The 115,343-nt window shown below is 38.3% G+C and carries 112 protein-coding genes, 1 pseudogene and 1 riboswitch (2 of these 114 cut by a window edge); of the genes and pseudogenes, 22 read left to right on the forward strand and 91 right to left on the reverse strand.

Translation table 11 applies throughout. The features are described 5' to 3' along the window. The 3 genes in view from AA0X95_RS25600 to AA0X95_RS25610 are tightly spaced (at most 20 nt apart) and all read right to left on the reverse strand, a layout consistent with a single transcriptional unit that may run on beyond the window. Positions 1-310, reverse strand: partial view of a purine/pyrimidine permease gene (locus AA0X95_RS25600; RefSeq protein WP_413303176.1) — the start only. Its footprint begins 1,004 nt before the window's first position; the window shows 310 of its 1,314 coding nt (coding positions 1-310); it begins with the start codon at positions 308-310; the stop codon falls past the left edge of the window. 20 nt (positions 311-330) lie between these two features. Then, positions 331-1,299 carry a bile acid:sodium symporter family protein gene (locus AA0X95_RS25605; protein WP_413303178.1) on the reverse strand — a complete coding sequence of 323 codons (969 nt, stop codon included), beginning with the start codon at positions 1,297-1,299 and terminating at the stop codon, positions 331-333. A gap of 9 nt (positions 1,300-1,308) precedes the next feature. Continuing rightward, positions 1,309-1,647: a rhodanese-like domain-containing protein gene (locus tag AA0X95_RS25610; protein ID WP_413303180.1), complete on the reverse strand. Its 339-nt coding sequence runs from the start codon at positions 1,645-1,647 to the stop codon at positions 1,309-1,311. Between the two features lie 186 nt (positions 1,648-1,833). On the opposite strand from AA0X95_RS25610, the gene AA0X95_RS25615 reads away from it, so the two are divergent. After that, on the forward strand, positions 1,834-2,700 hold the full coding sequence (locus AA0X95_RS25615; RefSeq protein ID WP_413303182.1) for a DUF4097 family beta strand repeat-containing protein: 867 nt from the start codon (positions 1,834-1,836) through the stop codon (positions 2,698-2,700). 209 nt (positions 2,701-2,909) lie between these two features. Here AA0X95_RS25615 and AA0X95_RS25620 read toward each other — a convergent pair. Continuing rightward, positions 2,910-3,679, reverse strand: a pseudogene (locus AA0X95_RS25620) (COX15/CtaA family protein). A gap of 174 nt (positions 3,680-3,853) precedes the next feature. Between AA0X95_RS25620 and AA0X95_RS25625 the strand changes: the two are divergent. Continuing rightward, on the forward strand, positions 3,854-4,243 hold the full coding sequence (locus AA0X95_RS25625) for a hypothetical protein (protein ID WP_413303185.1): 390 nt from the start codon (positions 3,854-3,856) through the stop codon (positions 4,241-4,243). Positions 4,244-4,809: 566 nt separating this feature from the next. Here the strand turns inward: AA0X95_RS25625 and AA0X95_RS25630 are convergent. After that, positions 4,810-6,015, reverse strand: coding sequence for an IS256 family transposase (locus tag AA0X95_RS25630; RefSeq protein ID WP_413299614.1), 1,206 nt, complete (start codon positions 6,013-6,015; stop codon positions 4,810-4,812). A 673-nt stretch (positions 6,016-6,688) separates the two neighbouring features. On the opposite strand from AA0X95_RS25630, the gene AA0X95_RS25635 reads away from it, so the two are divergent. After that, positions 6,689-8,050: an MATE family efflux transporter gene (locus AA0X95_RS25635; RefSeq protein ID WP_413303188.1), complete on the forward strand. Its 1,362-nt coding sequence runs from the start codon at positions 6,689-6,691 to the stop codon at positions 8,048-8,050. Positions 8,051-8,068: 18 nt separating this feature from the next. On the opposite strand, the gene AA0X95_RS25640 is transcribed toward AA0X95_RS25635, so the two are convergent. Continuing rightward, positions 8,069-10,303: an EAL domain-containing protein gene (locus AA0X95_RS25640; RefSeq protein WP_413303191.1), complete on the reverse strand. Its 2,235-nt coding sequence runs from the start codon at positions 10,301-10,303 to the stop codon at positions 8,069-8,071. Between the two features lie 319 nt (positions 10,304-10,622). On the opposite strand from AA0X95_RS25640, the gene AA0X95_RS25645 reads away from it, so the two are divergent. Next, positions 10,623-11,138 (forward strand): DoxX family protein, encoded by a 516-nt coding sequence (locus AA0X95_RS25645; protein ID WP_413303193.1) that lies wholly within the window; start codon positions 10,623-10,625, stop codon positions 11,136-11,138. Positions 11,139-11,186: 48 nt separating this feature from the next. Here AA0X95_RS25645 and AA0X95_RS25650 read toward each other — a convergent pair whose 3' ends face one another. The 13 genes from AA0X95_RS25650 to AA0X95_RS25710 form a co-directional block, all read right to left on the reverse strand. Further along, positions 11,187-12,854: a glycoside hydrolase family 13 protein gene (locus AA0X95_RS25650; protein ID WP_413303195.1), complete on the reverse strand. Its 1,668-nt coding sequence runs from the start codon at positions 12,852-12,854 to the stop codon at positions 11,187-11,189. A gap of 54 nt (positions 12,855-12,908) precedes the next feature. Then, complete coding sequence (locus tag AA0X95_RS25655; RefSeq protein ID WP_413303197.1) at positions 12,909-13,931, reverse strand: LacI family DNA-binding transcriptional regulator; 1,023 nt, start codon at positions 13,929-13,931, stop codon at positions 12,909-12,911. A 57-nt stretch (positions 13,932-13,988) separates the two neighbouring features. Continuing rightward, on the reverse strand, positions 13,989-14,804 hold the full coding sequence (locus AA0X95_RS25660; RefSeq protein WP_413303200.1) for a carbohydrate ABC transporter permease: 816 nt from the start codon (positions 14,802-14,804) through the stop codon (positions 13,989-13,991). After that, on the reverse strand, positions 14,804-15,664 hold the full coding sequence (locus AA0X95_RS25665) for a carbohydrate ABC transporter permease (RefSeq protein ID WP_413310263.1): 861 nt from the start codon (positions 15,662-15,664) through the stop codon (positions 14,804-14,806). The genes AA0X95_RS25660 and AA0X95_RS25665 overlap by 1 nt, the downstream gene beginning before the upstream one ends. Before the next feature lie 189 nt (positions 15,665-15,853). Continuing rightward, positions 15,854-17,164, reverse strand: a complete 1,311-nt coding sequence (locus tag AA0X95_RS25670) for an ABC transporter substrate-binding protein (RefSeq protein WP_413303202.1) — start codon at positions 17,162-17,164, stop codon at positions 15,854-15,856. A gap of 490 nt (positions 17,165-17,654) precedes the next feature. After that, entirely contained in the window at positions 17,655-19,325 is a 1,671-nt protein-coding gene (locus AA0X95_RS25675) for a glycoside hydrolase family 13 protein (protein ID WP_413303205.1), read from the reverse strand. 127 nt (positions 19,326-19,452) lie between these two features. Beyond that, positions 19,453-19,857, reverse strand: coding sequence for a globin (locus tag AA0X95_RS25680; RefSeq protein ID WP_413303207.1), 405 nt, complete (start codon positions 19,855-19,857; stop codon positions 19,453-19,455). Positions 19,858-19,948: 91 nt separating this feature from the next. Further along, positions 19,949-20,359, reverse strand: coding sequence for a VOC family protein (locus AA0X95_RS25685; RefSeq protein ID WP_413310266.1), 411 nt, complete (start codon positions 20,357-20,359; stop codon positions 19,949-19,951). A gap of 20 nt (positions 20,360-20,379) precedes the next feature. Then, positions 20,380-22,044, reverse strand: a complete 1,665-nt coding sequence (locus AA0X95_RS25690; protein WP_413303210.1) for an SWIM zinc finger family protein — start codon at positions 22,042-22,044, stop codon at positions 20,380-20,382. A gap of 202 nt (positions 22,045-22,246) precedes the next feature. Continuing rightward, on the reverse strand, positions 22,247-22,738 hold the full coding sequence (locus AA0X95_RS25695; protein WP_413303213.1) for a hypothetical protein: 492 nt from the start codon (positions 22,736-22,738) through the stop codon (positions 22,247-22,249). Positions 22,739-22,830: 92 nt separating this feature from the next. Then, positions 22,831-24,327, reverse strand: coding sequence for a serine hydrolase domain-containing protein (locus AA0X95_RS25700; RefSeq protein ID WP_413303216.1), 1,497 nt, complete (start codon positions 24,325-24,327; stop codon positions 22,831-22,833). A 78-nt stretch (positions 24,328-24,405) separates the two neighbouring features. Beyond that, on the reverse strand, positions 24,406-25,050 hold the full coding sequence (locus AA0X95_RS25705) for a response regulator (protein ID WP_413303218.1): 645 nt from the start codon (positions 25,048-25,050) through the stop codon (positions 24,406-24,408). Then, a complete protein-coding gene (locus AA0X95_RS25710) occupies positions 25,040-26,218 on the reverse strand; it encodes a sensor histidine kinase (protein ID WP_413303221.1) in 1,179 nt (392 codons plus the stop codon). Before AA0X95_RS25710 ends, AA0X95_RS25705 begins: the two co-directional genes overlap by 11 nt. A gap of 153 nt (positions 26,219-26,371) precedes the next feature. Next, positions 26,372-26,416, forward strand: a riboswitch (PreQ1 riboswitch). A gap of 8 nt (positions 26,417-26,424) precedes the next feature. On the opposite strand from AA0X95_RS25710, the gene AA0X95_RS25715 reads away from it, so the two are divergent. After that, a complete protein-coding gene (locus tag AA0X95_RS25715) occupies positions 26,425-26,910 on the forward strand; it encodes a QueT transporter family protein (protein WP_413303223.1) in 486 nt (161 codons plus the stop codon). Between the two features lie 295 nt (positions 26,911-27,205). Beyond that, positions 27,206-27,730, forward strand: a complete 525-nt coding sequence (locus AA0X95_RS25720; protein ID WP_413303224.1) for a DinB family protein — start codon at positions 27,206-27,208, stop codon at positions 27,728-27,730. A 231-nt stretch (positions 27,731-27,961) separates the two neighbouring features. On the opposite strand, the gene AA0X95_RS25725 is transcribed toward AA0X95_RS25720, so the two are convergent. From AA0X95_RS25725 to AA0X95_RS25750, 6 genes are all read right to left on the reverse strand, one after another. Beyond that, complete coding sequence (locus AA0X95_RS25725; RefSeq protein WP_413303226.1) at positions 27,962-28,345, reverse strand: glyoxalase superfamily protein; 384 nt, start codon at positions 28,343-28,345, stop codon at positions 27,962-27,964. A gap of 299 nt (positions 28,346-28,644) precedes the next feature. Continuing rightward, positions 28,645-29,613 (reverse strand): sugar phosphate isomerase/epimerase family protein, encoded by a 969-nt coding sequence (locus AA0X95_RS25730; RefSeq protein WP_413303228.1) that lies wholly within the window; start codon positions 29,611-29,613, stop codon positions 28,645-28,647. Beyond that, on the reverse strand, positions 29,610-30,644 hold the full coding sequence (locus tag AA0X95_RS25735; RefSeq protein ID WP_413303230.1) for a Gfo/Idh/MocA family protein: 1,035 nt from the start codon (positions 30,642-30,644) through the stop codon (positions 29,610-29,612). Before AA0X95_RS25735 ends, AA0X95_RS25730 begins: the two co-directional genes overlap by 4 nt. Further along, positions 30,641-31,675 (reverse strand): Gfo/Idh/MocA family protein, encoded by a 1,035-nt coding sequence (locus tag AA0X95_RS25740; RefSeq protein WP_413303232.1) that lies wholly within the window; start codon positions 31,673-31,675, stop codon positions 30,641-30,643. The genes AA0X95_RS25735 and AA0X95_RS25740 overlap by 4 nt, the downstream gene beginning before the upstream one ends. A gap of 2 nt (positions 31,676-31,677) precedes the next feature. After that, positions 31,678-32,403 (reverse strand): ThuA domain-containing protein, encoded by a 726-nt coding sequence (locus tag AA0X95_RS25745; protein WP_413303234.1) that lies wholly within the window; start codon positions 32,401-32,403, stop codon positions 31,678-31,680. Between the two features lie 226 nt (positions 32,404-32,629). After that, a complete protein-coding gene (locus tag AA0X95_RS25750) occupies positions 32,630-33,364 on the reverse strand; it encodes a sugar phosphate isomerase/epimerase family protein (protein WP_413310268.1) in 735 nt (244 codons plus the stop codon). A 173-nt stretch (positions 33,365-33,537) separates the two neighbouring features. Here AA0X95_RS25750 and AA0X95_RS25755 point away from each other — a divergent pair, with 173 nt between their 5' ends. Continuing rightward, entirely contained in the window at positions 33,538-34,305 is a 768-nt protein-coding gene (locus AA0X95_RS25755) for a helix-turn-helix domain-containing protein (RefSeq protein ID WP_413303236.1), read from the forward strand. Between the two features lie 123 nt (positions 34,306-34,428). After that, positions 34,429-34,854 carry a VOC family protein gene (locus AA0X95_RS25760; protein WP_413303239.1) on the forward strand — a complete coding sequence of 142 codons (426 nt, stop codon included), beginning with the start codon at positions 34,429-34,431 and terminating at the stop codon, positions 34,852-34,854. A gap of 487 nt (positions 34,855-35,341) precedes the next feature. Here AA0X95_RS25760 and AA0X95_RS25765 read toward each other — a convergent pair whose 3' ends face one another. Together AA0X95_RS25765 and AA0X95_RS25770 are read right to left on the reverse strand one after the other, a co-directional pair. Continuing rightward, positions 35,342-36,145 (reverse strand): endonuclease/exonuclease/phosphatase family protein, encoded by an 804-nt coding sequence (locus AA0X95_RS25765; RefSeq protein WP_413303241.1) that lies wholly within the window; start codon positions 36,143-36,145, stop codon positions 35,342-35,344. A 37-nt stretch (positions 36,146-36,182) separates the two neighbouring features. After that, complete coding sequence (locus tag AA0X95_RS25770) at positions 36,183-37,061, reverse strand: LysR family transcriptional regulator (protein ID WP_413303244.1); 879 nt, start codon at positions 37,059-37,061, stop codon at positions 36,183-36,185. A gap of 108 nt (positions 37,062-37,169) precedes the next feature. On the opposite strand from AA0X95_RS25770, the gene AA0X95_RS25775 reads away from it, so the two are divergent. The 4 genes from AA0X95_RS25775 to AA0X95_RS25790 all read left to right on the forward strand — a co-directional run bounded on the left by AA0X95_RS25775 (position 37,170) and on the right by AA0X95_RS25790 (position 44,984). Beyond that, entirely contained in the window at positions 37,170-38,258 is a 1,089-nt protein-coding gene (locus AA0X95_RS25775) for a citrate synthase/methylcitrate synthase (protein WP_413303247.1), read from the forward strand. Positions 38,259-38,437: 179 nt separating this feature from the next. Then, positions 38,438-40,597 (forward strand): glycoside hydrolase family 3 N-terminal domain-containing protein, encoded by a 2,160-nt coding sequence (locus AA0X95_RS25780; protein ID WP_413303250.1) that lies wholly within the window; start codon positions 38,438-38,440, stop codon positions 40,595-40,597. Between the two features lie 17 nt (positions 40,598-40,614). Then, positions 40,615-43,956: a GH36-type glycosyl hydrolase domain-containing protein gene (locus AA0X95_RS25785; protein WP_413303253.1), complete on the forward strand. Its 3,342-nt coding sequence runs from the start codon at positions 40,615-40,617 to the stop codon at positions 43,954-43,956. A 65-nt stretch (positions 43,957-44,021) separates the two neighbouring features. After that, positions 44,022-44,984, forward strand: coding sequence for a LacI family DNA-binding transcriptional regulator (locus AA0X95_RS25790; RefSeq protein WP_413303256.1), 963 nt, complete (start codon positions 44,022-44,024; stop codon positions 44,982-44,984). Positions 44,985-45,052: 68 nt separating this feature from the next. On the opposite strand, the gene AA0X95_RS25795 is transcribed toward AA0X95_RS25790, so the two are convergent. The 16 genes from AA0X95_RS25795 to AA0X95_RS25870 form a co-directional block, all read right to left on the reverse strand. Continuing rightward, positions 45,053-46,321, reverse strand: a complete 1,269-nt coding sequence (locus tag AA0X95_RS25795) for a hypothetical protein (RefSeq protein ID WP_413303259.1) — start codon at positions 46,319-46,321, stop codon at positions 45,053-45,055. A gap of 16 nt (positions 46,322-46,337) precedes the next feature. Continuing rightward, positions 46,338-48,749, reverse strand: coding sequence for a beta-galactosidase (locus tag AA0X95_RS25800; RefSeq protein ID WP_413303262.1), 2,412 nt, complete (start codon positions 48,747-48,749; stop codon positions 46,338-46,340). A gap of 27 nt (positions 48,750-48,776) precedes the next feature. Then, positions 48,777-49,727 (reverse strand): carbohydrate ABC transporter permease, encoded by a 951-nt coding sequence (locus AA0X95_RS25805; protein ID WP_413303264.1) that lies wholly within the window; start codon positions 49,725-49,727, stop codon positions 48,777-48,779. A 16-nt stretch (positions 49,728-49,743) separates the two neighbouring features. Further along, complete coding sequence (locus AA0X95_RS25810) at positions 49,744-50,607, reverse strand: carbohydrate ABC transporter permease (RefSeq protein ID WP_413303267.1); 864 nt, start codon at positions 50,605-50,607, stop codon at positions 49,744-49,746. After that, on the reverse strand, positions 50,604-52,868 hold the full coding sequence (locus tag AA0X95_RS25815; RefSeq protein ID WP_413303270.1) for a DUF5696 domain-containing protein: 2,265 nt from the start codon (positions 52,866-52,868) through the stop codon (positions 50,604-50,606). Before AA0X95_RS25815 ends, AA0X95_RS25810 begins: the two co-directional genes overlap by 4 nt. Continuing rightward, positions 52,861-54,885, reverse strand: coding sequence for a YIP1 family protein (locus tag AA0X95_RS25820; RefSeq protein ID WP_413303272.1), 2,025 nt, complete (start codon positions 54,883-54,885; stop codon positions 52,861-52,863). The genes AA0X95_RS25815 and AA0X95_RS25820 overlap by 8 nt, the downstream gene beginning before the upstream one ends. 18 nt (positions 54,886-54,903) lie before the next feature. Beyond that, entirely contained in the window at positions 54,904-55,782 is an 879-nt protein-coding gene (locus AA0X95_RS25825) for a carbohydrate ABC transporter permease (RefSeq protein WP_413303275.1), read from the reverse strand. A 20-nt stretch (positions 55,783-55,802) separates the two neighbouring features. Beyond that, a complete protein-coding gene (locus tag AA0X95_RS25830) occupies positions 55,803-56,693 on the reverse strand; it encodes a carbohydrate ABC transporter permease (RefSeq protein WP_413303277.1) in 891 nt (296 codons plus the stop codon). After that, a complete protein-coding gene (locus tag AA0X95_RS25835; protein ID WP_413303280.1) occupies positions 56,683-59,631 on the reverse strand; it encodes an extracellular solute-binding protein in 2,949 nt (982 codons plus the stop codon). The genes AA0X95_RS25830 and AA0X95_RS25835 overlap by 11 nt, the downstream gene beginning before the upstream one ends. 31 nt (positions 59,632-59,662) lie before the next feature. Beyond that, positions 59,663-61,039 carry an ABC transporter substrate-binding protein gene (locus AA0X95_RS25840; protein WP_413303283.1) on the reverse strand — a complete coding sequence of 459 codons (1,377 nt, stop codon included), beginning with the start codon at positions 61,037-61,039 and terminating at the stop codon, positions 59,663-59,665. Between the two features lie 73 nt (positions 61,040-61,112). Next, positions 61,113-63,479: a beta-galactosidase gene (locus tag AA0X95_RS25845; RefSeq protein WP_413303286.1), complete on the reverse strand. Its 2,367-nt coding sequence runs from the start codon at positions 63,477-63,479 to the stop codon at positions 61,113-61,115. Between the two features lie 11 nt (positions 63,480-63,490). After that, positions 63,491-64,462: a LacI family DNA-binding transcriptional regulator gene (locus AA0X95_RS25850; RefSeq protein ID WP_413303289.1), complete on the reverse strand. Its 972-nt coding sequence runs from the start codon at positions 64,460-64,462 to the stop codon at positions 63,491-63,493. A 260-nt stretch (positions 64,463-64,722) separates the two neighbouring features. Then, a complete protein-coding gene (locus AA0X95_RS25855) occupies positions 64,723-65,220 on the reverse strand; it encodes a DUF1854 domain-containing protein (protein ID WP_413303291.1) in 498 nt (165 codons plus the stop codon). Further along, positions 65,220-67,400 carry an ABC transporter ATP-binding protein gene (locus AA0X95_RS25860; RefSeq protein WP_413303294.1) on the reverse strand — a complete coding sequence of 727 codons (2,181 nt, stop codon included), beginning with the start codon at positions 67,398-67,400 and terminating at the stop codon, positions 65,220-65,222. Before AA0X95_RS25860 ends, AA0X95_RS25855 begins: the two co-directional genes overlap by 1 nt. A 17-nt stretch (positions 67,401-67,417) precedes the next feature. After that, entirely contained in the window at positions 67,418-68,692 is a 1,275-nt protein-coding gene (locus AA0X95_RS25865; protein ID WP_413303297.1) for an anaerobic sulfatase maturase, read from the reverse strand. 36 nt (positions 68,693-68,728) lie between these two features. Continuing rightward, entirely contained in the window at positions 68,729-70,189 is a 1,461-nt protein-coding gene (locus AA0X95_RS25870) for a sulfatase (protein ID WP_413303300.1), read from the reverse strand. A gap of 219 nt (positions 70,190-70,408) precedes the next feature. Between AA0X95_RS25870 and AA0X95_RS25875 the strand changes: the two genes are divergently transcribed. Next, entirely contained in the window at positions 70,409-71,179 is a 771-nt protein-coding gene (locus AA0X95_RS25875) for an endonuclease/exonuclease/phosphatase family protein (protein ID WP_413303302.1), read from the forward strand. Between the two features lie 39 nt (positions 71,180-71,218). On the opposite strand, the gene AA0X95_RS25880 is transcribed toward AA0X95_RS25875, so the two are convergent. The 3 genes from AA0X95_RS25880 to AA0X95_RS25890 all read right to left on the reverse strand — a co-directional run bounded on the left by AA0X95_RS25880 (position 71,219) and on the right by AA0X95_RS25890 (position 73,196). After that, a complete protein-coding gene (locus tag AA0X95_RS25880; RefSeq protein ID WP_413303305.1) occupies positions 71,219-71,827 on the reverse strand; it encodes an exonuclease domain-containing protein in 609 nt (202 codons plus the stop codon). A 75-nt stretch (positions 71,828-71,902) separates the two neighbouring features. Then, positions 71,903-72,475 (reverse strand): TetR/AcrR family transcriptional regulator, encoded by a 573-nt coding sequence (locus AA0X95_RS25885; RefSeq protein WP_413303308.1) that lies wholly within the window; start codon positions 72,473-72,475, stop codon positions 71,903-71,905. Between the two features lie 13 nt (positions 72,476-72,488). Further along, a complete protein-coding gene (locus AA0X95_RS25890) occupies positions 72,489-73,196 on the reverse strand; it encodes an MBL fold metallo-hydrolase (protein ID WP_413303310.1) in 708 nt (235 codons plus the stop codon). A gap of 180 nt (positions 73,197-73,376) precedes the next feature. On the opposite strand from AA0X95_RS25890, the gene AA0X95_RS25895 reads away from it, so the two are divergent. From AA0X95_RS25895 to AA0X95_RS25905, 3 genes are read left to right on the forward strand one after another with little or no spacing between them, the layout of a single operon-like run. Further along, positions 73,377-73,706, forward strand: a complete 330-nt coding sequence (locus AA0X95_RS25895) for an ArsR/SmtB family transcription factor (protein ID WP_413303313.1) — start codon at positions 73,377-73,379, stop codon at positions 73,704-73,706. Beyond that, entirely contained in the window at positions 73,687-74,142 is a 456-nt protein-coding gene (locus AA0X95_RS25900; protein WP_413303316.1) for an SRPBCC family protein, read from the forward strand. The genes AA0X95_RS25895 and AA0X95_RS25900 overlap by 20 nt, the downstream gene beginning before the upstream one ends. Positions 74,143-74,174: 32 nt before the next feature. After that, entirely contained in the window at positions 74,175-74,558 is a 384-nt protein-coding gene (locus AA0X95_RS25905) for an SRPBCC domain-containing protein (protein WP_413303319.1), read from the forward strand. Positions 74,559-74,688: 130 nt separating this feature from the next. Here the strand turns inward: AA0X95_RS25905 and AA0X95_RS25910 are convergent, their stop codons facing one another. From AA0X95_RS25910 to AA0X95_RS25965, 12 genes are all read right to left on the reverse strand, one after another. Then, a complete protein-coding gene (locus AA0X95_RS25910; RefSeq protein ID WP_413303321.1) occupies positions 74,689-75,639 on the reverse strand; it encodes a PDR/VanB family oxidoreductase in 951 nt (316 codons plus the stop codon). A gap of 14 nt (positions 75,640-75,653) precedes the next feature. After that, positions 75,654-76,112 (reverse strand): hypothetical protein, encoded by a 459-nt coding sequence (locus AA0X95_RS25915; protein WP_413303324.1) that lies wholly within the window; start codon positions 76,110-76,112, stop codon positions 75,654-75,656. Further along, entirely contained in the window at positions 76,109-77,065 is a 957-nt protein-coding gene (locus AA0X95_RS25920; RefSeq protein WP_413303326.1) for a heme-dependent oxidative N-demethylase family protein, read from the reverse strand. Before AA0X95_RS25920 ends, AA0X95_RS25915 begins: the two co-directional genes overlap by 4 nt. Positions 77,066-77,400: 335 nt before the next feature. Beyond that, entirely contained in the window at positions 77,401-77,628 is a 228-nt protein-coding gene (locus tag AA0X95_RS25925; RefSeq protein ID WP_413303329.1) for a hypothetical protein, read from the reverse strand. 168 nt (positions 77,629-77,796) lie between these two features. Next, positions 77,797-78,285, reverse strand: coding sequence for an N-acetyltransferase family protein (locus AA0X95_RS25930; RefSeq protein ID WP_413303332.1), 489 nt, complete (start codon positions 78,283-78,285; stop codon positions 77,797-77,799). After that, complete coding sequence (locus AA0X95_RS25935; protein WP_413303334.1) at positions 78,266-78,958, reverse strand: HAD family hydrolase; 693 nt, start codon at positions 78,956-78,958, stop codon at positions 78,266-78,268. Before AA0X95_RS25935 ends, AA0X95_RS25930 begins: the two co-directional genes overlap by 20 nt. Before the next feature lie 46 nt (positions 78,959-79,004). Next, a complete protein-coding gene (locus tag AA0X95_RS25940) occupies positions 79,005-79,136 on the reverse strand; it encodes a hypothetical protein (RefSeq protein WP_413303337.1) in 132 nt (43 codons plus the stop codon). A 24-nt stretch (positions 79,137-79,160) separates the two neighbouring features. After that, on the reverse strand, positions 79,161-79,679 hold the full coding sequence (locus AA0X95_RS25945) for a GNAT family N-acetyltransferase (protein ID WP_413303340.1): 519 nt from the start codon (positions 79,677-79,679) through the stop codon (positions 79,161-79,163). A gap of 105 nt (positions 79,680-79,784) precedes the next feature. Beyond that, complete coding sequence (locus AA0X95_RS25950; protein WP_413303342.1) at positions 79,785-81,116, reverse strand: DUF4179 domain-containing protein; 1,332 nt, start codon at positions 81,114-81,116, stop codon at positions 79,785-79,787. Beyond that, complete coding sequence (locus AA0X95_RS25955) at positions 81,109-81,633, reverse strand: sigma-70 family RNA polymerase sigma factor (protein WP_413303344.1); 525 nt, start codon at positions 81,631-81,633, stop codon at positions 81,109-81,111. Before AA0X95_RS25955 ends, AA0X95_RS25950 begins: the two co-directional genes overlap by 8 nt. 181 nt (positions 81,634-81,814) lie before the next feature. Next, positions 81,815-82,144 (reverse strand): hypothetical protein, encoded by a 330-nt coding sequence (locus AA0X95_RS25960; protein ID WP_413303346.1) that lies wholly within the window; start codon positions 82,142-82,144, stop codon positions 81,815-81,817. 178 nt (positions 82,145-82,322) lie between these two features. After that, complete coding sequence (locus tag AA0X95_RS25965) at positions 82,323-82,889, reverse strand: hypothetical protein (RefSeq protein WP_413303348.1); 567 nt, start codon at positions 82,887-82,889, stop codon at positions 82,323-82,325. A gap of 144 nt (positions 82,890-83,033) precedes the next feature. Here AA0X95_RS25965 and AA0X95_RS25970 point away from each other — a divergent pair, with 144 nt between their 5' ends. Next, positions 83,034-83,522, forward strand: a complete 489-nt coding sequence (locus AA0X95_RS25970) for a nucleoside deaminase (protein ID WP_413303351.1) — start codon at positions 83,034-83,036, stop codon at positions 83,520-83,522. A gap of 187 nt (positions 83,523-83,709) precedes the next feature. Here the strand turns inward: AA0X95_RS25970 and bioB are convergent, their stop codons facing one another. The 7 genes from bioB to AA0X95_RS26005 form a co-directional block, all read right to left on the reverse strand. After that, the gene (gene bioB, locus AA0X95_RS25975; RefSeq protein ID WP_413303353.1) at positions 83,710-84,729 is read right to left on the reverse strand and encodes a biotin synthase BioB; all 1,020 of its coding nucleotides are present in this window, start codon (positions 84,727-84,729) and stop codon (positions 83,710-83,712) included. A 343-nt stretch (positions 84,730-85,072) separates the two neighbouring features. Beyond that, on the reverse strand, positions 85,073-86,716 hold the full coding sequence (locus AA0X95_RS25980) for a M4 family metallopeptidase (RefSeq protein WP_413303356.1): 1,644 nt from the start codon (positions 86,714-86,716) through the stop codon (positions 85,073-85,075). A gap of 248 nt (positions 86,717-86,964) precedes the next feature. Then, positions 86,965-87,240 carry a hypothetical protein gene (locus AA0X95_RS25985; protein ID WP_413303359.1) on the reverse strand — a complete coding sequence of 92 codons (276 nt, stop codon included), beginning with the start codon at positions 87,238-87,240 and terminating at the stop codon, positions 86,965-86,967. A 301-nt stretch (positions 87,241-87,541) separates the two neighbouring features. Continuing rightward, positions 87,542-88,225, reverse strand: a complete 684-nt coding sequence (locus AA0X95_RS25990; protein ID WP_413303362.1) for a DUF3231 family protein — start codon at positions 88,223-88,225, stop codon at positions 87,542-87,544. A gap of 43 nt (positions 88,226-88,268) precedes the next feature. Continuing rightward, positions 88,269-88,553, reverse strand: a complete 285-nt coding sequence (locus AA0X95_RS25995) for a DUF3231 family protein (RefSeq protein WP_413303364.1) — start codon at positions 88,551-88,553, stop codon at positions 88,269-88,271. Positions 88,554-89,669: 1,116 nt separating this feature from the next. Further along, positions 89,670-90,707 (reverse strand): GGDEF domain-containing protein, encoded by a 1,038-nt coding sequence (locus AA0X95_RS26000; RefSeq protein WP_413303367.1) that lies wholly within the window; start codon positions 90,705-90,707, stop codon positions 89,670-89,672. A 251-nt stretch (positions 90,708-90,958) separates the two neighbouring features. Then, complete coding sequence (locus AA0X95_RS26005) at positions 90,959-91,933, reverse strand: alpha/beta fold hydrolase (protein ID WP_413303370.1); 975 nt, start codon at positions 91,931-91,933, stop codon at positions 90,959-90,961. A gap of 164 nt (positions 91,934-92,097) precedes the next feature. On the opposite strand from AA0X95_RS26005, the gene AA0X95_RS26010 reads away from it, so the two are divergent. Further along, positions 92,098-92,874, forward strand: coding sequence for an alpha/beta hydrolase (locus AA0X95_RS26010; protein WP_413303372.1), 777 nt, complete (start codon positions 92,098-92,100; stop codon positions 92,872-92,874). A gap of 63 nt (positions 92,875-92,937) precedes the next feature. Here AA0X95_RS26010 and AA0X95_RS26015 read toward each other — a convergent pair whose 3' ends face one another. The 9 genes from AA0X95_RS26015 to AA0X95_RS26055 all read right to left on the reverse strand — a co-directional run bounded on the left by AA0X95_RS26015 (position 92,938) and on the right by AA0X95_RS26055 (position 98,605). Continuing rightward, entirely contained in the window at positions 92,938-93,393 is a 456-nt protein-coding gene (locus tag AA0X95_RS26015) for a DUF2269 family protein (protein WP_413303375.1), read from the reverse strand. Between the two features lie 226 nt (positions 93,394-93,619). Continuing rightward, positions 93,620-94,102: a hypothetical protein gene (locus AA0X95_RS26020; protein ID WP_413303377.1), complete on the reverse strand. Its 483-nt coding sequence runs from the start codon at positions 94,100-94,102 to the stop codon at positions 93,620-93,622. Between the two features lie 102 nt (positions 94,103-94,204). After that, positions 94,205-94,741 carry a GNAT family N-acetyltransferase gene (locus tag AA0X95_RS26025; protein WP_413303380.1) on the reverse strand — a complete coding sequence of 179 codons (537 nt, stop codon included), beginning with the start codon at positions 94,739-94,741 and terminating at the stop codon, positions 94,205-94,207. 25 nt (positions 94,742-94,766) lie between these two features. Continuing rightward, positions 94,767-95,273 carry an N-acetyltransferase family protein gene (locus AA0X95_RS26030; protein ID WP_413303383.1) on the reverse strand — a complete coding sequence of 169 codons (507 nt, stop codon included), beginning with the start codon at positions 95,271-95,273 and terminating at the stop codon, positions 94,767-94,769. Between the two features lie 14 nt (positions 95,274-95,287). Further along, the gene (locus AA0X95_RS26035; protein ID WP_413303386.1) at positions 95,288-95,785 is read right to left on the reverse strand and encodes an N-acetyltransferase family protein; all 498 of its coding nucleotides are present in this window, start codon (positions 95,783-95,785) and stop codon (positions 95,288-95,290) included. 31 nt (positions 95,786-95,816) lie between these two features. Next, positions 95,817-96,143 carry a YnfA family protein gene (locus AA0X95_RS26040; protein WP_413310271.1) on the reverse strand — a complete coding sequence of 109 codons (327 nt, stop codon included), beginning with the start codon at positions 96,141-96,143 and terminating at the stop codon, positions 95,817-95,819. A 95-nt stretch (positions 96,144-96,238) separates the two neighbouring features. Next, entirely contained in the window at positions 96,239-96,910 is a 672-nt protein-coding gene (locus AA0X95_RS26045) for an alpha/beta family hydrolase (RefSeq protein ID WP_413303388.1), read from the reverse strand. 5 nt (positions 96,911-96,915) lie between these two features. Further along, a complete protein-coding gene (locus AA0X95_RS26050; RefSeq protein ID WP_413303391.1) occupies positions 96,916-97,755 on the reverse strand; it encodes a protein phosphatase 2C domain-containing protein in 840 nt (279 codons plus the stop codon). 34 nt (positions 97,756-97,789) lie between these two features. Further along, entirely contained in the window at positions 97,790-98,605 is an 816-nt protein-coding gene (locus tag AA0X95_RS26055; protein ID WP_413303394.1) for a GNAT family N-acetyltransferase, read from the reverse strand. 167 nt (positions 98,606-98,772) lie between these two features. Between AA0X95_RS26055 and AA0X95_RS26060 the strand changes: the two genes are divergently transcribed. Then, the gene (locus tag AA0X95_RS26060) at positions 98,773-98,958 is read left to right on the forward strand and encodes a hypothetical protein (protein ID WP_413303397.1); all 186 of its coding nucleotides are present in this window, start codon (positions 98,773-98,775) and stop codon (positions 98,956-98,958) included. Between the two features lie 69 nt (positions 98,959-99,027). Here AA0X95_RS26060 and AA0X95_RS26065 read toward each other — a convergent pair whose 3' ends face one another. The 5 genes from AA0X95_RS26065 to AA0X95_RS26085 form a co-directional block, all read right to left on the reverse strand. After that, a complete protein-coding gene (locus AA0X95_RS26065) occupies positions 99,028-99,525 on the reverse strand; it encodes a hypothetical protein (RefSeq protein WP_413303399.1) in 498 nt (165 codons plus the stop codon). A gap of 688 nt (positions 99,526-100,213) precedes the next feature. After that, entirely contained in the window at positions 100,214-101,461 is a 1,248-nt protein-coding gene (locus tag AA0X95_RS26070; protein WP_413303402.1) for a cation:dicarboxylate symporter family transporter, read from the reverse strand. Positions 101,462-101,790: 329 nt separating this feature from the next. Continuing rightward, on the reverse strand, positions 101,791-103,941 hold the full coding sequence (locus AA0X95_RS26075) for a PQQ-dependent dehydrogenase, methanol/ethanol family (RefSeq protein ID WP_413303405.1): 2,151 nt from the start codon (positions 103,939-103,941) through the stop codon (positions 101,791-101,793). A gap of 600 nt (positions 103,942-104,541) precedes the next feature. Further along, a complete protein-coding gene (locus AA0X95_RS26080; RefSeq protein ID WP_413303408.1) occupies positions 104,542-105,813 on the reverse strand; it encodes an MFS transporter in 1,272 nt (423 codons plus the stop codon). After that, positions 105,810-106,445: a TetR family transcriptional regulator gene (locus tag AA0X95_RS26085; protein WP_413303411.1), complete on the reverse strand. Its 636-nt coding sequence runs from the start codon at positions 106,443-106,445 to the stop codon at positions 105,810-105,812. Before AA0X95_RS26085 ends, AA0X95_RS26080 begins: the two co-directional genes overlap by 4 nt. A gap of 257 nt (positions 106,446-106,702) precedes the next feature. On the opposite strand from AA0X95_RS26085, the gene AA0X95_RS26090 reads away from it, so the two are divergent. Beyond that, the gene (locus tag AA0X95_RS26090; RefSeq protein WP_413303413.1) at positions 106,703-107,521 is read left to right on the forward strand and encodes a methyl-accepting chemotaxis protein; all 819 of its coding nucleotides are present in this window, start codon (positions 106,703-106,705) and stop codon (positions 107,519-107,521) included. A gap of 112 nt (positions 107,522-107,633) precedes the next feature. Here the strand turns inward: AA0X95_RS26090 and AA0X95_RS26095 are convergent, their stop codons facing one another. The 7 genes from AA0X95_RS26095 to AA0X95_RS26125 form a co-directional block, all read right to left on the reverse strand. Then, positions 107,634-108,461 (reverse strand): DUF4037 domain-containing protein, encoded by an 828-nt coding sequence (locus AA0X95_RS26095; protein WP_413303416.1) that lies wholly within the window; start codon positions 108,459-108,461, stop codon positions 107,634-107,636. Positions 108,462-108,479: 18 nt separating this feature from the next. Further along, positions 108,480-108,659, reverse strand: a complete 180-nt coding sequence (locus tag AA0X95_RS26100) for a DUF1272 domain-containing protein (RefSeq protein WP_413303418.1) — start codon at positions 108,657-108,659, stop codon at positions 108,480-108,482. Between the two features lie 2 nt (positions 108,660-108,661). Next, positions 108,662-109,279: an FMN-binding negative transcriptional regulator gene (locus tag AA0X95_RS26105; RefSeq protein ID WP_413303421.1), complete on the reverse strand. Its 618-nt coding sequence runs from the start codon at positions 109,277-109,279 to the stop codon at positions 108,662-108,664. Between the two features lie 8 nt (positions 109,280-109,287). Then, on the reverse strand, positions 109,288-109,629 hold the full coding sequence (locus AA0X95_RS26110) for a cupin domain-containing protein (protein WP_413303423.1): 342 nt from the start codon (positions 109,627-109,629) through the stop codon (positions 109,288-109,290). A gap of 282 nt (positions 109,630-109,911) precedes the next feature. After that, entirely contained in the window at positions 109,912-110,064 is a 153-nt protein-coding gene (locus tag AA0X95_RS26115) for a hypothetical protein (protein WP_413303426.1), read from the reverse strand. A gap of 13 nt (positions 110,065-110,077) precedes the next feature. After that, positions 110,078-110,401, reverse strand: coding sequence for a pyridoxal-phosphate dependent enzyme (locus tag AA0X95_RS26120; RefSeq protein ID WP_413303428.1), 324 nt, complete (start codon positions 110,399-110,401; stop codon positions 110,078-110,080). After that, entirely contained in the window at positions 110,391-111,668 is a 1,278-nt protein-coding gene (locus tag AA0X95_RS26125; protein WP_413303430.1) for an MFS transporter, read from the reverse strand. The genes AA0X95_RS26120 and AA0X95_RS26125 overlap by 11 nt, the downstream gene beginning before the upstream one ends. A gap of 169 nt (positions 111,669-111,837) precedes the next feature. Here AA0X95_RS26125 and AA0X95_RS26130 point away from each other — a divergent pair, with 169 nt between their 5' ends. Then, a complete protein-coding gene (locus AA0X95_RS26130) occupies positions 111,838-112,233 on the forward strand; it encodes a VOC family protein (protein WP_413303432.1) in 396 nt (131 codons plus the stop codon). A gap of 60 nt (positions 112,234-112,293) precedes the next feature. On the opposite strand, the gene AA0X95_RS26135 is transcribed toward AA0X95_RS26130, so the two are convergent. The 5 genes from AA0X95_RS26135 to AA0X95_RS26155 all read right to left on the reverse strand — a co-directional run bounded on the left by AA0X95_RS26135 (position 112,294) and on the right by AA0X95_RS26155 (position 115,008). After that, positions 112,294-112,581 (reverse strand): transposase, encoded by a 288-nt coding sequence (locus AA0X95_RS26135; protein WP_413303434.1) that lies wholly within the window; start codon positions 112,579-112,581, stop codon positions 112,294-112,296. A gap of 163 nt (positions 112,582-112,744) precedes the next feature. Continuing rightward, positions 112,745-113,392 carry a class I SAM-dependent methyltransferase gene (locus AA0X95_RS26140; protein WP_413303435.1) on the reverse strand — a complete coding sequence of 216 codons (648 nt, stop codon included), beginning with the start codon at positions 113,390-113,392 and terminating at the stop codon, positions 112,745-112,747. Further along, positions 113,383-113,904 carry a GNAT family N-acetyltransferase gene (locus AA0X95_RS26145; RefSeq protein ID WP_413303438.1) on the reverse strand — a complete coding sequence of 174 codons (522 nt, stop codon included), beginning with the start codon at positions 113,902-113,904 and terminating at the stop codon, positions 113,383-113,385. The genes AA0X95_RS26140 and AA0X95_RS26145 overlap by 10 nt, the downstream gene beginning before the upstream one ends. Before the next feature lie 26 nt (positions 113,905-113,930). Then, positions 113,931-114,410, reverse strand: a complete 480-nt coding sequence (locus AA0X95_RS26150; RefSeq protein ID WP_413303439.1) for a DinB family protein — start codon at positions 114,408-114,410, stop codon at positions 113,931-113,933. Positions 114,411-114,498: 88 nt separating this feature from the next. Further along, positions 114,499-115,008 (reverse strand): N-acetyltransferase family protein, encoded by a 510-nt coding sequence (locus AA0X95_RS26155; protein WP_413303442.1) that lies wholly within the window; start codon positions 115,006-115,008, stop codon positions 114,499-114,501. Positions 115,009-115,148: 140 nt separating this feature from the next. On the opposite strand from AA0X95_RS26155, the gene gpmA reads away from it, so the two are divergent. Further along, positions 115,149-115,343: the 5' end (the start) of a 2,3-diphosphoglycerate-dependent phosphoglycerate mutase gene (gene gpmA, locus AA0X95_RS26160; protein ID WP_413303445.1), read on the forward strand. The gene runs 573 nt beyond the window's last position; the window shows 195 of its 768 coding nt (coding positions 1-195); the start codon lies at positions 115,149-115,151; its stop codon lies beyond the right edge, outside the window.

Here is a 115,343-nt window from a genome sequence, read left to right on the forward strand (position 1 = left end):
GCTGCTGTAGTAAAAGGCCCTGTCCTCCTGGTGCACTCATTGTACCGAGCAGGATAAAGATGGCCCACCACATTCCCGCCGCCCCTTCGACAACTGGAAGACGGTGGCCAATAAATACTTGTATTAAGGTTGCTACACCAGAAACCAATAGCATCCGTTGCATAAAGGTTGAAATGTCTGCTGGAGACATGTGAAAAGCTGCGCCCACTACAACCGGCACTGCGATGATATTCGTTAGCATAAAAACAGCCCACTGGATACCTTGCACCCCTGACAAAAGGGCACTGTCTTTTCTTGTTACGTCATTCATTAGTAGAAACACCTTCTCATTTAAATAACTAAAGACTGTTGTTTCTCGACCTTTTTATTATAATGCCGGTCGAGAAAATATCCATTTGTAGATGCTAAAATTTGTTGGAAAAGCATTCCCACGACCACAGGCACGGCCACCGCAGCAGGGAAAAAGGAAACGGCTAACACCGCACCAGCACTTATATTCCTCATTCCGCCTGTAAACGTTAGGGTTACGACCGTATCGCGATCCATCTTCATCAACCGGCCCAAAAGGAAGGAAAATAAATACCCCGTGAAGGCAATGCAAAAGACGGTTACCGTAATTCCTACAAGCTTTAGATTAATGTTTTTTAAATATGGGGCAACAACTGCCCCGTTTAACATCACAACAATGCCAATACTGATTTTTGAAAAAGGAGCTAGACGGGAACCTATTTGGTCCTTAATTTTCCCCTTTGTTAATTGATTTAATAACATTCCTACCATGGAAGGAATAACCACCATTCCAAGCAGTCCTCTCATAATGCTTACAAAGTCCATTTCGACTTTTTGACCGATAAATAATGAAAGGGAAAGCGGAACAATAATAGGAGAAAGCAAGGTATCTATTAAAATAAGAGATAAAACCAAGGGAATGTTCCCTTTGTAAATAGAAACCCAAATGAAACTCGTCACTCCTGTTGGGATGACCATACCTAAAATAAGACCAGTAATCGTATAAACATCACCAGAAAAGGCGACATGACCTACCCCCCATGCCCAAGCTGGCATGAGAACATGTAAAATCAACATCGCCATAAAAATGGGAAATGGATGAGCCATTACCTCTTTTAATGAACGGAAATTAGAGCTTAAACTCCCAGCGAAGGTCATAAAAGCAAAGATCCAAGGAATCAGGTAGGAAAAGTCCATTAGATGGACACTAAAAATCACCCCAGTTACAACGCCCACAGGAGTAATTAAGGGCATGATTTTTTCTAGTTGTCTATTTAATTTATGCAGCATAACGCTCTCCTATTTGTCTTCCAACGATTGTAAATAGGCCTTCCAAGCTGCAAGCCCACCATCTAAAACAGTTACATTGTAATTGTGAGCATCGAGAATCTTCGCACATTTAGCTGCGGAATTCCCTGTGGTACAGGTTACGATGACTTCTCTGTCTCGTGGTAAAGATAATGGCGGATTTCCTTCCTTCTCTTCCATTTCAAAAATAATTGTCTTTGGGATATTCTTGCTTTCTTCTATATGAAATTCATTGTATTTTTCTTCTGCACGCACATCGAGAACAACTGCCTTTTCATTTCCAAGCAACTTTTCATGAAGTTCTTTCGGTGTCAATTTTTTGATTGTCATTGTGTGCACCTCCTTTACAAAGAATACCATAAATTTTCTTTTCCATGAGAAAAAAATCCTTCGGAAATCGAAAAAAACGAATTACGTCTTAAGTCGTAGGAAGAAATAAATCTCAGGTTCATTGAGGATAACGAGAGGATTTCTTATGCTTTATATAGAAGAAAGTAAAAAAGGGGATGGAAAAAAATGAAAAGAATTATACTGCTACTATTAGTTATTACTGGATTATATATTGTCTTCAATCAAGGGTTCCAAATGGATTGGTCTCAGGGAGAAACCAAGAATACTCAAGTCGCCGTAACAGATGATACAGACTTAATAGAAATTAATGTATCTAGTGTAAGTACCACTATTATTCCGGAAGACCGGGACGACTTAAAAGCCGTTTATAATGGAAAAGAAAAACTAACAGTTAACGACTCAGGAGATACGGTTGAAGTTTGGATTAAACACAAATGGTTTGATTGGTTTAACTGGTCACCTTTCTCCAAAAAGAGGGAACTGAAGATCTATATTCCAGAAAATTATGACCGTAATATGAGTATCGATTTAGGCTCAGGTAATTTACACTTCTCCGGCACTTCCAAAAATAAGCCTTTGAAATTAAATGAGTTAACCATTGATATTGGCTCTGGCAACTTGAACCTTACTAATCTAGTAGTAAAAGATTTTGTCCAGGACGTTTCTTCAGGGAACGTGAATATCGATTTACTAAAGACGGAAACAGGTTCCTTTGATATTAGCTCTGGCAACCTGGAAATTAAGCACTATACAGGACCAATCGAGGCGGATGTATCATCCGGAAGACTCAGCATTCAAGTCGATCAACTGTTAGATGCGATTACCATCGATGTTAGTTCTGGTGATGTCAGTCTTGATTTACCGGATGATGCTGATTTTACAATTGATGGTGATGTAAGTAGCGGTAATATTTCTAGTAGCTTCCCATTGACCTCCAAAGACCAAAGTAAACACAGTATCGAAGGAAAGCATGGTTCAGGAAAATTTCCTATTAAGCTTGATGTCTCCAGTGGAAATATCAGAATCCATTAAACCAAGAAGCGGTTGTCATTCAAGACAGCCGCTTTTGTTTGCTTATTCCTCCAGACTTCTTCGACCATTATGCCAGCTTCGGCTTGGAATGACACTCTGACTAGATTTCATCAGGGCATTCCCCGCATACACTCTTGTCTCGCTTACCAAAGCGAATAATCCGGTTCCAATAGCCAGGTGAAAGACCGCCCATGAAAGATCCAGGAATGTCATGACCACCACGGCCCCAAATTGAAAAACAACTGACAACATACATAGTATAAGTCTCTTTTGAATGCGCCTACCCCATTTTTTTGTAAATGACCAGAACGTAAGTAAGAGAATATACAGAGTAGAAACAACGGCAAGTCCACGATGAATGGTTTGGAGAAGTTTGGAATAGTCGTAGGATAGAAGGTTTGTCTGCAACCTAACCAGCCACAAGCCAATCCATAGGTTTGGTGCTTAATATATGCCCCAAACGCCATTGTACACAAAAGGAGAATGAGTAACATATTTAGATGGCGAATGACCGACCTTTGATTCCCTTCCGTTAAATATGCTTTGTACTTTCGATCCTCAACCTCCAAATGTCTCCAAATCCAAATCAGACAGAAAAGATAGAGCATGGCGATGATTAAATGGACGGATATCACAATAGAAGGCAAATCAAGGACAACAACAACGGCCCCAAGAAGCACTTGAATCACCAGGAGCCCTAACATGGCAACTGCCACCTGATGTACTCTCCACCCAGTTTTCTTCCTCATAAGAGAAAAAAATAATAGGATAGAGAGTAAACCAAGGGTTGCTCCAATGACTCGATGCAGATATTCAATTAATGTAGCCCCTTTAACACTGGAATAACTTCACCGTTACACATTGGCCATTCAGGTCCACACCCCATGCCAGAATTAGAGGAGGCTACATATCCCCCAAAAACAATTAAAAAATAGGTCAGTACTACTCCAACAAGTGCCAAGTGTTTTTTTCTCACCATTCAACCCCCGCATTATTTTAAGAATATTTCGAATCAATTATTAATTTAACAGAATTAGACAAGCCTTTCGGTGATTTGTATCACGAAGCCTTAAAAATTGTCGGTAACCAAATCCAACAATTTTTCATAGGGTACTATTGCCTTGTGTTTTTTACTCATGGAAGGAGAATTAAGATGTATTACAACCCTTTTCATTATTCTGTTTATCCTCCCTTTCCTGCTTATTACACATATACTGTGAACCCTTCATATCCTCGGAGCTATCCACCGGTAGATACGAAAATATTTGTCAAGTCCGTCAAATCGTTCCGTTTACTAATGGAACAAGGAAGTATTTTACTAGATAGATTGAGCGATCCTGGCTTTGATTATAAAATTATGAGTGCCGCCCAGCAGGGGAAACATAGCGAAGTGGACGCGATGATTAAGTCTATCGGTTTGAAAGTCCCTGTCATCACGCAGTTTACCCCGTCAGGAATTAACTTCATCCTCACCACCCATGCTGATCAAGCTCACCCAACGAGTTGCTGTACACTATCGGTAGCTATGAAATGGGGCATGTAGCGTCTATAGGCATTTGAATTAAACAGTCACTATAAAAGATGCCTACCGCAAATAATCGTAATGGTTTTACTTACAAACTACAAACTGTAAAAAGTAGGTCCAATCTCTGATTCATTCTCACATTTTCTCGTCATAGGAAAAACCACATTAGGATTTGTCCTAGATAACCTTGAGAGAACCATTTTCCTTGTTATCCATCTGACTTTTGTGCTTCATAACCAGGGTGAAGGAAACTTTTCATGTAACTCAACCGAATTTTGTCCTTCATAACCCGGATGAAGGACACTTTTCATGTAACTCAACCGAATTTTGTCCTTCATACCCCGGATGAAGGACACTTTTCGGGAATGTAAATTATTTTGTGTAAATGGTTAAATCCTATATGATTTGACTATATTGAAACTAAAGTGTTCTTACCTACTAGGGGGATAGGGCAATGCTGGGGAGCAACCCGAGCACCTAGTAGGGTTCTGTACAAAAGGAGAGAGGATTTTTCCTCTCTTTTTCCTTTTGGGAGAACGAAAGCGATAAACCCTTAGGGCAGAGCCCTAACTTAACTACGTCAATTATTTCCCAAGCCGGCCCTCAAACATGATATCAAACTGCTGTCTACATTCTAACCATCCAGGAATAGGATTAGACCATTTATCTGTAACTCCAACAGTCGCAAGGTAAACAATTTTCCTTAATGCATTATCCGTTGGATAAGCAGTTTTTGTTTTTGTGACTTTCCTTAGTTGTCTATGGAATGCTTCAATAGTGTTGGTTGTGTAAATTAACTTTCTAATCTCTACTGGGTAAGAAAAGAAAGTCGTGAGTTCTAGCCAGTTGGTCTCCCATGATTTAATAACAGAAGGATATTTCTTTCCCCACTTTTCTTTAAACTCATCAAATTCCAATTCTGCTTGTTCAATTGTATATGCTTTATATACCTTTTTTAAATCGTCCATAAGTTCCTTACGGAATTTGTGAGGAACACACTTTACATTATTTCGTAATTGATGAATGATACAAGACTGAATATCTGTTTTCGGAAACGTGGCATTAATTGCCTCTGAAAATCCAGAAAGCCCGTCTTTACAGGCAATTAGGATATCTTGTACACCACGACTCTTCAAATCTTGGCAAACGTTCAACCAAAAACTAGCACTCTCATCTTCGCCGATCCAAATACCAAGAATGTCCTTAATACCATCTGTATTTACGCCTAAAACTGTATAAGCTGCCTTACTAACAATCCTATTTTCATGCTTAACTTTAAAGTGTATTGCATCCAAAAACACAATAGGATACACAGGGTCTAGTAGACGGGACTGCCATTCATAGACAAGAGGCAACACTTTGTCTGTAACCTTACTTACTAAACTAGAAGAGACGTTAATACCATAAATATCCTTCATGTGGTCCTCAATATCCCGTGTGGACATACCTTTAGAATAAAGGGCAATTATTTGATCCTCTAATCCATTAATAGAGGTCTCATATTTCTTTATAATCTGCGGTTCATATTCACCTTTACGATCTCTAGGGATATTTAACTTGGTTTCACCTAACTTAGATTTAATGGTCTTTTTACTATAGCCATTCCGGCTATTTCCCGTATTGATACCTTTAGAATCATGTTTGGAGTACCCAAGGTGCTCCTCAATCTCAGCCTCGAAAACCTGTTGGAGAGTCTCCTTGAAAAGGTCCCTAATCATGGCATGAATATCGTCCACTGTTTCACATTGACCTGCCAATTCTCTAATTGTCATATCCCTATAATTTTGCATAAATGATCATCTCCTTAATTGGTAAGTATAACCATTTACACAAAACTATAGACGTTCTCCACTTTTCATGTAATTCAACCGATTTTTGTCCTTCATACCCCGGATGAAGGACACTTTTCATGTAATTCAATTGATTTTTGTCCTTCATACCACAGATGAAGGACATTCTCCTTGTTATCCAACTGAATTTTGTCCTTCATACCACAGATGAAGGACATTCTCCTTGTTATCCAACTGAATTTTGTCCTTCATACCACAGATGAAGGACATTCTCCTTGTTATCCAACTGAATTTTGTCCTTCATACCCCGGATGAAGGACATTTTTCATATATTTCACCGAATTTTGTCCTTCATAACCCGGATGAAGGACATTTTTCATGTAATTCAATCGAATTTTGTCCTTCATACCCGGGATGAAGGACATTTTTCATATAATTCAACCGATTTTGTCCTTCATAATCCGGATGAACACATTTTTTATTTAGGTTAATGCGTTTATATTCACGATTTCCTTGTTTGCACCTTTCAAGTAAACCGTTTAAATATTCGGTGGGTATTCTAATTTCACCACCAATTACATATGATGGAATTTTATCTAGGCTTCAATCCCAAATAGGTGTAAAATGGAGATTATATTTTATTAAGTTAATAGGATAAAGGAGTATTGCACCCTTGAAAGAACACACAAATAAGTTTCAGGAACAATCACTGTTTAGTATTTCGTGGCCACTATTTATTGAGCTGGCTCTTCATATGGGTATGGGAATTATTGCAACATTTATGTTAAGCCACTATTCGGATACAGCAGCGGCCGGGGTGGGAGTAGCGAACCAGCTATTAAACATTTTTATCTTAGTCTTCACCGTGACCTCCATTGGAGCTACCGTCTTAATTAGTCAGAACCTTGGCGCAGGTCGTCTTAAGAATGCAAGGCAATTATCTCGTTCTGTATTTGGCCTCAATTTTTGGTTCGGAATCACCATTTCCATCATCGTCTATCTTTTTGGAGAACATCTTTTACTCTTATTCGATATTCATGGGAAAGTTTTCGATTATGGGCTTACTTTTGTTCGGATTTGCGGGATCTCCCTCTTTTTTGAATCTATTTCACTCGCATTAAGTGCCGTTTTACGTAGTCACGGCTATACAAAAGAATCCATGTTTGTCACTGTTGCCATGGATCTGATAAGTATCGGCGGGAATATTATGGCCCTTTCAGGGATCTTCGGTTTACCAATCACTGGCGTAACCGGTGTATCATGGGCCATCGTTGCAGCAAGATTTTATGCTGTTTGTGCACTGATTTATCTTGTCTATAACCGACTTTCTTTAAAGCTAGAAATAAGGGATATTTTTCATGCAAAAAAAGAGGACATTAAAGGACTCCTATCTATTGGAATTCCCTCAGCGGGTGAAAATTTGTCCTATCAATTATCACAGCTGATAATTACTAGTTTTGTGGTCTCAATGGGAACTTCCTCTTTGGCAGCACGAGTATATATTTTAAATATTAATATGGTTTGTTTTTTATTTACGTTAGCGATCGCTCAAGGTACACAGCTTCTAGTAGCACGCTACATTGGTGGTAGGCAGTTTAACCGTGCACTTCAGCGTGGCATCCGGACATTAAAAATTGCCATGGTCGCCTCACTCGTTACATCATTAGTAATCGCCTTAATCGGATCTCCTATATTAGAGACTTTTACAAAAGATTCGAGCATCATTGCTGTGGGTCTACCTGTTTTATGGGCGATTGTGTTTGTTGAACCAGGAAGAGCGATGAATATTGTCTTGATGAGTTCATTAAAATCTGCTGGTGATGTCCGATTTCCTGTGATTATCGGAATGCTTTCTATGTGGGGAATTGCCGTTTCACTTAGCTACCTCTTTGGAGTTCATTATGGTTTAGGCCTGTTGGGCATTTGGCTTGCTCAGGGAACAGACGAATGGCTGCGTGGTTGTTTTGCTTTAAGACGATGGCTCATAAAACCGTGGGAGAATAAGTTAAAGAGTAGAGTTCCTGTTCAAAGCTAAAAAAGTGGCATCCGATTATTAAATCGTGATGCCACTCTTTTTATTTCCTATGATTAAATACTGCTCCAAATTGTCAGCTGGTACAGGCCTGCTGAATAAATATCCTTGTCCAATTTCACATGCATTGTTCTTTAAAAACGAAAGCTGTTCTTCTGTTTCAATCCCTTCAGCAATGACAATAAAATTTAAATTCATCCCCATATCAATAATCGTTTTTACCATCATTCCTTGATTGGAATGATATAGAATGTCATCAACAAACGATTTATCGATTTTAATCTTATCGATTGGAAGATGCTTTAAATAACTTAGTGACGAATAGCCTGTTCCAAAGTCATCCATCGATAAAAGAACCCCTAGCTCTTTTAATTGATTTAAAATAATCGTAGAGTTCTCTAAATTTTGCATGATACTTTCGGTGATTTCTAATTCCAAATGGTTCGCTTGAAGTCCCACTTCCTCTAGGGTCGTTGAGATGTATTCTATAAAATGGTCATCCTCAAACTGTCGGACAGAAACATTCACCGCAATAGGGAAATCCTTAAAGCCGGCTGTTTCCCACGCTTTTCTTTGTTTGCATGCTTCCCACAAAACCCATTTTCCAATTGGAACAATCAAACCAGTTTCTTCTGCTAATGGAATAAATTCTGAAGGAGCAATAAATCCATGCTCTGGATGATTCCAACGTACTAATGCTTCAATCCCTACAATTTCTCCAGTTGCTAAAGAAACTTGCGGTTGATAATGAAGTGTTAATTGGTTCTTCTCCAGTGCTTTTCGCAAACCATTTTCCAGTTCCATCTTTCGGATAGAATTCCCATTCAAATTGGAGGAATAGAAACGGAAATTATTTTTCCCGCGTTCTTTTGCCTGATACATAGCGGTATCTGCATTTTTTATTAACGTTTCCTCATCTAAACCATCGGAAGGATAAAGACTGATTCCGATACTAGGAGTAACAAAAAACTCCTGTTTATTCACTTCGATAGGCTTAGAAAATTCATAAAGAATCCGTTGGGCTACTAGGGCAGCACTCTCCTTATCAGTATCTTCAAGAAGGATAATAAATTCATCTCCACCCTGTCTAGAGACCATTCCTTCTTTCTTAACTGACATTGCTAAACGGTCTGCTACTCTTTGCAGCACTATATCCCCTGTATTATGTCCCTTAGTATCATTAATGATCTTAAATCGGTCTAAATCTAAGAACAAAACAGCCAGCATTTTGTTTTCTTCCTGCTCGTTTAATGCATCGTTAAGATGATGTCTAAACCGATTACGATTTGGCAGCCCTGTTAACGTATCATAAAAGGCCATATTTTGAATGGTTTTCTCCGCCCTCTTCCGCTCCGTAATATCTCTGCCAACTACTTGAACAGCAAACCTGCCTTCATAGAAAATCGGAGTCGACGCCATTTCTACATCAATGGTCTCTCCATTGAGTTTTTTTACTTTAAACTCGAGTCTGACCTTTTGCTGTTCGTGTGGATTGCCTCTTACTTTAAAAGCTTCCACAATTTGTGGAGGGACAAACTTTAATGGGGAATGCCCAATTAAATCCTCAGGATGCTGGGCACCCACTAACTTCCATCCTGCTTCATTAATATATTCAATTTTTTCATGGTTAACGACAGCAATAATATCTGGAGACATTTCAACTAAACTACGATACCGGTCTTCACTTTCTTTTCGATCCGTTATATCAAATAAAACACTTGTAAAGTCTACAAATTCCCCTTTGCTATCCAGTGTCGGAAACCCTCTGTCCTGAATCCAGCGGACTTCTCCATCTGGGCGTATAATCCGATACACACTTGTAACTGTTTCTCCTAAGGCCAGTTTCTTTCCTCTGTCCTCAATTACCTCTAAATCTTCGGGATAAATGACCTTTCTCCACAGATTTAAATCCTTATAAAAATCAATATAGGAATATCCATACAACTTTTCAATACCTGGGGTGATTAGTAGTGTGTCCGATTTTAAATCATGCGACCAAATAGCAACATCAAGTGTATCAAATATATTCTTTAATTTAAGCTTATTTTGTCGAAGCTCTTCGTCCTTTTTCTCTATGCCTTTTAATGAGCGGAGAAAAATCGGAAGGGCTGCGAAGAGGAAGATAATAGAAATGATTTTTAAGAATTTAATAGATGGATAGAAAACAGAGACTGCAATGTCTAGCAACTCTGTAAAGACGATCAAACTAAAAATGAGTTTCCAATAAGTTGGATCATTTAATTTCCTTGTCCCCAAGTTTGTTCTCTCCCTTATACCATGCGATGGGTCGGAGTCACATGACAATAAATTTAGCCTTTATCTATAAAATAACAAAAATCGACTTATTTAACAATGAAATATCCAATAAAATTGGAAGCGTTTACATTTTTTGTATATTAAGAAAGTCCTATAGGAAACTATTCCTTCCAAAACTTGCTGGTTATGGCCGTTCAACAGTTTGTCATAACATTTCTAACAAACTGTGAACTTATCAATATAACCATGTTTTTAAAGTGAAAAAGTAATATATTGTAAGTGTAAAGAACATAACAAACTTTGAAAGAAGGAATCATTTATGTTTAACAAATTTTTAAGAGAAAATAAGATTGCCTCTGTTATCTTAACCGTCTTACGTTTATACCTCGGTTACTCTTGGTTTACTGCAGGATTTCATAAATTAACTGGCGGATTTGACGCTGCTGGCTTCTTAAAAGGAGCGATCGCCAACCCAGTAAAAGGCCCAGATGGCACAGTTGTCTTTGGCTGGTATGTAGATTTCTTAAAACACATTGCTCTTCCAAACGTCGATGTCTTTAACGTTCTTGTTCCTTGGGGCGAAACGTTAATCGGTTTAGGCTTAATCCTTGGCTGCTTAACAACTGCCGCCATGTTCTTTGGTCTAGTCATGAACTTCAGCTTCTTCTTAGCTGGTACTGTATCTCACAACCCTAGAGACATCTTCCTTGGCTTCATCATCTTAACTGCTGGCTACAACGCTGGTAAAATCGGTTTAGATCGTTGGGTGGTACCTTTCTTCAGAAAAATGAGTAATAAAGCAGCCGATACTAAAAAATCAAAAGCTACAGTTTAACACATAAAAAAGACGATTCATTAATCGAATCGTCTTTTTTATGTCGTTTTATTTCATTCGATACACTCTTGCCTCATATGGCTTTAATGTTATTTTTTGAAGTGGTTCATGGGATGATACTTCATAATTGTTTAGCAGCAAGTTTTGATAGTCAAGGGAAACCCCTTCCATCTCTACAGGCTGAGTGGAAAGATTCGTAATGACAATCATCTTTTCCTCATTTAACGTCCTTGTATAAGCAAAAATTTGAGGATCATCCTTCAAAAGCAATTCATACGTACCATAAGTAAATACATCGTTTGCCTTCTTTAGTTCAATCATTTTCTTATAGAAGTTTAAAACAGAATGTTCGTCGTTTTGTTGCGACGCCACATTGATCTCTTTAAAATTCGGATTAACCTTCAACCATGGATTCCCTGTGCTGAAACCAGCATTCTCCTCCGTTGACCATTGCATTGGAGTTCGCGAATTATCACGGCCTGAAGCCCAAATAATCTCCATGATTTCTTCATGTGGAACACCTTCTGCCCGCTTGATACGGTACATATTCTTTGCCGATACATCATCATAATCCTCAATGGAATCAAATTGGACATTCGTCATGCCGATTTCTTGCCCCTGATAGATAAAAGGTGTACCTTGCATTAGAAAATACATCGCTCCGAACGCGGTTGCACTCTCACGCCAATATTCCTTATCATTTCCCCAAGTAGATACTACACGTGGCTTGTCGTGGTTCTCGATAAACAAAGCGTTCCAGCCCTTGTTTTCCAAGCCTTTTTGCCATCGGGACAATACATCCTTAAGTTCCACAATATCCAGCTCTTTTTTCGCTTCGGCATCCCATAGTGCTAGATGCTCAAATTGAAAGACCATATTGAACTTACCTGACTTTTCACCGACCCAACTTTCCACATCTTCCACGTTATCAACCGTTACTCCGTTCGCCTCACCAACAGTCATAATGTCATATTTAGCAAACGTCTCTTCCTTTAACTCATGCAAAAACGTATGAATTCCATCCACATTCATCATTTTATCGAAGCAGGAGACATATTGGAGCCCTTCAGGATTTGGCATATCCTCTAGGCCCTCTTCCTTTTTAATGTGGCTGATCGCATCGACACGGAAACCATCGATTCCTTTATCGAGCCACCAGTTCACCATTTCATAAAGCGCCTTCCGTACCTCTTCATTTTCCCAGTTAAGGTCTGGCTGCTTTTTAGAAAAAATATGCATGAAATATTGATCGGTTTCTTCATCATATTTCCAGGCTGAACCGCCAAAAATGCTTTCCCAGTTATTCGGTTCTTCCCCGCCTTTTCCATCACGCCAAATGTACCAATCGCGCTTTGGATTGTCTTTGGAGGAACGGGATTCGATAAACCAAGGATGTTCATCACTCGTATGATTTATGACTAAGTCAAGAATAAGTTTCATCCCACGGCGATGTGTCTCCTCTAAAAGAAGATTAAAATCAGCCATTGTTCCGAACTCTTCCATTATCTCCTGGTAATCACTGATATCATACCCATTATCGTCATTAGGTGATTGATACATTGGACTAACCCAGATCACATCAATCCCTAGTTCTTTTAAATAATCTAATTTAGAAATAATGCCCTTGATATCCCCAATCCCGTCTCCATTGGAATCCATGAAGCTTCGGGGATAAATCTGATAGGCCACAGCTTCTTTCCACCATAATTTATTCATGTCAAATCCTCACTGACTCTTTTTATGTTTGTCATTTCACATTCAGTACAAAGCTTATTTTTTCACCGCACACGACTTACGTTCAATTAGCTTTGTTGGAATCGTGATTCTCTTTGGCAACGTTTCAGGATTCTCGATTTTTTCTATTAAACATTCTGTAGCCAGATGACCTAATTGAAATGTGCCAATATCCACTGAAGTTAGTGGAGGCTTTGAATGTTCAGAAAGCGAGAGATTATTAAAGCCAACGATTGAAATATCTTCAGGCACTCTGATGTTTAATTTTCCCAAATGACTGATAATTTCATATGCCATTAAATCATCCTGTGTTACCAATGCTGTAGGAGGGGCATCAAGCTTCATCAATGAACAAATCGCATCAATTCCTTGTTCATTGACTAACTCTTCGTTAACGAGATAAGCCTCATTTACTGTAAGTCCAGCTTCCTTAAGAGCCAACTTATATCCATTAATCCGATCAATGGTAACCACAAAATCCGGATTTATTCCAACGTAAGAAATATTCGTATGACCGTGTTCAATTAAGTAGTTGGTTACCTGTTTGCTTATAAAAATATTGTCATTATCAACATAGGTAATTCTCTCTTCATTCACACTTGGCCGACCAACGACCGCAAAAGGAAAGTTGATTTCCTCCAGGTAGTTCATGGTCCGGTCATTAACACGAGAGTATAACATAAGGATTCCATCGACACGTCTGCCATTGACCATGGACAAGACTTCCTCGTGAATTTCTTCCTCAGTTGAGCCAGTTGAAAGATAAATACCGTATTTACTTTCATGGGCATGCATACTGATTCCTCTTAATACTTCAGGGAAGAATGGGTTTCGAAAGGCATGGTAGGCCGAATTCGGCATGATCACTCCAATGGTTTGAGTGCTTTTAGCAACCAAGCTACGTGCTTGCAAATTAGGATAGTACCCTAATTGTTCCATTACTTCTTTGACACGTCTCTTTGTTTGTTCGCTGATTCGCGGGTTATTAGCAATTACCCTTGAAACCGTCGAAGGTGCCACATTTGCTTCCCTTGCCACATCCTTAATAGTAACCACCATTACTTCCCCCTAATACCAATAAATTGCTCGTTTTTCTACTATATAATAAGGTAGAAATTATTTAACGGCACCCTCAGAAATACCTTTGATAATTTCCCTTTGTGCAAAGAAGTACGCAATGATTACTGGAATAATGGCAATCGTTAATCCAGCAAGTGCTAAGTGCCATTGCTTTGTATACTCACCGAAGAAGAAGAACATTTTCAATGGAATAGTTTCCATTCCTTCTTGATTAATTACTAGTGATGGAAGTAAGTAGTCATTCCAAATCCAAATGGTATTCAAAATTGCAACTGTTACTGTAATTGGTTTTAACATAGGGAAAATAATGTGCCAAAAAATTTGGAAACGATTAGCCCCATCAATGGTTGCAGCTTCATCCAAGGATTTTGGGATCCCGCTCAATGTACCATGGTACAGGAAGATGGAAAGACTCGCACCAAAGCCTAAATACATAAAGATAATTCCAGCTCGATTTAGCAGTTCTATTTTTCCGAAGATCGTCACTAATGGAATCATGACGGATTGGAACGGAATTAACATTGCTGCAACAAACAAGAAGAATATAATAGTACTTATTTTACTTTTATTTCTTGAAAGAGCGTAGGCAGCCATAGACGAGAAAATAATGATGATGCCTACACTAACTACCGTAATAAGCAGAGAATTCATAAATGTTTTTAAGAAGGTCAGTTCATTAAATGCTTCAACATAGTTATCAAAAGTAAATACTTCTGGTAATTTTAATGTGTCTGAGAAGATCTCCCTCTTTGTTTTAAAGGAGTTGACAATCATTAAGTAAAAAGGAGAAAGCCATAACAGACCTAATAACAAACCAAGGATTTCGAGCGGCCATTTATATTTTCTTCCCATTACATTTCTACCTCCCTTTTCTTGTTGATGTACACTTGTGTTAAGGAAATAGCAGCAACGATGATAAAGAAGATAACTGCTTTTGCCTGAGCATAAGCCATTTCACTTTCACCAAATGCCGTTTTAAAAATCTCCATTGCCACCATTTGCGTGGAATTATACGGCCCACCGCCAGTTAATGATAAGTTTTGGTCGTAAAGCTTGAAAGTATTCGATAATGTTAAGAACAAACTAACTGTAAATGCAGGAGCAACTAATGGGAATACGATAAAGCGTAGACGCTGTAATGAACTAGCGCCGTCAATTTCAGCAGCTTCAATCAGCTCTGTTGGTACACCTTCTAAGTAAGAAATATAAATTACCATGATGTATCCAGCCATTTGCCAGCTCATTAGGATCACTAAGCCCCAAAAACCAGTATTAGTAGTAGAAAGCCATCCTTGTAAGTTTTCAATTCCAAACAATTCTCCCACACCGGCAAATACCTTAATAAAAATAAACTGCCAGATAAAGCCTAGAATCAAACCACCAATTAGGTTTGGCATGAAGAAGATTGTACGTAGGAACTTACTTGTTTTAATTTTTGATGTAACGATAAGTGCTAAAGCAAGCCCAAAGAAGTTAATAAGAATAATTGAAACGACTGTAAACTTTACTGTAAACCATAACGAATCTAAGAATTCTTTATCCTTAAATACATTAATATAGTTCTCGAAGCCAATAAAACCGCCCACTTCAATACCATTCCAGTTTGTAAATGAATAGTAGACTCCAAAGAGCAATGGAATGATAACAACCATCGATAATGCTAATAAAACCGGGGCTAAAAATAACCAATATGATAATTCCCGCGTACGCATCATGGTAAAAAACCTCCAATGTGTTTTTGTTTTTTTCTAAGTTAGTAATATTGAAAGAAAAGGGGCTGATCGATAAGTAAAGCCTAACTACTAAAGTTACCCCTTATGAACCAGCCGCTTGTCTCTCTGCTAATTTATAATGGGTCCTGCTTTTATCAAGTAGGACCCATTATCTATGTTCATAAGGGATTATTTATTTCTTGCTTTTTCCCAAGCTTCTTTTGTAGTTTTTACTACATCTTCCCACTTAGCTTCTTTGCTCAAATACTTTTGGATTTGAACACCAAGTTGATCTTGTCCCCAGCCAGTTGGGTAGCCCATGAATGTCCAGCCGATTGTCTTGCCATCTTGAGCATATTGATAAATCTCTTTTGAAAGTGGATCACTGATTTTTGATGCATCAAAGCCATCATAAGCAGGGATAAATTTAAAGTCGTTGATAACGATTTCTTTACCTTCGTCAGATGTATATAACCAGTCTAAGAATTTCTTAGCTTCAGCTTGTGTAGCTTTGTCTTTGTTGCTGTTTACGCCCCAGTACATTGGGATACCAACAGGAATTGCATCTTCTTTATAGCCTTCAACAGGGATTGGTAATAAACCAATGTTCTTATCAGCGAAATCTTTGTCGATACCAGCGATTGAACCATATGCCCAGTTACCTTGTTGAATCATGGCTACTTTTTGAAGAGAGAATAATTCTTCAACTTGTTGAGCATAGTCAAGGCTTACAGTTGGTTGAACAGAATAGTTGTTTTGAAGATCAAGGACCTTCTTGAACGCATCACCATATTTGAAATCAACTTTCTTTGCACTGAATGCATTTAGAACGTTGTTATCAAATTCTGGAGCTAAGAATGCATTGGATAAATGTAAGCCAGTTACCCAAGTTTCTTTACCAGGAAGGGCAAATACTGCTTTTAGACCAAGGTCACCCTTCTTAGAATCTAAAGTTTTCACAGCCTTTTCAAGGTCTGCATAGCTCTTGATTGATTTTGGATCGATTCCAGCTTTTTCGAATACAGCCTTGTTATAGATGAAGCCGTAACCTTCTTGGTTGTATGGTAAACCTAAAACTTTACCATCTTTAGAAACACCATCAAGTGTTCCTTTTAAAGCCTTTTTAGAAGCTTCTGTATCAGAAAGGTCAGCTAATTTCTTTTGCCAGTCTTCCACGTCTTGTGGTCCACCGATGTTGTAGATTGCCGGCTCTTTACCTGAAGCAAACTTAGATTTTAAAGCTGCACCGTAATCTTCACCGCCACCAACAGTTGTGATGTTGATATTTACGCCTTTGTGCGCTGCTTCATATTTCTTTGCAGCATCTTCAAATTGCTTTTTGAATTCTACTTTGAATTGGAATACATCAAGTGTTACATTTCCGCCTTTTGACTCTTCTTTAGCTCCGCCACCTTTGTCAGCGTTACCACAGCCTGTTAAAAGGAGACTTAATGAAAGAAGTCCGGCACCAATTCCAGAAAATAATTTTTTCTTATTCATGATTTACCCCCATACTGAAAAATTTTGTAAAGCTTGTTGTTTCTGTGCAAAGTAAGGAAACATAGATGAATGTATTTTGTTCTATTTCGAATGTATTATTCTAGACGACTTAAATATATTAGATATCATACTAGTAATAATCCACGAGTGCAATCGTTTGCACTTTCTTTTAAATAAAAAACTATTTTAGTATGTTGATTTGTGTGTCTAGAATAGCATTCGAAATGAAGTAAAATCCTGTTTCCCGAGAAAACGTTTGCACATAATAGCAGAAAAACTGTAAAAAATCGTTATTCTTCAATAAAAAATCTACTTACTTTACAGTTAATATCTACTAATACCCCCTATACTTTTTGTATATCGTTAGCGAAAACGTTTGCACTAATCGATAGATTCATAGTAGCACTTTTAAAATGTATGCGCAATCATTTTTTATATTTTTTTATAGGGACAGTCCCCCGATGCTTTAAAGCATCAGGGGACTGTCCCTTTATTTTGTTAAAACTTTTACCTCATATGGAAGAAGTGTAGCTGAAGTTTCCGCTTCATAGTTGGAGAGAAGCATTTTGGAATTTGTTATGCTTGTAACTAGCTCTTTCTCGTTAATCTCTACCTCTTCACCGCCAAAATTACATAAAACTAAGAGGCGTTCATCCTTCCAGTTTCTTTCATAAGCAAAGATTGACGGGTGATCTTTGAGTAACAGTTGAAAATCGCCTTCTACGATAATATCCATTTCTTTACGAAGGGAAATAAGCTTTTGATAAAAGTAGAAGATTGACTCTGGATCTTCTAGAGTACTTTTCACATTAATTTCTTTGTATCTTGGGTTAGCCATAATCCACGGAGTTCCCGTTGTAAACCCTCCGTGCTCTGTTGCATCCCACTGTACAGGTGTTCTTGCATTGTCTCTTCCTTTTGCGTAGATGGAAGTCATAATTTCTTCATGCGTGTATCCTAGGGCCGAGCGTTCCTTGTACATATTAAGGGTCTCAATATCACGATAGTCCTCTAGGGAGTCAAACTTCACATTCGTCATACCGATTTCTTCTCCCTGGTAAATATATGGGGTACCTTGCATGAAATGAAGACATGCTGCTAACATCTTGGCTGATTCCACGCGGTATTCCTGGTCATTACCAAAACGCGAAACAATTCTTGGCTGATCATGATTATTCCAATATAAACTGTTCCAACCTTTGTTATGAAGTCCCACTTGCCACTTGGCTAAGTTTTCTTTTAAGTCCACAAGATTTAGCGGTTTTAAATTCCACTTGCCACCTGTCGCACTATCCAGGTCCATATGTTCGAAGGTGAAAATCATGTTTACTTCATTTCGTTCAGGATTGGTATAAAGAATGGCATCTTCTGGTGTGGTACCAGGCATTTCCCCCACCGTCATAATCGGATAATGGGCTAATACTTCCTGATTCATTTCCTTCAAAAATTCATGAATTCTAGGACCATTCATGTAAAATGGACTGCCATCACCATACAATTGACCTTCTCCTTGCACACCGTCAGGTAACCCTGGCTGTTTTGAAATCATATTAATTACATCCATTCGGAAACCATCGATTCCTTTATCAAGCCAAAATCTCATCATGCGGTAAACTTCTTCACGTAAAGCAGGATGTTCCCAGTTAAGATCCGGTTGTTTTCTGGCAAATAAATGTAAGTAATATTCCTTGGTGGCTTCATCGTAATCCCAAGCTGGACCGCTGAAAAAAGACCCCCAATTGTTCGGCTCTTTTCCGTCTTTCCCTTCCCGCCAAATATAATAGTCACGGTAAGGATTGTCTTTGGATTTTTTGGACTGAACAAACCACTCATGTTCGTCAGATGTATGGTTCACAACAAGGTCCATGACTAATTTCATGTTTCGCCTATGTATCTCTACAAGCATTAGGTCAAAATCAGCCATGGTGCCAAACTCTTCCATGATTTTTTGATAATCACGAATATCATAGCCATTATCATCATTTGGGGAATCATACACAGGGCTTAACCAGATCACATCGACGCCTAGTAATTTTAAGTAATCGAGCTTTTGAATGATCCCTTGGATGTCGCCAATTCCATCGCCATTCGAATCCATAAAGCTTCTTGGATATATTTGATAAACAACACTTTTCTTCCACCATTGGTCATTTGTTTTCAATTGGAATCCTCCTCACTATAAACAACCACACTATACCATAAAAAATGAAAGGGGTTAATTTATTGGAAATAAAAAATCCTCACCTTGGTTAAGTACAGGTAAGGATTTTTGCTAATTCGCAAATTAATTAATCGCGATCAGGACTGTTTACCATTATTCCAGCAACCTGCGTTAAACGATCATAGAAGGCTAGTCCTGCTGGGTTTTGGTCGAGTCCAATTTCCTGAAATGCTTCCCTCATACAGCGGAGCCAGCAGGCCGCTCTTCTTCGGGTTACTTCAAATGGTAAATGCCGCTCTCTCATGGCAGGTGGTCCAAATTCTTGGCTGTATAAAGCCGGACCTCCTAAAAATTGCGGAAGAAACATTCTCTGCTTCCGCTTGATTTCTTCCATGTCCCCTTCAAATAAAGGTCTTAATTCCGGGTCTGCATATACTCGTGGATAAAAGGCATTAACTAGCTTGTCAATGGTCTCTTGTCCACCAATTTCACTATATAAAGATTTAAAATTATAATCCAATTCCTTCACCATCCATCCTTTATTTTCCCCCTTGTTTCAGATAATTATAAAGCTTCCTTGAATGGTGTTTTGTGATTTAAATCACAGAAGAGATAAAATTACATCAATTCCCAGAAGAGTCTTTGTCCACTTTAGGCGCAACTAATTCCACTTTTATTCGATCAGGATCTTCAAAAAATACAGCATAATGTGAATTTCCCCCTGCAAACGGATGTCGATCCTGATAAAGAATAAATATCCCTCTTCCTATTAACTGTTCTGTGATTTGATCAACCTGCTCTTGCGATTCTGCATGAAATGCAAGATGATTTAAACCTACCCTTGAACGGTGGTAAGGAATATCCATAAATCGCTCTTCTACTTGGACAAATACGAGATATGTGTCCCGGTACTTCCAACTAATCCCTAAATCCCACTTTTGATATGGTTCATATCCTAATTCTTTTAAAAACCATCCCCAAAACTCTTTGGTTTTTGCTAAATTTGAAACATAGATTTCTAGATGGTGTAGGATAATAGCCCCTCCTTTTAATATTATTTTATCTTTCCAAGTTCGTCCAAAAATGCTGGTCGTCTATTATGCTTCTCTCTTAATTCTTTGATTAGTTTATGGGAATGGAGAGTACCCAAGGCTTTTTTATATGTTTTTATTACCGCACAAACATTTCGATAACCTCTTCTATCTGATACTTCTTCAGCAAACCTTTGAATATAAGTGATAAATATATCATTTACATCATCAAAATAGTCCTTTATCACATATGGGTAAAGATCAATTATAGATGATGTTCGTTTCTTGCAATATAGTAATATCTGTTCTTTTAAGTTTTCCACTTTTAATATGGATAGGTACGTAGAAGATTGGTATTTCTCTTTTTCAAACTCTTCCAGTAATTCCTGTAAAATTGGTTCCCATTCCTCATGTGCATATAACCCTTTTAGTTTCCCATAATAGGTAAAGTTATCTTTCAGTAATAATTCTTTCGCAAGTTGTCTTTGGTTCTCTAGATCTCCAACAAGCTCATAAGCTTTATAACGGAATTCCTGCCACTTATGAACAAGGCCACGATAGTGTTGATCAGCTATCTCACCCTCTAAGCAAAGCTGAATCACTTTTTCGTAGTTACCTTTATTGAATTCATAGGAAATCGCTTTTTCACGAAATTCACTATGATTAATATTGTCATATATAAATCTTTCAGCAGCACTTTCCCCATCACATTTTTCAATAATTTGTAATTGTAAAAGTTTAATTTCTTTTTTATCAAAAGAATGATCCACCTGTTGGTTAAGGGCTTCTAATTGTTTTTCAAGTTTAGTTCTTAAATCACCTTGATGACAAAAATAAGTACAGATTTTAAGAAGGTCGTACCGCCAATCACTCCAACCACTTAAATACTCCTTAAGGGCTTCTTTCATTATGACCTCAAATAATTTTTTCTGCTCCTTTTCATTTAAACGGTTTATTCCGCTAGTTACAGATTGGTCAATCGTTTTTATCGCCCAATTTATGTTAGATCCGACAGACCCATTTGAGTCATCAGAGTAATCCAGCATTTTAACCACAGGGGATATAACTGCGATGGAAAGTAATATCGCTCCCTCTGTGTCTCCATTCTCTAACTTGCCCCGTGCTTTCTGGAGTGTTAGTTCTGCACCTTGTAAAGCTTGGTCAACATGACGCCAATCAATAAACCCTTTTCTTTTTGCACCATTAATATAGTCTCTAATAAGTTTTTTACTGGAAGCTATTTCGTCTTTACTTGTTTCATACTGAAATAGCAAGCGTTTTTCTACCTCTGGGTAATCGTCAGAAATATTTTGAATTATACTGATTAATTCTTCCTTTTGTAAATTTGATAGTAAAGAGTTTAAACTACCTTTACTTGTGTCGCTGGGTGTAGGTTGTGTAGGTGGGCTTTCCACATTGCTTGAAAATTCGCCATTTTTTAGAGCAAAAAGACTCGCTGCCTTGTGTTTGCAATACCCACCGTTATATGGACAATCACAGTAGATATTTAATACAACATCACCACTTAAAAACACCTCAACATTATAGACATCTGAACCATCTATTCTTGCTTTGAAATGACTTCCATCAGTTGTTATAAGACTGATCACTTTACCTTTATTAAAGTAATCAAGTCCTCGCCTAAGAATTTTTTCATCTATCCATTCTTCAAAATTTGATAGATTCATTACTCACACTCCAACTCTATGTTTTACTATTATTCTATCACCTTTTATTTGCGAATTTAGTAAGTTTATTTGCGAAAACGAGTGGGTTATTTGCGGTAATTAGGATTTTATTTGCGATAGATACCAGTTTGTTTGCTTACTGCAAAAAAGCCAACTCAAAAGGCGATAGCTTTTTAAGTCGGCTTTTTATTTTTCATTGTGACTATTTAGCGAATATTTTCTGAATAAGCGATTTTGGTTTTTTTCTCATTTTTTCAATCATACTTTGGAATCCATACATGATGACTGATTTAATCATAAATATAAGCCCCATTTGATAGTGCTTCATACTGACAAGTGAAACAATCCCCATTCTTCGTAACGCAATCATCCCAGGAAAGGCAAAAAGGGTATCTAGAATAAGGTTCAATAGTAAGTATCGAAAAAAGTTTCCGAATGTGAACTTTAAAATCCATAATGATCCCACAAAAAATGGCCCTATCATAAAGGGAAGTTCGCCCATTGTTTTTGGAATGAGTTTTTCATAAAATCTCCACCATAGCCGCTTTTTCGCAAAATAACTCTCAAAAAGGACCCAAACGAAGATAAACAAAGCACCCGGGTAAAATCTCTTGAAAGCCCGCTTTCCTAGGAGTGGCAGTGATAACCAGGGTATAAGCATCATTGCAAGTAAAAACAATTTATTTTGTTTCATAATATACGCCATTCCTTTTTTCTTTTTATCTTGCACGGATTTTTATTATTTATGTAAAAATTTCCTGTTATTATTTTATGAAAAAAGCACAATCACTCAAATTTGAGTGAATTGTGCTTTTTTAATTTTATAGATAATAGAACAAAACCATTAAGTATCCCGAGGCCGAAAAACAAAATGAAAACAATCATAAAGGAACTAACCAAATCCGGCTGAACACAAAACAGGAAGCTCCAGGAAGGAAAATTCAGCAGTTTAGGCATTCCGAGATAAAGCGCCACTGGTAAAAAGAGTTGGAAAAGTATTAAATACATGATCCATTTTTTATTAGCATCTGGCCTACTGAGTTTATTAAGTCGTTTTTTCAAACGTAAGAACGAGATGATTATCATAACAAGAATTCCTAAAACTATGCTATTCATTATAAGATAATGTTGTTGATAATCATGTTGGTTGTTTTCTTCAATAGGCTGTTTTCCCGCTAACAAACTTATGACCCCATCTGTCGTTTTATGAGAATCCCCCGGTGTAAATCTACCGTTATTGGTATTCGTCAGAACAACAACTCCTATTTTCTCTTTAAGCAATATATACATATCCGTCCGAGCAGCAGAAAAGAGATCCCCTGAATGCCCGATGACTTCCGTTCCTTGAACCTCTCGCTTCCACCAACCCATCGCATAGTTCCCAAAATACGTTCCATCCAGATACATTTTAGCTGTGACTGCAGGAGTTTGCAGCTCCTTTACCCCTTTTGCAGAAAGAACAGGATTCATATCATTCATTAAGCTTAATAAGTATTTTCCCATATCTTCTGCACTTGCAGTCATATACCCACTAGCTAAAAAGTTAGGGAGATCATCTAGAGCCGTTCTTGTTGGTAAATGCATACCAAACCACGACGAGTAACCCATTGATAACCCATGCATTTGCGCTTCTTCTATTGAAGTATAACTATTTTTCATATCTAAGGGAGTTAGGATATGCCCTTCTAAATAGCTTGATAAAGACTCCCCTGAAACCTTTTCGACCACTAAACCTAAACAAAGATAATTCAAATTCGTATATTCAAATTTGCTTCCAACAGGGTGGGAAAGTTCTACCTTTCTCAATAACCTTACCGTTTCTTCCAGCGATATTCCTTTTAGTTCATTGGCGATTTCCACTTCGCCATCTGCTGAAATTCCACTTGTTTGATTTAGTAAATGACGAACGGTTATTTTTGCAGACGCCTCTTTGTCACGTAAGGAAAACCATGGGATGTACTTTTGGACAGGAGAATCGAGGTCAACTTTTCCTTGTTCCACAAGCTGCATGATGGCTAAGGATGTAAACGATTTACTTAAAGAAGCTAATTTCATCGGCGTTTGTGGGGTAAGCTTTTTTCCAATATCAGCATTTCCAAACGATTGTAAATGATCAATTTTCCCTTCTTTGACAATCGCATAGGATAGACCCTCAATCGCTTGGATTTTCATTTGCTTTTTTATATAATTGTCGATCATTTCGTAATCATTTTGGCCTTGAGCAAAACCTGTATTTGTAAAAAGTAGTGGGAGTAATAGGAAACTAATTATTTTTCTAACCATAGTCACACGCTCCATATCATTTAATGACCTAATTATTAAACATTAAATAAATGCAGAATAGTGACTGTGGTCATAACTTTAGATGACACCTTCTTCTCTTGCTCTGTTTGCTAACTTCAGACGGTCGGAAATTTCAAATTTGGAGTAAATGTTGGATATGTAGTTTTTCACAGTTCCTACAGATAAAAACAGATGGGCAGCAATCTCTGCATTTGTTAATCCGCTTGCAAGTGCCCGCAGTACATCTGTTTCCCGTTCTGTTAATCCATAGGAATTACCAGCCTTTTGTGGCGAGCTGGCATCTGGGTTCATTTTTCCAATAAGAAGGTTGGCAATTTCTTTTGAAATCAAGGTTCCACCGTGAGAAATTAATTGGACACCGGCAATTAAATCAGTAGGTTCTATGGCTTTTAAAAGGTATCCTTCTGCACCAGCCTGTAGCGCCTCCCTAACGTAAGTGATTTCTTGGAAGGTGGTAAGGATAATCACGCGAATGTGCGGCCACTTTTCTTTTATAGCTTTTGTTGCCTCGACTCCATCCATTACCGGCATATTTATATCCATCAACACTGTATCAGGCTGTTTTTCTGTGCAGATTTCTACTGCTTTCAGTCCATTTTCCGCTAGTCCCAAAACCTCGATACCCTCCACTTCATCAAAAATGTCGAAGAGTCCTTCTCGGATAATCTCTTGATCGTCGACAATGGCTAATTTAATAGACATCACCATTTATCCTCCTTCCATTTGGAATATAGCAAGTAATTTCTGTCCCTTTCCCTATATTCGAATTTACGGATAACCTACCTTGTAGATCCTGCAATCTCTCCCTCATACCGGTAAGTCCGAAGCCCGGGTTCAAATCACTTGTCCCTTTTCCATCGTCCTTTACTTTTAATATTAAACTCGTTTCACCGTACTCGAATTTAATATCAATATGCTGTGATTCGCCATGTCTTTTGGCATTAGTGAGCGCTTCCTGAAGACAACGAATGAATGTCCGCTTGATTGACTCACTGATAGGATACACTTCGCCAATGATAGTCAATCGATTAGTTGTGTTTGTATGCTGTGCAAACTCATATGCCAGTTTGGTTAAACTTTGTGGCAATTCTTCCTCTTCTTCAGCAGGGGCAATTTGATGAATGTTTTTCCTGATTTCATCCAGACCATTTTTAGTTAACTTTCTTAAAACATGTAATTTCTTTAAGGCTTTTTCTAAATCTGAACGGTTCAAGTTAGAGATTACTCCATCCATTCCAATAATAACTGATGTGAAGGTGTGCCCCATTGTGTCGTGCAGTTCCTTTGCCATCCGATTCCTCTCTTGTAAAAGAGTTAAGCTTTCTACCTTTCTAGCATACTGCTCTAAGGTATCGTTTTGCTCTTGGATAACCTTATATTGCTCTTGATTTTGTTTTAACAGCAACACCATGCGATTAAATGCGAGACCCACACCTAAGGCAATCCCATTATTCAAAATATGTGTTAGAAAAACCACAATAGGTCCTCTATCGAAAATTATCCCTGAAATTGGAATGATTAGCATAATGACAACACTGCACTTCCATACGAAAGTTCTCGAGTAATAGAGTCCAAGAATAACTGCAGGAATGAGCATTACCGAAGAATCCGATTTTACATAAAGGAGTAAGTAGATATAGAGACCACCTGATAACAGTTGTTCGAATAGCGGATACAATTGCGCAGAAAGTGTTTTAAACCAAATAAAACTTTGAGGTACAAGATAGGCAAGAAAAAGCCATGTTAGTAACCCACTTATAGGAATCTCACGTGAGTGAAATACTGGATTATTCATAAAAATGATAATCCAGATTAAAAACCATAATCCTCGAACGATGAAAAAAACTGTATCCACCCAGGTCCACTTCATGGTGCCTGACACCACCCATCCGAATTGTCGCTAGTTACATTCTACCAATCTATTACATATATGGTAATATAAATATTTTTTTAATAGAACTCAAAACAGGTACATTGACTCATGCTTTTATTTATACTAATATATAAATTTGTTGGAATTTAAGAAAATGTGGTTCGAGAACCTCCCACATAAAAAAACTAAGGAGATAATTATATATGAAAGTAAAATCAATTGTCGTAAACGGTATTGTAGCAGCATTGTACATTGCAGTCTCTGCTTTAATCCAGCCGTTTGGGTTCACCCAAGTTCAGTTTCGCGTATCAGAAATGTTTAACCATCTGATCGTCTTTAACAAGAAATATTTTTACGGAATCATTCTTGGTGTATTTTTAACCAATTTATTTTTTTCACCGATGAAGGCCTATGACCTTATTTTCGGTGTAGGCCAATCTGTGATTGCCTTATTAATAACGATTGCCTGTGCAAAATATATTAAAGGGTTATGGACACGAATGATTGTGAATACACTAGTTTTCACGGTTACTATGTTCTTAATTGCCCTTGAGCTTCACTTGGCATTTAATCTACCATTCATGTTCACTTGGTTAACTACTGCCGTTGGTGAGTTCGTGGTTATGGCTATTGGTATGCCGGTAATGTATGTAATAAACCAACGTGTTCGTTTTGAAAAAATCGTCTAAACAAAAAAAGAGTTGCTGCTGATGAAAGGTACGTGGAAAATGCGGTTTCAACCATAAAAACACAGTACCTATAAAAAAGATAATCACAGCTGTAATTAATATTTTTTTCTTCACTCACGACTCCCCCTCAGAAGCATAGAAATTCTATGTACATTAAAATCATAATACATAGAATTTCTATGCACAAGTGCTTTTTTGCTAAAATCATCCAATTTCAGTTACTTTTATTTGGTATTTCTTTGTGAAAAGGAATACAGTAGTAGTAGATGATTGCAATTTGAAGGGAGAGAAAATCATGTTACAACGTCCTTTAACTAGTGAGTATCCTGAGTATTATGTACCGTATGTGGACCTTGTTCCCGAAGGAGACCTATTAACGATTCTGAGTGAGGATTTAAAAAATACCATTGCACTTTTTGAAGGAATTCCTGATGAAGAGGGACATTTTCGTTATGCTCCAGATAAATGGAGTATTAAAGAAGTTCTCGGTCATATGACTGATACCGAAAGAATTATGAGCTATCGCCTGCTTCGTATTGGCCGCGGTGACCAAACAGCCTTAGCTGGGTTTAATGAAAATGATTTTGTTGAAGGTTCTCAAATTAACAACCAATCTATCAAAGCTATACTTGAGGATTTTATAGCAACTCGGAAAGCTACGATTACTTTAATGAAAAACATGCCTGTAGAGGCTTGGGTCTACAATGGTATTGCCAACAATACGCAAGTGACTACCCGCGCCATCGGCTACATAATTGCTGGTCACGCCATCCATCATAAAAAGATTATTAACGAGAGGTACTTATCAGCAAAAAAATAGGTAATTATAGAAAAGCAGCCGGAATAATAATCTAAACCATACCGTTTTGAGGTGCATATCACATAATTGGCAATGATAATGGCGTGTAAACTGACATCAGTTTGGCACGCCATTTTTCTGATTTATTGTTTCTTTGGCATCTAAAAAATAAATATCTTATTCAACTAAAGCACTTGCTACTTCAATAAGTCTAAAAATAATAATGCGATATGTACATCGAAAGTAACAATGTTATTTTTGAATGTTCTCATAGAAGACAATTTTGTTTCCGAATGGGTCTCCAATTCTAACCTCTTTAGTATTCCAGTCTGTAATTTCGAGCCCAGGACGTGCGTACTTATATTTCTTTTCTAGAAGCTTGGAATGAAGCATCTTCACATTTTCTACTTCAATTCTAATTGATGCTCCCGGCGTCGAATCACCAAAATGCTCAGAAAGATGAAGGATACAATTACTATGGGAAATTTGCATATATAGGGGGAAGTTTTCCTCAAATCGATGCTCCCAATCCAACTTAAATTCCAAAAATGTTAAATAAAATTCTTTGGCTTTCTCCTCATCAAAAATACGGTATATTGGTATGGGGCTTTTCATACTTATTTTAGATGTGCTCATTATAACATCACCTTTTCTTATATTTATTTTTGAACTAAATTGATCATCTTTACCATTATTTCACCATTTTTCCTTAAAGAAACCTGCACCGTTTGTTAAAGAAGAATATGTACTTTTTATTAGTTTTTCAATCAAAATGTCAGTTCAATTTTCTCTATAAAAAGTTGACAAAACTTTTATGTTAAAGGAAAAATGGCATAGTCATTTACTATGCCATGTCTTGTGTCAATTTAATAACTTGCACCCCAAAACGTAACCCTTTAATAATAATCCGGCTGCATTTTCTACTACTCTTATATTTACACCCACCACATTTGTGAAACAGGCTCTTCAATGAGAACAGATTTCAAATTCACAACCGCTCGCTTAAAACCTTCATCAATGGACATAATTGGATCCTCATGTTCGATGCTGACCACATAATCATACCCATAGGTGCGAAGTGCACTCATCATATCAGACCATTCTTGCAAACTATGGCCGCAGCCTACCGAACGGAATGTCCACGCACGTGAACGCACTTCCCCATATGGCTGCATATCCGTTAAACCATACATATTTACATTTTCTTGGTCAATGTACGTATCTTTCGCATGGAAATGATGAATCGCATTTTCTTTAGCCAAGATTTTAATTGCTGCTTCTGGGTCAATTCCCTGCCACCACAAATGACTTGGATCCAAGTTGGCGCCAATCGCATCGCAGGTTTCTTCGCGTAACTTCAACAGGGTGTATGGTGTATGAACTAAAAAGCCGCCATGAAGCTCGAGGCCAATTTTCACCTGATGGTTCTTCGCATACTGGCCTACTTCTTTCCAAAATGGAATCAGTTTTTCTTCCCATTGCCACTTTAACACGTCTCCATATTCATTTGGCCACGGTGTCACCGGCCAGTTAGGGTACTTGGCGCCTTCATGGTCACCTGCGGTACCAGAGAAACAGTTTACTACTGGAACACTTAACAAAGACGCGAGTTTAATTGTTTTTAAAAGTGTCTCATGAGACTGCTTCGCAAATTCCTTTTCAGGAGAAATAGGATTTCCGTGACAGCTAAAGGCACTAATGATTAATCCTCTTTCCTCTACTTTCCCGATATACTCCTTCCGCGCTTCTTCACTTTCCAATAACGCATCTAAATCGCAATGACTGTTCCCTGGGTAACAGCCTGTGCCGATTTCAACAGCATGAAGACCTGCCGCTTTTACGGTATCGAGCATCTCCACGAAAGATTTTTCAGCAAATAATACAGTAAATACACCTAGTTTCATTTAGTAATCCCCTCTCTAAACAATTCACTACTTTCATAAATCCGATCAATAATTTGGGAAACTTGAAGAGCCTCCTCTGGCTTTACTACCAATTCTTCTATTCCAAGACATGCTTCGATAAAGTTTTTTGCTTGTGGCAGCCCCGGATTCTCTGCACCTGGAATCCATGCGGCTTGGCTATTTAATAGCATTCCATTTTTAGTAGTATAAAGCTCAAATGGGAATACACTTATGCCGCCATCCACTCCAGAAATGCTCAGATGCTCTTGGTCATCCTTGATATTTGCCGCCCATGAAGTTTCAAACAGCATCGAAGCCCCGTTTTCAAACTGAACATATGCCGTGACATGATCATCAACATTAAACGTCTCATGATCAAACTCACCCCATTGGTTCACTTGATTCGGCATTTTACTTAACGTGTTATAAATGGTGCCTGACACCATCGTTTGTTTTGGATTTCCCATTAGCCATAAAGCGAGATCGAGAAGGTGACAGCCATAGTCAATCAGGCTTCCGCCTCCTTGAAGGTCTTTATTTGTAAACACACCCCAGCCCGGCACTTTCCGCCGTCTTAACGCTTGAACTCTCACCACAAGCGGCGTTCCCACTTCTTGCATGGCTTTCTTTGCCGCCTGGGATTCCTTCATGAAACGATAATGATAAGCGATGGCTAGAACTTTATCCGCTCTTTTTGAAGCAGCAATCATCGTTTCACATTCTTCCGCACTTAGAGCCATCGGCTTTTCACAAAGAACATGAACTCGAGCTTCCAATGCAGCAATCGTAATCTCGGCATGGAATTTATTCGGCGTACAAATGCAAACAGCATCTACTTCTGAAAAAAGGTCCTGATAGTACTCAAAAACATGAGGAATCTGATATTTTTCGGCGGTTTCCTTGGCCCGGTCCACATTCACATCACTGAGAGCTGTTATTTCACATGCATCACTAAGCTGTAAAAAAGCAGGGATATGACGGCCCTGCGCTATACCGCCAACCCCTATAATCCCAATTCGAAGTTTTTTCATTGTTCATTCACTCTTACTATTTGTTTTGTTTCATTTGACTCGAGCGCAGCTAAGATGACGTTTAATGATTTCATGCCTTCCTCACCCGATACTAGAGGCTCTTGATTGTTCACAACGGCGTCAACAAATAGGTCGACAACTCGTGAATTGTTTTGACCGCCCTCTTCATTGGACTGTATTCTACCCAACTGGTAATTGACCACTTCACCATTCTTATATTGAACAACCAGTGAGTTGACCGGGTCATCCTCTAAACGAAGAATGGCATTTTCACCATAAATAATCGTCGAATTATCTTCTTTGCTTACATAGGCCCAGCTGGCAGCAAGCGTTCCGATGATTCCGCTTTCTGTTTTCAAAATACAAACCGCATTATCATCGACATCAGCAAAATCTTTTGCACTCGTTTCTACAAATGACCCCACTTCAATGATCTCTTCCCCAAGAAGATAACGCAGTAAATCCGTCTTATGGACACCCAAATCGCCCATCGCCCCAACAAAGGCTTTTTCTTTTTGAAAGAACCAGCTTTCTTTTCCGTCCACACTCCAGCCTTCTGGACCTCCATGTCCAAATGCTGTACGGAAACTATAAATTTTCCCGATTTCTCCACTTTCAATTAGCTTGCGCGCTCTTTGATGAGACGGTACAAAGCGTTGATTATGTGCAATCATTAGCCTTTTGCCACTTTCATTTGCTGCCGCAATCATGGCCTCTGCTTCTTGTTTGGAGGTAGCCATTGGCTTTTCACAAAGGACATGTACCCCAGCATTTAATGCAGCAATAGTGATTGGCGCATGAAGATAGTTCGGTGTACAAACACTAACGGCTTCTACTCCGCCATCTTTTAATAATTCTTCATAGCTCGTAAAGGCTTTTGCCCCAAATTTCTCGGCTACTTCCAGTGCACGTTTTTCATTAATATCACAAATAGCAACAAGTTCTACATTCTTATTTGACTTGTATTCAGGTAAATGACGATGCTGGGCTATACTGCCGCATCCGATGACAGCTACTCGTAATTTTCCCATGGTTATTTTCCCCCTTTAATGACTTCTAATGGCTTGGCATTTCCATAAACCGGACGTTCGCGTTTCACTGGCTTAGCCCATTTAACCGCATTGCTAATGACCCGCTGAATTTCTTTGTTATGATAAGTCGGATAAGTTTCATGTCCTGGTCGGAAGTAGAAAACCTTACCGTTACCGCGCTTATACGTACAGCCGCTGCGGAATACTTCTCCTCCTTCAAACCAGCTTGTGAAAATCAGTTCATCCGGCTGGGGAATATCAAAGTGCTCTCCGTACATTTCTTCTTTTTCTAGTTCGATATATTCCGAGATTCCTTCTGTAATAGGATGACTTGGACTTACCACCCAGAGGCGTTCCTTTTCATCTGCTTCCCGCCATTTCAGGTCACAGCTAGTGCCCATTAATGTTTTAAAGATTTTAGAAAAATGGCCAGAGTGGAGAACGATGAGTCCCATTCCATCAAGGACACGCTGTTGAACTTTTTGAACAATCTCATCCTTTACTTCGCCATGTGCGAGATGCCCCCACCAAACTAAAACATCTGTATTTGCCAATACTTCATCGGTTAGACCATGCTCAGGTTCATCTAATGTAGCTGTTTTTGTGTTAAAGCCTTCTGCTTCAAGAAATGCGGCAATGGTACCGTGAATTCCATTCGGATAAATATCTCTAACCACAGGGTTTTTCTGCTCGTGTCGGTTTTCATTCCATACTGTTACGTTCAACATGTGTAACGACTCCTTTAGCTTTTTGTAAATGCTCTATTAAAATTGTCTGTTGATTTCCGCTCCAGGCACTTCGCTTTCCGTGGGTGTTTCGGTGAGTCTCCTCGGCGCTTGCTCCTGCGGGGTCTCACCTGAACCATACTCCCACAGGAGTCTTCGTGCCTTCCGCTCCAATCAATAGGTTGTATAAATCAAAACCGTTCCTTAACACAGCCTTTGTAAAAATAAATTATTTAGATGTCAGCTTCTCTTTTAAGTAATTTAGACTTATTTCAATACTTTCAAATGGGGTCCGGCGGCTGAAATCCTGCTCGACGATCCACCACACTACACCTGCGTCTTCTCCTAAATTGATGACGCTTTCAATATCAACGCCACCAGTTCCAAGTTCAGCAAAATATTGTTCCTCATCTGTTGTCATATCTTTTAAATGGATGAGAGGCGTTCGACTTTTGTAACGGTTTATCCACTCCACTGGCTTTTCACCAGCTTTCGTCAGCCAATAAACATCCAGTTCTGCCTTCACGTTTGCAGCATCCGTATCTTCAAAAATGGACTCTAATGCTGTTCTTCCATCTGAAAGTCGTTCTAATTCAAAATCGTGATTATGATAGCAAAGAGTAATGCCTTCTCGTCGACATGTTTCTCCCGCTTGCTCTAATAAAGGGATAAGAGCTTGATAATCTTGTTCTGTTCGACGTTCGGGCAGCAGGTAAGGACAGACAACATATTTGCTGCCTAGGATTTTCTGGTCTTCTATCACTAGATCCAAATTTGTCTCCAAGTCTTCAAGCGGCACATGACTGGCAGCAGCTTTCAGACCCAATTCATCTAATACCTGTCTTACTTCTTTAGCTGATAATCCACCGTATCCGGCAAACTCTACTCCATCAAAACCTAATTCGGCTACTTTTTTTAACGTACCAATAAAATCCTTTTCGGATTCTTCCCGTAAGGTGTACATCTGAACCGCAATTGGTATAGTTGTCTTCACTCTCATCCCTCATTTCTGCTAGCTATTTATATTACTTATTTGATACCATCATATATGATGTACTTTAAAATAAACATAAACGATATAATGAAAACATCTACTATTTTGCTATTTGTTTTTCAAAAAAAGAGGGGCTTACAATTATGAAAGTCTATTTCTGCGGGTATTCCTACCATACACAAGGGTATTATTCTCAACATAAATCTGGATTCCCTGGGTACCTTTTTCGACTACAAACGGAAGGTTTTTGTGAAGTAGTCGTAAAAGGACAACGAAGGACTCTTGAAAAGGGAGATCTTTTAATAATCCAACCAGGTGATTATTATGAGTTATTAGTAGAGGCTGGCCAAAGCAGCGCAGATTATCATTTATCATGTAAAGGTGATTGGGTGGATGAATGGTGGGAACGTTCTGAAAAGCCTACGATTACTAAAATTGATTTGGACGAAAAAACGATGTCGCTTTGGCGACATTTAATTGTGGAGGAACGCCGACCCTCATCCGAAGAAAATAAGGAGCTTTCCGAATATCTTCTTAAAGCTCTTTGTTTATCCTTAGAACGGGCAGTCAACGAAACCGCGCCTTCCTTTAATCGTCCTTATACCGTTACAAGGATAATGCGCTATATTGAAGAGCATGCAACCACCTCCTTTAAAGTAGAAGATGTGGCGAAATATGCTGGTCTCAGCGTTTCCCGCTCTGTACATTTGTTCAAAAGCAGCGTAGGAAAAACAATGATTGAGTATTCCCTCGAAGTCCGCTTAACCGCTGCGATGGAACGAATGAAATACACCACTATGACTCTTGAACAGATTGCTGAGGATTGCGGTTTCGGTTCGTATCCCTATTTTCATAGAGTATTTCAAAAAAAGTATGGCATAGCTCCTGGTGCGTATAGACGACAAGATTAAGAATACTTTTAAAATTTATATTTACGAACAAATGTTCTTTGTTATATAATTTAAATATGGGCAATAATAGAAGCTATGCATAAAAATTTGACCATACATAATAATCCAAGGAGCTGATGTTAAATGACAGTAAGATTAATTCCCTATTTAGTCATGGATGGAAATGCAAAAGAAGCGATTCAGTTTTATGAAAAGGCTTTGGATGCACAAATTCTATTTAGCCAAAGTTTCGGTGAGATGCCGGAAAACCCTGAATTCCCACTGCCTCCTGAAGCAAAGGATCGTATTAGTCATGCAACAATTAAAGTAGGGGAAACCGAAGTAATGCTGTCTGATACGTTCGCAGGTCAGCCCCATCAAATTGGAACACAAGTCACAATCTGTATCAGCACAAACGATGCGGAAAAATCCAAGAAGTTTTTTGAAGCATTGACGGAAGATGGTCAAGTGGGTATGCCATTACAAGAAACCTTCTTCAGCCCAGCCTACGGAATTGTTACAGACAAGTTCGGTGTAACCTTCCAAATTTTCACTGAAGGCAGACATTAAATTGCTTTAACAAAAAAAGACTCCGCTTGCATCGATTAGATACAGCGGAGTCTTTTTTATTTTTTAGCTCTACCCTGAATAACTGTGGATAACTTTTAGCAGTTATTTCATTCATTGATGTGCAAATACTATTGCATGGATGTCTGTTATCATTCATTGTTGATTCTCGTGTAGGTATGAGAATTCTTAAGCGGAGAATTTCCGGTTATTGTATAAAGAGGGCGCTAAAGGAGCAGAAATAAGGGGAGAATTTCCCTCTATTGTATAAAAAGTAAGCGTAAGAAGCCGAAATAAGCGGAGAAATTCCCTTTAACTGCTCTAAAATAAGACAAAATCCAACGATTTTGATCATTTAAAGGGAAAAACTCCCCTTATTATTAAGGAAATATGGGTATTTCCCAATTTAAGAGGAATTTTTCCCCTTATTTTTCAAACACTGTGAAATCAACAATCAGTTATAACAGAGCTATTTTTTTATCTGAATTGATTAGAATTCTTCATACAAGTTAACTTCTACTCCAAAATGATCGGATACAACGTTTCGATTGACATTATTAAAGATTACCTTTGAATAGTCTACCTGAACAGGCCTATTCGTTAAAATCAAATCAATTCTTAGGTCTTGCTTGTTGTTGCTCCAACCTGCAATTTTCCCTTTGACGGTAATTCCTTCATCTTTATCATCCGTCATCTGGTAAGTATCGTAAAAACCACGGTTGATTAAATACTCATATCCCTCTCCCTTAAGAGAAGCATCGTTGTTAAAATCACCCATAAGATAAAAGGGGTAATCCATATTTATATGCTGCAACAGCTTGTCCGCTTGCCCCTTAAAGGGTTCCTCTTCATCGTGCCACCACCCCATATGACAGGAATAAAAGGTTAGTAATTTGTTATTGTAGGAAATGGTTGCTCCGACAATTCTACGTGTTTTCCAGTTAGTAGCGTAATCTACACTGTCAGAAACGAAGAATGAGTGCTCCTCAACGATTGGATGCTTCGTTAGAATGGCAACGCCTTCCTCATATGTCCCATTTTTAATATAGTGGGATACATCCCACACTAAGAAATAGTCAGACACTCCCAGCTTTTCTAACTCTTGTAACAAAACATATGCATAATTGTTTTCCTTAACTTTCCCGTGCACATACTCCGCTTCAAGCGCTTGACTTACCTCTTGTAATGCAATGACATCATATGATTTTTCCTTAATGGTTTGTGCCAAGTATTTTATCTTTTCTATTTGATTTTCCTCATGCCATGAATGGCAATTTAAAGTTAGAAGTTTCATTGATGGATTACCTCGATGTTTTTAACATATTTTATCACTACCATCTAAAGTTAGAAATAAACTTGAGAAACTCTATTTGTTTTGAATGTTCATATTTCATTATCGCGTAGGTGTTAGCTTCAGGCAAGTTGATAGACTCGCAATGTACTTCAATCAATCTGCCTTCTAATAACTCTCTTCTCACAGTAGAAGTTGGCAGGAAGGACACTCCTAACCCCTCAATAATAAACCTTTTGGTAATGTGCACCTGTGAAACCTTCATCATTCGGACACTTGGATATTTATTTTTTACCACTCTAGAAAGAAGATCCCAATAACCCGGATGATTGTGAGTTAATAGATAATGGGTTGTTAACACTTCTTCCACTTCTAAAGGAGGCGCTGATTCTGAATCTCTCCCATCGTGTGGGGCAACCAATATGACGCTATCTTTTGCTAAAAGATTACAAATCAAGCTCTGATTAGTACTGTTCAAGCAAGACAGCCCCAAATCTACTTCTTCCCTTAAGACAGCCTGTTCAATTTCTACAGATTCAATAATTTTGACTGAAATCTCCACTTCCGGAAACTTCTTTGTATAGCTTTTTAATACGTAAGGTAAAATCGTATCAGCAATTAAAGGTGAAATACCAAGAGTTAACTTCCTTGTGTACCCTTGACTGAAGGTATTTAAATCCTCGAGACCATACTGATAAACCTCCAGCAATCTCTTCGCGTGAATCAAATATCGTTTACCTTCCTCAGTCAGTTTAATTTTTCTTCCCTCTCGATGAAATAATAGAATGCCCAGCTCTTTTTCGAGCTGTTTTATATGAACTGTTACAGATGGTTGTGAAATATATAATAGTTCCGCTGTTCTCCTAAAATTCCCACAGTCTGCTGCAGTAACAAATGTATTAAGCCACTGAAACTCCATCCCCACCGCTCCTTATCAAAGATATTAATCATTTACTTTAAAATTATTCAATATTCTTAATTAAGTTTATTTTATAGAATATAGTAAACAAAGGAAAGGAGTGAATGGTTGATGAACAAAGGGTTAAAAGGGATTGTTGCTGCAGATACGGCCATCAGTCATATCGATGGAGAAATTGGTCAACTCATTTATAGGGGATATGAAATCAGGAGCCTTACACAAAAATACTCCTTCGAAGAAACGGCCTACCTCCTTTGGTACGGGGAATTACCTACTGAAGAACGGGTACAAATTTTGAAAGATCAAATGAGAAAGGAACGAGCTCTTCAAGAGAATATTAGATTTATCATTGATCAGCTTCCACCATCCATGGATATGATGAGTGTCATTCGCACGACCATTTCGGCTGAAGGTGGAAATTCTGATTATAGCTGGAAGCCCACCCTACCACAGGCTATAAGATTAACCTCTCTCGTTCCGACGATTATTGCCTATCGGAAACGAAAACTGGAGGGTAACACGTTTGTTACTCCTCGGATGGATTTAGATCATGTCGAAAACTATCTTTATATGCTTTATGGAAATCTACCATTAGCTGCACATGTGGAAGCTCTAGAAACTTATATGATTTTAACTCTCGAACACGGCATGAACGCTTCTACCTTTTCAGCAAGAGTCACAGCTTCAACTGAATCAGATATCGTTTCAGCAGTGACATCCGCAATCGGCACGATGAAAGGACCACTTCATGGCGGCGCCCCTTCAGGAGTTATTGATTTGTTAAACGAAATTGCTTCTGTGGGTGACGCCGAGAGTGTGCTTAGAGAAAAGTTAACAAGAGGAGAAAAATTGATGGGGTTCGGTCATAGAGTCTATAAAACGCATGATCCTCGAGCGATTTCCTTAAAGACAAAATTATTAGAACTCGATGGTAAGGATGAATGGCTGGACCTCGCGATGAAGGTAGAAGAAACAGCAGTGAGACTATTGGATGAAATCAAACCAGGTCGATCCCTTTATACAAATGTGGAATTTTACGCGGCAGCCATCATGAAAGCCATAAACATGAAAGCAGAACTATTTACCCCAACCTTCACAGCAAGCCGAATGGTCGGCTGGACGGCCCATATCCTCGAACAATCAGATAATAATACAATCTACCGACCTCAATCGAACTATATTGGATTTTTAAAATAAATATTAAGGCTGTACCTGTAAAAAAACTAATCAAACGTTTGATTAGTTTTTTTAAAAACCAAAATCAAAACGTTTCGATTTTTCGTTGACTCTATTTTTGAAAGCGTTTATAATCCAGATATAAAAGCTATTGAAACGTTTCAATTCAATAAACCATTTATTATCGGGAGGGATACAGAATGAGTCACCAAATGAATGAAATCATTCAAAATATGACACTGGATGAAAAGATTGGTCAACTGTTACAGTTAGCGACACCCTTTTTCAAGGGAGCATCTAACCGGGGTGAAATAACTGGACCAATGGAAGAAATGGGCATTACGGATGAAGACTTATATAATTGTGGTTCGGTTTTAGGCGCTTCCGGTGCAGAAGAAGTCATTAATATACAAAAGGCACATTTAGCTGAAAATCGTCATGGTATTCCTTTGCTAATGATGGCAGATATTATCCATGGTTTTAAAACTATTTTCCCTGTTCCACTTGCTATTGGCTGCTCTTGGGATATGGAACTTGCCGAACAAAGCGCTCAGATTGCTGCAAAAGAGGCAGCTGTTTCTGGTGTTCATGTTACTTTTGCGCCAATGGTTGACTTAGTCCGCGACCCTCGTTGGGGCAGAGTCATGGAGTCTACAGGTGAAGATCCATATTTAAATAGCTTATTCGCCCGTGCTTTTGTCCGTGGATTCCAAGGAACAGATTTAACAGAAGATCATGACCGGGTAGCAGCATGTGTAAAACACTTCGCGGCCTATGGTGCACCAGAAGGCGGTCGTGAATATAACACTGTCAATATGTCAGAAAGACAGCTGAGAGAATCCTATTTACCAGCCTATAAAGCAGCTTTAGATGAAGGTTGTGAAATGGTCATGACCGCTTTTAACACGGTAGATGGAATTCCAGCAACAGGAAATAGAAAGTTAATGCGCGATTTACTTAGAGATGAGTGGGGCTTTGATGGTGTAATGATTTCTGACTGGGGTGCTGTTAAAGAGTTAATCCCTCATGGTGTCGCAGAAGATGAGGCTGAAGCAGCATTAAAGGCTCTTCAGGCAGGTGTCGACATTGAAATGATGACAACATGCTACGTTGATCACCTTAAGCATCTTGTTGAAGAAGGTACTGTAGAAGAAGCTCTGATTGATGAAGCAGTACTCCGCATCCTGAAGTTAAAACAAAAATTAGGTTTATTTGAAAATCCACATCGTGGTGCTGATGTTCAGCGTGAGAAAGAAGTGATCCTTTCTACTGAGCATCGAAATGCAGCACGTGAACTCGCAGCTAAATCTTGCGTTCTATTAAAGAATGAAAATGTGCTTCCATTAAAGCTCCAGCAAAAGGTTGCTCTGATCGGTCCATTTGCTCAAAACGGTGATATTTTAGGCCCTTGGTCATGGCAGGGTTCTTATGAGGATGCCGTTAAGCTTGACGAAGGCTTGAAATTGAAAATTGATCCTTCCCTCCTTTCTGTAGCTAAAGGCTGCGACATCGAAACAGGAACAGAGGAAGAACTAGATGAAGCATTAAAGACTGCTAGTGATGCAGATGTGATCATCCTCGCTTTAGGTGAAGGATCCTTTATGAGCGGTGAAGGTGGAAGCCGTTCAAACATTCAGTTACCTAAAATTCAACTTGAATTAATTGCAAAACTCAAACAGCTGCAAAAACCAATGGCAGCAGTACTTTTTAACGGACGTCCCCTTGATTTACATGGTGTGATTGACCAAGCAGATGCTGTGTTAGAAGCATGGTATCCAGGAACAGAGGGCGGAGCAGCGATCGCCGATTTACTATTCGGAGATGCCAATCCTTCAGGAAGACTATCCATGTCCTTCCCTCACTCAGTTGGTCAAGTACCTGTCTATTATAATCACTTTAATACTGGGCGCCCTAAACTATCTGAAGAGTATGAGCGTTATGTATCACATTATTTGGATATTCCAAATGAAGCATTGCTTCCTTTCGGATTCGGCTTAAGCTATACAACCTTTACCTACAGTGATGCCACATTGTCTGCTGAGGTTATGAATGCTGATGAAACTATCAATCTATCAGTATCAGTTACCAATACAGGAGCGATGTCTGGAGAAGAAGTTGTACAGCTTTATATTCGTGATATCTCGGGAGAAATTGTACGACCAGTTAAAGAGTTAAAAGCATTTGAAAAAATTAAGCTTGAGCCAAATGAGACGAAAGAAGTAACCTTCACCATTAAAGAAGAAATGCTCCGATACCATCATGAGGACCTTCAGTTTACAAGTGATGCCGGAACATTTATCGCATATGTTGGACCTAATAGCAAAGAAGTAAGTGCTCATACGTTTAAACTAGTTAAATAGATTACCGAGGTGAAAACATGTTAAAAACACAGAGTTCTACATTTCAAATACAAGCCGGAGAATTGTGCTTTACCTTTCTTAATAGCGGCGACCTATCATCTATAACATCTAAAAATATCATGGTCAATCAAATCATCGCCAATCCAATCGATGGTTCCTTAAATAATCTTTATTTGCGCTTATTCAAGGGCAACGAAATAAAGGTTGTGCCATTACTAGGCATTCACTCGGAGAGCCGTGTAAGCTACACGGATTCACAAGTAATTTGGGAAGGCACGACCGAGGATGTTCATTATCAAGTCAACTTTAAGCTGACAGAGGAAGGTATTTGGTTCTGGGATGTAAATGTGAACGGAACCGATATCGAAGTAGATATCGTCTATGGGCAGGATTTAGGCTTAGCAGATTCTGGCGCCGTCCGATCGAATGAATCCTACATGTCTCAATATATTGATCATGCTGTATTTCAAGACGAGTCTCATGGGTATGTGGTATGTTCCCGTCAAAACCAACCCCAATCAACAGGATTCCCTTACTTACAGCAAGGCTCCTTATCAAAAACGGTGGGATACACAACAGACGGGTTCCAATTTTTCGGATTATCTTATAAAGAAACAAATAAGCCTGAAGTGTTAACAAAACCAACTCTGGCAAATGAAGTATATCAATATGAATTTGCGTACACTGCTCTTCAATCTGAACGCGTCAAATTGAACGGATCAACACAGTTTGTATTTTATGGCTTGTATAATGAAAATCATTCTGAAGCGATTGCTGAGTTAGAGTTTAATGAGGAAATTTCAAACGCATGGGAGCAGGTTAAATCAACTATCAACGCTAGTGTGGCCGTAGAGAAAGTGACAATCTCCCCTGCATTCGGAGAACCACTTCAAACTCTTTCAATGACAAAAGATGAGATTGATCAGCTTTTCCCTCAGCGACTTCAAGAGGAATGGAATGGGGAAAACTTACTGTCTTTCTTTACAGATTCATACGAGCATATCGTTCTAAAAGAAAAAGAATTGCTTGTAGAAAGACCACATGGTCACATCATTATGACCGGTCAAACGGGACAAATGAAAGAAGACATTATCACTTCTACTTCGTACATGTATGGTGTTTTTAATGCACAGTTAGTAGTGGGCAATACATCTTTTAATAAAATGTTAACGAATACCCGAAATGCATTAAACATATTGAAAACATCAGGGCAGCGAATTTATGTTCAAATGGGTGATGTTTATCAGCTTCTAACTATGCCTTCCATGTTTGAAATGGGTTTTAACTATGCACGCTGGTATTATAAAACACCTGAAGACACACTGATCATTACTAACTTCACGACAGTTGACACACCTGAAGTGCAACTGCAAGTTCGTTCAGTTAACGGTCATACCTATCGCTTCCTAGTAACAAATCAAGTATCTATGAACAATAATGAATATACTGTTCCATTCCATATGGATACGGATGGTCAGTTAATTACGTTCCGTGCGGATTCCAATTCTGACTCTTCGAATATCTATCCTAATTTATCTTATCGTATCAAAGTTACCGGAACGGATTATACGATTGAGGACGAAAGAAAACTAGGAGAAAACTTACTACCGCAATCAGCATCATTAGTGGTGCTTGAATTAAGTGAGACACCTGAATGGAACATCACGATCCAAGGACTTCTTCATGGTGAACCAATTCCGTTTGTTACGCGTGAAGCATCAAACGAAATTGAAACGTATCGTGAAGTCTATCGCCAAGTGATGAATGGGTTCAAACTTTCGAAAGCTGATCAATCTTCTCCGGACCTAGATAAAGTAAATGCACTTGCCTGGTGGTACACACACAATATGCTAGTCCATTACTCTGTTCCACATGGTCTTGAGCAATATGGCGGTGCAGCTTGGGGTACACGTGATGTTTGTCAGGGACCAACAGAGTATTTCATGGCAACTCAAAATTACGATGCGGTACGCGAAATGATTAAAACCGTTTTCTCTCATCAGCACGAAGAGACTGGAAATTGGCCGCAATGGTTTATGTTCGATAAGTATGTGACCATCCAGGCGCATGAAAGCCATGGAGACATCATTGTTTGGCCGTTAAAGATGCTCAGCGATTATTTAAATGTGACGAATGATTATAGTATTTTACAAGAAGAAGTACCATATATCACTATGACATCATTCCAATTCACCGAGTATACAGCTACTATTTTAGAACATGTAAAGAAAGAAATTGGCTATATTAAAGACCATTTCCTCCACGGGACTCATTTGTCTTCCTATGGTGATGGTGACTGGGATGATACCCTTCAACCTGCTAATGCACAGTTGAAGCAATTCATGGTAAGCAGTTGGACAGTTTCGTTAACCTATCAGGTGATGAATCAATTTTCTAAAGCTATGGAAAAAGTAGATAAAAATGAATCGGAAGAATTAAAAGCATTAGCATCAGGAATTGAAAAAGATTTTAATCGCTATATTTTACAAACAGATGTAATACCTGGTTTTGTTTATATGGAAACGGCTGGCGAAGCGGAAATGATGCTTCATCCGGAAGACACAAAAACAGGCATCAACTATCGCTTATTACCAATGACACGAAGCATGATTAGTGAATTGTTGACACCAGATCAGGCAGAAACACATTATCAAATTATCAAAGAAAACCTCTTCTGCCCAGATGGTGTTCGCTTAATGAATCGCCCAGCTAAATATACGGGCGGAGTTAGTACCCATTTTAAAAGAGCGGAACAAGCAGCGAACTTTGGTAGAGAAATCGGACTTCAATATGTCCATGCCCATATTCGTTTTGTGGAAGCAATGGCTAAGCTAGGAAAAGTGGATGAAGTTTGGAAAGGACTAGAGATCATTAATCCAGTTGGCCTGAAGCAGGTGGTTCCAAATGCAGAAATCCGTCAAAGCAATACTTACTTCAGCAGCTCAGACGGTAAATTTAACACACGCTATGAAGCTCAGGAACGTTTTGATGAATTACGCAAAGGAACAGTACCAGTAAAAGGCGGTTGGCGTATTTACTCCAGCGGTCCAGGCATCTATATGAATCAATTAATCTCTAATTGCCTAGGTATTCGTATGGAAAACGGAGATCTAATCATTGACCCTGTTCTGCCAAAAGAATTTAATGGCCTACATTTAAATTTTAAACTAGGAAGTTCACCTGTTACGTTTGTCTACCATTTAACAGGCACTGAAAAAAATAGTGTGGTTATCAATGGACAGCAAGTAAGCGCAGAGACCCTCTCTAACCGTTACAGAATCGGCGGGGTTCGGATTAGAAAACAAGAACTTGAAAAAGAATTAAAAAACACTCAAAATGTAATTGAGATATTTATTTAAAAAATTCGGCGGTTTTACAGAACCGCCGCCTTTTTCATTTCGTCAAAGAGGTAGGAGCACAAATCATGGTTAGTATTAAAGATATCGCTAAAAAAGCAGGTGTATCCATTTCTACCGTTTCGTGTGCGCTAAATGGAAGCCCAAAAGTAACGAAGGAAACAACGGCAAAGATTCTAGCCATCGCCAAAGAGTTAAATTATATACCAAATGCTGCAGCAAGAACATTAAAAAAGAGAGAAACGAAAATTATCGGAGCCTTTTTAACAGACTATAGTGGATCTTTTTTTGGACCGTTGCTTCAGGGCATACGGGAAATGCTAAACCAAAAAGGCTATGATTTAATCGTATGCAGCGGTACACAATCCCACCGCTTTATACCTGAGCGAATGATTGATGGGGCAATTATTCTAGATGCAACATTTTCTAGTGAAGAAATCTTAGGATACGCTGACCGTGGTCATAAATTGGTAGTTCTTGATCGCGAAGTAATTCATCCCAATATCAGACAAGTACTGCTAGATAATAAAGCTGGAGCAGAATTAGCGATACAATACTTAGCAGATAAAGGATTTACTAGTATTGTGTTCCACACAGGCCCGGAGAGTTCTTATGATTCTAACCAGCGTCTTCAATCTGCTAAAGAAATAGCTGAACGATTACAAATCAATTATATCGAGTTACAAGGAGAGTTCAATAAACTTTCAGGAGAGCTAGCTGCACAGCAATTGGTTCAAAACTATTCACAGCCAGTTGCGGTTTTTTGCCTCAATGATGAGATGGCAATTGGGATGTACAATTACTTGGCTAAAACTAATTATCGTGTGGGGGAACACTTCCATATAGTTGGATTTGATAACATCGAGATCTCCCATTATTTACAGCCGCGTTTAACAACTATAGATTATTCAAAGCAAAAATGGGGTGCTTTAGCTTCTGAAGTCCTAATGAAATTAATTGCAAATGAATCGGTAGAAAACGAACAAATTCATGTGACATTATTAGAAGGTCAATCGGTAAAGAAAATTTAAATTAAAAAGCCCGCCGTTCACAGGATTCCTGGTTCCGACGGGCTTTTTTCAATTTTCTTCTTACGCTCTTACGCTTTCACAAGACGCTCTGTAAAGAAGCTCATACCTCGTTTAAAAGCGGTCAGTCCATACAGCATGGAACTCCAATCAATCAAAGTCACTTTCGTTGGATACCAACGATCCCGCTGTTCAAGATGCTCCCATGAATATCTGTGCAAACCATATTTATATGCATCTCTAAACTTTCTTTCATCCTCTACATCCTTCGAATTCGTATAGACATCATAAGGAATATGAAGACGGTATAAGGCATATAAATCGTAGATTCCTGCAGGATATACAGGTAAGAATCCAGCAACGATGTATGCAGAGGCAATATCCCCAGGAGAATTATTAATCTTATCTGCATGGTAGTTGTCATATAGTCCATCATTCGGACCAGCTCCATACCCCCACACATACGATGGGATACCACTCAATTCTTTCCACTTCAAGCGATCAGCCATACATGCATTTGTATAGAACTCACGATATATTGGGCTCTTCGCATAATCCGGTACAAGAAAAAAAGGAAATTGATGTACAAAAGATGACAAGAATGCCGTTGCATCATGATCCGTAAGAACAGGAATATCACGATAATGGATTTGCGGTAAATTCCTCATTTCTTCTTCTGCAAAATTATTAAACCATAAATCTTGTATATCCTGATCTTCAGGCTGACACAGCAAAGCAAGATAGGAAACCATTACATATTCATTATAAGCTGGCAGTGGGAGAATACCTTCTCCATCCTTCACTACCATATTAATAACACCTTTATCTTTATCAGCAACAACTACTCGCCAATCAATCGATTGTAATAGTTTTTTGGCCAACTCTGCAATCTGAGGCTCTTTCTCCTTAAAATGCTGACCGGCAAAAAGAGCTCCTGCCACCAATAAAGAAGTATCGATGGTTGAAATCTCTGAATGTAAGTTTTTCCCTGTTTCCATATCGACGAAATGAGCAAAAAATCCTGTAGCCTCATCCCTTGCAGGCTGGCATCCTTCTATCTCACCCAAACAAGCTCGCAATGTTAGTAGTGCCTTCTCTGCCGCTTCTTGATCCCATTCCTCCATATCAGCAACACAAAGGCTAATCAATCCAACCCCCGTTGCTGCAATAGAGCACCGGAAATCAGGGTTTTCCCCTAACGTCATGTAGCCATCCGCATACAATCCCGTTCTTGGATGACGAGAAGCCTCAAACAATGCATAGGAATCATGGTATTGACGATCGACAAACGCTTTTACATGATCCGGTAATTCCTTATAAAAGTCAGTAACTTGTGCCATGTCTTACTCCTTTCCCCTACTTAAAATATATAACCAGGCTGTCATCCAGCTTTGCATGCTTCAGACTTTTGACCAAAGTCAATTCCGCTGTTTTCTCAATAGAATAGCTTTCATGTGGAACAACTTCTTTCGTTGTTTCTAAAGCAATGACGTCCTGAGCTTGTGTCAAACGAAACTCAATCGTTTCTGCACCTACGTTAGTGATTTCAGCTGTGGAGTAAACAATCTTACCAATATTAAGCGATACATTAATAGGGAGCATGACACCATCCTTGTTTTGAAGTGTCATCTTCTTACCTCCAAATTGAGCCTCGCCATTTTCATATACACTCAATTCTTTTTCAAAACCATCAAGATTAAGAATATGGATAAATCTCTCACCTTGCTGATTAGACGTTGACGTCATAAAAATTCCGTGTTCCTCACAATCATGTGTTAGCTTTGCTTTCGCACCAAGCTTTTCAAAGCCTTCTTTGAAAAAGGACAGGTCACAAGAGTAGGCATTTGCCATAACAATGGCACGTCCTTTACCTACCTTTACATCGAATGAACAAACCTCGTCTGTTCCATACACCTTTAAGAGGGGGACAGCTTGTCCGCTATCAAAAACTTGAGCAACATGACTTCTTACCTCAGGTCTAGGGGCAGCCCAATTTTCAGCGTAAAGTGATAAATAATATTTATGCGAGTCCCGATAAATTCCTTTTACTTTAACACCAAATGCATCTGCAAGAATGGTACATTCCTTGCCTTCCATATCATATTGAGGGACCTCCCCGTATAAGAAGATGCCTCCACCGTCGTTCATATAATCCACAAGCTTTCTTTGGATTGCACCATCCATATATCTTGCAGACGGAAGTGCAAGTACAGGAGTTATACTAACTGATAACGGTTTATTCTGAATATCCACTGACCCAAAGCGATATCCTGATAGAAGCATGCTTTTCGCCATAAGCTCCCATGCTCCAGAAGCGCGATTAGCTTCAATGTTGGTCAGAATTTCTCTCATTTTTTCACTATGAGGATATCGATACTCTGTCATGTAATAATCCGGGATAAACGCAAATGCTACTTCATCACGTTCTTCATCCATAGCAGCAATTTTATCTGAAACAGCCATCATCACATGGATGGCTCTTGCCATTCTTGGGAATGTATAGCTCAGCTTTCCTTCTGGACCGACAGGAGCGGCAAATCCATGACGTTCTCCAGTAATGGCAATCCTGTCATTCCCATCATTCACTTTCGTATCTAGTCGATAGTTTCTTCCACCTGCAAACAGGTAATAGTTCAATAAACGGTTACCTTGAGCAATACACATTCTTGTTTTAAAGTCAGCTGCTGAGACGTCATAGCGGCTTCCTAAATTATTTCCGAAATTCCCATCTCCGCAGTTGAACTCTACAGATGTTAATGGCTGGTCAGGATGGTGAACAGCATCCATAAAACCATTAATTAAATACAAGTCTTGAAAAGTGACCATATCTAAATCGCCAAAATAAATATCCGATCCTGAAAGATATCCTGGTTCTTGATTATAAGATTCATAGAGCTGGCTGATTCCAATTGGAAAAGTAAATCCGCGGCCTCCACCTGTTCCATGAATATTAATCACAAAAGGAATATCTTTCACGCCAAACTCTTCAGCAAAGCCTCTCAGCGTATCTACATATTTGGCAAAACGGTATCTCATATAATAGCCAAGATCCTTCATTAATTCTGCCGCATATTCTTCTTTAGGCGAACGAATGGATTGGTTTCTCTTTTCTGTATCCCTCAATTGAAAAGGATATCTTGACTGTAACACCTCTTCTTCATATCGATTCATTAACCAATTAGAAAAATCATCAAGGACAAAATCAGTCAAATCTGGACAATTACTTACCCAGGATAGCATCCCAATTTCATTATCCAGCTGAAATGCAATGATGTTACCGCCATTGGTATACAGTCTTGGGGTAACAATTTTCATCACAGCCTCATACCAATTGCGGACTTCTTTTAGAAATCCTGGTGCATTATAGTCAAGAGTTGGTGTGGTTGCAGGATTCTTGTCCCATGCGATTGGGATGATTTCTGGATGTTTTTCATAAACCCAGTATGGCACCCCTTCGTTCTTCATTTCGGCCATAATAAATGGACCTGGACGGACGAAGAAGTAGAGATCATTTTCATGACAAAGATCGATAAATGCTTCTAGATTAAGTTCTGGGCGTGTTTTTCCTTGTAGGTCTATTTCACCTTCAACAGGCTCATGAACGAGCCATGGAACATAAGTAGCTACGGCATTGCATCCTGCTAGCTTCAGTTTATCAAGGCGATCCTGCCATTCATTACGGTCCAAACGATAGTAATGAATTTCTCCGCACATAATGATCTGAGGCTTGCCATCAATGATGATTTGTTTATTCTTAATTTCAATCATAATGTCTCCTGCCTTTCAGTTTCCGTTTTATTCTCCTGTAATACCTGAGCGGTCTACGCCTTCTACAAACCAACGCTGTGTAATAAAGTAGACAATCAATAATGGAAGAATTGACAAAATGGTTCCTGCCATTTTAATCCCCTCATTTAATTGGTTGCCACCAAGTCCCATTTCGGCTGGGAACATTTTTTGATAGGTAGCAACAAATTTTTGAAGTTGCAGTGGTAACGTAGTCAACGCATCTCCGAAATAAATGGCTGCAAGATAGGTTTCATTCCAATACCATACAAACGAGAAGAGAAACGAAATAATAATAGCTGGAACGGCCATCGGAAGCGCAATGGTAAAAAAGATTCGGAAGTGTCCTGCGCCATCTATTTGTGCAGCTTCCTCCAATGCCTTCGGTACCATGCGGAAGAACTGATAAAAAATTAAGATGAAGATAGCACTATTTAATCCTTGTCCAAACGATGCCGGCAGCATAAATGCTTTCAAGCTGCCTAGAATATTCATTTCGTGGAAAAACAAATATCTAGGAATCAAGGTCACTTGCGGCGGGATAATAAAGGTCGCCATCACTAGGACAAAAATAATCTTCTTTCCACGGAATTCAAAACGGGCTAATCCATAGCCTATTACTGCTGCAACAGCTGTCTGCGCGATCGCAGGAAGAGCAGTAACATAAAGAGTTTCAACCAATGTTGGCCAGAAATTTAGAACCTTGTTCGCTCTAATGTAGTTCTCGACATACAACTGTGTTGGGATCCAGTTCACCAAAGGGTTTAAAAGATCGTCTAAACTCTTAAAGCTATATACTCCCATATAGATAAGCGGGAATAAATAAACAAATCCGATTCCAATTAGCAATCCATAAATGAGGATTTTAAAGAGCAGACCATCTGTCCCTTGCATGCCTAAGAATGTTCTTTTTGTTTTTAAATAATATTTATCAACCATCTGCAATTTGGAGTTCTGCACCTTAATCCCTTCCTTCTTAACTATAGTTTTTCTTTCCCTTTAATGTCATAGCACCAATACTTATTAAGAGTGTCAGTGCAATAACAAGAAAGTAAATCCAGGATAGTGCCGACGCATAACCAAATCCGGTATCGACTTTAAACATGTTTGTCTGGATATGTGCAATAATCGGATTTAAAGAAAAAACAGAATACATGACAATTGTGTAAATGGTATTTACGATAATCATTGGAAAAAGGCTTGGCAGAGTCACCTTCCAAAATGATTCCCAGTTAGATGCCCCATCAATTTTAGCTGCTTCATAAATTTGTTTATCCATTTTTTGTAAAGCAGCTAAAAATATAAGGATTTGTACGCCAGAATACCAAAGAATCATGATTAAATTCTTAATCAAATAAAGCAGAATTCCGTTCATAAAACCATCAGGGTTTTCATTGAGAGATTGATAGATCGCATATTGTTCAATAGATGGAATGGTTGTAATTCCTTGATCTATCAGTTCCTTGATCACAGGGCCGCTTGCAATAATAACCGGAAGGAAAAAAATAGTTCGGAACATGCCTCTAAATTTAATCTTCTGGTTCAGCAACAATGCAATGATTAAGGAAAAGACAATAATGATCGGAATCGAAATCACCATTTCCTGTAAATATTGTGTTAATTTTTCAGTGAAATTTGCATCAACTGCAAAGGCATATTCATAATTATCGAATTTAATAAACTTTGTTTGAATCCCGCTAGTTGTAATCTTGACTTTCTGAAAGCTTAGGTAAATTGAATATAAAAGTGGAACAGCAGTAAAAATTAAAAAACCGATAATCCAAGGTGAAACGAAAAGTAAACCAATGGTGCTTTGTTTGATTTTCAATTGTTGTTTCACTGCTGTTCTCCCCCCTCTATTACTGCAAAGTTCTTTGTAGCTACTTCTATCCCGTCGATGCTAAAGGCTGCATCTGAATAATTCACAACGATTATTTTGCCATTGGAATAAGTAATTTTGACAACCCCAGCCTTTGGCACTTCCCTGCCAACAATTGTTGCTCCTTCTACTTGTCCAAGGCTTTCTTTAACTTTCTTGTATTGGTCGATAATTTCATCTTTCCAAATAGAAAATTCAGAAGTATACACGTCCTTAGAAGGCGTTTTCGCCAATAAATGTGATGGCTGGTCTGTTAATAAGAAAGATGGGTAGGCACCATATTCGATCATTCGTAATACTTGCTCTTCCGGATCTGCATTAAAATTAGAGAATGGCGCGTAATATGGCAGAAATCCTTTTAATACAATTTGGATAAAAGGAACAGTATCCGTTGCGAATACATAATTGGACGAATACATTGGTATATCTAAATATCGATCGATAGATTCCCAAGCATAGACATTCGGCTGATAAAGAGCAATGTTCCCCATCTTGTCATTTAGGTGATGGAACAATTTTTGATAAGTATTGATGGTATCCACTCTTTTAGAAGCATGAGTTTTACTATAGTCAGAGAAAAGTGTATAGCCGCTTGAATCGATGGCAAGGTTTGCAATCCCTTCATCTTTGTACTGATTAATATCCTCTTTTGCCATCTCCAACGATTTCCATGGCGATAAATAATATACTTTTTTCTCGCCTTCTTGATAGGAGATAATCTCAGAGCTGATCTTCTTTGCAACCTCTTTGCTTCCCGAAAAGCCCCTCGCACCCTCGTATGCTTTGGTGTAATCGGTATAAAAATATAATGGGATATGATTTTTCTTTAAAGTAGCTGTTGTTTCTTTTACATCACTTGTACTACCCAATTTCTTTTCAAATGGGAATTTAGAAGGCAGTGTTCCTGTTAATCCACCTTTGGACCAGCCTTTATAAATGACAAACATTTGATTGACGTCATTCTTTTTCAATTCAGAAGTGAATTGTGGAATCCGGTTGATTTCTGTCATCGGTATAACAGAGTTCCATAGAAGTCCCTTCTTTACTTCTCCGCCTAAAAATTCTAGTCGCACTTGTGTTTTATCGTCTTGTTTTTTTAATTGATCTGTTTCTACTAGATATTTCTGGTATCTTTTCGCCATACCAACATAATCTGCGTCAGCATTTTTCAAGAACATGTAGCGAAGCTTAATATCAAACTTGTTTGGTTCTTTTTGATAGACGTTAATGCCATTCATGCTTTTACTTGTTGGCTGATAATATTCATAGCGATAATGATATTGAGAAGAAATCCAGTTAAAATCAGTAGACACACCCGCAGGGTAGGCAACAATATCCCCATATGCAGCCCCTTCTTCCATTACTGTCAAAAAGGCATTTTGTTTTACGCCTTGTACCGCACCAAAAACGGGCATTTTAATCTGATGCACTGGAACTACCTTATCATTGATTTTTTGTGTTTTCTTAAAGCTATCATCGCTTCCGTAAATAGCTCCGACAAACGGCGAATCTGCTTTCTTTCCACTTTTCTCATATCTGATTAAGGCTCCACTTCCATCTGGTAAAAACATATACCCATTAACATCATTTTGGTTAACCGCTCCAAAGAAAGGGTACACCTTCATAGAAATAAGCTTTGTACGCTTACTTTCTTCGATTCTTTCATTTGGAATAAAAACGGCCAGCCCGTCCTTTGTAAGTTCAACAACTAATCGAAATTGGATTTTTGATTGATTCATATAGACGTCTGCGCTGAATCCATTTTTCGTCAATTTGACTTTCGGGCGCGAACTGTTTGTCAAAATGCTTTCTGAACGTAGCTTTCCCTTATGGTCAGTGTATTCTACTGTAATGGCTGACTGTATCATTTGCTCCCACATTTTATTGATGCGATAGTTTTTTGGTTGATCCAATCCTGAATTCCATATATGATTTGTTTGTTTATCTTGGACCTTAATTGCTAATGATTTTTTATTAACATAAAGAATAGCCTCATTGTTTTCTGCAGCCTTTTCAAATCCTTCAAAGGAATTCGACTGCACGTAGGGATTCACGGTTGCAACTTCTGGCTTCGTGTATTGCGACGAATTATACTTCATCCCCATTTCGTTTGTTTCGTTCAAACTAGGAGGCTGCTCCGTACTTGTTTTAGACGTCGTCTCCGCCAATACATGGATAGGTAATAGCATAATGGAAAGTGCTATTAGTATTTTTTTAAACACGTAGGATTACCTCCTTTAGGATGGAGTAAACAAAGTCATAGACTTGGTCAACTAGAACAAATAAGATAAACACAACTAACACCATAATGGCCATTCCAAAAAGAGTGACAAGAATATTTCGAACTGTTTCCGATAATGTATAATTGTGAATTTCCTTAATCATAATGACCAAGATCAGCAAGCACCAGGCATAGATGATACGAATAGAAAAAATATAAAGAAACGACTCATTCAGTGTAAGTACATTCGATAAGATGGTTATTGGTAGAATGAACACAATGTACGGAGCAAGTGAGTAAACCGTACCGATATAAATGTCCTTAAATCTTCCTTCACCATCATTTATCGTACTTACCAAGTAATTAATAATTACGAAAAGTAGTAGAGGTACAAAAACCTTTAAACCTTCAGTCAAAAGGTTCGCTTCATCTATTCCAACAGAGCTAAAGATAAAGCCAGTTTGAAACTTTGCTAATAAGTACTCAATAAATAAGATTAAATATAAAATACTAGCAGAAAGAACCGATGCGTATTTTTTCCGTTTTAAATAATAAAAGCTATCAATTGGATGCTTGAAAAATTGAAATAAAAAGAGAAGCTCAGCCAACAGCTTTTTATTTTTCCATTTGCTCCATTGCTTTCTAGGCGCGTCCAGAATGTTTTTCTTACGATCAAGGTATCTCAATAGATAGTAGACTATGAGTAATACAATGATGATAAGAAAAACGGAAGCAAGGTGCTCCTGCATCCAAGCATGTCGAACCTCCCAAAAAGCATCTGAAAAGCCTTGAATGTCCTCTGCTAAAAGATACTCGTCAAGGGCATTTTCATATTCTTGTTGTTTGTAATAAGCTGCACCCATTGCTGTATGGGCAAGTCCAAAAGATGAATTAAGTTTTAATACAGATTGCCAATACTTCTCACTTTTGACATAGAGGCCTTCTTTATATAACTCAATACCTTTATGTACTTGTTTTGAAAAGGCAGTCGACTCGAATACTTGCACCATTCCGCGCTCTTTATCCGTTACATAAAGCCTGCCATTCTCATCAGTGGTGATTCCTGTCGGTTGTTTGAATAGGCCGAGACGATTCGAACCATCGTCTTCTCCCCCAAAAATAAACAACAAGTTCCCAAAACTATCAAATTCATAGATTTGACCAGTACTGCTAACGGTAAAAATATTCCCGTTATGATCTACCGTAACATCCTGAAAAGTGGATATATCTGATATATCGGAAGAAAGCATATTCTTTCCGGCCACATTTAATTTTTTGATAACCTCGTTTTTCGTTCCTTCTGTCACAGAATAGATAAGACCCTGTTCATCTAATGCGATATTGTCAGGTGCTGGAGGAGTTTTCATAAACATCCTTGCTTTTTGTTTATCTGTTGTCAGCAATTTTTGAAGTACTGATTTTAGTGAGACCTCTGTACTGTTTACCCCGTAATACCCTAGAAAAGAACCCTCGGGGCTAAGCTGAATAATCCCATTCGTAGAACCTTCACTTATGATATAAAGGTTACCTCTACGATCAACCCCCACTTTTTGCGGTTTAAAGGGTGATTTACTACCGAATAGCGGTGAATCTGGCTTACCGTATTCCGCCTTCAGTTTACCTTCAGGTGTAAAACGAAAAACCTTTTCTTTTTCATAGTCAGCTGCATAAATATTTCCCTTATCATCAACAAACACGCCTGTAGGTGTTTCTAGTACTCCTTCTCCAATTCGTGCTTTAATGGCACCACTTTCATCTGCAACAATTATTTTCTTTGCTCCAGAATCCGCAATGTAAATATCACCCTTTGAATCTGTAAAAATATCTTCTGGATGAATGATTTCACCACCAGTGATCAATTCACCCAGCGGCATATAGGCTGTTTGAGTTTCAATTAATCCCCCGTCCGCTGATACTGTTTCAGTCTTATAGGGAACAGACGAAGCAGAAACCATTGACTGTAATGGGACGAATAAAAATACTAGAGTACTAAATAAAACTTGAATGAACCGCTTCATTTACCTCCCTCCTAACTGTTACTTAATACCTGAATGCGCCATCGTATTCATGACCTGACTTTGAAGTATGATAAAAATAATTAAGTTTGGTACGAACATTATTAAGGAAGCCGCAGCTGCCATTCCCGAACCAGCTACATTGTTCCCAGAAACTTGTGATGTAAGTGTTGACATATAAAACGCAAACGTCTTTAGACCTTCATCATTTACATACAGTGTCGAGCTTTCTACGCTATTCCAAACTAACTGGAACGATAATATGGCAATCGTCGCAATAGCAGGTTTTACTAAAGGAAGGATAATTTTTGTAAAGATATGAAAATCTGAAGCACCATCTAGCTTTGCTGCTTCAATTAATTCGTTAGGAATCTGGTCAATAAACTGTTTCACTAAAAACAACCCAATCGGCATAGCCAAAAGCGGTACAATGTGAACTAGAAAAGTATTGATTAGGCCTAATTTTTCAATTAATAAATATCTAGGAATAGCTACAGCTGCCGGTACAAACATTAATGCAAGTGTATTAATCTCAAAGATAACTTTCTTCATTTTAAAGTCTTTCTTAGATAGCGCATACCCTGCCATAGTACTGATTACAATCGTCACCACCACGACAATAAGGGTAATGACAATACTATTAAATAGATACCTAGACATGGGAATTCCTGACTCATTGGCTTGTCCAAATAAATCAGAAAAGTTTTGTAATGTAGGCTTCTCCACAAAAAATCGCGGCGGATAGGCAAACAATTCGTCTATCGGTTTAAATGCATGGAAAAATATAAAGATGATTGGCAACGCCATAAATAGTGCCAACGGAATCAAAAAGGCAAGAAACTTAAGTTGACTTTTATGAAACTTGGATGGATTCATTTTTGTCCCTTGAAAGGCTGACATCCCTATTCACTCCCCCGTCATTAATCCTTCTCTCCAAACAATCTCCAGGCCACCTTGGAGAATGCATAAACAACTATCAATAAAACAACTGAAATTGCTGCTGCATATCCCATTTCATAGCGGATGAAACCATAGTCTTCTAGGTGGTTTACCATTAATTGACCTGCGTTTTGCGGTGTTGGGTTTGCCCCAGAAAGAGCGACCCCAATGGCTCCAGCCTGAAATGTTCCTACTACCGCCATTACAGCCCCAAACAGCATTTGTGGTTTCATAGAAGGAATGGTAATGTAGATTACTTCTTGAAATCGATTCTTAATCCCATCGATATAACCTGCTTCATATATTTCAGTATTGATGTTAAGAACACCTGATAGCATGGCTAGAAAGCCTACACCCATACTTCCCCAGAGTGTTACAAAGATCATGATTTTCATTAAGTATTCAGGGGATTGCAGCCATTGTATAGGCTCAAGGATGACCCCCAATGTCATTAATAAACTATTTAAGTATCCTGTTTGATCCCCACTAAAAATAATCGTCCATACAACCGCCATAGCGACTCCAGCGGTCATGGATGGTGAATAAATAATTAACGCAAGAATGGTTCTTAATCTTTTAGGTATTTGAGCCAAAGCCCAGGCAAGGATAAAGGAAAGTATATATCCACCTGGACCTACAATTAGCGCAAATGTTAATGTATTGGGTAATACCTTTTGCATAAAAACTTCATCTTGAGTAATTAAGCTTACATAATTGCTTAAGCCAATAAAAGTTGGCGCCTCAATAGCGTTGAAATAAGTAAATGACAAAAGAATAGCTGAGGCAACCGGTATAATAATAAAGGTTGTAAAAAATAAAATATATGGCCCGAGGAACATCCATGGCGATAGATCTAATTTTTTATTTTTCATTTTCTTTACCTGCCCAACTTTTCACTTGATCAATTGAAGGAATTGGATAAGGTTTAACCATTTTTCCGTTTTTCATATAACCAAACTCCTCCATTTTACGGCTGATTTCTCTATCGATAGCGATGACTGAATCATCAACTGCTGACCTTGTATTTACACCATCAAAAACAATACGATTCCAAATATTACTTAACTCTCGTTCTACCATATAGGATCCCGGTGTTTTCGGAACTTCCTTTAAATATTCCCATTGCTTTAGAATGGTTTCTTTATGTTCTTCAGGCCACGGAAGCTGCTTAAATGCTTCTATATTTGCTGTGTTCCACATATATTCAGGTCCGTACAAGGTTTGAAGATTAGAAGAAAACTCTACTTGTGTATCCTTTGACATCCACCATTTTAAAAGTTCCCAAGATTTCTCTCGATCTTTTGTTCCTTTAAAAATCATGGCAGATTGCCCGGATCCAGTAGCCCATCGTTCAACTGTTCCATCTTTTTGCTTTATTCCAGGCATTGGAGAGATATCCCACCATCCGGCAATCTCAGGAGCAGCTGATGTTAACTGCACATAAGTAGTGAAGCTTGAAATTCCAATTGGCAAAGTAGAATACCTGAAATGGTTATAAAAATTAGGAACTTGAAGCGGAAGACTATAAATCGTATTTAAATCCGCCATGAACTGAATTCCCTTTAATGACTCTTCACTGCCTATAGCTGTCTTCATTCCGTCCTTCGAATACAAGTCGCCATTAAACTGATAAATATATGGTGCAGTAGTTTGAAAAGGTTTGAACCCAACAGCTCCCGAAATTGGGGTATAGTAATTCATCCCAAATCTTTGTAATTCCGGCAAAATACTAATGACGTCATCCCACGTATTTGGCACAGGAAGATGCAAAGCATCTAAAATATCTTTTCGATAATACTGTACAAAAAAGTCTTGTGTTTCAGGCAGGGCATAGACAGAATCCCCAATCATTAAAGGTAAAAACGCTCCTGGAGAAAACTGTTTACTGTATTGCTCAAAATCTTTAAATTGATGTAGATCCTCTGCTGCCCCGCGAATTGATAACTCATATGGAAGCCAGTTACTGATTCCAAGCGCAACATCCGGCTGTTTATTTGCGGCATTAGCTAATATCAACTTTGATTCATCCGGCATCAGTGAAAACTTCACTTTGATCCCTGTTTCAGGTGTAAATGTTCTGTCCGCTAAGTTTTGAATCAGTTCGACATATTGTCGAGGACGGTTCACCCAAACTTCAATTGTTTGATCATCCGCTTCTTTTGCCGCATAGTTTCCGGATGAAAACGATAGGAAGAACCGATGGATTCCATCGAACATTTTATTCCAAAGAGCAAGGTTTGCTGATGGAAGCTTTTGATCACCATGAATATAAAAACGATCCACTGTTAAAGGCTGTTTAGGTACATCAATCATAAGATTTCCTAGCAATTGAGCGACTGAGGATGACCCTTCAGAAAGTTCACTGAGCCTACTTGGAATTTCATCTGGTTTTTTACTCAGCTTCCGCAGTTTCTCTATTGACATCTCTAGAGAAACAATTTCACTTGAATCTTGTTCACCCTTATTTAATTTTTTCAAATAATCCTTCTCTACTTCTAACGTATCTGCCCATGTACTCACACGTTGCTTTATATCAGGTATAAACTCACTTATTTTCCAGCTTCGAGAACGATCGGTTTGGTTGCCTGTCAGCTTTTTAATAGATAGTGAAAGTTCCTCTATTTCTTTCATTACTTTGTTTGTAGAATAGACAACTCTTTCAACTGGAGAAGCATCCGCTTGTAGGCTGATGATATGATCCCCTTTTGACAAATAAAATAAGAAGGGGTCACCCTTTGCGTCAGCTAACGTGTCATTTGCCCAGCTCTTATTAAATTGAAAGGCGATTGGATCCACTTCTTTAAATGGAATTTCTCCATCAATTAAAACTTTTCTAAAGACGGTCGCTCCAGTCTTTTTATTCTGAAGGACTTTAAATGTAAGTTGATAAAACCCATCCTCTTCCACATGTATATTCCAGCCGACTTCTTGCCCACTCATGCCCCAAGAATCGCCACCTAAAGTATTTAAAAGTAAATGTTTAGGATCACTCGGTACTGCCGATGAGTCTGTTGATGCTACCGGACGAATATATGAATTATTCTTGGTATAGTTTTTTTCTGCCTCTTGAACAAGTAAAGCCTTCGCTTTTTTATGATTTTTATTGAGTGCTAAATAGTCTTTGTAGGTTTGTAGCTTTGTTAATGAAGTAACATACAATCTTCCAACCAACATTTCTCCGCTAAGATTGGAAAGTTTAATTGTATTTTTCCCCTTTTTTAAATAGTACTGTAATGGTGCCTTCTGAAGCTGACTTGCATCCTCTACTTTTACTCTACTCCATTTAGGTACTGTTATTTGTTCAGGGATGACCTCATTGCCAAATCGATCCTTCCTAAACGTATCCAGTTTATTTTTCCAGATAACCGGGAAAACCACTCTCCGGCTCTCGTAATAAGGGAATGTACCGTTTAGTTGGATTGCGCCCTCTATTGGAACAACCTCTTTAGTTAATGGATAATAATCAAATGATAATTCGTATAGACCATCCTTTGGAACATCCATTTCATAAGAAACAGACTGTTGATTATGCCAATAGAAAACACTATCCCCATATCCTTTACTTTTTGAATTCGGTAAAAGATTTTGCTTGTCCACATTCAGGGAATTAGCAGGAAGAACAGACGCCTCAAACTTAGCGGCGCCGTCCTTCCCTTCTTTATTCCACTTTTCAAGGACGGAATGATAGTGTTCTTCTATGACATTTTCGGCTGGCCGATTATCACTGTTATTTTTTTCAGCAAAGACTGAACTGTGTGGAAAAATGAAGAACAGCATTATTATCGACCATACTAAAATCTTAGACTTCATACTATCATCCTCCCTGATAACTCGGCTTTTCTTATTTAAGAGCCTCTAATGCTTCTTTACTTTTTTGGTCTGCTAATTGATCTAGTTGCTTTGCATAATCTTCAACTTTCAGTTCGCCTCTAAGAAATGCATCAACTAATTGCCCTGTAGTCGCATTCGCTTGGTCTCCAGCTTTGACACCAGTAGGAGCTTGCCATCTTGCATCCACGTATCCTGGTACTGTTTTAACTGGCTCGATGATTGCTTTATCAATGTTTTCGTACGCAGTGCGAATGCCAGGTACGTCTTGAATTTCAAAGTATGCATCTAGAATTTTCTTATCAGTCGTAATTGGTAATGTATTTAGCGTCTTGCCTTCTTTATCAGCAATTTCCATACGTTTCTTGAAGCCTTCATTACCAAATGACATAAATTTTGAGAACAGGTATGCTTCTTCTGCATGCTTGGTAGATTTTGAAATACCAACAAAGTCATTTGTTAATCCTGTTTTTCCGCCTGGAAGACCAATGAAGTCCCAATCAAAACTAGCTTTTTCAAAAAGTGGAGTTGTTGCCCATGATCCATCAAATTTAACAGCAACGCCGCCTTGCAGCCAAACTTGATCTGGGTTTTCACCTTTAAAGTTTGCTTTTTGATCATCTTTTAATGTTTCATACGTATAACCATTTGTCCCAAGTTCTTTTGCTAAATTAACACCATTGATATACTCTTTGCTATCTAATGCGTATTGGCCGTCTTTTAATGTATACCAGCCCATATCATCATTCGCAGCAGCAGGATACCAATCAACAATACTGAATGGATTATTCAGTCCTACAACACCTTTACTAACATTTGTAACTTCCTTAATTGCAGATTCAAAATCTTCTAGAGATATACCAAACTCAGGATAATCTAAGTTAGCTGCATTAAATAAATCCTTGTTTACAAAATACCCCATAAAATGCTGTGCAAATGGTACTGCGTATACCTTACCATTGTGTTTAGCAGATTCCTGAACAGCTTCAGGAATTTTTGCGAATTCCTTATCCTTTGAAGCAAATTTCGTAATATCTAGTAACCAATCATTTGATAATGCTAGTGGAATTTGTGGTAATGCGAATACGTCTGGCATTGTTCCAGAACTTGCAGCAGTAGATAATGTACCATTCCAATCTGTTGTGCTAACAGATTCATCAATTTTAATTTTGATGTTTGGATATTTTTCTTCAAAAGCCTTAATCATTAAGCGCTCTAAGTTTTGCTCTTCCTCGGTTCCTAGGTTCCAGTTTGCATAAGAAAGAGTGACTTCTTCTTTTTTTGCTGCCTTTTCTTTACCTTCTGTTTTGTTTGTCTCTTTATTTGAGCTACAAGCTGCTAAAGAGAATAGTAGGGTTAAAATTGCTAAAAGCGATACAACTTTTTTCATAAAACATTTTCAACTCCCATTTTTTTGATTAGTTATTTAATAGATTCATAAAGAATCTGCCAAACCGATTTTGCTATTCTTTTTTGCTAAAAATGATGGTATCTGTTTCCCTTCTAGTTTGAACCACTACTTTATATTGGTTGTGATTCAATGGAGTTACAGTAACTGAATCTGTTTCTCTCGGAACCCAGTGAGAAGAGATGAAAACAAACTCCTCTTCTTCTTGTGTCACTCTCAAGGAAAGTGAAAGCTTGTCCACAGCCTGATCTACGTGATAGATTTCACCCGTTCCATATTCCAAGGTTAACCCTTCTCGAAGTTGAACATTTATCGGAAGTATTAGCCCGCTTCTTGGAGGGATTACAAGTGTTTTTCCATTTAATAGGACTTGATCTTTGTACTTCAAAGTTGTGACCTTTTTATATTCATCGAAATTCTGTAGGAAGAAAAATGTACTACCTTCAGAATCTGTTCGAACTGTAATATCAACCTCATCCACTAACTGGAAGCGGCTATCAATGCCTATCCGTGCAGCTAGATTTGCTACTACATCATTTTGATAATAGAAACTGTGATTCATCCCGGCGCCAAGCATAGTTAACTTTCCTTTTCCTAGGCGTTTCTCGAATGCAATCACATCTCTATCCGCATCTTCACTCCATGCAAACGCTCCATCTTCGATATCATATAGTTCCATCAAATGGACGCTTACATTATCTAGCTCGCCAATTTGGGCGTAACCAGATTGTTTATGGCCCTTCACTTTGACTCCGATATAATCCTTTAGTACCGTGCATGGAACATTTTTCATCGTTTTAACCGGTATGGTTGGAAACATGATGAGCTGACCACCGTTTTCTAAATAACGGACAAGCTTATGCTGAATCCTTTCATCCATCCACTTTGTCGTGAACATCCACAATGTAGGAACCTTAACAGGATCAATTTCTCCATCACTCATAAGGTTCGTACCTTCAAAGATGATGTTATTGATTCTTAATGCTTTTGCAACACCGTTATACAGATAGGTTTCTCGTGCAAACTGAATAGCATCAACCATACTCTTTGTATGCTCATCATGAAACTCGGTCATAAAATAATCTGGATAAAACCCTATATGTGTGTCGGCCACTGGCTTCGTCTTAACCAACGCTTCCTCATAAACCTTTAGCATTTTACCAAGATGCTGGATAACAGAATAATGGGGTCTTTTATCTCCTTTTGACGAAAGAGGTGCCTGCCATTCATGACGTCTCCCAAACAACCCGATATTTTCGTAGTTTTCACCACCAGCAAACATGTAATAGTTAATGCCGTTCATCCCGTCAGCAATACAAAGCCTGGTTGTTAGATCAAAGGCTGTAGGCTGTAGCTTTGGTTTGTCATGGATACTTCCACCCTGGAATTCTGCAGAAAATAATGGCTGCTCCTTCCATTGAATGGCACGAGTAAAGGCGTTTGCCAGGACTATATCTATGTAGCTGTCGTACTCTATATTGCCAATGTAGTAGTCTCCTGCCATTAAAACATTATCAATCTTTGCTGCCTCGAGCAGTTGAGAAATCCCAATTGGATACATGGTTCCTCGCTTTAAAAGATCAATCGTATGGAATCCATGTATATTAACCACAAACGGAACCTTGATGCCCTTATTCTCAGCAGAATGCTTTAAATGCTCTAGAAACTTTCGGTAGTGTTCTCTGAGAAACAAACCAAACTCATTCCGAAGGGCATGAGCAAAAATGGCTTCCGGTTTTTTCACCTTAGTTCGAGAAAACTCTTTTATATCCTCAAAGGGTACTCGAAAGGTTTGCTCAAACTCATCCTTTGTATAATGCTCTTTTAAATACTGTTCAAATTGCTTTAACGTTTCTTCATTATAATCAGGCTGATTGGTTACCCAATGAAACATTCCCACTTCATTATCAATCTGGAATAAAATAACGGGTCCATTATTGGTAACCTGGAAAGGTTCAACAATGGCACAAACCGCTTGATACCACTTTTCCGCCTTTTCTAGAAAGACCGGATGCATGTAACTAACCACTCTAGTTGGATGGTTCTTCTCTGCATTTGTTTTCGCTACTGCCTCTGGATAATTTTCAATGAACCATGTCGGTACACCATGATCAACGACTTCTGCCATCACATATGGGCCTGGTCGTACTAGACAATATAACCCTTCTTCATCTACAATCTGAAGGAATGTTTGAAGGTCTCTTTCAGGAAGTGTTTTTCCTGTCAGGTCAATCATCCCTTCTTCCATCTCGTGAAAAATCCAGGGTACATATGTACTTATCATGTTGGCTCCTGCTTCTTTCACTTGCCTGATTCGATTTCTCCATTCTTCCTTCGGTACTCTGAAGTAGTGAAGTTCTCCTCCAAAAAGTAACACTTCTTTGCCATTAACAATGATCTTTTCATCCTCTATCCGTATCATTTTTCACCTCTTTATCCGGAATTGCGGCTCATTAATTCTACTGAAATAGGGTCTGGCTCGTAATCAAATTGGTTATCAATCATTTTGAACAATGTTTCTGCAGCAATTGTGCCCCATTGTTTTCTTGGTACTCGGATAGTGGTTAGCGAAGGATTGAAAAATTGTGATACATAAATATCATCGAAACCCACTACCGCGATATCTTCAGGCACCTTAATCTCTCTTTCTTGAATGGCTCTTATCGCACCCATGGCCATCTCATCGTTGGCGCAAACAATTGCACTCGGTAAATCTTTGCCCATTCGATCCATATACTGGCTCATAGCTTGATAGCCGCTTGATTCTGTGAAATCTGCTCTCTGAAGATCTTGTTCTAAAAAGTTTATGTTATATTTTTGAAGCTCCTGTTTAAACCCTTTTAAACGGGTTTCTCCATCATAGGACTCCTCCGAGCCTGCAATGAAACCGATTCTCTTATGTCCTTTTTCAATTAAATAATTCACCGCTGTTGCCGTTCCCAATTCATTCGGCAAGAGAATATTCTTTATAAATGGGTTCTGAAGTTCTCTATCCATTACGATGCATGGGAACTTTTCATTTGCGATGGATTGAAGTAACTCGTCATCCATGTGATAGTTTAGAATAATCGCTCCATCTACATACCGCTCCACCAATAACCGATGTTTATCGACAGAAGCACATACGACTAATTCGTAGCCCTTTTGCATGACCATATCCTGAATCCCTTCCATCATGTCCGTGAAAAAGGGTCCAGTAAAACCACTTAAAAATAATCCAATAATATTTGTTTTTTGCTCTTTAAGATTTTTGGCCAGTCCATTCGGACGGTAGCCAATTTCCTTTGCTGCATCCAAAACTTTCTTTTTGGTGTCATCTGTAATCAGGGTGCTCCCATTTAGAGAGTAGGATGCAGTCGAAACGCTAACTCCCGCGCGTTTAGCCACATCTTTTAAAGTAACCACAATCATCCCCCTCTTATTGAAACGTTTCAAAAAATTTATAAAAAAAATAGATTTAATCTTTGAAACGTTTCAATAGAATTCTAAAAAAAATAACTTTTCCAATCTGTTCAATTGAAACGTTTCAATAAATATATTATAAAACGAGGTGTAATCGTTTTCAATAACATATTTCAGCATTTTAAATAAATTTTATAAAATGTGACAATTTTTTCGTTAATTCCTTAAAAAATATGACAACACCTGAGATATTAAATAATCCATCATATGATTTTTTGCAGCTCTCTTTGGCTATGAGAGTCAAGTAAATGGATATCAGAAATTTCACAACGGTTCCCATCCATATCCGTTACCACCATCCTTTTTGTGCCGATCAATTGAATATGTTCATGAATATTCTGCATAAAAAGCTTTAGGTCTCCCCTGTCTGTTACTAATTGAAAGATCCAAAGCCCAGATTCTTCATTTATAGAAAGTATTTTTGTAACAATCGGGATTATATAACGAATACGAAGCTCTTGCTCGATTTCACTTTTACTTTCATAATCAAGCTCCTCAATGTCTTGAATGATTCCAAGTTCGTGATCGTCTTTTGTCCAAACGGATATATATCGAGCAGGTCTGCTAAAGGGAAATGCTTGATGTAACACTATTTCTGAATACATTTCATTATTAATTACCGCCTGAAGCAGTCCCCCCTGACTTCGAGTAAATGACACCGTTTTGGGATTCAATATGGTAATATCAAATGAATCTCTCATCAAACTTCCACTCCTCTTATTCTGGACAATTCCTTCTGAGCCTCAACCAATTTGAAATAAATCCCTTTATTCTCAAGCAGCTGATCATGTGTTCCCATTTCAGCGATTACTCCTTTATCAATCACAACAAGTCGATCTGCATTTCTTAATGTTGACAAACGATGCGCTATCGCAAAGGTTGTTCTTCCTTTGACAAGCCTCGATATTGCCTCTTGGATTTTCCGTTCTGTTTCCGTATCAACAGATGCTGTGGCTTCATCTAAGATTAAGATTCGTGGATTATGAAATATAGCTCGTGCAATTGCAATTCGCTGCTTTTGTCCCCCTGATAAACGATGTCCACGTTCTCCTACTTTCGTGTCATATCCATCAGCCATTTTGACGATAAATTCGTGAGCATTGGCAATTTTAGCAGCTCTCATAATTTCTTCAGGTTGGGCATCCTCTTTGGAATAGGCAATATTTTCATACACCGTACCATCAAACAAAAACGTCTCTTGAAGAACAACACCAATATGTTTATGTAAATCCTCTTGTTTTAGATTTCGTAAATCAATACCGTCGATCGTGATTCTTCCTTGATTAGGATCATAAAATCGGCTGATTAAGTTGATTAATGTGGATTTTCCAGCGCCAGAATGACCCACTAAACCAATCATTTCTCCAGGGGCAACGGTCAGATTAATATTTTTTAATATTGGACTATGCTTTTCATATCCAAAAGTGACTTCCTTTAATACTACTTCTCCATTCACTTTTTTCATGGGTACGGCATTAGGGCTATCAGGAACTTCTGAAGGAGTGTCCATTATTTCAAAAATTCGATCGGCGGCTGAGATGGCGTGACTCAACCAATTTATCATTTGATTAAACCATTGCAACGGACCAAAAAACATCCCTAAATAAGCAATAAATGCCATTAAAGTCCCCAAAGAGATTTCTTCTTTTAAAACTGACAACCCTCCAAAATACCAAACAAGGAGTGTACCTGTCCCAGTTAATAATGAGAATACCGGAAAAACGGCCTGCCACATTCCGTCCGTTTTAAATGTTTGAGTAATCAAGTTTTTATTCCCAGTCATATAACGCTTCCGTTCTTGATCCTCTTGTCCAAATGCTTTTACTACTCTTATTCCCTGAAGTGAATCACCGACCACCATATTCAGACGATTAATCGCTTGCCACTGCTTATACCATAGGTAACGAATTTTTGGCCATATCTTAATCGAAAACAGAATAACAAATGGAGTTGGTAATATCGCCAATAGAGCAAGCTTCCAACTTAAACTAAACATAAGGCAGATAATTGTAACCAGCATTAAAAATTGACCGCCAATCCAAAGAATACCGTCAGTCAAAAACTGTCTTATTGCCTCTGCATCACTGTTAACACGCCCGATAAATTGTGAAGTTTGCCTTCGATCGAAATAACTTAACGATAGTCTCATTAGTGATTGATAAATATCTTTACGAATATCTCCCATTATTTTGCTCCCTATCCATACCGCAATTACCCCTCTAAGGGTTTGCATAACAGTCAGAAGTAGGCTTGTTATTCCCAAAGCCAATACGAATATCCCAATGGCACCTCCCACATCACGAGGTGTAAGAACATCATCTACAATCATTTTTGTTATATATGGAGGTGCTAGCTCTATCAATGTTGCAATAATTAGTAAAATAAAAGCGATAATCGTTTTATTTCTATAGGGTCGAGTATAGTTAAATAAACGGCTGATCACTTTCTTTTTATCTACACAAACTGGACAAACATTTGTGCCCTCCTGAAGTGGCCGGCTACAGGAATGACATAGTCTTGGCATATCTTTTATTGATATAATCGGTAATGGTTCATGATTGACTAAATTAGAAATCACTTTCACACCAATTGAAAATTTATTTGTTAGTGATGAATTAAATCTAACCAAAACTTTTCCTCCGGCTTCTGTATCAACAATGACACACCCGCCTCCAATATACTGCTCCAGCCTAGCTGCGATAATGTCTGACAGAAGAAGTTCAATTATCCTATCATCCGCTGAATAGACAAGCACTTTATCTTCTAAAATGACAAGCCATCTTTCTTCAAAATTACCATTCTCATTAATATCTGCTTTTGCAGAAAACAGTATGGTCTGTTCCAAATGAAATTTTTCAGGAAGAGTATCAAAAATCGGCATTTGTTTCTCCTTTTTAATTAATTCCTTTTTATTTTGCCCCCGATAGCCATCTGTATGGGTTCACAGCATTTTTTAAATTTTTTCCCGCTGCCGCAAATACAAATGTCATTGCGGTTTGGAAGCTTTAAACCCGTATTCAAATACTCTTCTAGCCAACGCTGTTTTACGTTGTTAGCAACAATCTTCATTCTTTCATGAGCATAAGAGTAAATTTGTTTATAGCTTTGACAGAAGTAATCCACATCAACAAGAGTCTCATCTTCTCCAAAACTCCATGTCCGATTGCGCGGGCAGCCGCCATGGCAAAGGTCGATAAATTCGCAGCTATGACATTGTTTCGGCAAATTTGGCTTTAACTTCAGAAACTCCTGGTAAACTGGACTATTTAATATATCTTCTAAGCTATCATTTCCCACATTGCCAATCTTGTATTGGTCATTTATGAAGAAGTCACACGGATACGCATCTCCATTTTGTTCAAGAATTAATATTTTCGGACAAGATTTTCGGTGAACGCATAATTCTGCTTCCCGGTGAACATATACGTTCAGCATGTTGTCAAAAAAGCGGACAGAGGTGTTCGGGTGACCATCGTTGTACCAGACATCGAAGGCCTCACACAGGAACGCTCCATATTGATTCGGTGTAATTAAATATTCTCCCTTGGCCTCCGTCTCCTGTGCCCGAAAGTCCATACAAGGAATAAACTGAACAAACGTAAATTTCTCTTGTTCGTAAAAATCCATTAACTCTTTTGCTTTCCCTACATTGTTTTCATGAATAACACTCAAAATATTAAAATCAACCTGATATTTTCGAAGAAATTCAATTCCCCTCATCACACGTTCAAAGCTTCCAGTGCCAGAACCGGTAACACGCCTTGCGTCATTAATTTCCTTTGGTCCATCTAGACTTACTCCAACTAGAAAATTATATTTTTTTAGAAAACTGGCCCATTCATCATTCAATAATGTCCCATTTGTTTGAAGTGAATTGCTGATCATTGTATGGGGAGGTGCATATTTCGCTTGTAGCTCGACAACTTTTTCAAAAAAGTCCAAACCTGCAAGCAATGGTTCCCCACCCTGCCATGCAAATTTAGCAACTCCATTTGATAACGCCATGTACTCTTTAATAAATTTTTCAAGTATGCCCTCATCTATTCGATTGATTTGACTGGGTTTACCACCACAACGACTGTAATAGCAATAATCGCAAGCCAAATTACAGGCTTCTGAAACCGTTTTCCACATAACACTAATACTTCCATGATTAGATGTTAAACAAGTCATAACAAACTCCCATTCTTTAAGTAATTTAAAATTAGATTATAAAAACTCTTTTGGATGTCGTTTCATGAGTTCTGGTACGACACTTTCACGTCCAGTTTGTTTTAACCTTTCAGAATACATCTTTAAATGACCATTAGCATGAAATGGACCGCCCTCTTTCATGACTGTCCAAAGTGGATCTACATCATAATCCATTGTTTTCATCATTTCATCGTGCCATTCGTTCAAATAATATACTGCTTCTTTACAAATATCTTTTCGTTCACTTGCCAGATTATTTTGTTCATATGGATCCTCTTTTAAATTGAATAGCATTTCCTTATCAAATAAATGATAACCGTCATGGTATGTGCGAATATATAGCCAATCACCAAAACGAACTCCTCGTTGGCAAACATGTGCACATTGGGAAATGACTAAAAATTCTCGATCGCTTGATTCTCCACTTTTAAGAACGGATGCATAACTAGCTCCATCCCAACTTGGTTTTCCTGGTTTATTAAATATTTCTGCAAGTGTAGGTGCTAAATCTAAACTATAATGTAAACCTTTATCAACATGTCCTTGACTCATTCCAGGCCAACGTATGATCATAGGAATGCGACATGTTCCATGATCAGCTGTTCCGTGTTCACCATAGATTCCTAATTCACCTAAATTCTCTCCATGGTCAGCTGTTATAACAATCACCAATTCTTCCATTATCCCTTGATTTTCAAGTTCTTTAAAAATCTTTCCTATATGATCATCCATATATCGGACACCACAATCATATCCATCAATCATTTTTTTCATATCATTCATACCTTTGATTTCTACTGGATATCTTGGAAATTGCGGTAATGGATTACTCCAATACATATCTATTTCATGAACACTATGAGGACCGACTAAACCTTTATGATTCTCTAATACCTCTTGAGTTAGCCAATCTGGTATGTCTTCATTTTCAAACGGGTTTCCAAAATCTTCTGGTACACGGTAAGGCGTATGTGGATCCCAGTAATTAACATACAGACACCAATTATCTTCTTTCGCATTACGTTTCACCCAGTCAAGAACAGTTGGTGTAACTTCTTCAGCTGATTCCATCCCACAATTACCCGTATTATAAATTTCATTAAAGCCTGCATTAAAATGCCAAGAAGAATGTCTTTCTGCAAAAGGACTAATGAGTGCTGTTCTTAATCCTACAGAACGTAAAAATCCCGGCAAACTTTCACGTACTAAGCGATCTTGAAATTGACGCTTTGGCCCCTCATGTCGTAAATCCGCAGCTGTACCACCGTGGCCCACAGCACCATTATGTATTCCAAATTGTCCTGTCATTAGAGCTGTTCGTGAAGGAAGGCAAGGTGCATCTGACGTATAATAATTGGTGAATCGAACTCCTTCAGCTGCAATTTTATCAATATTGGGTGATGTTTCTCGATGATATCCATAGCAACCTAAGTGATCAGGTCTTAATGAATCTAAATCTAAAACTAGCATTCTCATACTCAAAATCCCCTTTCTAATTTCAACAACACAAAATACGTACTGAAAATTCAACATTTTAGAATTTAAAATCGAAACGTTTCGATAAGAATGTAAAAAAAGCCCCTCTACTCTATCAAAACGTTTCGATATCTAAATTATAAATTGCTATGAAATCGTTCTCAAGACTAAAATAGACTTGTCTGAAAATTTATTTTTTTACTTATCGAGGAGGAAAAAATGGAACTTTGCATTATGACATTTAATTTACGTGTAGATATCCCCAGTGACGGTGAAAATAAATGGTTAAACAGAGCAGAAAAGGTAGCGGAGATGATAGTAAAACATAATCCTATTATAATCTGTATTCAAGAAGCACTCTCCTATATGCTAACTGATATTATAAACCGTTTAGATGCCTATCAGTGGATTGGACAAGGTCGTGAGGCTGGGAATAAGGGAGAGTTTTCAGCAATACTCTATAAAAAAGATGTATTGAAAGTGATTGAAAAAGGACAATTTTGGTTGTCTGAACAAGAAGATAAGCCCGGTAGTATAAGTTGGGGGGCAGATTTTCCACGTATTTGTACATGGGGACTTTTTCAATCTCTACAACAACCAGAAAAGGAATTCTATACTTATAACACTCATTTGGATCATATTAGTCAAGAAGCTAGAGAAAAAGGAGTTCAGATGATTTGGGATAAAATGTCCGCTCATCATCAAAAAACAAGGCCCGCTTTCTTAACTGGTGATTTTAATGCAACTCCTAATAATAACGTTATAAAGTTTTTAAAAAGTAAAAAAGAGTTGATTGATGCTTATAGTGGTATGCAAGGTGAAGTTGGATCTACTTTTCATAGTTTTTTAGGAGGAACTATAGGGGATCCTATCGATTACATCTTTACAACTCCAAATGTCCAATTACAAAAAACAATTGTTGATAGAAGTAAAGTAAATGATGGTTTTCCATCTGATCACTATCCGGTAATACTAAAAGCATCTATTTAAGCTAAACGGGCAAGGGGGATCACCCTTGCCCATCTTAATTTAACCCATTTTTGTCCGCGCAACAGCTGGCTGATATCTTTTCATCGGTCCCTTTTCAAGCACTTCTTGGAGATACAGGTTCCCTTTCGGACTTGTTTTCTTAAGCAAGTCCATCAAGTATGTAATATCATCTAACGCCCTATGTGTTTGGTAATTGGTAATGTTATGTGCTTGTAACAAAGTGAGGAGTTTGCCGTTTGGAAAACCGTAATTTTTCCATTGTACCCCTCTCATCGTACAATACCACTTCAGATCATTAACCTCTGGATACATATGATAAAGAAAGCTTCGGTCGAAGGAAGCATTATGGGCAAAGACAGAATCTGCACGATGAAAATAGGTTTTTATTTTCCCATCGAGAAAGGTTTTTCCTTTTACTAACTCATAAGGAATTCCGTGAACACGATACGCTGTATCATAATTATTCCTTGCAGAACGAGAAAGCGGTTCACGTAAAAAGGAATCCTCTTCAATAATATCGACAATCTCTCCTGAATCTGTCCGATACAAAAATAACTTCAAGGCTAATTCAATAACCTCATCCTTAGTAGGTCCTAAACCTGTAGTTTCAACGTCCACAAGCAACCCCAATTTTTCTAAGCTCTGCAAAATGATCATCCTTTTTACATTCTAATATTAATTCTATTATAACAGAGGTTACTAGGCAGTCCTATCACTATCCATCTAGGAACCTTTTTCCATTCCGGCAAGAAATGCTTGAATAATCATTAACAAGCTTTCATCCAAATCTAAGGATAGTTTAAATCCACCCCTTTGCTCTAAGGAAGAAAAACCATGTAAAATACTGCGCAAGCCTCTTACTGTATGCAAAGCCCGATCTTCCTCTAAACGATAGGCACTTAATACCCTTACTGAAAGCTCCACAATTTTCGCTCCTGCTTGCTGCACCTCCACATCCTCTGGATTAGGCGCGAGTAGGGTTGCCTCATACACCCCAGGATGCATCCGTGCAAAATTTACATATGCCTGGCTCATAGCTAGGACCGCTTCGGTGCCTGACACCCCAATCGCCGCATTAGCCATTTCGGCATAAAGTTGGTCAATGCCATAAATGGCTAATTGCTTCCTAAGTCCAGGTAAACCCTCAAAGTGATTATATAAGGAAGGAGGGCGGATATTTAGCTTTTTAGCTAGGTTTGCAAGTGTAACCTCTTGCATACCCTTTTGATCCGCCAACTCTCCTGCTGCTTCAAGTATCGTTGCTAAGTCAAGTGCTACTTTTGGTCTTGGTGACATTGTATCTGCTCTCCTATCCGATCTTCTGCTCTAAATGTTGAATTGCCCGTTCCATGATTGGTACAGGATTCTCTACCATTTCTCCGTGCCCAACTGCAAGAAGAGTTGGTTCGTAACTCACTAATTTTTTAGCACTAGCTAGTGCCGTCCGCTTACTCCATGTACCAAAGGCAGGGAATGGGAACAATGGTTTTACATCTCCTGCCACTGCCACTCCACCTCTTGTTTGGAAAGCATCCCCTGCAATGACCGCTTTAGTCCGTAAGTCCAAAAAGGATAAAGATCCCGGTGTATGGCCAGGAGTTTCGATTGCTGTAAGTGACCCAATCAAGTCCCCTTCCTTCAATAGTACATTTGCTCTTGTCTTTAATTTTTTCGGAACCCCACCCTTAATTGGGGTGTTGTCTTCATGCGCATCAAGCGAACGGTCACCATTCATTAAGCGGTGATCGCGGATAGAGATATAAACAGGCACCTCAGGTAGCCTTTCTTTGATTGCATCCAATGCTCCGACATGGTCCTCATGTGCATGCGTCAATATAATCTTTGTAATGGGCTTCCCAATTTTCTCAGCAGCCTGTAGAATCCCCTTTGCACAGAAACCAAGTGCCGCATCAATCAACGTTAATCCTTCCTCTTCCTCCACTAAGTAGCAATTGACCGGGAACACATTTGCCATAAACGTCACTTGATACAAGTATCCATTTTTAATAATCCTCATTACGCCATCTCCCTTTAACTAATATCGTTAGTTTTATTTTAACTAATGGTATTAGTTAAAACAAGTTTTTTCTTTAATCATTTATATATTTTTATTTTTTCCAAAAGATACTAATAAGATTTCAATATGAAATGACTTAATTAAGTTGACACTTAATTAAGTGTGGACTAAAATAAAAGCATGATTGAAAAAGTCCTTCATGCATTAGCAGAACCTAGACGTAGAGATATTTTATATCTCGTCCGTGATGGAGAGCTTACCTCCAGCGCGATTGCTTCACATTTTGATATTTCAGCTCCAGCAGTTTCTCAGCATCTCAAGGTTCTCGAACAATCTGGACTAGTTGTTGTTCGGAGAGACGGAACAAAACGGTATTACGGAATTAGAAGGGATGGGTTTGCAGAATTAAAGCAATATATTGACCGTTTTTGGGATGATAGTTTACTTCGCTTGAAGGAAGCTGCCGAAGAGGAAGAAAGGAGAATCCAAAATGAATCAGACAAACAATGACATAATAACAAAAGAAATTTTTATTGAGGCACGTCCGGAAATTTTATTTTCCTTCTTTACCGATGCTGACAAAATGGTCCGTTGGATGGGAAGACAAATACTGCTCGAGCCAAAAATTGGCGGTAAATACCGGATCGATGTTAATGGCAGCGATATTGCCATGGGCGAATATGTAGAAATTGTTCCTTTTGAAAAAATCGTTATGACTTGGGGCTGGGAGAAATCAAAGCTTGTCCCTCCAGGCTCGAGTAAGGTTGAATTCCAATTGACTCCTAAGGAAAACGGAACGCAATTGGTATTAACTCACTATGATTTGCCAGCCGAAGAAATCCCTTCACACAATCAAGGATGGTCTCATTACATGCCTCGGATCAAAGATTTTGCGGAAGGCAAAGATCCGGGTGTAGATCCTTGGTCTGTTGTAGCTATGCACTAATTAATAAATAAACTTTAGGGAGAGGTAAAAAAATGACTAAAACAATTCATCAAGAAGTTGTATTTAATGCAAGTCCTGGACGCATTTTTGAAGCACTTACAGATTCCAAGCAATTCAGTGAAATGACTGGAGGAGCACCAACTGAAATTAACCCTGAAGCTGGTGGTACCTTCTCCTGTTTTGGTGGGATGATTCAAGGAAGAAACATTGAACTTGTTCCTGGTGTAAGGATAGTCCAAGCCTGGCGTGTTGCTAACTGGCCGGAGGGCGTATACTCTATCGCTAGGTTCGAATTAAAAGAACAGGGTTCCAAAACCCTTTTGGTTTTTGATCACATCGGTTTTCCTGAAGCTGAGGGAGATCATCTTGAGGCAGGTTGGGTAGCAAATTATTGGAACCCATTAAAAAATATTTAGATTATGCAAAAAGCGTATCCTTTGCCGGTAAAACCGTTAAAGCAACGGTTTAAATGGTCGATTTAACTTGCAGGACCCCAAAAAGGGCACGTGAATAAGTGTCCTTTTTGAGGTCCTGCTATCTTTTCAGTTAAAAATCTATCACCAAAGTCCCCGATTTAGCCCTAGAAACACAAGTTAAAATCACATTCTGGGCATTCTGTTGTTCTTCACTTAAAAAAGAGTCATAATGATCGACACCACCATCAACAACTTTCAGCTCGCAGGTTCCGCAGCGCCCCACCCGACAAGAATAGGGTGCTTGAATTCCTGCTTCTAGCAAGGCATCCAAAAGTGTCTGATCTTTTGCGACATGTATCTCTGCTCCACGAGTGAGTTGAGCGTGAAAAGGAGATGCATTCTTAGGTTTGGGTGGTGCAAACCGTTCAAGATGAATGCTCGACCGTGGATAGCCAAATCGAATCGCGGCTTCCGTAAAATCTGCCATAAAAGAATCCGGCCCACAGAAATAGACATGCGTTCCAATTCTATGCTCCAAAAGTGTGGTTTCCCGCAGTCGCTTCAGATCATTTCCTTTTGAAAAATAAAAATGAGATTGATGTGGGAAATTTATCTGTAGAAAATCGTAGAAGGCGCAAAGCTCTTTTGATCTTGCTGCATAGTGCAGTTCAAATGAAGCTCCTTTATCCTTTAGCTCCAGCATCATAGAGATAAAGGGCGTCACACCTATTCCTGCTGCATAAAACACATGGTGCTTTGCCTTAAAACTTAATGGAAAATGATTTCTAGGGTAACTGATCCTCAGCTTATCCCCTACCCTTACATAGTGATGCCAATAAATGGAACCTCCAGTGGATGACTCACTTAAGCGGATGGCGATTTGATAGCTATCTCTTGTATCTGGATGATTCGTTAAAGAATAATTTCTTTTCTTTCCATCGATATATGTAGTTAAATGTGAGCCTGCACTAAAGGCTGGTAGTAACATCTCTTCCACTGGGGCCAGTGTAAAGCGTTTCACCTGTGGGGTTTCTTGAATGATTGATTTCACATAAACTGGAATTGTTTTTTCTTTAAGCATAACAGCCCCTTCTTTCATAGTTTTGCGACATAGCCAAGAAAGGCATCGCGAAGTTTAGAGTAATGATGAGAAACCTCCAGTAATAACCCACAATGATCACAGTTTCGTTCTATCTGGCTCTTTTCCAAAACAGAGATCCCATGACACCTGCAGCAAAAGACTTGTATCTGTTGTTTTCCATAGGCAATATAATGTGCTTCTTCTTCCGAAAATCCCGCATCCTCCGCCATCAGTTTCAAATGTTTTAGACTATTCCATTCTGCCGCGGCATAGAGGAAGCTCCCCATTTTCTGCATACTGAGCCATTCCGAAATAAGGGTGTGGCTAAAATTATCTTTTACTATCTGAATCTCGTAGCTTATATTTCCATCTTTAATACCATCAATCAAGGGCTGTAACAGCTTCATGCCTTTTTCGTCCGCACAAAATAAGTAGTGGCGCTTTCCCGGTATAGGTGTAATATTCTCGCTCATAACTCTTCCCTGCTTTCCACCTGTTCCTTTAAGTACTCTAGGACTGCATCCCTGAATAAAGATAGCCCTTTATACTCGACTATATAAGGAGGCAACTCCTGAAGGACCTGATAAAACTGATTTAGCCATTCTGGTTTAGCTGCTAATTTTTCCAAAGGAAGTAAGTGGGTATGGATGGTAAAAAGAATTCCTCCTGTTCTGGGCAAACGGAATAATTTCTGAACCTCCACACGGAGATGAACAAACGCACCTGCATTTTCCTTTGTAACTTGTTTCCTTCCCTTCCCCCAAACATCAAAGGTTTCGAGGGAAGTATCTAGTCGGTTCCCGGCCATTAAGGACCAATTTTTTCGCCACCATGGATTTCCTGGTTCCAGTTTCAGTAGGAATTGAAGAATCCGTTCATCGAGTCCTACGTCTTTAAAGCCCGGGATCGGTTGATGAATCTCTTTAAAGCTCATTCCCAAATCAAATGCCAAAGACCAATTTGCCGGAAAACAGAGCTGGCCAGCATCTAGAAATAAGTCGCCATCTCGCTGCATCATAAAGATCAAGTCCTCTTGGACATGTCTGCCAATATAGTTTAGCGGCTCACATGGTAAAGTGGTCTCATCTCCAAAAATGAAGCTTTGCTTTTCTTGTAAAAGATGATTGGTAAACGTCCAGTTATTACCTTCTTTATCTAATCCAAATTTGTCAGGATAATAGCTTCCTAGATGCTCCATCACTAATTCAAGGATTTCCCACTGACCTTTTTTCGTATGCGGCAGGGATTGAAAACAACGTTCAGAGTGGACTATAAGAAGCTCACGCTTAAGCTCAATTTCCTCCTGATAACTTTGGGTAATCTCTATACTAATCGGATGATTCATTGGTACTGAGTTGTTAGAATAGCGATATACATCGGCATTAAATGGATATGGAAATGAATCCAAATCATTGCTCGGCTTCATAAAACCACCCTTTACTGAAAATTCTTTATTTTCATTTTAATAAAAAGGTACCATAAAAGGAAATAGGAAAAGTGAGAGCTCAGAAATTAGATAAACTAATTTTCAAAGAGTGTGGTTTTGTTAATTCGCTGATATAAATGATAATTCGCTGATATATTGGTAGATTCGCTGATAAAATTAAAAATCCGCTGATAAATCCCCGAAATTCGCTGATAAATTTTCAAAGCGTACAAAATTTAAGAGAAAAGCAACTATATATCATAAAGTTAACTGCCAAAAAACAACAAAAGCGCCTCCTTCACGACATTTTTACCGTGACCGAGACGCTTTTATTATTAAAATCTTTGTTCTTCACTTTTTTCAATGTTTACTCTGTTTTCGTACCAGTTTGTTACTTGTGTCAGGATCGCAAAGACAAAAAAGAAGTTCATTGCCCAAACGTTAATAAAAGGGGCGATGCCGCCGAATTCAATTGTTTCGTACCCTTTTAACTTAATTACAATCATCGATTCAATAAAAATTAACACAAAGCCAACGATCCCCGCAACAGCCGCTCTTACCACCTTAGATCCCCCTTATCCTTCATCAACTCGATCGAATTTTTGACAATTCCGTGAACATCCTTAGTCCCATTATATTGTATTTTTCTAACAATCAAAAGCCTAAAGCAAAATAAAAAAAGGTGTCAGGCACCATGTGAAAAATACACATGGTGCCTGACACCGATTATTTTAAAACTTTACCACCATATCCCATGACGTTCCATCTACGCCTATCTGTTTAAAGCCAAACTTATGATAGAGGTGAAGAGCCGGATTGTTTGGGTCCACACTTAAAGAGACCGCTTCATACCCTGATTGCTTCGCGATTTTTAACATCTTACCTAGAAGGGCCTTTCCTAGTCCTTTTCCTCTGTACTCTGGAAGGAGAGCCATTCCTAATAAAGGAGTTTTTTCATCCACATAGCCATAGGTCTTATTCGTGTCATCAAATAAACGAACCCACACTGCACCAATGAGCGTCTGGTCGGCATCCATCGCAATCAAGGCGATGTCCCCTTCACGTCCCCAGCCTTCCATGGATTGAGCGATATGCGGTTCCTTTAGAATGTCTCTCGAAGGTCGAGGTTCTCCTTCAGGAATGAAAATTGCTTGGTATAACATTTCCCAAAGGAATTCTTCGTCCTCTTTTACTCCAAGTCTAATTTGATAGTCGTTCAAGTGCATCCCCCTGTTCTACTTCTTTTTGTTTAATCAGATTCAACACGTGCTTTAAGCGTATGTCACCCATTGAAGATAATCTTAAGCAATAACCTGTGAACTCTAAATGGGCTGTAACAGAATTAGGGACAACTACACAGTTTAATCCAGCAGCTCTAGCCGCTTTTAGTCCATTTAAAGAATCTTCAAATGCAAACGCATCCGTTACAGCAACACCTAATGCTTCAACGGCTTTAACATATAATTCAGGATCAGGTTTTACCTTAGACACATCATCCCTAGTTTTAATCACATCAAAATACGAAAAAATATTTAGCTTTTTTAAATAACTCTCAACCCACTCACGGCTCGAGCTTGATGCTAAGCCAATTTTCACCCCTAATTCCTTGGCCTCCATTAAATAATCCTCTACACCGTCCCTTAAAGCAGGCTCACCCATTTTTACAGCAAAGAGCTTATGTGCCGCATCTTTTATGACAACTGATTCAACCGGTGAAGGAAGGTTTTTTTCAATATAAGAATATAAGTCTGCATCATCGGTTCCTATCACTCTTGCAAACTGTTCAACAGATAATTCTAACCCATGGTTATTTAAAACCTCTTTAAAAGACTCATACCAAACTGTCTCCGTATCAACAATCAATCCATCAAAATCAAATACTACTGCTTTCATTAGCAATCACCTCTCTAGTGTTAAACGTAAAAAATCAAAAAAAGTTTCAATTTGCAGTAAATGCAAGGTTTATACCAAGTCCTAATAGAACCAGTCCAGTGATTCCTTCCATTACCTGTAAGACTCTTGGCCGTGTCATCCATTCTTTCGTTCTTACTAAAAAGAGAGGTTGACTCATAATAAGCAGTCAACCTTTTTAAAATCAGATTAATTTCTCATAACAATAATACGTTTCATGACCTAATGGTTTTGTCGCTATAAAAATCTCACCCTTTTTTATGTACCCTCTATTCTCATAGAATTTAAGTGCACCTGGGTTTCCAGAAAAGGCGTCGAGGCGGATTCCGGCATACCCTTTTTCCTTAGCATATGCCTCAACAAACTCCAGCATTTTCCCACCGTATCCGGTTCCTTGTGCCGAAGGCTGTACACAGAACGAGTGAAGAATTAAGACCTTGCCCTCAGGTTCGCTCCATTTCACCTCTTGCCATTCTGGAAGCTGCCATTCATTGAGGACCATGGCCCCCATCACTTGACCATCTACACGATAGACAAACATTTCTCCCTCATTAACGACCCATTCCAAATATTCTCTGTTAGGATACTGGTCATCCCATTGAAAAATTCCCTTACTAAGAAGATCCTTTTTACAAGCTTCAAATAAATCAATGATAGAACCTAGGTCCTCTTTTGTACCTAGTGTTACACTCTCTTGAATCATGATGACACCCCTTTTTATCAGTCGATCTCTCACCCTCATTTTAACATAATATTCCTTTTATCCTCCCAGCAAAAAAAGAGCGTACATGCTCTTTTTTGTTGAAGCTTATTTTATTTGAACTTTCGTTTCTCCCTTAATCCATGCAGGGAAGAAGCTGAGTTCAAAGGAAATTGGATTCATCACCTTTTGTAACTCAGGAATTCGGAGCCCCAACTCAATTACTCGCTCATCTCCTCCTTTAGGTGACATCGATGATTCAGGGACCTCGACTATATTTCCTTTCCTGTCTTTTGCTTCACCAAACGGAGAATAGTGAAACTCATTCTTTGTCTGCATTGTTAGCATGACTTGTTCGCCATCTACTATTAAATTGCTAAAAACATTTTCTTTCGGCTGTTTGAGAATTTGTTTCTTCTGCGTATCAATCATGACCATGGCCTCTTCTTTATCCACTGCCTGAATTTTATTGAAAACTAGATACAATTCTTTTGGCTCCCGGAAGTAATTACTCTGCAAGTAAATGATGGCTTCATCATCAGAAATTTTACTTGCTGACACTCCATTTGCAATTTTGTTCCATACTTCCCCATTTTCATCAACCAACCGTAAATCATCGAAGTTTAATATCTTTTTCGTATTTCCATGGTCCATTTTGATGTGAACGGCTACCCTTAGTGGGTAGATGGTAGTGTCTAAGAATGTAATTTTTTGCCCTTCGATGGTAACCGTTTTATTTAACTGGTACGTTTTCTTTTCTTGTACTTCTTTTTTTAACTGAAACGGGAGCACAAAGTCTTCTGTCTGTGTTTCCCGTTTTACTTTCACTTTTAGTTCAAGTTCTTTAGACTCTAGTGGTTGCGCCAATCCAACCTCAAGTGTACCGGTCGATATGCTTTTACCACTGCCATCAGTATGCACTTCTCCACTTGAGTGCGATAAAGACCCCCAATTTAGTGATTGCCCATCTTTATAGTTTAACCTGGGCTCATCGATGTTGAGCTCCGTATCCTCGTTATCCGATTCAACGGTATAAAATAAAACTAAGCCATTTTCATCTGTAATGGCACCATCTATCGTGAACGTCATGCCATTTTTTTCTTGGGATACCCCTAATTTTTCATAGTAGTCATTCTCAACTGCCAGCATCTTTCCTTTGTCATTACGGATCAACTCGACCAATTTTTCCATTCCAGGAATCACCGTAATATAATTGGCGAAAGCTGGAGAGAGGCGAATAGAGGAGAAAAAACCTATAAGAATAAAAGCAGCCAATCCAATACTAATGACCCATTTTTTCATGAGCGGTTTCCTACGTTTCTCTGCCTTCGCTTTCATAAATCCATTTAGGATAGCTTCATCTAACAACTCCAATGGAGCTTCAATATTGTCATATGAATTTTTATAGTTTGTCAGTTGGCGTTCTTCCTTTTCATACATGCAAATCACCGCCCTTATCTTCTAATTTTTCGCGAAGTGCCTTTAAGGCTTTATTAAGCCACGTCTTCACCGTTCCTTCTGGACATTTCATGGTTTGGGCTATGTCTTTTATTTTCATATCATTAAAATATTTTAGAGTCAGAACTTCTCTAGAACGCTCATCTAAATCCAACATGGCATCCTTTAATTCCATTTCAGTATGGCTCTCTGTTTTACCTTGATGGATAAATGCATCATCCCCTAAAATTACCCGCTTGTTCTTTTTTACCTGGTCATTACAATAGTTAATCATAATCCGAATAAGCCATGTTTTGAAATAAGCTATATCTCTGACTGAGCTCATGCTTTTATAGGCTCGGTATGTAACTTCCTGAATGGCCTCTAACGCCTCTTCTTCATTCCTTAAGAATGAAAGTGCTGTTTTATATAAATCTATTTTATATGTCTGAATCAGCCTTAAAAAAGCTGTATCATCCCCTTTAATAGCAGCCTTAACTATTTGTTCATCTGCACTCAAGTTCTTGCCCCCTCACGTTCTTATACATTTAAATATTAGACTAACGAGGAGGAAAAAAGTTTTTATTTTAGTTAAAAATGTGAAAAAGAGGTGGGATTCTACAAAAATGGGAAGGAATTCTACAAAGTCGAGGAAGAATTCTACAAAATTTCAACTTATTCTACAAATACAGAAGAGAATTCTACAATAATTGGAAATCCCTTTCCAATCCACTAAGAGTCCATAAAAAAAACTCGCCAAATGGCGAGTAGAAAAGTATATTTTGAATTCTTGTTCTAGGATTTTCTGTGGCCAGGATAGTATCCGCCATGCCCATGGTGATAACCATGCCCTGGAATGTAAGTGCCGTGTCCATGGTGATAGCCATGTCCTGGATAGTAACCACCGTGCCCATGGTGATAACCATGTCCTGGATAGTAGCCACCGTGCCCATGGTGATAACCATGTCCTGGATAATAGGTGCCATGGCCATGATGATAGCCTTGTCCCGGGTTATAACCGCCTTGGCCATGATGGTAACCTTGTTGTGGATATTGTCTTTCCATTTCTAATCGCCTCCTTGCTTGTCATTGGAATATAGTATGTCTCCAATGACAAAGAGGTTTAGATGCTTGCCCTTTTTATCCTTACTAATTTTACCTATAATTAAGGAAAAGCCAAACCACAAGCTCCCATGTACCCTGTTCTTTTTACAATCTAGCCTGGTTCCTTACTTTTAACAACAGCCTTGTTACCCAAAAAGCGATAAACACAATCACAAGGTCTATTAGAAATAGATAAAATTGGTTCATTCCCATTCTAAATTCCACTAACCCAAGATATCTCTCACTAGATGCAAAGCCAAAAGCAAACACTGCACTTAATAAAATTGTATATAGAAAGAAGTTTTTCTTATGATTTGTACAATATTGATAGACCAGCAAGAAGCCAACAGGTAATACTGATGCAGTCACATTTGTCGCATTTGGTAAGACTGGAAGTAAAAAATATTTATGAACAAAGAACCCCCTATGTCCAAGTGCAATATCCAAATACGCCCATAGGATGTGTACGGTGTATCCAAAGAAGAATATTTCAAATATCCTCTTCCTATCAACGGTAAATACCAGCAGGATTAAGGGAAAAAGAAGTAAAGAAAGGACTAGCCAGAACTGCCAGTTTCCAAAATTGGAATATTGATTCCAGTAAGAAGAATACGCTGAGTGTAACTCCACTTTTTGTTCAACTATTCGCTCCCATTGCTGCTTGTAATCCACGTGGTGTACCTCCAAACCTAGACGATATGTTTCACTTAGGTTCCACAATCATCCAATTTATATACATCCTTCAAATTCCCTCTACTTTTTTCTCAATATTTGGTATTTTAGTATTATAGAAATAAGATAAGGCAGGGGAGCGAATTGATTACTAATTTCCATGAATACGACCATTATTTTTTTATGCAGGAAGCTCTAAAGGAAGCAGAAGAAGCAGGGAAACGTGGAGATCGGCCCATTGGCACCGTTATCGTTCACAATGGCACTATCATTTCGAGAGGATCTAACAGAATAAATACCAAGGATAGTGACCTTGAGCATGCAGAAATTAATGCGATGAACGCATGTGCTTCCTACTTACGGAAACATGCCCGTGAATGTATTTTATATACAACCGTAGAACCCTGTGTCATGTGTCTTTCTACTCTCGTACTTGCGAATATCCGTAACGTTGTTTATGCAGTAGAGGATAAATATATGGATATGGCTCAATTTATTGACTCAAGCACATACATTAAGAAACGGTTGCATCATTACCTTGGTGGAGTGTCCGCAGAAGAATCATCCCAAATTCTGAAGACCCATTCACCCTTTATGGCAGAAGTTGTTTTGAATGGTAGAATCCCTTCCTAGCATCTTCACAACATCCACACAACTTCACTATAAGTTCTACACAAGTTTTCTATAAGATAAGAGTAACTTAATTAGGAAATGGTTCGAAGAGCTCATTTCTTAAAACTTCCCATAATTTGATTGGTGCCTGACACCAATCTATTTTTTTGCAAAAAACCCTCGCTGTTGTTCAGCAAGGGTTAAATTTTTAGCTTATTGTTGTTTTAGCAAAGGATTGGCTCTCTGTCTCGAATGGGTTTTCTTCAATTTCAAATCCAAGGTCTTGAATCAACTGATAATCATCGCTTGCACATTGTCCCTGGGTGGTTAGGTAATCACCAACAAAAATGGAATTAGCAATAAATAAACCCAGATTCTGCAGCGAGCGCAAATTGAATTCACGTCCTCCCGAGATTCGAATCTCCTTCGTCGGATTGATAAAGCGAAATAATGATAAAATCTTCAGACAGCGAAGTGGTGTTAATTCGTTTAGGTCCTCAAGCTTCGTTCCCTGGATAGGATGAAGGAAATTTACCGGAATAGAATCGGCATCCAAATCCTTTAAGGCAAAAGCCATGTCAATAATATCTTCATCTGTTTCCCCCATCCCGCAAATCACACCGGAACAAGGAGAAATCCCCGCTTTTTTTATATTTTCAATCGTGTCGACGCGGTCCTGATAATCATGCGTAGTTGTGATGTTCTCATGATGATTCGCACTGGTATTAATATTATGGTTAAAACGGTCAACTCCAGCGGCCTTTAATCGATGTGCCTGCTCCTCACTCACTAATCCCATACAAGCACAAATTTTAATTTGAGCAACCTCATGTTTAATTTCCTGTACAGCGTTAATCACTGTATCTACTTCATTATTTGTCGGTTTCCGTCCACTCATCACAATACAATATGTACCTATTTTATTCTTATTTGCTTCCCGGGCACCATCAACAATCGTCTGTTTACTAATGAGTGGATATCGTTCAATTTCCGTTTTTGCTTTAATAGATTGCCCACAATAGCCACAGTCTTCTGGACACAATCCACTTTTCGCATTGATAATTAGGTTTAGTTTTACTTTTTTTCCGTAATAATGTCTGCGGATTTCATAGGCTGCATTTACAAGTGATAAGATTTCTTCATCTTTTGCTAATAAAATTTCCTTAGCCTCATCTTTTGTTGGGACATACCCGCCAATTACGTTTGCAGCAAGCTTTGACCAATGCATGTAATCACCTCTTTTTTATTTGTTAACCAAAATATAATATTGGTTAACAAATAAATTATAAATCATGCATTCTAGGAATTAAACATTCTATTGCTAAAATTGGATATATTAGGTATAATTTCCTATCCCCACTTTAGAAATCTCCACAACTTCCACATAACTTCCCCCTAAGTTCTTCACATGTTTTCTTTATGATAAAAGTAACTTAATTAGGAAATAAGTTCGAGGAACTCATTTCTTAAAACTTCCCATTTTGGATTGGTGCCTGTCACCAATCTATTTTTTTGCACAAAAATATCAGCCATCACACGATGTGATGACCGATATTTTAGGATTTATTGTTTTAGTAGACGCCTACTTGTGACCATGCAGAGGCAACTGCATTATATTGTGAACTGCCTGTACCATACAGATCCGCAGCTGCAGCAAGAAGTGATGCACGGGCATCTTTAAAATCACTCTGTGGAGCAAGGTACACAGTAAGAGCACGGTAGTAAATTTTCTCAGCAACAGAAGTACCTAAGCTTGAGATCGTTAAGTATGCAGCTTTGTTTGGAATACCACTGTTTGTATGAACACCGCCGTTATCGGATGTAGTGTTAACATAACCGCTCATATTTTCTGGCTGACCATAAAGGCTAGGATTTGAAAGACTGCGAAGTGCATCACCTGCTTTATTTGGCGTGTATACATCTTCTCCCATTAAATAATCACCTTTGTCTAAGAATACCCCAAACGTATCAGAAATGGACTCATTCAGTGCTCCTGATTGGTATTGATATTCTAAACCAGCCGTTCTTTCTGTCACAGCGTGCGTTAATTCATGTGCTACGACATCAAGGGCACCTGATAATGGTCTAAAGGTTGTCCCATCTCCATCACCATATACCATTTGGGAACCATTCCAGAACGCGTTATTGTAATTTCTGCTGTAATGAACTGTCGAACGAATCGTTGCACCATTGTTGTCGAAGCTATTACGATTAAAGGTATTCTTGTAGTAATCATATACCTTACCCGCATAGTAGTTAGCATCTACATCGGCACCCTGTGAAACAGCATTAAATTGATTATCAGGATCAACAGAATAGTTACCTGGAAGAACTGTTCGGCTTGAGGCCGTTCTTGTCTCAATCACACCTGACATTGGTTTTGTTACATCATATAAATAATAAGTGCTGTTTGAATAATAAGTATTAAACGTTTTATAGTCTCCTAACACCCCATAGCCAGATCCTGTTGTTGCACCATCTGCTACAGCATTATATGAATTTAGGACGTTACCATTTACGGCATCCACGTAAACTACCCAGTTAGCCGGATATGGTTGGATGAATTGAAGGTTCGTTTTATAAGCAAGGTAAAAATCGTTCGCTTTTTTATAAACTACTAATTCTGCTTTTTCAGCCGTATCTTCAAATTTTGCACCCGTTGGTCCCGCTTCTGCATTTGTTATCGTTTCCTCTTTTGTTACATTAATAGATTTCCAAGCCTTCTCTAGAGCCACTCCCTTAGAAAGCTGTGCTTTTAACGCACCTTTGAAATAGTTTGCTGCTTCCGGAAACACATCCCCATTCACGGCTGTAACGATTCCATTTTTATCGGTATGCACTTTGAATTTCGCCCCATCGACTGGAATTCCTTGAACAGACTGAACAAAATTGTAATGCGTGCTGCCAAGCTCGTCCGTCTGAACATCTAGTAATGTCAAATCTTTATCGGAATCTAATTTATATAGACTTTTATTCTCTTTTAAAAATTGCTTTACTGCAGCTTTGTCTTTATACGCTTTAGTAGATAGTTTTCCATGAACGAAGGATGGAACAGCTTGTGCCTTTTTCCAGTTTACCTTTGCATCCTTACCAAACTGACTTGCATCTTTCGTAACTGTAACATTGTACGGAACTGCCTGCGCCGCAGCAGTAATCGGTACCACAGTCCCCATCGTTAATCCCAATGCTAAAACAAGTGACGTGCGTTTCTTCATAATCTCCCAGCCTCCTAATAATTTTATTTGTGTAGAATTTTCAAAATTATCATATCACGGAGAAAACGAACGCATAATTGGGAAAAAAGCGGCAGATTCGGCGTCAGTCACCAATAGTTAACTACATCTTTACTGTAAAAATCCCAACACTTGTTTCATTTATGGCGTTGGGAAAAATTAAGTTTATATTTTTCAAGTCTATTATTCCCTTCGTTAAAAATAGGCGGAAAGGCCCGAAAAATTTGGGGTTATTGTGCAACAACATTTAGGATAAATTGGATGATTTGGTAGATTAGAAGCCCGATAATACTTAACACCGAGATCGCTGTAAAAATTCTTCTCGGGTTTCGGTACCATTTTGGCAAATGTGTAATTTGTTTAGGAGATTGGAAACCTTGGACGATATCGGTGTGCTTGATTGCATCATTAAAAGGGGCTCTCTCATCCTGTAAAACCTGCTGAGCCTCATTCTTGTCATGTTGGTGGGAATCATTTTTAGATAGATTATTGGAAGAGTTGTTCATTGTCCAGCACTCCTTTTTTAAGGTGGGCATCGTATCTTTTCACTATTATAACATTATTTTACTATTATTTACCATTTTATTAATGTTCCGCGTAGCAACGTCCCCTAACCACCTAACCACCGAAAATTCATTTCAACGGGCACTAGTCATCCGTTGCTCCATTAACAAAGGGCTGTCAAAATGACAGCCCCCGAGCTAAACATGATCCACCCATTACAAGGTATGTTTGAAACATGTTTTCTGCGCTTATCTCAAATCAATTTTTATTGGTTTTAATTCCAGTGATGGTTATCTTTACTGCCTACTTTCCCTTAATAATTTTCCCTCGGTCATCTGCCTGTGGAGGTTCCTCCATCCAGCCATGTTTTATCATAATGTTTGCCCCATCTTCTGCGTATAAAGCTATTTCAGTAATTAAGGAGGCATATTTCATGCCAACATCTCGTCTTGGACTTGCAGCCATTGCCATCCCGTAATTTCCTACCCCAGTAGCAATCATTCCAGCGACATTAAACATAATCAGCTTATCCGAAAAAGCTGGAATAGTCGAATCAGTTAATGCCGAATCCCAGCTCATTGGAATCGGCAAATCTTCTTTTCTAAAAAAATCACTAAAGATGTCAACATGCTTTTGGGCAACCTCCATTCCTCTCATTAAGTATTGCTTTACTTCTATTCTTTGTGCAATCTGTGCATACCCTGTTATGAGTGTTTTCCCAATAGCATTCGTTTGAACATTTAAAAATAAATGAGTAATTTCCACAGACGTTAAGGGTCTCTTATGACCCAAAAACCCTGCTAAAAAATGTTGCTTTTTTACAAAATCCACTTTATCGGGAATCGATATGTATGGGGGCCTAATATAGGTTCCTTGTTTAAGCATTAAGTCTCTAGTAAGATCCTGAAGCTTGACTCCAATCTTTAGAACCCTTTTATGCAGCTCGACCATATCCGGACGTGTAGCAACACCGAGTGCTGCCTGCACTGCTTGCTGCCATAGCTAGGATAGACATATGTCTTAAAAACATTTACACAAAGGTATCTGAAAAAAGCCTTGGCGCTTTCACATCGACATCTTGATCTGTAAAACCAACGGGAATAGGAAAGAACTCTTTATTAAAGATTTCCTCCATTATGGAAATACTCCCTTTTGCTTCCCTTAAGACAAATTCACTTATTGGAAGGACTTCCTCATCTTCCACTTTCTCTAAAAAATATTTATTTACGCAGATAGTAATAGTATCGTTCAAATATTGTGCCCACAGTCCAGACATTTCCGCAGCCGTCAAACGAATCATTGATTTATCTTCCATGTTAATGCCCTCAAAGTAGAATGTTTTTCCATTAGTATCCACTCTAGAAAAAGAATTTATGATAACGATAATGTTCTACAAAAATAAATGTAAAAAACAGCTATCTATGACAGCTGTTCACCGTTTACCTCTACATCCAGTTTCTACGCTGCTGACCACACGTAAAGGAGGTCCTGACTTTCATAAAGTCGTACATAAGTGCTGCTTTTCTTCCCTTATCCGTCTGTCTATTTCTTTTGTCATAAAGACAATCCATAAATTCACGATCACATTGACAGCGGTCTCCTCCCCTACTCAAACAGCGATCATGATATTTGCAACAGGCATCTACATCATTTATCGGATCACCCGGTCCACTACATCCAGGTCCACACCATCTATATTCCCGAAACAGACAAAATGAAAACGGTCCACTACTTCTTCTATTTTGCAAGCTACTCACCTCCAAAATACTTCTTGTGTTTTCCAACTAAAGCTATATCAATATATAATAGTATATGAGGTATAAAAAAAAGTGAGTTGGCAAAAGCCCGTACCAAAGAACCGTCATCATGAAATCCATATAAAAAAAGTTATTAGGAATACAAAAAACTTATTTATATAAACCCTCACTTAGTTGTGATAAGGTTCTCTTGGATTTTTGAGAGATACTCACTCCCTCTTAAAAGTAAAATGTTTTGTTCTTAATCGAGTAACCAGCAAAAGTAAATAAGCGGAGTTTTTCCGGTTAAATTTAAAATGGAGCTCGTTTCGGGGTAAATAAGCGGAGCTTTTCCGCTTATGCCAAGTAAAACCTCCCCTTTTTCACATTTTTCGAGTCAATAGGCGGAATTTCTCCGCCTATTTAAGCTTTTTTTAATACAAATTTCTAATTAAGCGGAATTTTTCCGTCTATTTATCAGTTCGGGTGCATAACCTGATCCCCCAACCGATAAGTGAGGATCCTCTTTCACAACAATGATGTCAATCGCTATGTCAAAGTTACTGAAATTTCGTAGAAACCTTGATAAATAAAGAAAAAGACGTATGCCAATTCATACGTCAATTCTTGTGTCTATTAATAAAAAAGTACCCACAGACGGAACCCTTTATATTTTGAATAGAAGCTTTTTATACTTAGTTACATATACTTACTTTGTTTTTGCCAGTATTCTTAGATTGATACAAACCTTCATCTGCTCTGTTTAATAAGGAATCGATATTGTCCTCAAACTCAGACTCGGCCACTCCAAAGCTTGCAGTTAACCGGCCGACACCTTGGAACTCGTGTTCTTCCACTCTTTCTCTTAAGTAGTCTGCAAGAGCAACAGCGTTATACCCTGAAACATCGGAGATGACAATAAATTCTTCTCCTCCCCAGCGGCCCAAAAGGTCACGTGGGGAAAGATTTTCTTGGATCAGTTCAGCTAACTCAACTAACACAGAATCACCAATTTTATGACCAAACAGATCATTGACCTTCTTAAAATAGTCAATATCAAAGAAAATGATTGAAAACCTCATGTGCATCTCCCTAGAATCACTCAACTTTTGCTCCAGCCATTCATCAATTTGATGACGGTTAGCAATTCCTGTAAGCGAATCTAAATAGGCATGTTTTTTAAACAATTCCATTTTGGCATAAGCCCTAAACATATGCTGTGCGTAAAAAAGGACAATAATATAGACCAAATTAGCAAAATAGAATTGCATTAAAGAATCAATAGATTCTGCGGAAAGTTTGTTTATTACCACTCCCCCGGCCAATAAGGTGATCAGGAAAATTCCTATGGAGTAGTACAGTCCTCTCCTCATCCCTAGTGTTAAGAAGATGAACATAATAATAATTGGCATCCAAACAATGAAGTCGCCTAAGGAACCACCAATTTTTAACATGTAATTGTAAATGGTATCGAAAAAAGTTGTTATATGATAGATACTTACTAACGCTAAATTAGATAACTCGCTAAATCGCACAAACCTTTTTTTATATACTAAGACCCAGCTGACTGCAAACCATATAGTCATTGTGTTATTGATAATAAAACTAAGTTTGTCCGATGCATCGACATTTTGCATGATAGTATTCAATATGAGGGCAATCAGAATACATGGGATCACCCACAAATATACACTTCTCTTAAGATCAGTAAGTGAATCATATTGTTTAGACATCGGATTTCATCTCCCCAACTAATCCTGTTGATTAGTTCAGCCTTAACCCGCAAAAAACGGAGAATTTCTTCGGAATTTGCTTATTCTACACTCATTTTAAACGATAAATAGTCGTTTTTATATAGCTTTATTGACCTATGATTGTAGTATTTTTGTCCAATTTGTCAAATAAAGAGGTATTATTATAGATAGGTTGCTCCTTGGCATTTAGAACAAAAGTAAGGCTGACACGTTTATGAGTCAGCCAAGAATTATGAATATTTTTCTTTTATTTTTAAACACTCTTTGAAAAATTTATCAGGCTCTTCAAAATTCAAAAGATGTGCAGAGTTTTCAAACCAAATAAATTCTTTATACGGAGCTTCCAGCGTCTCAAAATATTGCTTTGCTAATGAAGACGGTACTTGATAATCATGTTTACCTGCAAAGATATAAACCGGAACATCTAAGCTAGGGACAGATGTTCGAAAATCAATGTTCATCAATTGCGGCCAAATGGTTTCTAAGGATAATTTTCCAGCTTTCATGTAGGTAATCCAATCTTTAAGTGTATACTCTGTTCCAAACAGCATATTGGAATAAACAAGATTATACAGACCCACTCCCACAATCGAGCCTCCGAATGCCGACAGCCATTTTCCTTTTACATCGAGAAATTTCATATCAGCAGGATTAAACTCAATTCCCTCTAAATCCTTTATCGCCTTTGTTTTTCTCTGTTCATTCGCCTTTTTCAATGTAAACTCATACGAGAGTTTTTCACCATCCTGGAAATCCACTACTTGCCCTATTCCTATGTAACTATGAATATAGTCTGGTTTTTTTTGCGCAGCTAATGTCCCCAAGACCGATCCCCATGAATGACCCACTAAAAATAATTTCGGTTGATTAAAACGGCGTAATAAATACTCTATTAATTCAATCGTATCATTGAAGATGTTTTCAACGGTTAACTCTTCTTTTTTTGTTTCTCGTGAAAATGACAATCCGGAGCCACGTTGATCCCAGTTAACGACAACAAACTTTTTTTCTAGCTCCCGTTGAAATTTAGGAGCAAAACCAATTTGAGCCGATCCCGGTCCTCCATGTAGGAAAAGCATAATAGGATTGGAGATTTTGTCACCTCTTAGCAAAATCGTTTGTTTGACTCCGCCAATCATTACTTCCTCTAATGCTGCAATTGATTCAAACTCACTTATAATCTTCTTTGTTTTTCGTGTAAACATCTTGATCCCTCCAAGGGTTACAAACTAATTAATCCCAACATATCCATGATATTCCAAATGATATTATACAGCTTAAATACAATTATTTATATAAAATTAATGCAGTAATTCAAATTTATGGTAAATTTAAGTTTATAAGATTAATGGAGTGGTAGGTGACAAACATGTTAGAAAAATTCCTTGTTCACATGTCAGCGTTTCAACAAGAAAGGATGGTTAGAGTATACCTTCCGGAAAATTATGATTCGGAAACGAAGAAGTATCCTGTATTATATATGCACGACGGACAGAATGTTTTTGAAGACGAAGGTGCCATTAAAGGGGTATCTCTAGGAATGAAGGATTACTTAGATGCAAGCGGTTTACAGATTATCGTTGTTGGGATTGACTTAAATACCGAAGGAGAAGGACGAATCGACGAGTACTGCCCATGGGGACATGGTGAAATCAGCAAAGAAATATTAGGTTATACCAGTCCATCTGGAGGTAAAGGGGGCGATTACCTTGATTTTATAGTAAAGGAACTTAAGCCCATAATTGATAGTAAATATAGAACACTAGTAGAAGAGACTGCTATGGCAGGAATTTCTTTAGGTGGCCAATTATCTACTTATGCCGCCTGTAAGTACCCACATATTTTTAAAAGAATAGCTGCCATCTCTCCCGGATTTTATAGAAACCAGGAGGATATTGAAAATCTATTAAAGAAATCTGACTTATCCGTAATCGAAAAGTTCTACATGGATATTGGGACAAAAGAATTGGGTGAAGACGAAAAGATGAATCAAGTCTTCCTTGATTTAACTAATCGAGTTTATGAGATATTAAATGATAAAGTGGAGAACCTCCACTTTCAATTAATTGAAGAAGCACAGCATAACTATACTTTCTTTAGAAAAAGAGTACCTGATTTCCTTTCTTATTTATTTTCAGATTTATAATTCTCCATAAAAAAGAGACATAAAAAAGAACGGTATGGCTTTTGATTTGACATACCGTTCTTTTTAAAATGGTTTTAAGATCATTAGAGCAATAATGATTAAAAAGATTAGATTTTCTAAGTCTTCATATCGGAACAGAATTTTAGCTAATCGCCAATATTCTTCAGGAATTTCTTCGCCTTTATGCGATTCGAGTAATGCTTTAACAGGTCTTGACCTTGGAGACAAAACAAGCGGGCCAATCGCAAGAGCTGCTAGGAAGAGAATAAGGCTTATAACATACCATCCCATCTTGAACAAGCTTGGATTTAAGAGCCCCATAGCTATTCCAGTAATGAGTAGTAGGGTCCCTCCTACCATAACAAATATATGAAGTTTATGTCTGATCTTATATGAATGCCTTAATTCAGTCATGTTTTTACCCGATTTAACAACAGTTGTTAAGATAAAACCAGGCCCCATTCCCAAAATAGCTGAAAAAATATGAATGAACACAATTACTTTGTATAGAGAAATCACTGGTGCTCAACCTCCCATTTCCTACATGCTCCCATTTTACCATAAACTACTCATCATCAATCTGATATCTTATGATTTGACGTAGTTTTTATAGGGAGTTGTCATTGATTTATCACATTTTAAAGTGGGGAATGATTGAAAACTCGGGGTAACTCTGACATACGAAAAGACGACAAGCCCATAATTGGCTTGCCGTTTTAGTATCTATTCAGTTTGCAAAGGATGGTTAGTGATTATTTTGTTCGGCCTCAAATTGTACGGGGTCTGGAACCTCGCCTTCCTCCGCTAGTTCTTTATTGGTTTTTAATGATTCCATTTCCTTCCCTAGTTGTTTCACCTCATCCTCATCTGCTGCCATTGAACCATTGGGCTGTGGCTGATTAGGTCGGTAATCCTCTATATTTACTACATTGTTTTTCAAGTAATCAGCAATCTCATTTAGTTTACTATCTGCGGCCTCTCTAACTGGAATGGGGATCCTTTCTTCCCCATACAGGAAGGGCTTTCCTAGCTTCGCCTGATCAGGATCTTCTAAATATCGTTCAACCGGAATCTCTAACCAATAGATAGATTCAGTAGAAGAATCCCGCAATGCTGCTCTATATTTGACCGATTCACCTATACCCATCATTGAAAAACCTTGCTCTGTCATGATAGAATGTATGTCAGTAAACAGCATATTTTCAGAAACAAGTGCTTTAGCCTTCATATTCCTTCTCCTCTCCCTGATTCCTTTTTAATCGACCTAGTTGTCGATTAATCTTTGTTTACCCTGAATCAGGAGAGATGAAACAATAGTAAAACAGTTATGTTAATCACGCGGGTTGATTATCGCCAATACCTGATGATCTTCCCATTTACCATTAATTTTTACATTTTTTACAGCAATACCTTCTTTATGGAAACCAGCCTTCTCTAGCACGCGAATCGACCCAATATTATGGGGCATAACGCCTGCCTCAATTCTATGTAAATTCAATTGGTTGAAACCATAATCGACGACCAACTTTGCTGCTTCTGTTGTATATCCTCTTCCATTATGACTTTCATCTAAAAAATAACCAATAAACGCACTTTGAAGCGAGCCTCTCATGACATGAAATAGATTGATCGTTCCAATTAGCGTATCTTCATATGTGAAAATTCCAAAGTTATAGGACTGGTCATTTTCACTAAGCTCTTGATATTGAGGAATTCTCTCAAGCTGTGCCTCAAGTGTATAGAAATCATCATTTCTTTCCATGGAAAACCCTTGAAAAAAATTGCGATTTGCAAGCTGTAATTCAAACAATGCGCTTGCATCACTTTGAATAAATGGTCTAATATAAATTGATTCACTTTTTAACATATTCCGTTAAATCTCCTCCCGATGACTATTTTAGATGTAACACCATATGTTCATCGTTAAAATATTCTCCATTTACTTTTAAAGCCTTTTCCTCCAAGCCAAACGTTTTAAACCCTAACTTGGAATAGAGTCTCTTCGCTTTTTCATTACTAGCGGTGACAGATAAGTTAATTTTTTCAATGACCTCTATCATTTTCGCTTTGTTTATCGCTTCTGTAAGCAAAGCCTCACCCACCCCTGAGCGCTGTTTTCTCGGAGTGACATACATGGCAAAAATATTAGCCTTGTGCCCGACTTTTTCCGCTCTTTCCTGAAGTAACGTGACCACCCCAATTAGTTCTTCCCCTTCAAAAGCACCAAATGTATAATTACCTTCTGAGGTGAAGTTACGGGCTACTTGTTCAACAGGGTTTTCCCGTGTGACGGCCTCTTCATAGCTCGTTAAAAAAGCCTCTGGATTTTCCTTTAATGCTTCTAATCTCAATTCCCAATACTTCTCTGCATCAGCAGGAGTTAATAGTCTGATGTTCATACTAGGCCTCCCTTTCATAAAAGCTTTGCCATATAATATTCATCAACAAATTCACCGTCTATAATTAGGGAATCCTTCTTTATTCCTTCCACTTCAAATCCCATTTTCTTATACAATGCGACACCCGCTACATTTCGCGTAACGGTCGTTAGCTCGAGACGGCGGAAATTCCGTTCAACTGCCCAATCTTCCAGCTTCTCAAACAGCCTTGTCCCAATGCCCTGCCCTCTATAATCTTTTAAAATACCAATAACGATATATACAGAATGCTTATTTCTTTTTGCCGTGCCGCCTATTGCAAACATGTAACCAATTAATTCCCCATCGTTTTCAGCTACAAAAAAGGTAGAATTCCCGCTTTTTTGGAAAGAGGCTATTCTTTGTTTTAGCTGTTCAGGTGTAACTTGTCGTTCACCTGGTTCCATCAGCATAAAATCTGCTTCTGTTTCGACCTGCTTAATAAGCGATACCAAATTTTCGGCATCGGACTCTCTGGCTTCTCTGATATTCATTTGAATCCCTCTCCCCCTAATGTTTCTACTTTTAGTGTCTTGGTGCCCAAAGAATGATGGATGCACCAAGTAAGCAAATTGTCGCTCCAATCCAGTCGTACATATCTGGTGTTTTTCTATCAACTACCCATCCCCATAACACCGACAACAAGATAAAGACACCACCATACGCTGCATACACTCTGCCAAACGAAGGAAAGGCTTGAAAAGTGGCTATGATTCCGTAGAGCACAAGAGTAATGCCGCCTAGGAGTCCCCATGAAAGCGGCCTTCCTTCTCTTAACCATAACCAAATAAGATACCCGCCGCCTATTTCTGCTAATCCTGCAAGTATAAATAAAATGGCTGCTTTAAAAATGATCAACACATCCTGTAAAATTTTTTTGCCTTATTAATTTCTGTTCCTATTTCCACTATAAATAATGTTAAAAAAGACTGCCAGTAATAGCAGCCTTAAAGTACTTTATTTTTCATAATAAAAGCTTCAACAAGTTCCATTATCTCCTTCATCGCTTCAATGGATGCCGACGTATCATGATTGATTTCTAAACTATGGTCTGCTTTTGGAATAACAATGGCACTAATGAAAGGATTCTTCTCAAGCGCCGCTATCCGTTCTTCAACAAAGTGATGGTCTTCATCTCCAATCACATAAAGAGAAGGAAGTTCCGTTTCCAATAGGGCTTGGTACACCTGATCTTCTTTTATAAGCGGAGTTAACCATACTCCTACTGAATTTTGAAGGAAGGTACCTTGAGTCCATTCCATTGCCATTGGAATGGTTCCAATAGATTTACTTAATAAAATACATTGCTCATATCCTGCATCATTCAATACTGCTTCCACCACAGCTTTGACATCTTCATACATCCATTGCTCTTGATCTTCCTTAGGAAGCTCTCTGAAATGTTGATTTTTCACAAAGTTGTAATTGATATGTAGAACATCCACATGATTATGCAGACAAATCCCGGTTGCATAATGAAAAAGCGGCCGCTGCGTTGTATAGCCAAGTCCTGGCAGCATGATACAAATACTTTTACTAGGCTGTTCGCTACGGATCCAAGTATAAGGAATCGTTGAATTTTCATTTCTTATTACTTGATTCTCAATAAATTGAAACATTTTCTTCACCTCTTTGGTTGATTACTAGGATACGTAGTGGGAAAATCATTTTGGTAGTCCCAGCAAATAATAGTCGCACTATCTCGGCCTAAATGATCATGAACATGTTCCAAAAGATGCTTTACGCTGTGTTCCGCACTAGGAAGGGAAGGCTGTCCATAACTTTCTCGGTAAATATGGTATGGAGTTTCGTAGTATCGATTTCCGCATTCTAAAACCCCATCAGTCACCATGACCAAACGATTAATGCCCTTTCTAAGTTCTCTGATTCCGGAAGAGTAGCATGGTACCGGTTGTTCAAAGGTATTCACTTGGCCTATCCATTCATAAAATTGTCGTTGGTTAAGCGCATATTGCCCCAGCTTATGTAATTCTTCGTGAAGAAGATAGATAACACAATCTCCGACGGAAAACCACCATAGATATTTTTCTTTTCTTACACACAACAGGCATGCCGTTTCACCCTGAACTTGTTTACAAGCTTCTAGAAAATGCTCGGATTGAAAAATGGTTAGTACATGCTTTTCTAATGATACGAAGACCGTTTCCAAAGGCTCTCCTAAAATGGAACCTAGTTTTTCCGATTCTTGTAAAATAGTATGGATAACTAATTCCACACTTTCCGCACTGTTGTGTCCATCCAACACCATGGCAAATTCCCAATCCAGTCCCGTCATAACCAAAGCTCCATCTTCATTTTTAGAAGCTCCAGCCCGCTGATTTCCGCCATAGCGCCCTAATACTAAATGATCACATGTCTCAATTTTAATTTGGTTGATGCACGGATCCTCCTGGCCAATCCAATGCATTCTACGGAAATTTGCATGGTCTCTTTCTGCTTGCATATTAAACCTGCCTCTCTATAGAAAATACATGGATTTATCCTACAAATTTGATTTCAGCTATTTTACCACTTTCTTTAAACCCGATATTCTGATACACCTTATTAGAATCGGGGTTACTAATATCCGCATACAACATTGGTACAAGCCCCTCCGAATGAATAATTACACATAATTCTGCCACTAGCGCACTTGCATAGCCATTCTTCCGATGCATGACAGGAGTATAAACTGCATTAATCCGGGCATGTCTAGGTGAGCGATGGGAGATATTCGCCATAGAAACCGGCTTCTCACCTACGAGCCAAAGATACAAATTTCCAGCTTCGATCATCATTTTTGCTTTAGATCGCTGAGTACCCGCTTCCACAGATGAGCCAAATGCATCCTCTACAAAACCTGCAAGATAGTTAGCTACGGTATCTATGTCTTCTATAGCTGCTTTCCGAATTTCTCCTGGTACATTTACTGGTTTTATCACATTTGGACAATGATAAGATTCCATGGTCATTTCTGGCTCATAGCCAATTCCCCTCTTTTTCGAAAAGACCTCCGCAAACATTTCTGCAGTCTGAGGGTCCCCTGATACCCCAGGAAGCTGATTAATGTTTAAATAGTTTACTAGACTTTGAAGCATTTCCTTCTGTTCCTCTAATGGTCTCTCCTTTGAAACCCATAACCATGCCTTGTGCCCCTGCGTTTGTGCAAAAATCATCCTATTATCAGGCGTCTTTATGCTTAAAGAATCACTGCCTTCACTGATTCGATGGATTAGGTTATATTGTACTTCATCCGAGAGGAAAGAACCTCCATCACTCAATAACTCATCATTTGTAACAAGTCTAATAAACATCCATCGAGCCTCCTAATCTCATTGAAAGTATCCTAAATAAATTCGCCAAATTTACTTAACATCCTTCTTAAAATTATGTGATGGGGCTTATTATGTATTTCTTGAACCTTTCTCTCCAATTAAACATAGTCTGATAAATATAGACTTTCTTTAAAGGAGGTTATTATATGATTTGGTTACTTATTTTGTCTCCAATCATCATACTAGCTCCCATAGCGATTTATTTTGATCGAAAAAAAGGAGCCAGTAATCCTAAATTAGACTCTGAAAATTATCAGATGAATAAATCTTTAGCTATGAGAGAGTTTATTTTTATTACCGGCGGAGGCGACGGACCTGGTAATATTCAATAGGTATCAATAAAAGGCATCGAACTTAGTCGATGCCTTTTTTGGTCAATAGCGAATTAAGACGGTCTATTTTTATATATTGATACCGACATATTTCTGGAGAGTCTTCTTCCAGACTAGATAGCCGAATTCCATCGAAGATAATGTTAAGCCTAGCCATGCAAATAAACAGGATCCTGGGTAGACTTCAAATGCAGATGAATTCTGAAGCGCTTGGTTAGGTGCAATGGGTGGATTGTCTTTTTTTTCAACAACCATTTCCGTTACTTCTTGAATACCATCCATAGATTTCATTGCATCTGAAATGACACTCATTAATTCATCCTTTGAAAAATCCCTTATGGAAATCCATCCTCTAGAATCCACCTTGTACCGATGTTTCATAATGGTATCCTTTGACATATACTTTCCGATTACATAGCCATTCCCACTTGGGTGCAATTGTGTGGCAAGAACCTGTCCCTTTTGTTTACTTTCAGGATAAATGAAGTTCACTCTTCCATTGCTTATTTTCTTTTCCTTTAGATTAAATGAATGAAAAATAGTCTTCTTTTCCTCAAAAGATAACACGTCAAAGACTCCCTCCCAAATTTAATTAAATGTATTACTTTTAGTTTACCAATAATTGGACCAAAATTGTTGGCATTTCCTTGAACATAAAAAATGAAGGACAAAAGTTGGCTTGGCATCAAGAAAAATGTCCTTCATTCTGGCTATGAAGGACAAAATGTGGCTTGGCATCAAGAATAATGTCCTTCATTCGGGTTATGAAGGACAAAATGTGGTTGTGCAACAAGAAAAATGTCCTTCATCGGGGTTATGAAAGACAAAATGTGGTTGTGCAACAAGAAAAATGTCCTTCATCGGGGCTATGAAGGACAAAACTTTGCTTGGCACCTAGAAAAATGTCCTTCATCGGGGTGATGAAGGACAAAATGTGGTTGTGCAACAAGAAAAATGTCCTTCATCAGGGCTATGAAGGACAAAATTTGGCTTGGAAACAAGAAAAATGTCCTTCATCAGGGCTATGAAGGACAAAACTTTGCTTGGCACCTAGAAAAATGTCCTTCATCGGGGTTATGAAAGACAAAATGTGGTTGTGCAACAAGAAAAATGTCCTTCATCGGGGTTATGAAGGACAAAATGTGGTTGTGCAACAAGAAAAATGTCCTTCATCCGGGATATGAAGGACAAAACTTGGCTTGCCATCAAGAAAAATGTCCTTCATTCAGGCTATGAAGGACAAATGCTGTGAAAATTACGCTGCTTTTTCTACTACATCCTCATCAAGCTTGTGGCCTTCCCACTTTGTAATGACAATGGCAGCTAAAGAGTTACCAACAATATTTACACATGTACGTGCCATATCAAGTATGCGGTCAATACCAGCAATAAATGCAAGTCCTTCAACTGGAATACCTACACTTCCTAGAGTCGCAAGTAACACGACAAATGAAACGCCTGGAACTCCGGCAATCCCTTTAGAGGTAAGCATCAATACAAGAACTAAGGTAATTTGATGCGTAATACTCATATGAATGCCATACATTTGTGCGATGAATAATGCTGCAATCGCTTGATATAGAGTTGAACCATCAAGGTTAAACGAATACCCTGTTGGAATAACAAATGAAGTAATAGCTTTCGGACATCCGAGCTTCTCCATTTTTTCCATTATCTTTGGTAATACCGTTTCCGAACTTGCCGTTGTATAACCTAGAATTAATTCGTCCTTCAGATATCTTAATAAATTAAAGATATTAAACCCAACAATCTTTGCTGTTAATCCCAGAACGACTAAAATGAAGAAAATCATTGATCCGTAAACGACTAATACTAACTTTCCTAGTGGGATTAATGATGTAATTCCAAATTTCGATACCGTTACTCCGATTAAAGCAAATACACCAAGTGGAGCCAATTTCATGATTTGGTTAGTTACATAGAACATGGCATCCGCCGTACCTCTAAAGAAGTTGATAATCGGTTGACCTTTTTCACCAATCGCGGCTACACCAAGACCAAACATAATAGAAAAGAAGATAATTGCTAACATATCGCCATTTGCTAATGACTGTATGATATTGGTAGGTACGATATTAATAAACGTATCAGCCATAGAATGTGACTCAGTTTGTGCAGCTGTATCCACATATGAGTTAATATCCGTTTTCGTTAGGTGTGATCGGTCCACACCAGCTCCCGGTTGAAACACGTTTGCTGCAAGTAATCCTACAAAGATTGCAATAGTTGTAATGATTTCAAAATATAATAGGGTTTTTCCACCGAGTTTACCAAGTGACTTCATATCACCCACGCCTGCAACACCAACAATAAGACTAGCGACAACAATCGGAACAACAATCATTTTGATTAATCGAATAAATATTGTACCAATTGGCTGCAAGTATGTTTCCACATGTGGGTTACCATAAAAAATAGCCCCCAAAATAATACCTAGAGCTAGTCCAATAAAGATTTGCCAAGCCAAACTAATTCTCTTCAACTTCATCTCCCCCTTTTATATATAAAAAGTTGATTACTTATTATAATCAACTACAATTCCCGTTTTTAATAAAATTTGAAACCACAACTATTAGAATAACGATAATATGAAGAGTTGGCAACAACCTCGTCTCAGACACCGTTAATTGCCAATAACCCAACCCGATTTAATCAAACGTTTAATTAGTTTGGTTATTTTTTTAGAATAACATGTTTATTCTAATATATACATAGTAATTTCCACCTGGGTATTTGTCCCCTAAAAATCAAAAAGAGGTTGACTCGATTCCAAAAGATTTCACACCTTTTTTTGAGTCAACCTACATTATTTTATTCGCGTTTTTTCGCTACAATCTCAGTAATATATTTTGTTACATCTTTGATTTGTTTTTCAGTTAAAAGTTCACCAAAGGCCGGCATGGTATTTCCACCATTTTTAACTCTTTCCATGACTTTTTCCGCATCTTTTGCTACCTGGCTTAGCTGTAGGTCAGGTCCATTATGTCCACCTGTTCCTTCTCTTCCATGACAGGCTAGGCAATTTCCTTCAAATACCTTCTGGCCATCATCCACACTGGCAGTAGTATCTCCATTCTCCGTTTCCTTTTGGTCATTTGTATTTTCAGGAGTAGTCCCTGATTCGATGCTCCCATCTAAAGAAAAGGTCCATAAAGAGTCTCCGTGTTTAGAACCGGCTAATGCGTTTCCTGCCACTAAAACAGAGATATATTCCTTTCCATCTACTTCATAGGCTATAGGAGCTGCATTAACACCTGCATCTGTTTTAAATTCCCATACTTGATCACCAGTTTTAGCATCAAATGCAATCAGCCTTCCATCATTATGTCCTACGAAGACAAGGCCGCCTTTTGTGGTTAGTACGCCGCTATACGCACTGGCATCCCACTTTTGCTGCCAGGCTATTTTATTTGTTTTTACATCAATAGCCGTGATGGTTCCTCTTACAGGTGCATCCTGTACAGGTTGGATGATACTACCTAAATAGATACTTCCTTCCTTATACTCTTCTTCACTTCTTGTAAAAGTAGAATATTGGTCCGTTCCTAACACATAAAAGTATTCAGTATCAGGGTTATATGCTGAAGGAGGCCAGTTAGCTCCTCCAAACGTCGATGGTTTTACAAGTATAGGTTCTTCCCAATAAGGATCAAAAATCTTACCAATATTTCCTTTATAATTCTTTACTTCTTTCTTTATATCTTCTTCCGTTACAACCTGAGGGACAAAAGCATCACCTGTTGGAATGGGCTGAGTAGGCGATGTTTTTTGACGTTTATCCTGTGGTACAGGTGTTTCATCAATTCCTACTAACGGTTCCCCATTCGTCCGGTCGAGTATATAAACCCAACCTGTTTTACCTGCCTGTGCAAGAGCCTTTCGTTTCTTTCCATCCTTTTTAACATCGAATAAAATGACGGGATTTGGTGAATCTAAATCCCAAATATCGTGGTGAACTTCTTGGAAATGCCACTTATACTTTCCTGTTTCTGCATCAATGGCTACTATGGAAGCAGAGAATAAATTATTCCCTTCTCTTACACTTCCGTCTAAGTCAGGTGCGGCATTACCTGTTGAAAAATAAAGCAGCCCTAACTCCGGATCAACCGCCGGAGTTTGCCATACAGGTGCGCCTCCTCGCTTCCATGAATCAGTGTCACTAGGCCAGGTCTCGTGTCCACTTTCCCCAGGGCCTGGAATCGTATAGAAACGCCAAAGTTCCTTCCCATTTTTCGCATCAAAGGCGGTTACCCTGCCACGAATCCCATATTCACCACCAGAAATACCTGTATAAATTTTTCCGTTATAATAAAGAGGTGCGCTTGTAATCGTGTAGCCTTTTTTCCAGTCATCAACCGTTGTAGACCATACCTCTTTACCTGTTTTCTGGTCGAGAGCAACTAACCTAGCATCTAACAGCCCAACATACACTAGCCCATCGCCGAGTGCTACACCACGACTAGTCCAACCGCAGCAAACAGTAGTTAATTCGCTAATGTTCGGTTTATAAGTCCATAAGGTGTCACCTTTTTTCACATCAATTGCAGATACTTGATTCGCACCAGTAATGATATACATGACACCGTTATAAACGACGGGTGACGCCTCCCCAGAATACTTAAACTCTTGACCTGATCCGAGATGGGTAACCCACTTTCCTTTTAGATTTTTAATATTGGATGTATTGATTTTATCAAGGGTGGAGTAACGTTGATTAAATGTACTACCTCCATTTGTAATCCAATTGTCCTTTGGCAGCGCTGTCAACTGCTCGCTTGTAAATGCCGGAAGAGCGGGGTCCTTAACTTCTACTTGTGTGGTAGGCGGCTTTTCGCTGTCTGTAGGCTTTCCATCTACCTGTTCCTTTTCACCTACCGAAGTAAGAAAAAAATAGAAGAGGACAACTATCACAAAGAGACCAGTAAACCCAGAAATAATCCAACCATTTTTCCTATTACCCAACCGTACACCTGCTTTCTTTTTTATAGATTATAATAACTATAAATCTAGTTTATTATGATTATTCTAATGTAATACCCATTTCGGCACTCTAAATATCATAATTTTTTATAAATTTTAGTAGGAGAATCGTCCGAGTTCCACTATTTAAACAGAAGGCTGTGTTATTACTGAATGTTGATTTCACAGTATTTGAAAAATAAAGGGAAAAATTCCGCTTAAATTGGGAAATACCCTTATTTCCTTAAAAATAAGGGTATTTTTTCCCTTTATTTGATCCAAATCGATGAATTTTGTCTTAATTTAGAGCTGTTAAGGGGAATTTCTCCTCTTATTTCTGCTTATTAAGCTTACTTTTTATACAATAGAGGGAATTTCTCCTCTTATGATTCTCATACCTACACGAAAATCAACAATGTATGATAACATAGCCAAACAGAAAAAGAACCTTACTAAAAAATCAGCAAGGTCCAAAATAAATAATTTAAGCCCAGCAACTAGTGCCGGGCTCTATAAACACAACCCTAGGGGGGTTATCTAGTTAGTCGATGCTCAATGTAAAATAGTTTCACTTTCCTACAATTTTTTCCAAAGGCTTCTCGGTTATTCTGCTGAAGTAGGAACAGTTTGGATGTTTGCTACTTTCACTTCTTTTGAAACCAGTTTTGGTAACACAAAGAGATAATAGACCCCTACAACCATCAATAAGATACCAACAGCCCAATAAATAGTATCTACTTTTACGAATGCAGGGAAAATAAATGCGATGATCCCCAAGGATACGGAATGAGCCAGCATCATTAACGGGTCAACCCACCCTGAAACTCTCCCCATAAATTTGGGATCCACGAGCTCAGTCATCCAGCCTGACAGTGCCACATTCACTGGGGCAATGAGGACACCCATTATAAATACGATGGAAAGATAGAGCCATACATTTTCGACAGTTCCCATAATTAGGGTAAAAATACCACTTAAGATGATGCCCCCAATGATCACTCGATGAACTTTGAGTACCTTAATCAGCGGGCTTCCAATTCCACTCCCAAGTACAAAACCGATCCCTAAAAAGATGGAAAATAAAGAAGCATACTGCGCAAAATGTTCTGGGGCAAGTTTATATTTCATTGTAAAGAGCGGTAGAACAGCAAAGGCACCGTTAATAAGACCAAATACAAGAAATCCAGAAACAATGGATTTTAACAGTTTAAAATTAAGAATATATTTTAATCCTTCTCTAAAATCAGTGAGAACGGTAGAAAGATGAATATCCTTTATATGTGTTTTTCCATTAGGAAGCCGTGCTTCTAACGGAATGGAACAACTGCTGATGAGGAGCCCAGATATGATAAAGCTAACCCCGTCAATGATGACGGTACCCATTAATCCGATATAGTGATAGGAAATCGCACCCATTCCCATTCCAAACAACATAAACAAACCAAGTACCGTTTGGTTTAAGCCCGATGCTTGCATATACTGTTCTTTGTTAAGCACCCCCTGTAAAATACTCATTTCTGCTGGGGCAAAAAACTTTGAAACGGCGCTTCTAAGAAACAGGATCACAAATACTAACCAAAGGATATTAAAGTAAACAGCGACTAATAAAAAGCCTGTCAAGATGGCTCGAATCCAGTCCGTGTTAACGGCAATTTTCTTCCGATCGAGCCTGTCAGCAGCCACTCCTACCATAAAGAAAACAAGCAAAATAGGCAGGGAATACATTAGTTCTGCTATGGTTGCATAAAACGGCTGTTTGCTAAAATGATCTAATAAATAGAAGGCAAAGGCAACGTTACCAATCGTCGTTCCAAGCTGTGAAGCAAATGCGGCAAAAAATAATTTTGTGAAGACCGTATTTTTAAAAATAGTCATGACCATTCCCTTTTCGTTTCATCGACTTGTAAAACAGACTTTAATATTGATTTGAACAGTTTTAACTGTTCACTCACTCGAACGTTATTGCTGCCAGCTGCTTTTGAGTGAAGTAAGAGACCTTCAAAATAGGATGTAATCATTTTAATAATCACATCCAAATCCACACTTGGTTTAAACTCTCCGTTTGCGACACCCTTTTGTAAATAGAGTGATAAGCTTTCATGCTGCTTTTTGTAGTGGGTTTCCAGGTATTCACGTCGTTCCGACTGCTTCCATCCGCTGATGAAATACTCATATACCACAATTGGCAGTTCGTCTGAAGCATGGTTAAATTGCTGGTCCATCAGATCGATTAAGCCGCTCAGCCCTTGCCATACGGAAAGTCCACTTGTTAGAAGGTTATTAATTTGAGCCTCTGTTTCTTTATCATTTTCTGCGAGTATTGCTAGCATAATGTCTTCTTTATTTGAAAAATACAAGTACACCCACCCACGGCTCTTTCCTGTTTCATCAACGATATCCTGCATCGTCGAGTTCACATATCCCTTTCTTGTAAATACTACAATCGCTGAGTCGATGATATGCTTTTTACGTTTGTCTTTTTCACTGTCAGAAATTTTAGGTGACAAGGTAGGTCCCCTCCATAACGATAAAAATAAAACTGACATCGTTGTCAGTTTTATTATAATTCATTTTTTTCCATTTTCAATAACATATGGAAATTTATTTAAAAATAAAAGTAGTTATCGTTTTTTTAATCGCCTCTATAATCATGCATTAATGTTATTCTATTAAATAAAATATATTTTTTAACTAGTCTGTTATCTTATGTAAAAAATGTTATATTTATTATACTAACACCACTTTTTCTAACGGAGGAATTACTTTGGATCGGTTACAACAATTGCTAAATAATTTGGAAATTATTCAATCCACACATGCAGAAGATGCTTGTATAGTTTTAGCAGACACTGAAAAGGTCATAGGTTACATCCCTGGCAATACAATTGATCTTAAGATCCCAATTGGCGCTACTGCGGATAATTTTAAAGGGACTGTGACTCACAATGCTTTAATCACTGGCGAGCCCCAAAAGGAAGAACGTGATTCAGAAATTTTTGGTGTTGCCTATATTTCAACAGCAACCCCTATTATAGAAAACAATGAAATAATAGGCGTTATTTCTACTATTGTTTCAAACAATAAAGTGGATGTATTACGAAAAGGAGCACAAAAACTAACTGGTGTTAGTGGTGAATTAGCTACTACATCAGAAGAGGTAACAAAAGTAACGGAACAGATCGCAACTGAACTAAAAGAACTTGATGAAAAAACTACTTTTCTAAGAGATGAAATCAAAAAGATAGAGGAAATATTGGGTATTTTAAAGAAAACAGCAGCTAGATCCCGTATTTTGGGTCTAAATGCTTCAATAGAAGCTGTCCGTTCCGGGGAACATGGAAAGGGCTTTGCTGTGGTAGCTAAGGAAATAGAGAAAATGGCGGAAAATAATAGAGAAACTGTTGAAGGTGTAGAGCCACAATTAAAAGGGATGGTAGCTAATCTAGAAAAAATCATCACCAACATTCAACAAATTTCTTCAGATTCTCATGAACAAGCAATAAAGATGGAAGCATTCAATAAAGCGTTTGAACAAATTGTAAACACTGCTTCAGAGTTAAACTTCCAGGCAACCAGAATATAAAACCCGAAGGCATCCATTGCTAGGATGCCTTCTTTCGTTATATCTGTCGCAGTTATTTCCGTAATCTTAGCTTCCCTACCAATCACACAATCTCTTCAAAAAAACAACTAATTTAAGCCCGAGTTCCCCTTATTTGTTTCTTGAACTCCTCTACTTCAACAGTTGGCAGATGTGCTACTATTAAATCCACGGTCTCTTCAAGCAAAGTCTCTAAGTCTCTAACACTTTGTTCTGTTTGATTGTTAATAATGTTAAATATTCTTTTCTCTAGGTCCGCAGGCTTACGCTCAAGTTGATCGATGGTATAGGTAAGCCACTTAAACGCTGGGTGCACAACATACCTACCGTTTAATCCATGAAGGATTAGTAATATCTTTTCAATGCTGTCCGAGGCCACCTTCTGATAAATGAAGAAATCCCCTCGGTGGATAAACGCATCTCTCGCTGTCCATCTGCTGCTAAAAAACAGCTGACATTCTACCATTTTCACTTGCAATTCATTTGGATACGTTTGTACCCTCTTCTTAAGATCTATCACTTTTTCCAGTCCGAATAAGGGAATTCCATCTTGAATCGATGAAACAATCAGCTGTTTCTCAATTTCCGTCTCCATACTTACAGTTACATCACCTATGAATCTCTTAATAGTCTCGTAAAGAAAATTGCTAACTTCTATTTTTATCCCGTTAACGCTATATGCTTCTGACCACTCTTCATCTTCAAAATCAAAGAAAGATAAAATTTTTCCATCCAATTGTGAAATAGTCTGTTTCCGTTCAGCATCGGTTGGGCCATCTTCCCATAGCACATAAATTTCGATATCCGAGAATTCATCGCTCAAGTTTCGTGAAACCGAACCGGCCATCATAACGGAGATTACTTTGTTGTTTTTCCCATAAACCGTTGCTATATCTCTTGCTACCACTTCTAGTTGATTCATTCATTTTCTCCTTAAATATCACTTTTTCGGTGGACGCGGTCTTTTGACGAGTTCTCCGCCACAATTAGGGCATACAGCGTCCATTTCTTCCGTGCAATCATGGCAAAAAGTGCATTCGTAAATGCAAATATACGCTACTCCTTCGTCCTGTACGGATTTATTACATTTCTCACATATTTTTCTCATTTCCAAAGCCATCTCTAACACTCCTTTTTATGATTTTTCTTCATCAACTTTGCAATTTGCAGCTGGTCGGATTCTTGAGAGAGCTCTAGCTGCTTAATCACCAAATCCTGACGTTCGACCGAATGGTTTTGACTTAATTTTGCTTTTCCTTCTATTTCAGTAATTTTGATTCTAAAAGCTACAATTCCTTTACTCATCCCATCAATAAAGTTTCTATCAATCTCTTTGAATCGATAAGAGCTGCCTGGCTTTTCGTACTTATCTACCATGCTAAAAAGAGCATCATAGATTTCTTGTTCCTCGTGTAAAATCTCCACTTGTCCGTAAACATGAACCGCTACATAATTCCACGTTGGAACGGCTTGGATGGATTCGTACCAACTAGGGGAAATATATGCGTGGGGCCCCTGAAACGTAACGAGTACCGTCTGATTTTCAATGTCCTTCCAGTGTTCATTCGGACGAGCAAAATGCCCGTATAATACTCCTTCTTCTTTTTCTAACAATAACGGTAAATGTGTGGCATATGGCCTGCCGTTATGCTGTGAAAAAAGCGTGGCAAAGCTATTTTTTTCAATGATATTATAGATAATTTCAAGATCGTCTATTTTGAAATGTTTAGGAATATACATTTTGCACCTCATTTGGCTAAAATTCGATCACCTTTACTAGTCGGCTGCGATATGACTAAGAATTCCACGTCGCTGCTGGATTCATTAAACATTTGGTGCGGGATGTGTGGGGGTACTTCGATCCCCTCTTGTGGTGTTAGGGTGAATTGTTCCCCATCCACTTCTATCGTTGGATTTCCTGATAGAACAAAGAAAAATTGTCGTGACTGTTGATGATAATGCCGTACCTCTGATGTTTGACTCGGCATTCGTTCATGGATAACACTGAGTTCCTGCTGATTGACCAGATGCCACCCATCACACTGACTCCCCCATGTGTAATGCTCCGCATTATGTTTGCTTATTTTCATTGTAGATTCTCCTTTTTACAGGCTATTCTATAAAAAATTGTTGTATCTAGTACAATCACGCTTCTGAAACCACAGATTATAGTATTAAATTACACTTTTTAAGAAAGTTTTTGATTTATCAGCGAATTTTTGGCTTTTAGCGAATTTCGGATTTTATCAGCGAATTTCGGATTTTATCAGCGAATTTCGGATTTTATCAGCGGATTTAAGAATTTATCAGCGAATCTTTAAAAGGAGATACTTTTAAATAAAAATAACTATTAAAAAAGGCATTAAAAATAATCACATTCCATTAATCAGTGAACTAAACCTCGACCAAGATATATTACGACCGGTGATGACGATTGCCACCTTGTTCTCCGCGGCCTCTAATGCTGCCAGCCTCGCCTCCTCAATCTTATCAAAAAATGTAATTAAAGCACCAATTTGTTCCAATGCCTTTACTTTACTAGAATCTGCTTCCTTTGGTAAATACTAGTGGGGGAATGTTTAGTTGATGAGCCACATAGGCCAAACCAATCCCATGATTACCGGCAGAAGGAGCAATCACTCCCCGTTCTCGTTGCTCTTGATTTAAGGTTAATAGCTTATTAAAAGAGCCACGCGCCTTAAAGCTTCCAGTTACCTGCAGATTTTCTAACTTCAAATAAATGTTCGCAGCAAATAAACTGCTTAATTCCCAATTGTATTCCAAAGGGGTATGACGAATGTATGGTTGAATCCGTTCGCGAGCTTCTTTGATATCCTCTAAATTGAGAATATTATGCATCATAAACCCCATCCTCCTTGTCAGACAGTTTTTCCTTTTTCACAAAAAGGTTTGCTAAACTCCTAGATTTAGACCCTTTCCAAGTAAGAGCAAAGGGTAGGATTAACCCCATACTGATAGCAAGATATCCGTAAGTAAGGCCCACTTCACCAATAAAGGCAATCAAAAGTGACATCATAATCGATACAGTCAAACTAACAAACGTAACAGATGTCATCACCCTGCCAATCAACTTCTCCTCCACTTGTTCAAACAGCAATAGTCTAGTGAGCACTTTTACCATCCCAATGAACATTCCCATCATCAGATACATGATGAAGGCAAAGGGCACACTGGTTGTTAAGCTAAATAGCACGGTTGATAAAGCCGTTAATGAAATGGCTGCTAGGACCACCCGTGAAATGGCTTGGTTTTTTACCCAAAGAGTGCATAGGATAGCAGAAATAAGACTACCGATTCCAGCTCCACTCTCAATGATTCCCAGTGAAATTCCATCACCTTTGAGCGTTTGATAATTAAAAGGAGCAATCAGTGTATTAATAGAATAGAAGAATGGCAGCACCATGCTGGTGGCCAAGGCAAAATAAAGGACTTTTTTATTTATAAAAATATACTTCCATCCCTGTACCAGCTCTGCTATATATTGCTTAAGGGTAGGTTTCCCCTTTATGTCGTTTGTTGCTTTGTCACCCTTAGTGTTGATACCAACAAATAAGAATCCTGCCAAAATATAAACTAAACTTGCTGTAAAAATTGATTCGGTCGTGCCTAGTCTATCCATTAACATTCCAGCAATGATAGCAGATGCCAACAGCCCCAACTGCCATGCCCCCTGTACGAGGGAAATTCCTTGTTTGTATTCTTCTGGACTCAGGATTTCCTTTAAGATACTTTCTTTGAGTGGTTCTATAATAAACCAGATCATATAACTTAATAGAATAGAAACATAGAAAATAGATACTCGAAAAAAACCCAAAGCCACGCTAGCCGGGATAATGACAATGGTAAGAAAACGCAAAAGATTACATAGAAATGCCAGCTTGATTTTATTAAAACGGTCAATTAACACACCTAGAAATGGAGCAAGGACAACAGAAGGGAATAAAGTGAACACAAGTAGTTTTCCAATCTCGACAACCGATTCCGTCTTTTCAAGAACCATAACGATTGCGGTTAATCCATAGATTCCTTCCCCTAACACCCCAAACAAGGCAGCAAAGAAAAAGAAAAGAAAAGATTTATTTTTAAACAAAGAAAGATTACTCTTCATCCAACACTCCTCCAACGATTACTTTACATTAAGCATATTGGAGAAAAAGAAGGAATGGTAATACAGGATAGTCATACCTTCATAACGAAAAGTTATTAGACTAATTATAAAATTAATTTTACAATTAAGGAATATTTTAACATTATAAATGATGAAATGAGGGAAACCTATGAATAAACAAATACATAGTTCATTAAAGGTGTTACTAGTTTCAGATTTGGAAAAATCCAAGAAATTTTACGCAGATGTGCTAGGCTGTGAAGTCACAGATTGGTGGGCCATTCGCGATGGTTTTACAGGATTAGGGATAAAATTACTTCAAGCAAATGCACCTGAAGACGTCCACCCTAACAGGCCGGCAAAGGGATACCAACTACCCGTAGCCGATATTTATTGCTATGTAGAGAATTGGACTGCCTTAGATGAACTATATGAAGAGTTTAAAACAAAAGGAGCTAAAGTGATTATTGAGCCCTGGATTGACCCTCAGTCAGGACCATGGAAAGAATTTGCCATCGTTGATCCTGATAACTATTGTCTTGCATTTGGTGGTACAGACAAATAGCCTTCATTTTTCAGATAGAGATAAAAAGCCTTGTCTCTCTAAAACGGGACAAGGCTTCATTTATATTTCCTCTAGTGTCCAAATCACCATTCGGTAAATAAAATAGATACCCAAATAAGCTCCGGTTAATAAGAATAGTGGATTTAAGAATATGCCATGGATATTGGTCATGAATACCGTATCATCCTTTATGATTTCGTATATAGCTACGGATGAAATATTACCAAAAACAAGTGCCGATAAGATTGCGACTATATTAATTAACAAGCGTAGTTTTGGCTGAACTTTTTGCAAGATAGCCAAAAGCAGGGGTGCCAGAATACTTCCAATAATTAATATGAATTTCATAAAAAATATCACCTCCTTACCATATTTGCCATTGTAGGGAGGTTAAAACCAAGCTTCGTGCATTCCTTGTAAAAAATATTTGGTAATAGGAAAACCAGCGCTCTCTCCTATAACTGAATCAATACAACAATACGGACACATCGCTGTGTGTAATAATTTGAAACTATTGTGAAAGTTTATTATTTGGTTTCTTGTTCCCTATAACCGCAACTGTACGAAATTGCCTAGAATTTGGCCCCTCTACTAAAGTTACCTCTTGAAATCCACTTTTGTTAGCACTAGGAATTAATTGATCTTCAATCATATTTTTTACCCCCTCCCATACCTCACCATGTTTGCCATCACATAAAGTAACTACAAAAAATCCTCCCGGCTTTAATACCCGGTAAATTTCTAAGAACGTCTCAGCTATGTTATCCCAAAAATAAATCGTATGTATGCTAAATACTTTGTCAAAGTGTTCATTTTGACAAGGGAGCTTTTCTACATTTGCATGAACCAATTTAGCTCTTTCTTCATCTATGGCTTTTTTATTTCTAAAGGCCGCGGACCGAATGACAGTAGCTGAAAGATCCAAACCTACTACTTGAGCTGCTAATGTTTGTTCGAGAATCAATTTCATTGCATACCCTGCACCACAGCCTAGTTCTAATACGCATTCTCCCTGAGCAACTTTTAATAACTCAAGTGTCCATAACGTTTCCAGCTTATGCTGCCGCACCATCTTTTCTCCGAAATAGGTTCCTATTAGTCCTCGAGGCTTGCTATACTGACCATCAATAAATTCCTTCACCCGATTAATTAATGCCATACTTTCTCCTTTATCCACTCCATTAAGATTAGGTCATTATTAAGTTTTTTTATTTTTCTAAAACCACACTTCTCATAGCAAGAAATTGCTCGACTATTCTTAGTCTTTACCTCTAACACAACCGTAAAGGCACCTTTAGTCTTACTAAGATATCTTAGCATCAATACAATCATTGAAGTACCCAGCCCTTTCCCCCATAACTCCGTCTCACCAATAAATTGATCTATTCCAAAGATATGTTGTTTTAAAGGGTATCCGTATGTCTTCATTTCTGTTTCTTGAACTTCGTAGTATTGGATATATCCTATTGATTTGTTGTTGAATTCTACAATACAAGGACTAACATAATGTTTTCCTTCAATTCTAGGTCCATATTTTTCTAAAACTTCATCTTGGTTTAACGGACGCTCTTCATAATATTGTATTACCTTCGGATCATTTAACCACGAAACCATCTTTTCAAGGTCCTCATGAGTCATCACTCTAATAAGTAATTCATCATTCCTTATCATGTTCCTTCACCCTTTGTTCGCTGACCCTAATCCTTTTGCGCAAGTCCTCTTCCAATTAGATTCGCAGAAATGGGCTTTTTCCCCACTTCTCTCGCCCAAATCGATATTTGTCCAATATGGTGGATTTCATGGACGAGCGCATGTCGCATGACCTCGCCCCAAGTAAATGTCTCCACAGTTCCATCGGGTTCGGGAAGAGTTAGAATTCTTTCCTCCATACTTGCATTCCATGAATTCACAAATCCCCGGACATCTTGACGAAATAATTCATTCAGCTCACGGATTTTCTCTAAACTTTGGTACTCCTCAAATTTCTCTTGAAAATCTGGCTGTCCCTGTAATAAGCGAATCCAGCTCCACTCCACATCGATAATATGGAAAAGTGTATGTAAGATTCCACCTACCCCTCCCGTTCGGACACGAAGCAATTCCTCCAACGGAACATCTCCACACCATGAGAGCCACTCTTCTCTGACCTGCCAATTGTATCGGAATAGTGTTTGCATTTTTTACCCCTCCATATAATCCTTTATTTAATTCTGATAGGCCACATTCGTGATTGGATACCTTTTTTTCATCTGAATACAATCTCTTTTAAAGTAATGACCCAATATGTTCCCACCCATAAATAAGCTCATTAAACTCCTCGCCACCCATTTCTATCTTAATGGAATCGATCCTTTTGCCCCCTAGAGCTTCATAGAAAAGCCGGGAATTATTATCTTCGAGCACACATACAAGCATGGAATTAATCTGTTGGTCTTGAAGTTCTTTGATAATTGGTTTTACTAACGCTTTGCCTAGCCCTCTGCCCTGATACTCTTTTAAAATATAAATCGCATATAATTCACCCGAAAAACCAGGGTATTCTCCTGATCTTTCTTTTCCTCCAGATGAAAAACCAACGATAGTACCATCAATATTATCGGCAACATAAACACCGCCGTTTGGTATGATACTATTCCACATTTCCTCACGTTTTTCATAGGACAATTGATTTAAATAATCCTCAGCAACAATATTTGCATACGTAGTCCGCCATGAATCCACGTGGACTTTCGCTATTCCCTTTGCATCGGATAAAACAGCTTTTCTTATATTCATAAACACACCTCATTTATGATCTTTTCGAAAAATAAACCTGAAACATTTAAATTCCTCAATGGCCTTTAACATTCCTGCACGATTTTTTTAGAAATGGACAAACTACAGAAAGATAGTTTGTGAACCTAGAGGTGAAAGTAATGAAACAGATTGTTTTTATCAGACATGGGCAAAGTCTTTATAATTTAGAGAACCGCTTTACTGGCTGGACAGATGTTGACCTTACTGATTATGGCTACAGCGAGGCGAGAGAAGCTGGAGCTATTTTAAAGAAACATGGGTTTATCTTTGACGTAGCACATACTTCGGTTTTAAAAAGAGCCATTAGAACATTA

Origin of the sequence: Neobacillus phoenicis (assembly GCF_047302305.1) — a bacterium.
In the GTDB taxonomy this organism is placed as follows: Bacteria; Bacillota; Bacilli; order Bacillales; family Cytobacillaceae; genus Neobacillus.

Excerpts from the sequence above, each read along its gene's own strand:
- AA0X95_RS25960 (WP_413303346.1), bottom strand. The coding sequence starts at position 82,144 with ATGGCCAAGGCGGTTATAACCCGGGACAAGGCTATCATCATGGCCATG.
- AA0X95_RS25870 (WP_413303300.1), bottom strand. The coding sequence starts at position 70,189 with ATGAGAATGCTAGTTTTAGATTTAGATTCATTAAGACCTGATCACTTA.
- AA0X95_RS25915 (WP_413303324.1), bottom strand. The coding sequence starts at position 76,112 with ATGAGCGAGAATATTACACCTATACCGGGAAAGCGCCACTACTTATTT.
- AA0X95_RS26035 (WP_413303386.1), bottom strand. The coding sequence starts at position 95,785 with ATGAATATCAGAGAAGCCAGAGAGTCCGATGCCGAAAATTTGGTATCG.
- AA0X95_RS26050 (WP_413303391.1), bottom strand. The coding sequence starts at position 97,755 with ATGCAAGCAGAAAGAGACCATGCAAATTTCCGTAGAATGCATTGGATT.
- AA0X95_RS25790 (WP_413303256.1), top strand. The coding sequence starts at position 44,022 with ATGGTTAGTATTAAAGATATCGCTAAAAAAGCAGGTGTATCCATTTCT.
- AA0X95_RS25900 (WP_413303316.1), top strand. The coding sequence starts at position 73,687 with ATGAATCAGACAAACAATGACATAATAACAAAAGAAATTTTTATTGAG.
- AA0X95_RS26010 (WP_413303372.1), top strand. The coding sequence starts at position 92,098 with ATGTTAGAAAAATTCCTTGTTCACATGTCAGCGTTTCAACAAGAAAGG.
- AA0X95_RS25910 (WP_413303321.1), bottom strand. The coding sequence starts at position 75,639 with ATGCTTAAAGAAAAAACAATTCCAGTTTATGTGAAATCAATCATTCAA.
- AA0X95_RS25890 (WP_413303310.1), bottom strand. The coding sequence starts at position 73,196 with ATGAGGATTATTAAAAATGGATACTTGTATCAAGTGACGTTTATGGCA.
- AA0X95_RS25690 (WP_413303210.1), bottom strand. The coding sequence starts at position 22,044 with ATGAATCTATCAAATTTTGAAGAATGGATAGATGAAAAAATTCTTAGG.
- AA0X95_RS26130 (WP_413303432.1), top strand. The coding sequence starts at position 111,838 with ATGAATAAACAAATACATAGTTCATTAAAGGTGTTACTAGTTTCAGAT.
- AA0X95_RS25950 (WP_413303342.1), bottom strand. The coding sequence starts at position 81,116 with ATGTATGAAAAGGAAGAACGCCAACTGACAAACTATAAAAATTCATAT.
- AA0X95_RS25800 (WP_413303262.1), bottom strand. The coding sequence starts at position 48,749 with ATGATTGAAATTAAGAATAAACAAATCATCATTGATGGCAAGCCTCAG.
- AA0X95_RS26020 (WP_413303377.1), bottom strand. The coding sequence starts at position 94,102 with ATGAAGGCTAAAGCACTTGTTTCTGAAAATATGCTGTTTACTGACATA.
- AA0X95_RS25905 (WP_413303319.1), top strand. The coding sequence starts at position 74,175 with ATGACTAAAACAATTCATCAAGAAGTTGTATTTAATGCAAGTCCTGGA.
- AA0X95_RS25655 (WP_413303197.1), bottom strand. The coding sequence starts at position 13,931 with ATGGTGGTTACTATTAAGGATGTGGCAAGGGAAGCAAATGTGGCACCT.
- AA0X95_RS25680 (WP_413303207.1), bottom strand. The coding sequence starts at position 19,857 with ATGGTGAAGGAATTGGATTATAATTTTAAATCTTTATATAGTGAAATT.
- AA0X95_RS26000 (WP_413303367.1), bottom strand. The coding sequence starts at position 90,707 with ATGTCTAAACAATATGATTCACTTACTGATCTTAAGAGAAGTGTATAT.
- AA0X95_RS25765 (WP_413303241.1), bottom strand. The coding sequence starts at position 36,145 with ATGAAACTTCTAACTTTAAATTGCCATTCATGGCATGAGGAAAATCAA.
- AA0X95_RS25670 (WP_413303202.1), bottom strand. The coding sequence starts at position 17,164 with ATGAATAAGAAAAAATTATTTTCTGGAATTGGTGCCGGACTTCTTTCA.
- AA0X95_RS26095 (WP_413303416.1), bottom strand. The coding sequence starts at position 108,461 with ATGAATCAACTAGAAGTGGTAGCAAGAGATATAGCAACGGTTTATGGG.
- AA0X95_RS25780 (WP_413303250.1), top strand. The coding sequence starts at position 38,438 with ATGAGTCACCAAATGAATGAAATCATTCAAAATATGACACTGGATGAA.
- AA0X95_RS25630 (WP_413299614.1), bottom strand. The coding sequence starts at position 6,015 with ATGCAAAATTATAGGGATATGACAATTAGAGAATTGGCAGGTCAATGT.
- AA0X95_RS26135 (WP_413303434.1), bottom strand. The coding sequence starts at position 112,581 with ATGAAATTCATATTAATTATTGGAAGTATTCTGGCACCCCTGCTTTTG.
- AA0X95_RS26055 (WP_413303394.1), bottom strand. The coding sequence starts at position 98,605 with ATGTTTATTAGACTTGTTACAAATGATGAGTTATTGAGTGATGGAGGT.
- AA0X95_RS26060 (WP_413303397.1), top strand. The coding sequence starts at position 98,773 with ATGATTTGGTTACTTATTTTGTCTCCAATCATCATACTAGCTCCCATA.
- AA0X95_RS25715 (WP_413303223.1), top strand. The coding sequence starts at position 26,425 with ATGAAAGTAAAATCAATTGTCGTAAACGGTATTGTAGCAGCATTGTAC.
- AA0X95_RS25995 (WP_413303364.1), bottom strand. The coding sequence starts at position 88,553 with ATGGAAGATAAATCAATGATTCGTTTGACGGCTGCGGAAATGTCTGGA.
- AA0X95_RS26105 (WP_413303421.1), bottom strand. The coding sequence starts at position 109,279 with ATGTATATTCCTAAACATTTCAAAATAGACGATCTTGAAATTATCTAT.
- AA0X95_RS25710 (WP_413303221.1), bottom strand. The coding sequence starts at position 26,218 with ATGAAGTGGACCTGGGTGGATACAGTTTTTTTCATCGTTCGAGGATTA.
- AA0X95_RS26125 (WP_413303430.1), bottom strand. The coding sequence starts at position 111,668 with ATGAAGAGTAATCTTTCTTTGTTTAAAAATAAATCTTTTCTTTTCTTT.
- AA0X95_RS25875 (WP_413303302.1), top strand. The coding sequence starts at position 70,409 with ATGGAACTTTGCATTATGACATTTAATTTACGTGTAGATATCCCCAGT.
- AA0X95_RS25645 (WP_413303193.1), top strand. The coding sequence starts at position 10,623 with ATGTTTAACAAATTTTTAAGAGAAAATAAGATTGCCTCTGTTATCTTA.
- AA0X95_RS25720 (WP_413303224.1), top strand. The coding sequence starts at position 27,206 with ATGTTACAACGTCCTTTAACTAGTGAGTATCCTGAGTATTATGTACCG.
- AA0X95_RS25940 (WP_413303337.1), bottom strand. The coding sequence starts at position 79,136 with ATGAGTCAACCTCTCTTTTTAGTAAGAACGAAAGAATGGATGACACGG.
- AA0X95_RS25625 (WP_413303185.1), top strand. The coding sequence starts at position 3,854 with ATGTATTACAACCCTTTTCATTATTCTGTTTATCCTCCCTTTCCTGCT.
- bioB (WP_413303353.1), bottom strand. The coding sequence starts at position 84,729 with ATGCATTGGTCAAAGCTTGCTGCAAACGTAATTGGCGGGTATGTCCCA.
- AA0X95_RS25650 (WP_413303195.1), bottom strand. The coding sequence starts at position 12,854 with ATGAATAAATTATGGTGGAAAGAAGCTGTGGCCTATCAGATTTATCCC.
- AA0X95_RS25830 (WP_413303277.1), bottom strand. The coding sequence starts at position 56,693 with ATGAAAAATAAAAAATTAGATCTATCGCCATGGATGTTCCTCGGGCCA.
- AA0X95_RS25700 (WP_413303216.1), bottom strand. The coding sequence starts at position 24,327 with ATGGTTAGAAAAATAATTAGTTTCCTATTACTCCCACTACTTTTTACA.
- AA0X95_RS26080 (WP_413303408.1), bottom strand. The coding sequence starts at position 105,813 with ATGACTATTTTTAAAAATACGGTCTTCACAAAATTATTTTTTGCCGCA.
- AA0X95_RS25945 (WP_413303340.1), bottom strand. The coding sequence starts at position 79,679 with ATGATTCAAGAGAGTGTAACACTAGGTACAAAAGAGGACCTAGGTTCT.
- AA0X95_RS25785 (WP_413303253.1), top strand. The coding sequence starts at position 40,615 with ATGTTAAAAACACAGAGTTCTACATTTCAAATACAAGCCGGAGAATTG.
- AA0X95_RS25735 (WP_413303230.1), bottom strand. The coding sequence starts at position 30,644 with ATGAAAAAACTTCGAATTGGGATTATAGGGGTTGGCGGTATAGCGCAG.
- AA0X95_RS25660 (WP_413303200.1), bottom strand. The coding sequence starts at position 14,804 with ATGGGAAGAAAATATAAATGGCCGCTCGAAATCCTTGGTTTGTTATTA.
- AA0X95_RS26030 (WP_413303383.1), bottom strand. The coding sequence starts at position 95,273 with ATGAACATCAGACTATTAACTCCTGCTGATGCAGAGAAGTATTGGGAA.
- AA0X95_RS25605 (WP_413303178.1), bottom strand. The coding sequence starts at position 1,299 with ATGCTGCATAAATTAAATAGACAACTAGAAAAAATCATGCCCTTAATT.
- AA0X95_RS26150 (WP_413303439.1), bottom strand. The coding sequence starts at position 114,410 with ATGCAAACACTATTCCGATACAATTGGCAGGTCAGAGAAGAGTGGCTC.
- AA0X95_RS25750 (WP_413310268.1), bottom strand. The coding sequence starts at position 33,364 with ATGTACACCTTACGGGAAGAATCCGAAAAGGATTTTATTGGTACGTTA.
- AA0X95_RS25825 (WP_413303275.1), bottom strand. The coding sequence starts at position 55,782 with ATGTCAGCCTTTCAAGGGACAAAAATGAATCCATCCAAGTTTCATAAA.
- AA0X95_RS25730 (WP_413303228.1), bottom strand. The coding sequence starts at position 29,613 with ATGAAACTAGGTGTATTTACTGTATTATTTGCTGAAAAATCTTTCGTG.
- AA0X95_RS25845 (WP_413303286.1), bottom strand. The coding sequence starts at position 63,479 with ATGATACGGATAGAGGATGAAAAGATCATTGTTAATGGCAAAGAAGTG.
- AA0X95_RS26100 (WP_413303418.1), bottom strand. The coding sequence starts at position 108,659 with ATGGCTTTGGAAATGAGAAAAATATGTGAGAAATGTAATAAATCCGTA.
- AA0X95_RS25725 (WP_413303226.1), bottom strand. The coding sequence starts at position 28,345 with ATGAGCACATCTAAAATAAGTATGAAAAGCCCCATACCAATATACCGT.
- AA0X95_RS25610 (WP_413303180.1), bottom strand. The coding sequence starts at position 1,647 with ATGACAATCAAAAAATTGACACCGAAAGAACTTCATGAAAAGTTGCTT.
- AA0X95_RS26120 (WP_413303428.1), bottom strand. The coding sequence starts at position 110,401 with ATGATGCATAATATTCTCAATTTAGAGGATATCAAAGAAGCTCGCGAA.
- AA0X95_RS25705 (WP_413303218.1), bottom strand. The coding sequence starts at position 25,050 with ATGTCTATTAAATTAGCCATTGTCGACGATCAAGAGATTATCCGAGAA.
- AA0X95_RS25935 (WP_413303334.1), bottom strand. The coding sequence starts at position 78,958 with ATGAAAGCAGTAGTATTTGATTTTGATGGATTGATTGTTGATACGGAG.
- AA0X95_RS25740 (WP_413303232.1), bottom strand. The coding sequence starts at position 31,675 with ATGGGAAAATTACGAGTAGCTGTCATCGGATGCGGCAGTATAGCCCAG.
- AA0X95_RS25920 (WP_413303326.1), bottom strand. The coding sequence starts at position 77,065 with ATGAAGCCGAGCAATGATTTGGATTCATTTCCATATCCATTTAATGCC.
- AA0X95_RS25835 (WP_413303280.1), bottom strand. The coding sequence starts at position 59,631 with ATGAAGTCTAAGATTTTAGTATGGTCGATAATAATGCTGTTCTTCATT.
- AA0X95_RS26025 (WP_413303380.1), bottom strand. The coding sequence starts at position 94,741 with ATGTTAAAAAGTGAATCAATTTATATTAGACCATTTATTCAAAGTGAT.
- AA0X95_RS25695 (WP_413303213.1), bottom strand. The coding sequence starts at position 22,738 with ATGAAACAAAATAAATTGTTTTTACTTGCAATGATGCTTATACCCTGG.
- AA0X95_RS25840 (WP_413303283.1), bottom strand. The coding sequence starts at position 61,039 with ATGAAAAAAGTTGTATCGCTTTTAGCAATTTTAACCCTACTATTCTCT.
- AA0X95_RS25980 (WP_413303356.1), bottom strand. The coding sequence starts at position 86,716 with ATGAAGAAACGCACGTCACTTGTTTTAGCATTGGGATTAACGATGGGG.
- AA0X95_RS26005 (WP_413303370.1), bottom strand. The coding sequence starts at position 91,933 with ATGTTTACACGAAAAACAAAGAAGATTATAAGTGAGTTTGAATCAATT.
- AA0X95_RS25895 (WP_413303313.1), top strand. The coding sequence starts at position 73,377 with ATGATTGAAAAAGTCCTTCATGCATTAGCAGAACCTAGACGTAGAGAT.
- AA0X95_RS26145 (WP_413303438.1), bottom strand. The coding sequence starts at position 113,904 with ATGATAAGGAATGATGAATTACTTATTAGAGTGATGACTCATGAGGAC.
- AA0X95_RS25795 (WP_413303259.1), bottom strand. The coding sequence starts at position 46,321 with ATGGCACAAGTTACTGACTTTTATAAGGAATTACCGGATCATGTAAAA.
- AA0X95_RS25770 (WP_413303244.1), bottom strand. The coding sequence starts at position 37,061 with ATGGAGTTTCAGTGGCTTAATACATTTGTTACTGCAGCAGACTGTGGG.
- AA0X95_RS25820 (WP_413303272.1), bottom strand. The coding sequence starts at position 54,885 with ATGAAGCGGTTCATTCAAGTTTTATTTAGTACTCTAGTATTTTTATTC.
- AA0X95_RS26110 (WP_413303423.1), bottom strand. The coding sequence starts at position 109,629 with ATGAAAATAAGCAAACATAATGCGGAGCATTACACATGGGGGAGTCAG.
- AA0X95_RS25860 (WP_413303294.1), bottom strand. The coding sequence starts at position 67,400 with ATGCCGATTTTTGATACTCTTCCTGAAAAATTTCATTTGGAACAGACC.
- AA0X95_RS25615 (WP_413303182.1), top strand. The coding sequence starts at position 1,834 with ATGAAAAGAATTATACTGCTACTATTAGTTATTACTGGATTATATATT.
- AA0X95_RS25760 (WP_413303239.1), top strand. The coding sequence starts at position 34,429 with ATGACAGTAAGATTAATTCCCTATTTAGTCATGGATGGAAATGCAAAA.
- AA0X95_RS25665 (WP_413310263.1), bottom strand. The coding sequence starts at position 15,664 with ATGCGTACGCGGGAATTATCATATTGGTTATTTTTAGCCCCGGTTTTA.
- AA0X95_RS26045 (WP_413303388.1), bottom strand. The coding sequence starts at position 96,910 with ATGTTTCAATTTATTGAGAATCAAGTAATAAGAAATGAAAATTCAACG.
- AA0X95_RS25885 (WP_413303308.1), bottom strand. The coding sequence starts at position 72,475 with ATGTCACCAAGACCAAAAGTAGCACTTGACTTAGCAACGATACTTGAA.
- AA0X95_RS25985 (WP_413303359.1), bottom strand. The coding sequence starts at position 87,240 with ATGAACAACTCTTCCAATAATCTATCTAAAAATGATTCCCACCAACAT.
- AA0X95_RS26155 (WP_413303442.1), bottom strand. The coding sequence starts at position 115,008 with ATGAATATAAGAAAAGCTGTTTTATCCGATGCAAAGGGAATAGCGAAA.
- AA0X95_RS25755 (WP_413303236.1), top strand. The coding sequence starts at position 33,538 with ATGAAAGTCTATTTCTGCGGGTATTCCTACCATACACAAGGGTATTAT.
- AA0X95_RS25745 (WP_413303234.1), bottom strand. The coding sequence starts at position 32,403 with ATGTTGAACGTAACAGTATGGAATGAAAACCGACACGAGCAGAAAAAC.
- AA0X95_RS25865 (WP_413303297.1), bottom strand. The coding sequence starts at position 68,692 with ATGACTTGTTTAACATCTAATCATGGAAGTATTAGTGTTATGTGGAAA.
- AA0X95_RS26140 (WP_413303435.1), bottom strand. The coding sequence starts at position 113,392 with ATGGCATTAATTAATCGGGTGAAGGAATTTATTGATGGTCAGTATAGC.
- AA0X95_RS25855 (WP_413303291.1), bottom strand. The coding sequence starts at position 65,220 with ATGAGAGATTCATTTGATATTACCATATTGAATCCCAAAACGGTGTCA.